Raw genomic sequence first — 112,076 nt, forward strand, 5'->3', positions numbered from 1 at the left:
GGTCAGTGAGTATCGCCTAGTATTGATCGATTGCGATGATGCAACGAGGACCCATCGCTTGTCCGTCGAGCGGGGCCAGCCGGAGCTTGCCGATGCGAACATGATGAACTGGGCGGCCTATCTGCGCCGTGAAGCCAGGTCAAGTGGCTGTGAGATCCTCGACACTAGCCATCTTTCGCTCAAGCAGAGCGTGGATCGTGTTCTGAGGCATCTGCACGGCTAGTCTAGGATATTATCACTGGGTGGTGATGTCTTTCGCCGATGCGAGCGCTGCCTTCGCACGGCGCACGATATCGGCAACGAAATCGCTCTTGCCGCCGGTATAGTGGTCCCAATCGCCATCGGCCTCTTCGGCCAGACGCCGTTTCAATATCGCATAGCCGGCCGCGAATTCGGGATGAGCGCGAAGATAGTCGCAAAAGAGGAGGCGTTCCCGGTGGGCCTCGTTGCCCGGCAAACAAAGGTAAAGCCGCGTGCCATAGGGCGCCTCGTCCTTGGTGAAGGTCCAGCGGTCGGCGCCGTGCAGATCGCCGTGAAAGCGATATCCGTTTGTCTTCAGGCGCTCCGTTGCATCCAGTCTTGCCTCCTTGGAGGAAAGGACGGCATCGATATCGAGCTTGGGTTTGGCACATAGTCCCACGACAGCAGTGCTGCCGATATGATGGAACTCGGCGGGATGGCCAAGCAGCAGGCCGATCGACTTGCTTCTGCTTTCGAAGAGAAGGGGCCATTGTGGATCATATTCGACAAGCGTGATCGGCCGCATTCGTCCCATCTCCTTTCCCCGTCTCGGGCACTCGCAATATGCATTGCTGAGTCGATCCCACTATTTTGCCGGGAAAGCACTAGGTCACCAAGCCGTGTCTTGCGAAACGGATGTAAGGGGCTATCTATCGCTCGATTTCACCAGGAGGATATTTCATGAAAAAGCGCATATTGTTTACCGGCGGCAGCGGCAAGGCCGGGCGTCACACCGTTCCCTGGCTGATCAATGCCGGTTACGAAGTCCACAATGTCGATCTTGTGCCGTTGGACAGCCCGGGCGTCACCAATCTGAATGCCGATATCACTGACGCGGGACAAATCTACAACGTGCTCACGATGCATCGGGATTTCCCCGATCTCGATGAGGGTAAGGGTGTGCAGCCTTTCGACGCCGTTGTGCATTTCGCTGCTGTGCCGCGCATTTTGATCAAGCCTGACAACGAGACGTTCCGCATCAACACGATGGGCACATACAATGTGATCGAAGCGGCGGCAAAGCTTGGCATCAAGAAGATCATCGTCGCCTCCAGCGAGACGACCTACGGTGTCTGCTTCGCGGAAGGCCATCGCGATTTCCACCAGTTCCCGTTGGAAGAGGACTATGATGTCAATCCGATGGATTCTTACGGCCTGTCGAAGGTCTTGAACGAAAAGACGGCCCGCGCCTTCGCCGAGCGTTTCGGCATCGACATCTATGCGCTGCGCATCGGCAACGTCATCGAGCCTCACGAATATGAGCGCTTTCCGGAGTATTTCGCCGACACCAACATTCGCAAACGCATTGCCTGGAGCTATATCGACGCCCGCGATCTTGGCCAGATCGTCCATCTTTGCATTGAAAAGAGTGGTCTCGGCTTTCAGGTGTTCAATGCCGCCAACGATACGGTGTCGGCCAATACGCCGTCCCGCGAGCTTGCAGCCAAGTATTATCCGAACGTGACCTTCACCCGCGAAATCGGCGAGTATGAAGGCCTGCTCTCCAACCGCAAAATCCGCGAAGTTCTGGCCTTCAAGGAAGAGCATAACTGGCGCCGTTACGTGAAGGTTTGAGACTGCGCTGACGACCGACGTAAAGCCGGGCGCCGTCATAACGCCCGGCTGAAATCCCGCCAAGGCGAGGGATGCCTCTCCATTTGTTACGGAAGAAAACCAAAAATGCTTCCGCAAACGCTCGACAAATATCCCGGTTGAAGTAAGTAGGTTTGCGTTCGCGAGGCGTCCTGCAAATTGCAGCCGCATTCGCGATTCGTGCATTGAATGAATTTCATGTGGCTCACACGCCGGCATGAGGTCAGGGCAGCGCCATCTGCATTGCGATGGAAAGCTATTTCAACCGGTTGATCTCTTTGGCGGTCAGCCGCTTCGGAGGGACTATGAACGACGGTATTGCACGTATTTTTGTCGGCTTCGATTCCAAGGAAGTCGTCGCCTATCACGTCCTCGCGCAAAGCATAGTCGAGCGCTCTTCGATCCCGGTGGTGTTTTCACCGATCGTCCTCAGCAATCTCGATGGCATTTTCACGCGCGAGCGCAATCCGCTGCAATCGACCGAGTTTTCCTTCTCCCGCTTCCTGGTTCCCTACCTCAGCAACTATGAGGGGTGGAGCGTCTTCATGGATTGCGACATGCTCGCCCGCGCCGATATTGCCGAACTCTGGAAGCTGCGCGACGATCGCTATGCCGCGATGTGCGTCAAGCACGACTATCAGCCGAAGATCGAAACGAAGTTCCTCGGCCAGACCCAGACCAAATATGAAAAGAAGAACTGGTCGAGCATGATCCTCTTCAACAATGCCAAATGCCGGGCTTTGACGAAGGATTACGTCAACACTGCCACGGGGCTGCAACTTCACCAGTTCAAGTGGCTGGAAAACGACGATCAGATCGGTGAGGTCCCAGTGACCTGGAATTATCTCGTCAACGAATACGACTACCGGTCGGATGCGCAACTGGTGCACTTCACCGACGGCGGTCCGTATTTCGACGAATATCGCAACGACGACTATGCGGAGGAATGGTTCGCCATGCGTGATCGTATGTTGTACGTCCAGCAGAAATGACAGGGCTGGATCAGGGCGTGCCCTCCCAGCCAGGAACCGGCAAGATTGGCTTTCCGGTTGCAGGAGCCGCCGCGGGTTTGACGACCGCCGAAGAGTGGCGGTCGACACTTGCGGCGTTCTCCCATATCGTTCTTGTCGCAAACAGCGATGCGGTTGATATCGCCAGCCTTCAGACGCAGTTTCCGTCTACCGCGCTCTTCGTCTTCTTCAATAAGGTCTACAAGGTACTGGATCGCCCGTTCCATCGGCATTCGCTGCTGATTTCGCGCGGACAGCCACGTGGAGCCAACATCGTTTATCGGGGTGAGGTCGGCGACGTCGTCAAGTTCTTCCCGAAAGACCATTTCCTCGGCATCATGAACATCCGTCTCGCGCTTGAGGAAAAACTGAATCCCGCCGCTGATTTCCAAGGCGCCCCCACCGGCCATCTCGATCTCGTCGGCTTCTGCAGCGATTTCTATACGGAGGGCAAGACGCCGACCAGTGGCTTTGCCATGGCGCTTTGGTTGAGCGATCTGAAATTGCCCGGCGCCATCGTGCTTGCCGGGTTCTCGGCCAAGCGCAGCGAGAAATGGAGAGTGGTGTCGGTCCACGACTGGACCTTCGAGCAGACCTTCCTGCGCCTCTTCGCCCGGCTGGGTAAGATCACCATTCATGGGGGTGTGTCGCTAAATCCCTACATCAGGCTTGCCGAGCGATTCTGCGAGGTTCCGCCGGCCGAAATTGCATTGGCTGCGGCAGAGGTACTGTCCGAGCGGCTCAGCAATGCCGATGTCGAAGTCGACAAGCTGATTTCCTTGACCAATGTGATTCGCTCCACAGACAATTTTCTACGTCGTCTCAAGCCGAACTTCCTCAAGCGGAGTCCGAACGGACCGCCAAAGGAGCAGAAGGAAGGCTGAAAGTTGGCTAGGCGACGTCTTCGGGAGGCGTTGCGTTGGCTGCAATCCCTGTCGGCGCCGGCGCCATGAAGCGCCTGCGTTCTTCGACGCTGCACACCCTCTTGGGAAAAAACGAAAAACGTACTTGCCAATCGTTTCGTCCCGTCTTAAAGGAGCGCCATGTCTTCGAACGGCGCTGACAGACAACTGCACGGTGCGAATGTTCGAAGCATGAAGGGGTATAGCTCAGTTGGTAGAGCGGCGGTCTCCAAAACCGCAGGTCGTAGGTTCGAGCCCTGCTGCCCCTGCCACTTTCCTTGAAACGACTGGCGCGTTGGTTTTGCTGCTTATTGGGTCAGGGATTATGCCGGATTGGCGGCAAATTTTCGAAAGCACCGAATTCCCTCTTGTTAAATTGGGAATCGATGTTTATGTAGGGTTCAACAGACACGCGGTGCGTGGGGCTGAGTTGTTCAGCTTTACGCGCCGTAATTGCGTGGGCAGTCAATGGCATCCAAAACGAATCCACTAGCGTTTCTGCAGCAGGTCCGCTCCGAGACGTCGAAAATCACTTGGCCGTCCCGCCGTGAGACGATGATCTCGACGGTGATGGTGCTTGTTATGGTCATTTTTGCTTCGTTGTTTTTCTTTGCTGCTGACCAGCTCATCGGCTGGGTTCTCGGCTACGTGCTGAATACCGGCAATTGATATCGGGTGGAGATGAACATGGCGGCACGTTGGTACATCGTCCACGCTTATTCTAATTTCGAAAAGAAGGTGGCTGAATCCATCGAGGAGAAGGCCAAGCAGAAGGGGCTCGAGCATCTGTTTGAAAAGATTCTCGTGCCGACCGAAAAGGTGGTTGAAGTGCGCCGCGGCCGCAAGGTTGACAGCGAGCGCAAGTTCTTCCCGGGTTATGTGTTGGTGCGCGCCAACCTGACGGATGAAGCCTATCACCTGATCAAGAATACGCCGAAGGTCACAGGCTTCCTCGGTTCCGACAATAAGCCCGTTCCGATTCCGGATTATGAAGCCGAGCGCATTCTCGGTCAGGTTCAGGAAGGCGTCGAACGGCCGAAGGCTTCCGTATCCTTCGAGATCGGCGAGCAGGTCCGCGTTTCCGACGGTCCGTTCGCCTCGTTCAACGGCACGGTTCAGGATGTGGACGAAGAGCGTTCGCGCCTGAAGGTGGAAGTGTCGATTTTCGGCCGAGCTACGCCGGTCGAGCTGGAATACAGTCAGGTCGAAAAGGTCTGATCTTTCGTTTGAATTCGGGTGTAAGTAAGAGTTTGCTTACACCTTGCGGCGTCGCCGCAATCCGCGTGGAAGGGTAGGGGTCTTAGCCGGGCCTTTTGATCCGCACCACGCAACCGCAGCCGCCGGAGCGATCCGGCATAGTAGGCCGGGCAACCGGTCATGTAGAAAGGCAGAGAGAAATGGCTAAGAAAGTTGCAGGCCAGCTCAAGCTGCAGGTTAAGGCCGGCTCGGCGAATCCGTCGCCGCCGATCGGTCCTGCGCTTGGTCAGCGTGGCATTAATATCATGGAATTCTGCAAGGCGTTCAATGCCGCCACGCAGGAAATGGAAAAGGGTATGCCGATCCCGGTCGTCATCACCTACTACCAGGACAAGTCCTTTACCTTCGCAATGAAGCAGCCGCCGGTCAGCTACTTCCTGAAGAAGGAAGCGAAGATCCAGTCCGGCTCGAAGACCCCGGGCAAGGGCGCCAAGGCTGGCACGCTCACCAAGGCTCAAGTCAAGTCGATTGCCGAAGCCAAGATGAAGGATCTGAACGCCGCCGATATCGAAGGCGCAATGGCCATGATCGAGGGCTCTGCCCGCGCGATGGGCCTGGAAGTGGTAGGTTAAGACCATGGTTGCAAAGCGTATTCAGAAGATCCGCGAAGGCGTTGATCCTACCAAGCTCTATGCTCTGACCCAGGCTATCGGCATGGTCAAGGAGCGGGCTGTCGCCAAGTTCGACGAAACCATCGAAGTGGCCATGAACCTCGGTGTTGACCCGCGTCACGCTGACCAGATGGTTCGCGGCGTCGTCAACCTGCCGAACGGCACCGGCCGTACGGTTCGCGTTGCCGTCTTCGCTCGTGGCGCCAAGGCCGATGAAGCCAAGGCTGCCGGCGCAGACATCGTCGGTGCCGAAGACCTGGTTGAAATCGTTCAGGGCGGCAAGATCGACTTCGATCGTTGCATCGCGACCCCGGACATGATGCCGCTCGTCGGCCGTCTCGGTAAGGTGCTCGGCCCGCGCGGCATGATGCCGAACCCGAAGGTCGGTACCGTCACCATGGACGTCAAGGGTGCTGTTGAAGCCTCCAAGGGCGGCGCAGTCGAGTTCCGCGTCGAGAAGGCCGGTATCGTCCATGCCGGTATCGGCAAGGCCTCCTTCGATGCCAAGGCTCTGGAAGAAAACATCCGCGCCTTCGCTGACGCCGTCATCAAGGCGAAGCCGGCCGGTGCAAAGGGCAACTACGTCAAGCGCGTAGCCATCTCTTCGACCATGGGCCCGGGCGTCAAGATCGAGCCGTCGACGGTTACGGCGCCGAGCGCCTAATGGTTCTGCCGCGCTTATTGCCCGGCATTTAAGAATTCCTGGCCCCTCGGGGCCAGGATATCCGGAGAAATCCGGAATTCCTGTCCGAGATTGCAGGTGGTTGAGACCTTAATCACTTTGCCTGCATGAGACGGGTAAGACCCGAATTTTGAAGAAGTTCTGCTTCGATGAACTCGGTTCGAGCCTTGGATGCCTTGTGCCTTGGAGCCTTAGGGCTCGAGCGCGAGGGGACAGGATCCTCAAGCGTCGCTTGGGATCTCAATTGATCCCAGGAGGCAAAAGGCAACCCGGCAGGTCCGTTAACCCGGTCCTGTCAACTGGAGAAAAGCAGTGGAAAGAGCGGAAAAACGCGAATTCGTCACGGAACTGAACGAAGTCTTCAAGGCTTCGGGTTCGGTTGTCGTGGCCCACTATGCTGGTGCTACAGTCGCTCAGATGAACGATTTCCGTTCCAAGATGCGCGCTGCTGGCGGCACCGTCAAAGTCGCGAAGAACCGCCTGGCCAAAATTGCTCTTCAGGGCACGGATGCGGAAGGGATTTCCAATCTCTTCACCGGTCAAACGCTGATCGCATACAGCACTGATCCGATTACCGCTCCGAAGGTCGTCGTGGATTTCGCCAAGACCAACGATAAGATCGTTGTTCTGGGCGGCGCCATGGGAACAACCACGCTCAACCCGGAAGGCGTCAAGTCGCTTGCGACCCTGCCTTCGCTGGACGAGCTGCGTGCGAAGCTGCTGGGCATGATCCAGACGCCGGCTACCCGCATCGCAGGTGTGGTTGCAGCACCGGCAAGCCAGCTTGCTCGTGTGTTCTCGGCCTACGCCAAGAAGGACGAAGCCGCTTAAGGCGGTTTTTCGCTGTTCATAATCAACCAGTTCGAACCGAACAAAAGGAACTACAAAAATGGCTGATCTCGCAAAGATCGTTGAAGACCTCTCCTCGCTGACCGTTCTCGAAGCTGCAGAACTGTCCAAGCTCCTCGAAGAAAAGTGGGGCGTTTCCGCCGCTGCTCCGGTAGCTGTTGCTGCCGTTGCCGGTGGTGCTGGCGCTGCTGCTGTCGTTGAAGAAGAAAAGACCGAGTTCGACGTCATCCTCGCTGATGCCGGCGCGAACAAGATCAACGTCATCAAGGAAGTCCGCGCCATCACCGGTCTCGGCCTCAAGGAAGCCAAGGACCTCGTCGAGGCTGCTCCGAAGGCTGTCAAGGAAGGCGTTTCCAAGGCTGAAGCCGCTGACATCAAGAAGAAGCTCGAAGACGCTGGCGCAAAGGCCGACGTCAAGTAAGCTTGAAACTGCTTTGGGAGGTGGCATTTTGCCGCCTCCCATTCGCCGTTTTGCAGAACAAATTACCCAAAAGCCGCGGGCAAAACGGCTTTTGGGTAATGGGTTCTTCAAGAGGATGGTCTCAGACCGAACCGCGACGCAATCCGTGCCGAGCGGTTTTCGGTTAGTTAGACGAGATTGAACTACTCATTGATTGATGGGATCGCCTGGCCAGCGGTTCCCATCCGTTGCAGGCCCGGGTGCAGGATTTTAAAGGAGCGACGATGGCTCAGACCCTTTCGTTCAATGGTCGCAGGCGCGTACGCAAGTTTTTTGGTAAGATTCCCGAAGTCGCAGAGATGCCGAACCTCATCGAGGTTCAGAAGGCGTCCTACGATCAGTTCCTTATGGTCGAAGAGCCCAAGGGCGGCCGCCCTGACGAGGGTCTCCAGGCCGTATTCAAGTCGGTTTTCCCGATCACCGATTTCTCCGGCGCCTCCATGCTGGAGTTCGTGTCCTATGAATTCGAACCGCCGAAGTTCGACGTGGACGAGTGCCGCCAGCGCGACCTGACCTACGCTGCGCCGCTGAAGGTCACTCTCCGTCTGATCGTGTTCGATATCGATGAGGATACCGGCGCGAAGTCCATCAAGGACATCAAGGAACAGAGTGTTTACATGGGCGATATGCCGCTCATGACGAATAACGGTACCTTCATCGTGAACGGCACCGAACGCGTTATCGTGTCTCAGATGCATCGTTCGCCGGGCGTCTTCTTCGATCACGACAAGGGCAAGAGCCACTCGTCCGGCAAGCTGCTGTTTGCCGCTCGCGTCATTCCGTATCGTGGCTCCTGGCTCGACATCGAATTCGACGCCAAGGACATCGTCTACGCCCGTATCGACCGCCGCCGCAAGATTCCGGTGACGTCGCTGCTGATGGCGCTCGGCATGGACGGCGAAGAAATCCTGTCGACCTTCTACACGAAGTCGCTTTATGAGCGCTCCGGCGAAGGCTGGCGCATTCCCTTCAAGGCGGAAACCCTGAAGGGCGCTAAGACCGTTACCGACATGATCGACGCCGACACCGGCGAAGTCGTGGTCGAAGGCGGCAAGAAGCTGACCCCCCGCCTGCTGCGTCAGTTGCAGGAAAAGGGCCTCAAGGCCTTGAAGGCCACCGACGAAGAGCTCTACGGGCTGTTCCTGGCGGAGGACATCGTCAACTTCCAGACCGGCGAGATCTATCTCGAAGCCGGCGACGAAATCGACGAGAAGACCCTGCCGGTCATCCTCAAGGCTGGTTTCGACGAAATTCCGGTTCTCGGCATCGACCATATCAATGTCGGCGCCTACATCCGTAACACGCTGTCTGCCGACAAGAACGAAAACCGTCAGGACGCTCTGTTCGACATCTACCGCGTCATGCGCCCGGGTGAACCGCCGACCATGGAATCGGCCGAAGCCATGTTCAACTCGCTGTTCTTCGATGCGGAGCGTTATGATCTCTCCGCCGTCGGCCGCGTGAAAATGAACATGCGCCTCGACCTCGACGTCGAAGACACCGTTCGCATCCTTCGCAAGGACGACATCCTGGCCGTGGTCAAGATGCTGGTCGAACTGCGCGACGGCAAGGGCGAAATCGACGATATCGACAACCTCGGCAACCGCCGCGTCCGCTCGGTCGGCGAGCTGATGGAAAACCAGTACCGTCTCGGCCTGCTGCGCATGGAGCGCGCGATCAAGGAACGCATGTCCTCGATCGAAATCGACACGGTCATGCCGCAGGATCTGATCAACGCGAAACCGGCCGCTGCTGCCGTTCGCGAATTCTTCGGCTCCTCGCAGCTGTCGCAGTTCATGGACCAGGTGAACCCGCTTTCGGAAATCACCCACAAGCGCCGTCTTTCGGCTCTTGGCCCGGGTGGTCTGACCCGCGAACGCGCCGGCTTCGAAGTCCGCGACGTGCATCCGACCCACTATGGTCGTATTTGCCCGATCGAAACGCCGGAAGGTCCGAACATCGGTCTTATCAACTCGCTGGCGACCTTTGCCCGCGTCAACAAGTACGGCTTCATCGAAAGCCCTTATCGCCGCATCATCGACGGTAAGGTGACCAACGACGTGCTCTACCTCTCCGCCATGGAAGAGGCGAAGTACTACGTTGCTCAGGCCAACGCCGAGCTCGACGCCGACGGCTCCTTCATCGAGGAATTCGTCGTTTGCCGTCATGCCGGCGAAGTCATGCTCGCTCCGCGCGACAACATCAACCTGATGGACGTCTCGCCGAAGCAGCTGGTTTCGGTCGCTGCCGCGCTGATCCCGTTCCTGGAAAACGACGACGCCAACCGCGCGCTCATGGGCTCGAACATGCAGCGTCAGGCCGTGCCGCTTCTGCGCGCCGAAGCGCCGTTCGTCGGCACCGGCATGGAGCCGGTCGTTGCTCGTGACTCCGGTGCTGCTATCGGCGCCCGTCGCGGCGGCGTGGTCGACCAGGTCGACGCAACGCGTATCGTTATCCGCGCCACCGAAGACCTCGATCCGTCGAAGTCCGGCGTCGATATCTACCGCCTGATGAAGTTCCAGCGTTCGAACCAGAACACCTGCGTCAACCAGCGTCCGCTGGTCACCGTTGGTGACGTGGTCAACAAGGGCGACATCCTGGCCGACGGTCCGTCGACCGATCTCGGCGATCTGGCTCTCGGTCGGAACGTGCTTGTCGCGTTCATGCCGTGGAACGGCTACAACTACGAAGATTCGATCCTGCTCTCCGAGCGTATCGTTGCCGACGACGTGTTCACCTCCATCCACATCGAAGAATTCGAAGTGATGGCGCGCGACACCAAGCTCGGTCCGGAAGAAATCACCCGCGATATACCGAACGTTTCGGAAGAAGCGCTGAAGAACCTGGACGAAGCCGGCATTGTTTACATCGGCGCAGAAGTTCAACCGGGTGATATCCTCGTCGGCAAGATCACGCCGAAGGGCGAAAGCCCGATGACGCCGGAAGAAAAGCTTCTGCGCGCCATCTTCGGTGAGAAGGCCTCCGACGTTCGCGACACCTCCATGCGCATGCCGCCCGGTACCTACGGTACGGTCGTCGAAGTTCGTGTCTTCAACCGCCACGGCGTCGAGAAGGACGAACGCGCCATGGCGATCGAGCGCGAAGAGATCGAACGTCTTGCCAAGGACCGCGACGACGAGCAGGCGATCCTCGACCGTAACGTCTACGGCCGCCTGATCGAAATGCTCCGTGGCCAGGTTGCACTTGCCGGTCCGAAGAGCTTCAAGAAGGGCACGGAACTGTCCAACGCCGTCGTCTCCGAATATCCGCGCTCGCAGTGGTGGATGTTCGCCGTCGAGGACGAAAAGGTTCAGGGCGAGCTCGAAGCTCTGCGCGGCCAGTACGACGAGTCCAAGTCGCGCCTCGAGCAGCGCTTCATGGACAAGGTCGAGAAGGTCCAGCGTGGCGATGAAATGCCTCCGGGCGTCATGAAGATGGTCAAGGTCTTCGTCGCTGTGAAGCGCAAGATCCAGCCTGGCGACAAGATGGCTGGCCGTCATGGCAACAAGGGCGTCGTATCGCGCATCGTGCCGGTCGAAGACATGCCGTTCCTGGAAGACGGCACGCATGTCGACATCGTGCTGAACCCGCTCGGCGTGCCGTCGCGCATGAACGTCGGTCAGATCCTCGAGACGCACCTCGGCTGGGCTTGCGCCGGCATGGGTCGTCAGATCGGCGAGCTGATCGAAGCCTATAAGGCAAGCGGCAACATCGAGCCCCTGCGCCAGACGATCGACATGGTCGTCGGTGACGGTCCGAAGAGCGACGACGTTCACGAGTATGACGACGCGTCGGTTCTGCGCTTGGCTGATCAGTGGAAGCGTGGCGTGTCCATCGCGACCCCGGTCTTCGACGGCGCCGGCGAAGTCGACGTCAACGAAATGCTCGCAATGGCAGGTCTGAAGCAGACCGGTCAGTCGACGCTCTATGACGGTCGTACCGGCGAGCAGTTCGACCGCCAGGTCACGGTTGGCTACATCTACATGCTGAAGCTGAACCACCTGGTCGACGACAAGATCCACGCCCGCTCGATCGGCCCGTACTCGCTCGTCACCCAGCAGCCGCTGGGCGGTAAGGCGCAGTTCGGCGGTCAGCGCTTCGGCGAAATGGAAGTCTGGGCGCTCGAAGCTTACGGTGCAGCCTACACGCTGCAGGAAATGCTCACGGTCAAGTCGGACGACGTGGCCGGCCGCACCAAGGTCTACGAAGCGATCGTCCGTGGCGACGACACCTTCGAAGCGGGCATTCCGGAGAGCTTCAACGTTCTCGTCAAGGAAATGCGGTCGCTGGGCCTCAGCGTCGAATTGGAAAACTCCAAGGTCGACGATCTGCAGGCAGCGGGCCAGCTTCCGGACGCAGCCGAGTAATAGTCGATAGGGTGCGCGCTGTTCGTCAGCGCGCACCGTTCCCGCCGGCGCCCGAATTGGTGTGGCGCTAGGCAGGGACGATTTCGCCGCATTCTGCGGTTATTGTCGTTTTAAGGCGTCAGTCCGGTTCCCGGGAATTTGCCGGTACTGATTGCAACTCGAGGGCGTTTCGCCCCTAAAGGAGACAGGCATGAACCAAGAGGTCATGAATCTTTTCAATCCGCAGGTGCCTGCACAGAATTTCGATTCCATCCGGATTTCGATCGCATCGCCGGAGAAGATTCTTTCCTGGTCTTATGGTGAGATCAAGAAGCCGGAGACGATCAACTATCGTACGTTCAAGCCGGAACGCGATGGTCTCTTCTGCGCGCGAATCTTCGGGCCGATCAAGGATTACGAGTGCCTGTGCGGCAAGTACAAGCGCATGAAGTACAAGGGCATCATCTGCGAAAAGTGCGGCGTCGAAGTCACGCTGTCGCGCGTTCGCCGTGAGCGCATGGGCCATATCGAGCTCGCCGCTCCCGTTGCCCATATCTGGTTCCTGAAGTCGCTGCCGAGCCGTATTTCCACGCTTCTCGACATGACGCTGAAGGATGTCGAGCGGGTTCTCTACTTCGAAAACTACATCGTCACCGAGCCGGGCCTGACCGCGCTTAAGGAGCACCAGCTCCTGACGGAAGAAGAGTACATGCTCGCCGTCGACGAATATGGCGAAGACCAGTTCACCGCCATGATCGGCGCTGAAGCGATCTACGAGATGCTGGCCAGCATGAACCTCGAGAAGATCGCCGGCGATCTGCGCTCCGAGCTTGCCGATACCACGTCGGATCTCAAGCAGAAGAAGCTGATGAAGCGCCTGAAGATCGTCGAGAACTTCATGGAGTCCGGCAACCGTCCGGAATGGATGATCATGAAGGTCGTCCCGGTCATCCCGCCGGACCTGCGTCCGCTGGTGCCGCTCGACGGCGGCCGTTTCGCGACGTCGGATCTGAACGATCTGTACCGCCGCGTCATCAACCGTAACAACCGTCTGAAGCGCCTCATCGAACTGCGCGCTCCGGGCATCATCATCCGCAACGAAAAGCGCATGCTGCAGGAATCTGTCGATGCGCTGTTCGACAACGGCCGTCGCGGCCGCGTCATCACGGGCGCCAACAAGCGTCCGCTGAAGTCGCTGTCCGACATGCTCAAGGGCAAGCAGGGCCGCTTCCGTCAGAACCTGCTCGGCAAGCGCGTCGACTATTCCGGCCGTTCGGTCATCGTGACCGGTCCGGAGCTGAAGCTGCATCAGTGCGGCTTGCCGAAGAAGATGGCGCTCGAACTGTTCAAGCCGTTCATCTACGCCCGCCTCGACGCCAAGGGTTATTCCTCGACCGTCAAGCAGGCCAAGAAGCTGGTTGAAAAGGAAAAGCCGGAAGTTTGGGATATCCTCGACGAGGTCATCCGCGAGCATCCGGTTCTGCTGAACCGCGCGCCGACGCTGCACCGCCTGGGTATCCAGGCCTTCGAACCCATGCTGGTCGAAGGCAAGGCCATTCAGTTGCACCCGCTCGTCTGCACGGCCTTCAACGCCGACTTCGACGGTGACCAGATGGCCGTTCACGTGCCGCTGTCGCTCGAAGCCCAGCTTGAAGCCCGCGTGCTGATGATGTCGACCAACAACATCCTGCATCCGGCAAACGGCGCACCGATCATCGTTCCGTCGCAGGACATGGTTCTCGGTCTCTATTACCTCTCGATCCTGAACCAGAACGAGCCGGGCGAAGGCATGGCCTTCTCCGATCTCGGCGAGCTGCATCACGCTCTGGAAAACAAGGTCGTGACGCTGCACTCGAAGATCCGCGGCCGCTTCAAGTCGATCGACGAAGATGGCAAGCCCTATTCGAAGATCTATGAAACGACCCCTGGCCGCCTGCTGATCGGCGAACTGCTGCCGAAGCACGGCAAGGTGACCTTCGACATCTGCAACCAGGAAATGACCAAGAAGAACATCTCCAAGATGATCGACACGGTCTACCGTCATTGCGGTCAGAAGGACACGGTCATCTTCTGCGACCGCATCATGCAGCTCGGCTTCGCCCATGCCTGCCGCGCCGGCATTTCGTTCGGCAAGGACGACATGGTCATCCCGAGCACCAAGGCCAAGATCGTCGGCGATACCGAAGCGCTCGTGAAGGAATATGAGCAGCAGTACAATGACGGTCTGATCACCCAGGGCGAAAAGTACAACAAGGTTGTCGACGCTTGGGGCAAGGCTACGGAAAAGGTCGCCGAAGAAATGATGGCCCGCATTAAGGCCGTCGAATTCGACGAGAAGACCGGTCGTCAGAAGCCGATGAACTCGATCTACATGATGAGCCACTCGGGCGCTCGTGGTTCTCCGAACCAGATGCGTCAGCTTGGCGGCATGCGCGGCCTCATGGCCAAGCCGTCGGGCGAAATCATCGAGACGCCGATCATCTCGAACTTCAAGGAAGGCCTGACCGTGAACGAGTACTTCAACTCGACGCACGGCGCCCGTAAGGGTCTGGCAGACACCGCCTTGAAGACCGCGAACTCGGGCTACCTGACCCGCCGTCTCGTCGACGTCGCGCAGGATTGCATCGTGACGCACGTCGATTGCGGCACCGAAACCGGCCTTACCATGACTGCCATCGTCGATGCCGGTCAGGTTGTGGCCTCGCTCGGCGCCCGCATCCTCGGCCGTACGGCGCTGGACGATATCGACCATCCGGTCACGGGTGAGCGCATCGTCGACGCCGGCAAGATGATCCTTGAGCCGGATGTCGTCGAGATCGAAAAGGCTGGTATCCAGTCGATCCGTATCCGTTCGGCTCTGACCTGCGAAATCCAGACGGGCGTCTGCTCGGTCTGCTACGGCCGCGACCTTGCTCGCGGTACGCCGGTCAACATCGGTGAAGCTGTCGGCGTCATCGCCGCTCAGTCGATCGGTGAGCCGGGCACGCAGTTGACCATGCGTACCTTCCACCTGGGCGGCACGGCGACCGTGGTCGACCAGTCGTTCCTGGAAGCCTCGTATGAGGGAACGGTGCAGATCAGGAACCGCAACATGTTGCGCAACTCCGAAGGCAACCTGGTTGCCATGGGCCGCAACATGACGGTGCAGATCCTGGACGAACGTGGCGTCGAACGCTCTTCGCAGCGCGTCGCTTACGGCTCCAAGCTCTATGTCGACGACGGCGACAAGGTGAAGCGCGGCCAGCGTCTCGCAGAATGGGATCCGTATACCCGTCCGATGATGACGGAAGTGGCCGGTACGGTACACTTCGAAGACGTCGTCGACGGTCTCTCGGTTCTCGAAGCGACCGACGAGTCGACCGGCATCACCAAGCGTCAGGTTATAGACTGGCGCTCGACCCCGCGCGGTTCGGATCTGAAGCCGGCGATCGTCGTCAAGGACGCCAGCGGCAATGTTGCCAAGCTGTCGCGTGGCGGTGAAGCTCGCTTCCTGCTTTCGGTCGACGCGATCCTGTCCGTCGAGCCGGGCCAGAAGGTGTCGCAGGGCGACGTTCTTGCCCGTTCGCCGCTGGAAAGCGCCAAGACCAAGGACATCACCGGTGGTCTGCCGCGCGTTGCCGAACTGTTCGAAGCCCGTCGTCCGAAAGACCACGCCATCATCGCTGAGATCGATGGTACGATCCGCCTCGGCCGCGACTACAAGAACAAGCGCCGTGTCATCATCGAGCCGGCGGAAGACGGTGTCGAGCCGGTCGAATACCTGATCCCGAAGGGCAAGCCCTTCCACCTTCAGGAAGGCGATTATATCGAAAAGGGTGACTACATCCTCGACGGTAACCCGGCTCCGCACGACATCCTGGCGATCAAGGGCGTGGAGGCTCTGGCTTCCTACCTCGTCAACGAAATCCAGGAAGTCTACCGCTTGCAGGGCGTTGTCATCAACGACAAGCACATCGAAGTGATTGTCCGTCAGATGCTGCAGAAGGTGGAAATCACCGATGCAGGCGACAGCCAGTACATCGTCGGCGACAATGTCGACCGTATCGAACTGGAAGACGCCAATGACCGCCTGATCGAAGAAGGCAAGAAACCCGCTTACGGCGATCCGGTTCTGCTCGGCATCACCAAGGCGTCGCTGCAGACCCCGTCCTTCATCTCCGCCGCCTCCTTCCAGGAAACGACGAAGGTGCTGACGGAAGCTGCGATCGCCGGCAAGACCGACGGTCTGCAGGGCCTGAAGGAAAACGTCATCGTCGGCCGTCTCATCCCGGCCGGTACCGGCGGTACCATGACGCAGATCCGCCGCATCGCGACGGCTCGCGACGAGCTGATCCTGGAAGAGCGCCGCAAGGGCACGGGTGCCGCCGTCGCCACGCCGATGCTGCAGGATATGGCTGACGAGAACGCTCCGGCCGCTGAATAAGCGACTGGAGATCGAGCTGAAAATCAAAACCGCCCGGAGCGATCCGGGCGGTTTCTTTTTGGGTCAATAGTATGAAGAGCAGGCGAGGGCGGGACAGCAGGGTCCGTCTAGCGGAAGCGGATGATCGCCACTTCGCCTTCCAGTGCGCCCTGATAAGCAGAGGCGTGCGGTTCTTCTTCTGGTACGTCGGTCAGCATGCCGATCTGATCGAGATCGGCCTCGATGAAGCCTTCCTCGGCAAGGGCGTTCAGCGCTTCGCGCACGGCAGTGTCGTCGTCCGGCGCCTTCAGCATGACATGCAGATCGATGCCTTCGCCGCCGTCGGTTTCATATCCCTTGCCGATGATGATGAAGACCATGGGGCCGTCGAAATTGTTGTCGTTGTCTGGCGCAGTGATCATAAGTCTTCCTTCGGTGGTATCGATTCGGCCGAGCGATTCTTTGGACTGCCCTTGCCGTCCGGTGAAATTGTCTTTCTGTGATTCCTTATAGGGATTTTAACGAAATACCCAAGTCTATCTTGCCGGGGCGATGCCATTTCCTTCGTTAAGGCGCCAAACGGCTGGTTTACCCCGCCTTTTCGGGCTTTATGACAAAGATAATTTCTTAACCGGCCTTGACGAACCGGCGGGAAACCAGTAGTACCGCCGCCATCAGAACCCATGTGAGGCATGGCTGTTCGGAGCGACGCGCTCTGGAGTTCACCTCAAACAAGGTTCTAAACGCACGTTGAAGACACGAATGCTGCACGCAAGACGCGGTTCACTGCGTCCTCTGCTTTTGGTGGTCCATCTGCGAAAGCGGATCGGGCCACGTTTTGCGCATTGAGACGAACGCGTGTCGTTGCCGGAGACGGCGAGAGTCAAGCCCGCAAGGGTGTCGAGATAGATTTACAAGGGATGGTTGAATGCCTACCGTAAACCAGCTGATCCGCAAGCCTCGCCAGGCGCAGGTAAAGCGTAACAAGGTTCCCGCTCTCCAGGAGAACCCGCAGAAGCGCGGCGTTTGCACCCGCGTCTACACGACGACGCCGAAGAAGCCGAACTCGGCTCTGCGTAAGGTCGCAAAGATCCGCCTGACCAACGGCTTCGAAGTCATTGGTTACATCCCGGGTGAAGGCCATAACCTTCAGGAACACTCTGTCGTCATGATCCGTGGCGGCCGCGTTAAGGACCTTCCGGGTGTTCGCTATCACATCATCCGCGGCGTTCTCGATACCCAGGGTGTCAAGAACCGCAAGCAGCGCCGTTCCAAGTATGGTGCAAAGCGTCCGAAGTAATTCGGTTTCATATAATCCGGCGCTGCGCGAGGTTCTCCGCGTTGTAAAGTGCCGCTAACAGTTGAGAGACGAGAAGTATGTCCCGACGTCACAGAGCAGAAAAACGCGAGATCAATCCGGACCCGAAGTTCGGCGATCTGGTCGTCACGAAGTTCATGAATGCCATCATGCTGGACGGCAAGAAGTCCGTAGCTGAAAACATCGTATACGGCGCATTCGACGCCGTGCAGGGCAAGGCAAAGCAGGAGCCGCTCGGCGTGTTCCATCAGGCTTTGGATAACATCGCTCCGCACGTTGAAGTCCGTTCGCGCCGCGTTGGTGGTGCTACGTATCAGGTTCCGGTCGACGTTCGTCCCGAGCGCCGTCAGGCTCTTGCCATTCGCTGGCTGATCGCTGCTGCCCGCAAGCGCAACGAAACCACTATGGTCGACCGTCTCTGCGGCGAACTTCTTGATGCCTCCAACAACCGCGGCTCTGCCGTCAAGAAGCGCGAAGACACGCACAAGATGGCTGACGCCAACCGTGCGTTCTCGCATTATCGCTGGTAATCCCGAACGGTTTCCGAAAGGCAGTCCACCATGGCTCGCGAATATAAAATCGAAGACTACCGCAATTTCGGTATCATGGCGCACATCGACGCCGGCAAGACCACGACCACCGAGCGTATTCTTTACTACACCGGCAAGTCGCACAAGATCGGCGAAGTCCACGACGGCGCAGCCACCATGGACTGGATGGAGCAGGAGCAGGAGCGTGGCATCACGATCACCTCCGCTGCCACCACCACCTACTGGAAGGGCCGTGACGGCAAGACGCGCCGCTTCAACATCATCGACACCCCTGGCCACGTCGACTTCACCATCGAAGTCGAGCGTTCGTTGCGCGTTCTCGACGGCGCCATCGCGCTGCTCGACGCCAACGCCGGTGTCGAGCCGCAGACGGAAACCGTTTGGCGTCAGGCTGAGAAGTACAATGTCCCGCGGATGATCTTCTGCAACAAGATGGACAAGACCGGCGCCGATTTCTATCGCTCGGTCGAAATGATTAAGACCCGTCTTGGCGCCACCGCTGTCGTCATGCAGTTGCCGATCGGTGCCGAAACCGAATTCAAGGGCGTCGTCGATCTGATCGAGATGAATGCTCTCATCTGGCGCGACGAGTCGCTCGGCGCTCAGTGGGACGTCGTTGAAATCCCGGAAGACATGAAGGCCAAGGCCGAAGAATATCGCGAAAAGCTGATCGAGACCGTTGTCGAGATCGACGAAGCCGCGACTGAAGCCTACCTCGAAGGCAACCTGCCGGACAACGATCAGATTCGCGCGCTCGTTCGTCGCGGCACGATCGATGTCAAGTTCCATCCGATGTTCTGCGGCACCGCCTTCAAGAACAAGGGTGTTCAGCCGCTGCTCGATGCCGTTGTCGACTACCTGCCGTCGCCGCTCGACATTCCGGCGATCAAGGGCATCGACTTCAAGACCGACGCCGAGATAGAACGTCATGCCGACGACAACGAGCCGTTGTCCATGCTGGCGTTCAAGATCATGAACGACCCCTTCGTCGGTTCTCTGACCTTCGCCCGTATCTACTCCGGTAAGCTCGAAAAGGGTGTATCGGTCATGAACACGGTCAAGGACAAGCGCGAGCGCGTCGGCCGCATGCTGCAGATGCACTCGAACTCGCGTGAAGACATCGAAGAAGCCTTCGCCGGCGACATCGTTGCTCTGGCCGGCCTTAAGGAAACCACCACTGGCGATACGCTCTGCGATCCGCTGAAGCCGGTTATCCTCGAGCGCATGGAATTCCCCGAGCCGGTCATTCAGATCGCGATTGAGCCGAAGACCAAGGGCGACCAGGAAAAGATGGGCCTCGCGCTCAACCGTCTGGCTGCCGAAGATCCGTCCTTCCGTGTGAAGACGGACCAGGAATCGGGCCAGACGATCATTGCCGGCATGGGTGAACTTCACCTCGACATCATCGTCGACCGCATGCGTCGTGAATTCAAGGTCGAAGCTACCGTCGGCGCGCCGCAGGTTGCTTACCGCGAAACGATCACGCGTCAGACCGAGAAGGACTACACCCACAAGAAGCAGTCGGGTGGTACCGGTCAGTTCGCTCGCGTCAAGATCGTGTTCGAACCGAACCCGGAAGGCGACGAATTCAAGTTCGAGTCCAAGATCGTCGGCGGTGCTGTTCCGAAGGAATACATCCCGGGCGTACAGAAGGGTATCGAAAGCGTTCTGTCTTCGGGCCCGCTGGCTGGCTTCCCGATGCTCGGCGTCAAGGCGACGCTGATCGACGGCGCCTTCCACGACGTTGACTCGTCGGTTCTGGCCTTCGAAATCGCCGCACGTGCCTGCTTCCGTGAAGCAGCTCGCGAAGCTGGTGCCCAGCTCCTCGAGCCGATGATGAAGGTCGAAGTCGTGACGCCGGAAGACTATGTCGGCGACGTCATCGGCGACCTGAACTCGCGTCGTGGCCAGATCCAGGGCCAGGAAAGCCGTGGTATCGCCGTTGTCATCAACGCGAATGTCCCGCTGGCAAACATGTTCAAATACGTCGACAACCTGCGCTCCATGTCTCAGGGCCGTGCGCAGTACACCATGACCTTCGATCATTATTCGCCGGTCCCGTCGAACGTCGCACAGGAAATCCAGGCAAAGTATTCCGGTCAGAAGTGACCGGAATACCAATTGACCGATAACAAGAATTGATCCCTTCGGGGACAGGAAAAACGGAGAGCCGAAAATGGCAAAGAGTAAGTTTGAGCGCAATAAGCCGCACGTTAACATCGGCACGATCGGCCACGTTGACCACGGCAAGACGTCTCTGACGGCAGCGATCACGAAGTTCTTCGGTGAGTTCAAGGCGTATGACCAAATCGACGCGGCACCGGAAGAAAAGGCTCGTGGCATCACGATTTCGACGGCTCACGTTGAATATGAGACGGCTGCCCGTCACTATGCGCACGTCGACTGCCCCGGCCACGCTGACTATGTGAAGAACATGATCACGGGTGCGGCGCAGATGGACGGCGCGATCCTGGTTTGCTCGGCTGCCGACGGCCCGATGCCGCAGACGCGCGAACACATCCTGCTCGCCCGCCAGGTTGGCGTTCCGGCGATCGTTGTGTTCCTGAACAAGGTCGACCAGGTTGACGACGCCGAGCTTCTGGAGCTCGTCGAGCTTGAAGTTCGCGAACTGCTGTCGTCCTACGACTTCCCGGGCGACGACATTCCGGTTGTCAAGGGTTCGGCGCTTGCAGCTCTGGAAGACAGCAACAAGGAAATCGGCGAAAACGCGATCCGCGAACTGATGGCAGCCGTTGACGCCTACATCCCGACGCCTGAGCGTCCGATCGACCAGCCGTTCCTGATGCCGATCGAAGACGTGTTCTCGATCTCGGGCCGTGGTACGGTTGTGACGGGCCGCGTCGAGCGTGGCATTGTCAAGGTTGGTGAAGAAGTCGAAATCGTCGGCATTCGTCCGACGTCGAAGACGACGGTGACCGGCGTTGAAATGTTCCGCAAGCTGCTCGACCAGGGCCAGGCCGGCGACAACATCGGCGCGCTGATCCGCGGTGTGAACCGCGACGGCGTCGAGCGTGGCCAGATCCTGGCAAAGCCGGGCACTGTTAAGCCGCACAAGAAGTTCAAGGCCGAAGCCTACATCCTGACGAAGGAAGAAGGCGGCCGTCATACGCCGTTCTTCACGAACTACCGTCCGCAGTTCTACTTCCGCACGACGGACGTGACGGGCATCGTGACGCTTCCGGAAGGCACGGAAATGGTTATGCCTGGCGACAACATCACGGTTGACGTCGAGCTGATCGTTCCGATCGCGATGGAAGAAAAGCTGCGCTTCGCGATCCGCGAAGGCGGCCGCACCGTCGGCGCCGGCATCGTCGCTAGCATCGTCGAGTAATTCGAAGTCGGCCACTTCATCCGAGTGGCCGATTCGATGACAATAATATGATGCAAGCGGCGGTAGCCGCTTGCTTATGACATCGAAATGTTGCAAATGGCGCGCGAGCGCGATTTGCGCCCTGCTTCGAATAACGAAGCGGCCAATGAGATTAACAATAAGGTGGGCCGAAAGGTCTAAAGAAGTGGATGGGGATGCCGCAGCCGGCGTCCCTCTCGATCTTTGAAACCGGTGGTCCGCCTTAGGAAAAAGAACAATGCGTGCCCTTTTTTAGCGGCACGCGAGATAACAAAACACAAGGATAACGTCGAATGAACGGCCAAAATATCCGCATTCGCCTGAAGGCGTTCGATCACCGGATTCTCGATGCTTCCACGCGCGAGATCGTGTCGACGGCGAAGCGCACCGGTGCTAGCGTCCGGGGCCCCGTTCCGCTTCCGACCCGTATCGAGAAGTTCACGGTTAACCGGTCCCCGCACATCGACAAGAAGAGCCGCGAGCAGTTCGAGATGCGCACGCATAAGCGCCTTCTCGACATCGTTGACCCGACCCCGCAGACGGTAGACGCGCTGATGAAGCTCGATCTCGCCGCCGGTGTCGATGTTGAGATCAAGCTCTGAGACCTCTGGTCCTCGAGCTGAGTGAGAAGGATTGAACCGATGCGTTCAGGTGTGATTGCACAGAAGGTGGGAATGACCCGCGTCTATAACGACGCCGGCGAGCATGTCCCGGTAACCGTATTGCGTTTGGATGGCTGCCAGGTCGTGGCTCAGCGCACAGTTGAAAAGAATGGCTACACCGCAGTTCAGCTCGGTGCCGGCCAGGCGAAAGTCAAGAACACGACGAAGGCCCTGCGCGGTCACTTCGCCGTTGCCAGCGTTGAGCCGAAGGCCAAGCTCGTAGAATTCCGTGTCACGGATGAGAACCTGCTTGAAGTCGGCACCGAGCTCAATGCAGGTCACTTCACGGCGGGCCAGCTCGTCGATGTGACTGGCACGACGATCGGTAAGGGCTTTGCCGGCGCCATCAAGCGCCACGGCTTCGGCGGTCTGCGCGCCACGCACGGTGTGTCGGTTTCGCACCGCTCGCACGGTTCGACCGGCTCGCGCCAGGACCCGGGCAAGGTGTTCAAGAACAAGAAGATGGCTGGTCACATGGGCCAGACGCGCGTCACGACGCAGAACCTCGAAGTGGTATCGACCGATGAAGATCGCGGTCTGATCCTCGTCAAGGGCGCAGTTCCCGGCTCCAAGGGTGCCTGGATCATCGTGCGCGATGCCGTCAAGTCGGCTGCGAAGTAAGGGAGCCAAACCAATGGAATTGAACGTCAAGACCCTCGAGGGAAAAGACGCTGGGAAGGTTTCCCTTTCTGATGCGATTTTCGGCCTCGAGCCGCGTGAGGACATCCTCGCACGCGTCATTCGCTGGCAGCTCGCCAAGAAGCAGCAGGGCACGCACAAGGCCCAGGGCCGCGCTGAAGTGTCCCGCACCGGCGCCAAGATGTACAAGCAGAAGGGTACGGGCCGCGCTCGTCACCATTCGGCTCGCGCTCCGCAGTTCCGCGGCGGTGGTAAGGCTCACGGCCCGGTCGTGCGCAGCCACGAGCACGATCTGCCGAAGAAAGTTCGCGCCCTCGGCCTGCGTCACGCTCTGTCCGCCAAGCTGAAGTCCGAAGACGTCATCGTCATCGACAGCCTGGTTGCAGCCGATGCGAAGACCAAGGCCCTGGCCAGCACCTTCGAGACGCTTGGCCTGACCAACGCGCTCTTCATCGGTGGTGCTGAGCTGGACAGCAACTTCAAGCTCGCGGCCCAGAACATCCCGAACATCGATGTTCTGCCGATCCAGGGCATCAACGTTTACGACATCCTGCGCCGCGGCAAGCTCGTGCTGTCCAAGGCTGCAGTTGAAGCTCTAGAGGAGCGATTCAAGTGACGGATCTTCGCCATTACGATGTGATCGTTTCTCCTGCGATCACCGAAAAGTCCACGCTGGTTTCGGATAACAACCAGGTTGTTTTCAACGTTGCCAAGACCGCGACGAAGCCGGAAATCAAGGCTGCCGTCGAAGCGCTGTTCGGCGTCAAGGTCACGGCCGTCAACACTCTGCTGCGCAAGGGCAAGGTCAAGCGGTTCCGCGGCCTGGTCGGCAAGCAGAAGGACGTGAAGAAGGCTGTTGTGACGCTCGCCAAAGGCCAGTCGATCGACGTCTCCACCGGTCTCTGAGGAATAAGAAAATGGCATTGAAAACATTCAATCCGACGACCCCGAGCCAGCGTCAGCTGGTCATCGTCGACCGGTCCTCGCTCTACAAGGGCAAGCCGGTCAAGACCCTGACCGAAGGCCTGACCTCCAAGGGTGGCCGCAACAACCTGGGCCGCATCACCGTGCGCTTCCAGGGCGGCGGTCACAAGCGCAGCTACCGTCTGGTGGACTTCAAGCGTCGCAAGTTCGACGTCGAGGCAACCGTCGAGCGCATCGAATACGATCCGAACCGTACCGCTTACATCGCGCTGGTGAAGTACACGGACGGCGAACTGGCCTATATCCTGGCTCCGCAGCGTCTTGCTTCCGGTGACAAGGTCATCGCTTCGGACAAGGCTGTGGACGTGAAGCCGGGCAACACCATGCCGCTTCAGTTCATCCCGGTCGGCTCCATCATCCACAACGTGGAAATGAAGCCGGGCAAGGGCGGCCAGATCGCTCGCTCCGCCGGTTCGTACGCCCAGCTCGTCGGTCGTGACCAGGGCATGGCGATCCTTCGCCTGAACTCCGGCGAACAGCGCCTCGTGCACGGCTCTTGCCTGGCAACGATCGGCGCCGTTTCGAACCCGGACCACGGCAACATCAACGACGGCAAGGCCGGTCGTTCCCGTTGGCGCGGCAAGCGTCCGCATAACCGCGGCGTTGTCATGAACCCGGTCGACCATCCGCACGGCGGTGGTGAAGGCCGCACCTCCGGTGGTCGCCATCCGGTGACCCCGTGGGGCAAGCCGACCAAGGGCAAGCGTACGCGGTCGAACAAGTCGACCGACAAGTTCATTATGCGCTCGCGCCATCAGCGCAAGAAGTAAGAGAGGAAGTCTCAAGTGGCTCGTTCAGTATGGAAAGGTCCGTTTGTTGACGGCTATCTTCTCAAGAAGGCTGAGAAGGTGCGCGAAGGCGGACGCAGCGAAGTGATCAAGATGTGGAGCCGTCGCTCCACCATCATGCCGCAGTTCGTTGGTCTCACCTTTGGTGTTTACAACGGCAGCAAGCATATTCCGGTCAGCGTCAATGAAGACATGGTCGGACACAAGTTCGGCGAGTTCGCCCCGACCCGTACCTATTATGGTCACGGTGCGGACAAGAAGGCGAAGAGGAAGTAACAATGGGCAAGGCAAAAACCGAACGCCGGCTGAAGGACAATGAAGCGCAGGCAGTTGCGCGCACGCTCCGTGTCAGCCCGCAGAAGCTCAACCTGGTCGCGGCTTCTATCCGCGGCAAGAAGGTTGATCGCGCGCTCGCAGAGCTGGAATTCTCGCGCAAGCGCATCGCTGGCGCCGTCAAGAAGACGCTCGAATCCGCGATCGCCAACGCAGAAAACAACCACGATCTTGACGTTGACTCGCTGGTCGTTGCGGAAGCCTACGTCGGCAAGTCGATCGTCATGAAGCGTTTCCACGCTCGTGGCCGTGGCCGCGCATCTCGCATCGAGCGGCCGTTCGCGCACCTGACGATCGTCGTTCGTGAAGTGGAAGCTCAAGGGGAGGCCGCGTAATGGGTCAGAAAATCAATCCGATCGGTTTTCGTCTTGGCATCAACCGTACTTGGGATAGCCGCTGGTTTGCGGACAATGCCGAGTATGGTCAGCTCCTCCACGAAGACCTGAAGATGCGCAAGTTCGTCATGAACGAACTGAAGCAGGCCGGTATCTCCAAGGTGGTCATCGAGCGTCCGCACAAGAAGTGCCGCGTCACGATCCACTCGGCTCGTCCGGGCCTGATCATCGGTAAGAAGGGCGCTGACATCGACAAGCTCCGCAAGAAGCTGTCGGACATGACGAATTCCGAAACGCATCTCAACATCGTTGAAGTGCGCAAGCCGGAAATCGATGCGACGCTGGTTGCCCAGTCGATCGCTCAGCAGCTCGAGCGCCGTGTTGCTTTCCGTCGCGCTATGAAGCGCGCCGTTCAGTCCGCGATGCGTCTTGGCGCCGAAGGCATCAAGATCACCTGCGCCGGCCGTCTCGGCGGTGCAGAAATCGCTCGTACGGAATGGTACCGCGAAGGTCGCGTGCCGCTGCATACGCTGCGCGCCGACATCGACTACGGCACGGCTGAAGCAGAAACCGCATTCGGCATCTGCGGCATCAAGGTCTGGATCTTCAAGGGCGAAATCCTTGAACACGATCCGATGGCCTCCGAACGCCGCGCGCTCGAAGGCGACGCTCAAGGTCCGGCTAGCCGCGATCGCGATAGAGACCGCCGCCGCGACAACGCTTGATAGCGTTCGTGGCAGATAAGTTCGGAGAATAAGAAAATGTTGCAGCCAAAGCGTACGAAGTACCGCAAGCAATTTAAGGGCCGCATCAAGGGCGTTGCCAAGGGTGGTTCTGACCTCGCGTTCGGCGAATTCGGTCTGAAGTCGCAGGAGCCCAACCGCGTCAACGCTCGTGAGATCGAAGCGGCTCGCCGCGCGATCACGCGCTACATGAAGCGCGCCGGCCGTGTATGGATCCGCGTGTTCCCGGATGTTCCGGTAACCGCAAAGCCGACCGAAGTCCGCATGGGTAAAGGTAAGGGCTCTGTCGAATATTGGGCATGCAAGGTCAAGCCTGGCCGTATGATGTTCGAGATCGATGGTGTGAGCGAGGAAATCGCTCGCGAGGCTCTGCGCCTCGGCGCCGCCAAGCTCTCGGTCAAGACGCGCTTCGTGCAGCGCATTGCAGAGTAAGGAAGAAGCTCATGAAAGCCGCAGATGTTCGCGCCCTGAGCGCCGACCAACTCAAGGACGAGCTTGCCAAGCTGAAGAAGGAGCAGTTCAATCTGCGCTTTCAGAAGGCGACCGGCCAGCTTGAAAAGTCCTCGCGCATCAACGAAGTCCGCAAGGACATCGCTCGCGTGAAAACCATTGCCCGCCAGAAGGCGGCAGAAGCAAAGGCCTAAAGGAAGAATAACATGCCGAAGCGCATTCTGCAGGGCGTCGTGGTCAGCGACAAGAACGAGAAGACGGTAGTTGTCCGCGTTGAGCGTCGTTTCGCTCACCCGCTGCTCCAGAAGACCGTTCGTCGTTCCAAGAAGTACAAGGCTCACGACGAAAACAATCAGTACAAGGTCGGCGACGTCGTTTCCATCGAGGAATGCGCACCGATCTCCAAGGACAAGACCTGGACGGTCGTTTCCGCCCAGACCAAGTAACAGAATTTCGCTCAGGCCCTTGCGCTTGGGCGAAATATCTGTATGAAGCACGAGCTTGGAAGCAGGACGCTCGAGAACGGGCGTTCTTTTGCTTTATTGATGGCCGGCGAGGTGACCCAGGCGGTCCCGAGTGCCGGAGAAATCAGACAAGACACTAGTCCATAAGCCGGGGTAGGGGGCTGTTAAGCCCAACCATTCCGGTAACAACAAGAAGGCGACCTGACATGATTCAGATGCAAACAAACCTCGACGTGGCGGATAATTCCGGCGCACGTCGTGTCATGTGCATCAAGGTGCTGGGCGGCTCGAAGCGCAAGTATGCCTCGATCGGCGACGTCATCGTCGTTTCGATCAAGGAAGCCATTCCGCGCGGCCGCGTGAAGAAGGGTGACGTGATGAAGGCGGTTGTCGTTCGCACCGCCAAGGACATCCGTCGTCCGGATGGCAGCGTCATCCGCTTCGATACCAATGCAGCAGTCCTCATCGACAACAAGAAAGAGCCGATCGGCACCCGTATCTTCGGACCGGTTCCGCGCGAACTTCGCGCCAAGAACCACATGAAGATCATCTCGCTGGCTCCAGAAGTACTTTAAGGAGCGGAGCGATGCAAAAGATCCGTAAAGGCGACAAGGTCGTCGTATTGGCCGGCAAGGACAAGGGCCGCACCGGCGAAGTTATTCAAGTGCTGCCGAAGGAAGACCGTGCGGTCGTCCGTGGCGTCAACGTCGTCAAGCGCCATCAGCGCCAGACGCAGACCCAGGAAGCCGGCATCATCAATAAGGAAGCCCCGCTTCACCTGTCCAACATTGCGATCGTCGACAAGGACGGCAAGCCGACCCGCGTCGGTTTCAAGGTTGTAGATGGTAGGAAGGTCCGTGTGGCCAAGACCTCGGGAGAAGTGATCGATGGCTGAGGCAAAGTACGAGCCGCGGCTCAAGAAGGAATATGTTGGCCGCATTCGCGCAGCGATGCAGGAGAAGTTCTCCTACGCCAACGAAATGCAGATCCCGAAGCTGGACAAGATCGTGATCAACATGGGTGTGGGCGAAGCGACGGCTGATTCGAAGAAGCCGACCGTTGCTGCTGCCGACCTGGCTGCCATCGCTGGCCAGAAGCCGGTCATCACCCGCGCACGCAACTCCATCGCAGGCTTCAAGGTCCGCGAAAACATGCCGATTGGCGCCAAGGTGACGCTGCGCGGCGCCCGCATGTACGAGTTCATGGATCGTCTGGTCAACATCGCGCTCCCGCGCGTTCGCGACTTCCGCGGCCTGAACCCGAAAAGCTTTGACGGTCGTGGCAACTTCGCCATGGGCATCAAGGAGCACATTGTGTTCCCTGAGATCAACTACGACAAGGTTGATCAGATGTGGGGCATGGACATCATCGTTTGCACGACGGCGACAACGGACGACGAAGCACGGGCTCTTCTGAAAGAGTTCAACTTCCCGTTCCGTCAATAACCGTAACGACGAGCGTAGAAAAGGAACCCTGATATGGCGAAGACAAGCGCAGTCGAAAAGAACAAGCGCCGCCGCAATACGGTTGCCAACCAGTCTGCTAAGCGGGCTGCCCTGAAGGCAATCATCATGAACCAGTCTCTTTCGATCGAAGAGCGGTTCAAGGCTACCCTGAAGCTGGCATCGCTCCCGCGCGATGGATCCAAGACCCGCATTCGCAACCGTTGCGAAGTATCGGGCCGCCCGCGCGCCTATTACCGCAAACTGCGCATGTCGCGTATCGCGCTGCGTGAACTCGGCAACCTCGGCAAAGTGCCGGGCGTCGTCAAGTCGAGCTGGTAAGGAGCAGATTAGATGACTATGACTGATCCTTTGGGCGATATGCTCACCCGTATCCGCAACGGTGCTTCTCGCCGCAAGTCGTCGGTTTCGACGCCTTCGTCCAAGCTCCGTGCGCGTGTTCTCGATGTTCTGCAGGCTGAAGGCTACATCCGTGGCTATTCCGTCGTCGATTTCGGCAACGGCAAGTCTGAGATCAACATCGAACTCAAGTACTACGAAGGCGCATCGGTGATCCGTGAGATCGGCCGTGTGTCCAAGCCGGGCCGCCGAGTTTATGTCTCGGTGAAGTCCATTCCGCAGGTCGCGAACGGTCTCGGCATCATCATCCTTTCGACTCCGAAGGGTGTGATGGCCGATCACCAGGCTCGTGAACAGAATGTTGGTGGCGAGGTTCTCTGCTCGGTCTTCTAAGATCGAACAGGGATCTCCTTCGAAACAGACAGGTTTGAAAAAATGTCTCGTATCGGTAAGAAGCCCGTTCAGGTGCCTGCAGGAATCACGGCCTCGGTTGATGGCCAGAAGGTGACTGCTAAAGGCCCCAAGGGCGAACTGTTTTTCGTCGCTAACGACGAAATCGGTCTCAAGCTGGAAAACAATGCAATTGTCGTAACGCCGCTCAGCGACTCCAAGGATGCTCGTGCAAAGTGGGGCATGTCCCGCACGATGATCGAGAACATCCTGAAGGGTGTTAAGGACGGCTACGAGCGCAAGCTCGAAATCAACGGCGTCGGCTACCGTGCTGCCATGCAGGGCAAGAACCTGCAGCTCGCGCTCGGCTTCAGCCACGACGTGATCTACGAGCCGCCGCAGGGCATCACGATTGCTGTGCCGAAGCCGACGGAAATCGTCGTCACCGGCATCAACAAGCAGCAGGTCGGCCAGGTTGCCGCTGAAATCCGCGAATATCGCGGTCCTGAGCCCTACAAGGGCAAGGGCGTAAAGTATGCCGGCGAGCGGATCGTCCGCAAAGAAGGCAAGAAGAAGTAAGGATCACGCGAAATGGCTAGCAGGAAAGAAGCACTTGCACGTCGTGCCAACCGCGTGCGTCGTCAACTCAAGTCGGTGGCCAATGGCCGTCCGCGCCTGTCGGTTCATCGCTCGTCGAAGAACATCTACGCCCAGGTCATCGATGATGTGGCCGGCAAGACGCTTGCGTCTGCCTCCACCCTCGACAAGGATCTGCGCGGTTCTCTGAAGACCGGTGCCGACACCGCAGCCGCAGCCCTCGTTGGCAAGCTCGTTGCCGAGCGCGCCTCCAAGGCCGGCGTCAAGGAAGTCGTGTTTGACCGCGGCGCCTTCATCTATCACGGCCGCATCAAGGCTCTGGCCGATGCAGCCCGCGAAGGTGGTCTGACCTTCTGATTAAGTTTCCGGCCGGTGGCCTTCGGGCGCCGGCCGGATATCACCGGACCGCTGATCTCCTTCGGGAGGTCGATGCGGTCTTCGTTTTGTTTGCCGATTGCACCCGGAAAAGAAAAAGGAAGAGGACAATGGCACAGGAAAAGAGGGCTCCGCGGGAAGACCGCCAGAGCCGTGAAGAGCGCGATAGCGAATTCGTCGACAAGCTGGTCGCGATCAACCGCGTCGCCAAGGTTGTAAAGGGTGGCCGCCGTTTCGGTTTCGCCGCTCTCGTCGTCGTCGGTGACCAGAAGGGCCGCGTCGGCTTCGGTCACGGCAAGGCACGCGAAGTGCCGGAAGCGATCCGCAAGGCAACCGAAAGCGCCAAGCGCGACATGATCTTCGTACCGCTGCGTGACGGCCGTACGCTGCATCACGACGTCCATGGCCGCCATGGCGCCGGCAAGGTTCTGCTGCGCTCGGCCAAGGTCGGTACCGGTATCATCGCCGGCGGCCCGATGCGCGCCGTTTTCGAAACGCTCGGCGTTCATGACGTCGTTGCCAAGTCGACCGGTTCGTCGAACCCGTACAACATGGTTCGCGCCACGTTCGACGCCCTGAAGCACCAGGTTCACCCGAAGGACATCGCAGCTCAGCGCGGCATCAAGTATGCCACTCTGCAGGCTCGCCGTACGTCCTCGGGCAACGCCTCCGAAGAATAAGGGAGTTTGACCTATGGCCAAGACGACCAAGAAGGCTGAAGCCAAGGCGACCGTTACGGTCGAGCAGATTGGCAGCCCCATCCGCCGTCCGGATGTTCAGCAGAAGACGCTGATCGGTCTCGGACTGAACAAGATGCACCGTCGCCGCACGCTGGAAGACACTCCGGCTGTTCGTGGCATGATCCGTGCTGTCCAGCATCTCGTTCGCGTTGTCGACGAGAAGTGAGCCGGAGGTATTCGCTATGAAACTGAATGAGATCAAGGATAACGAAGGCTCGACCCATAGCCGCAAGCGCCTCGGCCGCGGCATCGGCTCCGGCTCCGGCAAGACCGGCGGCCGTGGTGTGAAGGGTCAGAAGTCCCGTTCGGGCGTTGCCATCAACGGCTTCGAAGGCGGCCAGATGCCCATCTACCGTCGTCTGCCGAAGCGCGGCTTCACCAACATCTTCGCTGCCGACTATGTCGTCGTGTCGCTCGCTCGCATCCAGGCTGCCGTCGATGCCGGTAAGCTCGATGCCAAGGCAACAGTCGATGCTGCCGCCCTCAAGGCTGCCGGCGTGATTCGCCGCGTCAAGGACGGCGTTCGCGTTCTTTCGGATGGCGAACTGAAGGCGAAGCTTTCGCTGGAAGTTGCAGGCGCCTCCAAGCCGGCGGTCGAAAAGATCGAAAAGGCAGGCGGTTCCATCAAGCTGCTCGCTTCTGTCGCAGAATAATCTTATCAATAAATCGCCCGGGGTGCTTCACACCGGGCGATTTTGCTCCCATATGTGAGCCTCACGAACCTGAATGATGCAGCAGTGTCTTTCCGGGGAATAACGGGAACCAAGGGTGAGGCATCCGATTGCAGCGCAATCCGTCCAAAGCCCGGCTTTTAAACAATTAAAGACTGATTCCGGACCCGGCCGATTATGCCGGAATTGGTAATGCGGAGATTTGCATGGCTTCTGCAGCGGAACAATTGGCATCCAATCTCAATTTTGCGACCTTTGCCAAAGCCGAGGATCTCAAAAAGCGCCTGTGGTTCACGCTCGGTGCTCTCCTCGTCTACCGTCTGGGTACCCATATCCCGCTTCCGGGGCTCAATCCGGCGGCCTACGCCCAGGCCTTCCAGAATCAGTCCGGCGGCATTCTCGGCCTTTTCAACATGTTTTCCGGCGGTGCCGTGCAGCGCATGGCGATTTTCGCGCTCGGCATCATGCCCTATATCTCCGCTTCGATCATCGTGCAGCTCATGACCTCGGTCGTGCCGGCGCTCGAGAACCTGAAGAAGGAAGGCGAGCAGGGCCGCAAGATCATCAACCAGTACACCCGTTACGGCACGGTGTTGCTCGGCGCTTTGCAGGCCTATGGCATTGCGATTGGCCTTGAGCACGGCAATGGCGTCGTCCTTGATCCAGGCTGGTTCTTTCGTCTTTCGACCGTCGTCACGCTGCTCGGCGGCACGATGTTCCTGATGTGGCTCGGTGAGCAGGTCACGTCGCGCGGTATCGGCAACGGTATTTCGCTGATTATCTTCGCGGGCATCGCAGCCGGTCTGCCGACCGCTCTTGCTGGTACGCTCGAACTCGGCCGCACCGGCGCTCTGTCGACCGGTCTGATTCTTGCGGTGCTCGTCGTGGCTGTCCTGGTCATTGGGCTGATCGTTTTCGTCGAGCGCGCCCAGCGCCGCCTGCTGATCCAGTATCCGAAGCGCCAGGTCGGCACCCGTATGTTCCAGGGCGATACCTCGCACCTGCCGCTGAAGCTCAACACATCAGGCGTTATCCCGGCGATCTTCGCATCGTCGCTGTTGTTGCTGCCGGCGACGGTTGCTGGTCTCGGCAATAACACGGCCCTGCCGACTTGGGTCACCTCGATTGTCGCTGCCCTTGGTCATGGCCAGCCGATCTACATGGTGCTCTACGGTGCCCTGATCGCCTTCTTCGCCTTCTTCTATACCGCGCTCGTCTTCAATCCGAAGGATACGGCCGACAATCTGAAGAAGCACGGCGGCTTCATTCCGGGTATCCGCCCGGGTGAGCGCACCGCTGAATACATCGATTATGTGCTGACCCGAATCACGGTGATCGGCGCGATCTATCTTGTCTTCGTCTGCATTCTGCCCGAAATTCTCGTGTCCCAGACCGGTATTCCGCTGTCTCTGGGTGGCACTTCGCTTCTGATCGTGGTTAGCGTAACGCTGGATACGGTGGCGCAGATTCAGGGTCACCTGATCGCACAGCAATATGAAGGCCTGATCAAGAAATCGAAGTTGCGTGGAGGAAAGAGGGGGCGATGAGATTGATACTTTTGGGGCCGCCGGGAGCAGGTAAGGGGACCCAGGCCCAGCGTATCGTGGAAAAGTACGGCATTCCGCAGCTTTCCACGGGTGATATGCTGAGGGCCGCGGTGGCAGCCGGGACTGAAGTAGGCAAGCGCGCCAAGGCCGTTATGGACGCCGGCAAGCTTGTTTCGGACGAAATTGTCAACGCCATTGTGTCCGAGCGTATCGATCAACCGGATTGCGCCAAGGGCTTTATTCTCGATGGTTTTCCGCGCACGCTCGTTCAGGCTGACGCGACGGAAGCGATGCTGAAGACGAAGGGTCTCGACCTTTCCGTCGTGATCGAGATCAAGGTGGATGACGCCGTGCTCGCCGATCGTATTTCGGGCCGTTATACCTGCGCCAATTGCGGCGCCGGTTATCACGACGAAAATCTGAAGCCCAAAGAAGAAGGTGTGTGCGACCGTTGCGGTTCCACGCATTTCAAGCGTCGCGCCGACGACAACAGAGAGACCGTCGTCGAGCGTCTGCAGGTCTACTACAAGGAAACGTCGCCGCTCATTGGCTACTATTATGCCAAGGGCAAGCTTCAGTCGGTCGACGGCATGGCCGATATTGAGCATGTGACGGCCGATATCGAGGCCATCCTTTCTAAGCTTTAGATAGCTTAAAATAAACTTGTCGGGGGCGGTTGCTTTTTTGCGCTGATTCCGCTAAACACCGCGCCAACTCGCGACATGCCATGCGATCGGCGCGGATTTCCGTAGGGAGGTCCGGGTACGGTCGTTTTGACGTGTTACGGACCCGAATTGAACAAGCAGCTCCAGGGCTGCATAACAAAGCCCTTTGCTCAGGCAAAAGGAATGCAAGGAGAACAGGCGTGGCTCGTATCGCTGGCGTCAACATCCCGACTGCAAAGCGCGTAGTTATCGCGCTTCGTTACATTCACGGGATCGGACCGAAGTTTGCACAGGAAATCTGCGAAAAGGTCGGTATTCCGGCCGAGCGTCGCGTCAATCAGCTGACGGACGCCGAAGTTCTGCAGATCCGCGAAACCATCGACCGTGACTATCAGGTCGAAGGTGACCTTCGTCGCGAAACCGCGATGAACATCAAGCGTCTGATGGACCTCGGCAGCTACCGCGGCCTGCGTCATCGTCGCGGCCTGCCGGTTCGCGGCCAGCGCACTCATACCAATGCCCGCACCCGCAAGGGTCCGGCAAAGGCTATTGCTGGTAAGAAGAAGTAATTTCCGGGAAACCGGATGTGGGAGGCTGGCGGTCTGCGCCGGCCTCTTTTGAGTTTGGAGCGGGGCCATATAGGCGTCGTTCCGGTGTAGCCGCTGGCATTACGGCGGTGAAGAGATCCAAGAAAGGACTACCATGGCCAAGGAAGCCGTCCGCGTTCGCCGTCGCGAGCGCAAGAATATTACGTCGGGCGTTGCGCACGTCAATTCGACCTTCAACAACACGATGATCACCATCACCGACGCACAGGGCAACGCCATTGCCTGGTCGTCCGCTGGTGCCAAGGGCTTCAAGGGTTCGCGCAAGTCGACCCCGTTCGCTGCCCAGATCGCTGCTGAAGACTGCGCCAAGAAGGCCCAGGAACATGGCATGAAGTCGCTGGAAGTTGAAGTTTGCGGTCCGGGCTCCGGTCGTGAATCCGCTCTGCGCGCGCTCCAGGCTGCCGGTTTCATGATCACGTCTATCCGCGACGTGACCCCGATCCCGCACAATGGTTGCCGCCCGCGCAAGAAGCGCCGCGTCTGATCATCGCCACTCACGACACCAGCCGGCACATATGTGTCCGGCTTGGTGCTTCTCAAGCTCGGTTGCCACGATTGGATGGTGGCAACGAACGGAAGGCAAGAACATGATTCAGAAAAACTGGCAGGAACTGATCAAGCCGAACAAGGTCGAGTTCTCCTCGAGCGGCCGCACCAAGGCTACGCTCGTGGCTGAACCGCTGGAGCGTGGTTTCGGTCTCACCCTCGGCAACGCGCTGCGTCGCGTTCTGCTGTCCTCTCTGCGCGGCGCCGCTGTGACGGCCGTGCAGATCGACGGCGTGCTGCATGAGTTCTCCTCTATCCCGGGCGTCCGGGAAGACGTGACGGACATCGTGCTGAACATCAAGGAAATCGCCATCAAGATGGATGGCGATGACAGCAAGCGCATGGTCGTCCGCAAACAGGGCCCAGGCGTTGTAACGGCTGGCGACATCCAGACGGTCGGCGACATTGAAATCCTCAACCCCGAGCATGTCATCTGCACGCTCGACGAGGGCGCCGAAATCCGTATGGAATTCACCGTCAACAACGGCAAGGGCTATGTCCCGGCCGAGCGCAATCGTGCGGAAGATGCTCCGATCGGTCTTATCCCGGTCGACAGCCTTTATTCGCCGGTCAAGAAGGTGTCCTACAAGGTTGAAAACACCCGCGAAGGACAGGTTCTCGACTACGACAAGCTGAGCATGTCGATCGAAACCGATGGCTCGATCACCGGCGAAGATGCCGTCGCTTTCGCGGCTCGCATCCTTCAGGATCAGCTTGGCGTCTTCGTCAACTTCGACGAGCCGCAGAAGGAAGCCGAAGAAGAAGCAGTCACCGAACTTGCTTTCAACCCGGCGCTCCTCAAGAAGGTGGACGAACTGGAACTGTCTGTTCGCTCGGCAAACTGCCTGAAGAACGACAACATCGTCTATATCGGCGACCTCATTCAGAAGACCGAAGCAGAAATGCTCCGCACGCCGAATTTTGGTCGCAAGTCGCTGAACGAAATCAAGGAAGTTCTCGCTTCCATGGGCCTGCACCTCGGCATGGAAGTGCCCGCATGGCCGCCCGAGAACATCGAAGATCTCGCCAAGCGTTACGAAGACCAATACTAACCAACAAACTGCAGGCGAGCGATGCCTGCAAGTGAAGGAGAATAGCCATGCGCCACGGTAAAGCCGGCCGCAAGCTGAATAGAACCGCTAGCCACCGTAAGGCGATGTTCGCCAACATGGCGGCTTCGCTCATCACCCATGAGCAGATCGTCACCACGCTCCCGAAGGCGAAGGAAATCCGTCCGATCGTCGAGAAGCTGGTCACCCTCGGCAAGCGCGGCGACCTGCACGCTCGTCGTCAGGCCATCTCGCAGATCCGCGATGCAGCCGTCGTTTCGAAGCTGTTCGACGCGATCGCAACGCGCTACGCCACCCGCAACGGCGGCTACCTGCGCATCATGAAGGCCGGCTTCCGCCAGGGCGACAATGCCGCTCTCGCAGTCGTCGAATTCGTTGATCGCGACACCTTCGCCAAGGGCGCAGCCGACAAGGCTCGCGTTGCTGCCGAGGAAGAAGCCGCCGCCGCTTAATCGGCTCGCTTCGAATACAAAATTAAGAGGCCGGATGAGCGATCATCCGGCCTTTTTGCGTTTGCGGTCTTCCGGGCGGACTTTCATTCTCCGTGATCGCTATGGAATATCGGCGCTCGACTGCTGAGTCGTAGACCGATCTACGCGCATCTGGCTGTGGGGAGCGTCGCTGGACATGCAGCGAAAACTGACACGGGGAAGATTGTTTCTGTTCCTGACGCTGCTGCTGACCATTGCCAGCGGCCTTGCGCTTCGGCAATATGGCTATGCGATGCATCTGCCTTTTGTGGTCGCCAAATATGGTGGATCGTTCTTGTGGGGAGCGATGGTCTACTGGCTCCTGGCGACAATTTCCATTTCGGCCAGGCGTTTCAGGATCACCTCGGCGGCTCTGATCGTTGCTGTGCTCGTGGAGCTTTTCAGGCTTTGGCATATCCCGGCGCTGGATGCTTTTCGATTGACCACCGCCGGAGCCCTGTTGCTGGGAAGGGTCTTTTCGCTCTGGAATATTTTGGCCTATGCCGCCGGTATCTCGGCGGCGCTGGCGGTTGATTGCGCGCTGTCGAGACGAGGCGCCTAGTTTGATACCAGACGAGCTTCAATCGGCTGATCTGCTGCTATCTGAGTAGCGTCAATCGCTAGCACCCTATTCCGGGCAAACGGAAGCATATCCGATTGTTCGCGTCAGCTGCAGCTTTAAGAGGCCGCCGGCAGAACGCATAGCTGCAATTCGCAATTCGGATATCAATTCGTATAATAATAATTTGAATCCTAATTAGTTTAGTGCTAATAGGTTCCCATGAAATCGTTAAACGCTCTGCAACGTATCTTCACCGCCAACTTGCTGACGACCGGCCGCCAATGGCGCCGGGTTGTCGATCTTGAGCTGAGTTCCTATGGCATATCGGAAGCCGCCGCTGCGCCGCTGCTTTGGATCGGCCGTCTGGGAGGAGGCGTGCGCCAGGTGGTTCTCGCCACCCATGTCGGCATCGAAGGCCCGTCTCTGGTCCGGCTGCTCGATCAGTTAGAGAACATGGATCTTGTCGTCCGCAAGGATGATCCGACGGATCGGCGCGCCAAAGGCTTGTGGCTCACGGCCGAAGGCGAGGTGCTTGCCTCTCGCATGGAGGACGCGCTCGACGCGCTGCGCGGCAATATCCTCGCCAATGTCGACCAGGCGGATATCGAAGCTGCCATCCGTGTCCTGAAGGCCTTCGAGGAATTCGAGGCGCCGAAGGCGGCCGACTCCGAGCAGGAGCGGGAGAAGGTCTTATGAGCATTCCCACCTGGCGCGACTGGCTGTTTTCGGTCAAAGCCTTCATCGCGGCTATCATGGCGCTGTTCATAGCGCTGTCTCTGGACCTGCCGCGTCCCTACTGGGCGATGGCTGCCGTCTACGTGGTCGCCAATCCTCTTGCCGGCGCAACCAGCTCCAAGGGGCTCTACCGCGCGCTCGGCACACTCATCGGCGCTTCTGCATCGGTGATTCTCGTCCCGCTCTTCGTCAATGCGCCGGAATTGCTTTCCGTCGTCGTTGCGCTCTGGACCGGGACACTGCTGTTCATCTCGATGCTCGACCGCACCTCGCGCAGCTATGTCTTCATGCTTGCCGGCTATACGCTGCCGCTGATCGCGCTCCCGGCCGTCGGCTCGCCTGAAACCATATTCGACGTTGCGCTCGCCCGTTCCGAGGAGATCATCATCGGCATCGTCTGTGCAAGTGTTGTCAGCGCCATTGTTTTCCCAAGTAGCGTCGGCACCGTCCTGGGTCGGCGTATCAGCTCCTGGCTCGATGACGCCGGCACCTGGGCGGATGAGATCCTGCGCGGCGAGGGCGCTTCTCCGGCAACTCCATTGAAGCGGCAGAAGCTGGCTTCCGACGTCACCGGTCTCGATCTCGTTATCAGCCAGCTCAAATATGATGCAGGCAGCCGCGACATCGTCCGGCATTCCCGTGAGCTGCGCGGCCGTCTGTTGATGTTGCTGCCGCTCTTCTCGTCCCTTGCCGATCGACTGCATGCGCTGAAGGCTGGTGAAAAGCCACTGCCGCAGGAGCTGATCACTGTACTGAACGATGTGGCCGACTGGCTCGGGCAGGGCGGCCGCAGCAAGGCTGACGATACCGCCGACACCCTCTCCCAGAAGATCGAGGAATTGCAGCAGAATGACATTGATCTCGGCTGGGACGATCTCGTCCGGTCGAGCGCTCTTGCTCGCCTGAAGGAAATCGTCGATCTCTGGCAGGATTGCCTGACGCTGCGCAACCAGATCGTCTCTGGGCAGCAGGTTGGCACCTGGCGTCCCGCTTTTCGTCACCGCGACGTCGTCGGTCACATCAGGCACTATGATTATGGGTTGCTTGCCTTCTCGGCTGGTACAGCCGTCGTCGGTATCGCGGTTGCCTGCTTCTTCTGGATTTATTCCGGATGGGCGGATGGCGCAGGCTTTGTCAGCATGGCAGCGGTTGCCTGCTCGTTTTTCGCCGCGCTCGATCGGCCCGCACCCTTCATTACCTCGATGTTCATCTGGTGTGCCGTGAGCCTGGCCATCGCCTGCGTCTACATCTTCGGCATATTGCCATCCATCTCCGGCTTCGAGATGCTGGTGCTGGTCTTTGCGCCGCCCTTCCTTGTGATGGGCCTGTTAATCCCGCGGCCGCAGACCAATATGCTCGCCATGCTGCTGACGGTGAACGGCGCAAGCTTTATCGCGTTGCAGGATCGCTATACGGCCGATTTTACCAGCTTCGCAAATAGTGCGGTCGCAGCCTTGGCGGGCGTGGGCTTCGCTTTGGTCTGGACCTTGCTCACTCGTCCGTTCGGCGCCGAATTGGCCGCCTGGCGGCTGGTGCGGGCCGGCTGGACCGATCTAGCCGAAACCGCGGCCGGCATCCGCCGCGCCGATCACGAGCGCCTGTCCGGCCGCATTCTGGATCGCCTGGGCCAGCTCGTGCCTCGGCTCGCAGCTATTGAAGACCGCGAACTGAAGAAGGTCGACGGTTTTGCCGATGTCCGTCTCGGCTTCAACGTGCTGATGCTGCAGAAGGAGCGTGGCCAGTTGAAGCCGGCTGCTGCCGCATCCATCAGCGAAGTTCTGATCGGCGTATCGGATTTCTATCGCGCGAAGCTGAAGGCCAAGCGCGGGGTGGATCCCTCAGACGCATTGCGCGCATCGATCGACGGTAGCCTCGAAGCGGTCGCTCAGGAAAAGCGGCACGCCGGCCGGGCGAGCCTCGATGCGCTTGTTGGCCTTCGCCGGGCGCTCTTCCCCCATGCCGAACCGCCGGCGAGCTGGCTGCCGCCGGTATCGGATACCACTCAACCTCTTCCCATTGCCGCCGAGTAATACTATGCCCGCAGAATTCGATCTTTATGGCGTTTATATCCCGCGCCTTCTCGTTCTCATGCTCGTGACGCTGTTTGCCGTCATCATCCTCAGGCGCCTGCTGGCATGGATCGGAGCCTACACTCTGGTCTGGCATCGCGGTCTTTTCGATCTCGCGCTTTATGTCCTGCTGCTCGGCGCTGTCTCCTCTGTCTCTCGTTGGTATTTCACATGAATACGTTGAAACTTATCGGCCGTGTGGCCGTCACTCTCATTTTCGTTGCCGCCGCCGTCTATGTCGGCCGTCAGCTTTGGGGCCACTATATGGACGAGCCGTGGACGCGTGACGCCCGCCTGCGAGCCGACGTCGTCGGCATCGCGCCCGATGTTTCCGGCCCAGTCAGCGAAGTCCTGGTAAAGGACAATCAGATCGTCAAGAAGGGTGATGTTTTGTTCCGTGTCGATCGTGATCGTTTCACGATTGCCCTGGCCCAGGCCGACGCAGCGCTCCAGGGCGCCCAAGCGGCGCTCGAACAGGCTCGCCGTGAAAACGAGCGACAGCAGCGTCTCGGCAATGCCGGCTCGGCCCAGCAGAAGGAGCAGGCGCAAACCGCCGAAGAACAGGCCCAGGCTGCCCTTGGCCAGGCGACGGCCAATCGCGCTCTTGCTCAGCTCAACCTCGACCGCTCAGAGATAAAGGCGACCGTAAATGGCAGTGTTTCCAACCTTACTCTCCGTCCGGGCGACTATGTCACCGCGGGCGCAGCGAAGGTCGCGCTGATCGACACTGACTCCCTGCGGGTCGAGGGCTATTTCGAGGAAACCAAGCTGCCGCGCATCCAGATCGGTGATGAGGTGTCGATCCGTCTGATTGGGCAGGCGGAAAAGCTGACGGGCCATGTGGAGAGCATCGCCACCGGCATCGAAGACCGCGAGCGTACCTCAGGCAGCTTGCTCGCCAACATCACCCCGACCTTCAGTTGGGTTCGTCTGGCGCAGCGTGTGCCCGTGCGCATCGCTCTCGACAGGGTACCCGACGGTACGAAGCTGATCGCCGGCCTGACCGCGACTGTAGAGGTGCAGGAGCCGGGACAGGCCAAGATCGCCAGCGCTGCGGAATGATCATCGCTTGAAAAGAGCAGGGCGGCCGAACTCAGGCCGCCTTGGAGCGGGCAACGGCGGTTGGTTTCCGCGCTGCCCTGCGCTTTTCCATCATGATCGGGCGGTAAGACCGATAAAGGATCATGGCGATCAGCAGGCCGATATAGATATATTGCTCCACTGACAGAACCTTGGTCGACAGTGCGAAATGCAACGCGCCGCAGGCGGCGATGATATAGACCAGCCGGTGCAGCCATATCCATCTCTTGCCGAGGCGTTTGATCGAAAAGTTGTTGGAGGTCACGGCCAGCGCCAGCAGCATCACTAGCCCGGCCATGCCGAACATGATGAAGGGCCGCTTCAGCACATCGTCGATGACTGCCTGCACATCGAGCGCCTGGTCGAGGACCATATAGACCGTCAGATGCATCAGCGCGTAGTAGAAGCAAAGCAGGCCGAGCGCCCGGCGGTAGCGCAGGTAGTTCCAGCCGAACAGATCGCGCGCCGGAGTAACGGCAAGCGTCAGGAGCAGGAAGCGGATCGCCCACAGGCCGAGGAACAGCTCGAAGGTTTTCACGGCATCGGCGCCGAGTTGGTCCGTGGCGCCAAGATAGAACTCCCATGCCGCCGGCACCAGGCCGACGACATAAAGCGCCCAGACGGAAGCCGGCTGCCAGCGCTTGGGCAGAGCGAGGGAAAAGGCCATCAGAAATTCGCCCTCAGGTCCATGCCGGCATAGAGGCTCGCCACCTGATCGGCATAGCCGTTGAAGGGCAGGGTGGGATGGCGGTTCGCACCGAAGAAGCCTCCTTCACCGATGCGGCGTTCGGTCGCCTGGCTCCAGCGCGGATGATCGACCGCCGGATTGACGTTGGCATAGAAGCCGTATTCCTGGCTATTGGTCGCCTGCCAGGTGTTCAGCGGCTGCTTGTCGGTGAGGGTGATTCGCACGATCGACTTGATGCCTTTGAAGCCGTATTTCCACGGGACGACGAGGCGGATCGGCGCGCCATTCGCGTTCGGCAGCGTCTCGCCATAGAGACCGACAGCCAGCAGCGTCAGCGGGTTGCGCGCTTCATCGAGGCGCAGGCCTTCGACATAGGGCCAGTTCAGCGACTGGAAGACGCCGGACTGCCCAGGCATCTCCTCAGGCCGCACCACCGTCTCGAAGGCGACGAATTTGGCGCTGCCAAGCGGTTCCACCTTGTCGAGCAGCGCAGAAAGAGGAAAGCCGTCCCAGGGGATAACCATCGACCAGGCTTCGACGCAGCGCATGCGGTAGACGCGCTCCTCCGGCGGAAATTCCTTAATCAGCGCATCGATGTCGAATGCGCCTGGTTTGCCGACCATGCCGTCGACCTTGACAGTCCAGGGCCGCGGCTTGAAGTTGCCCGAAAGCTTCGCCGGATCGGCCTTGTCGAGACCGAATTCGTAGAAATTGTTGTAGGTGGTGACGTCCTTGATCGGCGTCAGCTTCTCGTTGACCGTATAGTTGCTCTTGGTGGCGTTCAACGTATCGGCAAAGGCGCTCTTCCCGCCGGCGATTGCAATACCGGCGCCAGCCGCAGCCATGAGGAACTCCCGGCGCCTCAGATAGACCGAGCGTGGCGTGATCTCGGAGGAGGCGATCTTCGGCGGGCGATAGGAAGGCATTGCGGGTATCCCTTTCTACGATTGTAGAGATGTAACGACCTCTACGCAGGAGAAGCACGATTTGTTACCGTCTTACGACGTTATTTCTGTTGGACGGAAACCAAATTTTTGTGTGCGTTCGTGATGGAATGAACCGCCTCCCGCATTGTCTACGTCACTTGGCTAATGATCTGGCCGGAGACCTCGTTGCCTTGCAGCGTACCGGATTCGGCCTAGGTGATAGTGACAGTCCGGTGCTATTGGATTACGACAATTCCAAAAAGCAGGAATGTCGGCGCTCTCTTCGGCGCAAAGCCCTGGTCGGCCGGCGCCTCACAATTTCCAAGACGACGAGGAAGACACCATGCCAGCTTATCGTTCCAGAACAACGACCCACGGCCGCAATATGGCGGGCGCGCGCGGCCTTTGGCGCGCGACGGGTATGAAGGACAGCGATTTCGGCAAGCCTATCATTGCGGTGGTCAACTCCTTTACCCAATTCGTGCCTGGCCACGTCCACCTCAAAGATCTCGGCCAGCTCGTGGCGCGCGAAATCGAAGCGGCCGGCGGCGTTGCCAAGGAATTCAACACCATCGCCGTCGACGACGGCATCGCGATGGGCCATGACGGCATGCTCTATTCGTTGCCCTCGCGCGAACTGATCGCCGACAGCGTCGAATATATGGTCAACGCCCATTGCGCCGACGCCATGGTCTGCATCTCCAATTGCGACAAGATCACCCCCGGCATGCTGATGGCCTCGCTGCGCCTGAACATCCCGACTGTCTTCGTCTCCGGCGGCCCGATGGAGGCCGGCAAGGTGGTCCTGCATGGCAAGAAGCACGCGCTCGATCTCGTCGACGCCATGGTTGCAGCTGCCGACGACAAGATCAGCGATGAAGATGTTCAGGTCATCGAACGCTCGGCCTGTCCGACCTGCGGCTCCTGCTCGGGCATGTTCACGGCCAATTCGATGAACTGCTTGACCGAGGCTCTCGGCCTGTCGCTGCCGGGCAACGGCTCGACGCTCGCCACCCACGCGGACCGCAAGCGCCTCTTCGTCGAAGCAGGCCATCTGATCGTCGATCTCGCCCGCCGCTACTACGAGCAGGAGGATGCTTCTGTCCTGCCGCGCACCGTCGCTTCGAAGCAGGCGTTCGAGAACGCCATGGCGCTCGATATCGCCATGGGCGGATCCACCAACACGGTTCTGCATATTCTGGCGGCTGCGCATGAGGGCGAGGTCGATTTCACCATGGCCGACATCGACGCGCTGTCGCGCCGCGTGCCCTGCCTGTCGAAAGTCGCCCCGGCCAAGAGCGACGTGCATATGGAAGACGTGCATCGCGCCGGCGGCATCATGTCGATCCTCGGCGAACTCGACAAGGGCGGCCTGATCAACCGGGATTGCCCGACCGTCCACGCCGAGACGCTTGGTGATGCCATCGATCGCTGGGACATCACCCGCACCAATAGCGAGAGCGTGCGCGAATTCTTCCGCGCTGCACCTGGCGGTATTCCGACCCAGGTTGCTTTCAGCCAGAATGCCCGTTGGGAAGAACTCGACACCGACCGTCAGAACGGTGTCATCCGCAGCGTCGAGCATCCCTTCTCCAAGGATGGCGGTCTTGCCGTTCTCAAGGGCAACCTGGCGCTGGATGGCAGCATCGTAAAGACGGCCGGCGTCGATGAATCGATCCTGAAATTCTCCGGCCCGGCCAGGGTCTTCGAAAGCCAGGACGCATCCGTCAAGGCCATCCTCAGCAACGAGGTCAAGGCCGGCGACGTCGTCGTCATCCGCTACGAAGGCCCGAAGGGCGGCCCCGGCATGCAGGAAATGCTTTATCCGACCAGTTATCTGAAGTCGAAGGGTCTCGGCAAAGCCTGCGCGCTGATCACCGACGGCCGTTTCTCCGGCGGCACCTCGGGCCTTTCCATCGGCCACGTCTCGCCGGAAGCGGCAAACGGCGGCACGATCGGTCTGGTGCGTGAAGGCGACATGATCGATATCGACATCCCCAACCGCATCATCAGCCTGCGCATCGACGACAAGGAGCTCGCTGCTCGCCGCGAAGCCCAGAACGCCAAGGGTTGGCATCCGGCAGAACAGCGCAAGCGCAACGTCACCACGGCGCTGAAGGCCTATGCAGCCTTTGCGACCAGTGCCGACCGAGGTGCCGTCAGAGATCTGGGCGGGAAGTAATCAAACACCTTCTCCCCGCAGTGCGGGGAGAAGGTGGACTTGAACGGTCGAGCAGAGCGAGACCGTGAGAGGACGGATGAGGGGCCTTCTCGAATTCAACCGCGACGGCAGAGTTTGCCGGAGCCGCGGTAGCCCCTCACCCTAGCCCTCTCCCCGAGGGGCTATGGCATTCACACATTTAGAATTGCCTATGGAGTGGAGTTCTGATTCTTCTGCAAAAAGCAGGAGAATTAAGCGATGGGTGATTTGAGCCTGGGACGGTTTGGCGACCGTCGCTTGGAAAAAGGGGGGTGTTCTTGCTGGAGCGCCTTGTTGAGACGGCTGGCCAGGGGATGCGGGTGCGCAAGCTCGGCGGCAATCGGGCTGGAGAGATCCGCTTGAGCCGGTTTTTGCGCAATGATGCGGTTGATCCGCAGGCGATGATCGATGCGGCGGCGTTGCGCACGGCCAGCCGTTGCGCGGATCGGCATATCTTGGCCATTCAGGATACGACGGTGGTGCGCTCCGGCGGCGGTGGCGGTCTTTACCTGCATGCGATGATCGGGGTCGATGCGGATGATGGCGCGATCATCGGCGCGATCCATGGGCAGTTTTTAAGCCGCGACAAAGGCAAGCGCGGCACGCAGCGCGCGCGTCCGATCGAGGAGAAGGAAAGCTATCGCTGGCTGGAGGGCGCCGACCGCGCCGCGCAGGTTTGCGCGGCCGCGCGCCACATCACCGTCATCGCCGACCGCGAAAGCGATATCTACGAGGCCTTCACCCGACGGCCCGCCAATGTCGATCTCGTCATCCGGATGGCTTGGGATCGCAGCTTCGGTAAGGACCAGCCGTCGCTGTTGGCCATGGCGGACGCCTTGCCGGTTGCGGCAAGCCTGGCCTTCACGCTGCCGGCCAAGCCGGGCCGCAAAGAGCGCGACGCGCAGTTGGCGATCCGCTTCAGTGCGGTGACATTGCCGCGCCCGAAGAATGGCATCTACAACAACGTCCCGGATGGTGTGCGCCTCTTTCTGGTGGATGTGCGCGAGAGCGCACCGCCGCCGGGCGAGACGCCGATCCATTGGCGGCTGCTGACAACCTACGAGGTGTCGGATGCAGGCCAGGCGGCGGCGGTCATCGCCCTTTATCGCCGCCGCTGGGCAATCGAGCAATTGTTCCGCACCCTGAAGACGCAGGGCTTTGATATCGAAGCCCTGCGCATCGAGGACGAGGTGCCGCTGAGCAATCTAGTGATGGCCGCCTTCGTCGCGGCCGTGATTGTGCAGCAACTGGTGCATTCGCGCGACGGCGCTCCTCCGGGCGGCGCCTTGCGCCCCATCGAAGACGCCTTCGAGCCGAGCGACCGGCCGCTTCTGGAAGCCTTCAGCGCCAAGCTGGAGGGCACGACCGCCAGACAGAAGAACCCTCATCCCAAAGGCTCGCTGGCCTATGCCGCCTGGGTCTGCGCCCGCCTCGGCGGTTGGACCGGCTACTACGGCAAGCCGGGCCCAATCGTCATGCTCGACGGCTGGCAACAGTTCCAAGCAGCCAAGCGCGGCGTATCCCTTCTCCTCTCCGCTTGCGACTATGTGTGAATCTAATAGCCCCGCGTGCGGGGCAGGGGAATCGCATATGAGGAAGTTGTGGCGTTTGGTGAGGAATTGGATTCTGTAGGTTCTCCAGAAGTTGGTCTGGAGAGATTGCATGCGAGGCTTGCAGGATCTGTTTTGCGAATTGCCGGATGGTCGGGCAGCGAATGCCCGGCATTCTTTGGCTGATGTGTTGCTGATAGCCTTTGCTGCCATGTTGTGCGGGGCGGAAAGTTGCGTGGACTTTGCCGCCTTTGGCCGCGACAAGCAGGATGTGCTGAGCGAATTTCTGCAGTTGGATCATGGCGTTCCCAGTCACGACACATTTAGCCGGACGTTTCGTCTGCTGGAGCCTGCGGCATTCGAGGTGGTGTTTCGTCGCTTCATGACGGCCTTTGCCGCCGCGCTTGCCCATGCGCAAGGGGATCAGGACGAAAGACTGCCGGTGCTGGCGATTGACGGCAAATCGCTGCGCGGAGCGGTCGAGGCTGCTGGCAGCACGACGCCGCTGCATTTGGTGACGGTCTGGAGTGCCGAGCAACGGCTGGTTCTGGGCCAACGCCTGGCCGCCGGCCGCAGTGAAGTGACGGCGGCGCGTGAGATCATCGCCCTGTTAGATCTGGCCGGCAGCATCGTTACCGCCGACGCCTTGCATGGCAGTCGCCGGACGGCGCAAGCCATCCGGGCACGCAGTGGCGATTATGCCCTGATGATCAAAGGCAATCGCGGTCCGCTTCATCGGGCCGCGGCAGCCTTGTTCGCCAATGTCGAGCCGGCTGCCGCCGCAAGCCCGCACACATCCGCCGCGCACGGCCGGGTGGAAGAGCGTCGCGCCTGGGTCCGGGCGGTCCCGGATTGGGCCGAGACCTATCGCTTCGACGGCTTGGTCGCCATGGCCAGGATTGATGCGCGCCGCCTCGTCAACGGGCAGGAAGAACGCCAGACGCGATATGTCGCCCTATCGTGCCTGCTTCATCCCGACGAGGTCCTCAGGGTGGTGCGGGCTCATTGGTCCATCGAAAACAGCCAGCATTGGATTCTCGACGTCGCCTTCGGCGAAGATCGTATCCACACACGAAACGATCACACTGCGCAGAACCTCGCCATCCTCCGCCGTCTCGCCCTCAACCTGCTGCGATCCGATCCAACGAAGGACTCCATCCGCCTCAAAGTCAAAAAGGCGGGATGGAACAACTCCTTCCTCAAATCTCTCCTCGCTCAAATGCGATAGCCCTGCGTGCGGGGAGAGGGGACGACTGCGCAAGGGGCCTGCCGGTCCATGAAATGCGCTGCTACAACGGCCGATTGATCCGCTTATACGTCTCATCCAGCGCTTTCAGCCGTTCTTCATAAGCCCCCTTGATGCAGGCGGCATCCGCGCCACATGCCTGTCGCTTCTTCAGCCAGGCCGTCTGCTCGTCCTGCAACGTCCCGCGCGAGCCCATGGCGAGGAGACCAGAGAGCAGATCGAATGTCGTCACCATCTTCACGTCGGCATCATTAAGCACTCTATGATCGCAGATCGTCTTCTCGTCCGGTTGAAGGTTCTGCGCATCGCAATTGAAGCTCGCAGCCTGGGATGTGTTGGCCGCCGTGAGAGATGTGAGAAGAAAGATTGCCGCAAGGCTGTTTGATCGCATGATTTTGCTCCATTTGCCGGTTTCCGAAGCGAAATGCGCGATCACGTGCTTTTGTTCATCTCATCTGTTTTTCGTACGCGCCGACGACCATGTATGGTTCATGCTTCCGCCCTCTTTTCTTTCTAGCGTCGGGCGCTACAACGTTGTTTCAAGAGCATTAAAAAAGGAAAATTCCATGCAGGTCCTGCTGAAGCGCACCGCCGTTTCGATGATCGCCCTCATCATGACGATGCCGCTTTCCGCTGAGGCGCAGACCGCGAAGTCGGTGCCGCAGAGCCAGATGCAAATGCAGCTTTCATTCGCGCCGCTGGTCAAGCAGACGGCCGGCGCCGTGGTCAATGTCTATGCTGAGCGGCAGGTGCAGCAGCGGTCGCCCTTTGCAGGTGATCCCTTCTTCGAACAATTCTTCGGCCAGCGCATGCCGAATCGCACGGAGAAGCAGGCTTCGCTCGGTTCCGGCGTCATTGTCGAAGCGAACGGCACGGTCATCACCAACAATCACGTCATCGACGGCGCCGACGACATCAAGATCGCGCTGTCCGACGGCCGCGAGTTCCCCTGCAAGGTCGTGCTGAAGGATGATCGAGTCGATCTCGCTGTCTTGAAGATCCAATCCAAGAACGAGAGTTTCCCGATCCTGCCGATCGGCAATTCCGATGCCGTCGAAGTGGGCGATCTCGTGCTGGCGATCGGCAATCCCTTCGGCGTCGGCCAGACGGTGACGAGCGGCATAGTGTCGGCGCTGGCCCGCAACCAGGTGAAGAACGAAGTCGGCTTCTTCATCCAGACCGATGCCTCGATCAATCCCGGCAACTCCGGCGGTGCTTTGGCGAATATGTCGGGCGAACTGATCGGCCTCAACACGGCCATCTTTTCCCAGGGCGGTGGCTCCAACGGCATCGGCTTCGCCATCCCCGCCAACTTGGTCAAGGTGTTTCTCGCTGCCGCCGATCGCGGCGACAAGACCTTCGGTCGCCCCTATATCGGCGCCTCTTTCGAACCGGTGACATCAGACGTTGCCGAGGCGCTCGGCCTCGACAAGGTGCGCGGTGCGCTGGTGACCAAGGTGGTTGATGGCGGGCCGGCGGCGAAGGCCGGCCTGAAGGCCGGCGAGGTCGTTACGGCCGTCAACAATATCCCGGTCGAGCATCCGGACGCGCTTGGTTACCGTCTGACGACTGCCGGTCTCGGCGCCACCGTTGATTTGACCGTTCTGGACAACGGCAAAGAACTGCACGACAGCATGATGCTCGCGGCGGCACCTGAATCCACTCCGCGGGATGAGAAGCTGATTCAAGGCAATAATCCCTTCTCGGGCGCGACCGTCGCCAACCTCTCGCCGCGCGTCGCCGACGAGCTGCATTTGCCGACGGATTCGAGCGGCGTCGTCGTCGAGAACCTGAAAGCGGATTCGCCAGCCGATCGGCTTGGATTTGCGCCGAAAGATATCGTTATTTCCATCAACGGCGTCAACATCACCTCGACGGACGTGCTGCAGCAGGCCGTCAACGGCAATCCCAGCTTCTGGCGCGTCGAAATCGAGCGCGACGGTCAGCGCATCCGGCAGTTCTTCCGATGAGTGATGACCTATTTGCACCGCGGATACCGGAGGAGGTCGCCAATAGGCGGCCTCTTGCCGATCGTCTGCGGCCGCAAACCTTGGCCGATGTCACTGGTCAGCCACATCTGACCGGCGAGGACGGCGCGCTGCGGCGGATGATCGATTCCGGCTCGCTCGGTTCGATGATTTTCTGGGGGCCGCCCGGTACCGGCAAGACGACGGTGGCGCGGCTATTGTCGGGCGAGGCAGGTCTGGCCTTCGAACAGATCTCGGCAATCTTCTCCGGCGTCGCCGATCTGAAGAAGGTGTTCGAAGCTGCGCGCTTGCGCCGGATGGACGGCCGTCAGACGCTGCTGTTCGTCGATGAGATCCATCGCTTCAACCGCGCCCAGCAGGATAGCTTCCTGCCAGTCATGGAGGACGGTACCGTCATTCTGGTCGGCGCCACCACTGAGAACCCGTCCTTCGAGCTCAACGCCGCTCTTCTGTCCCGTGCACGCGTCCTGACCTTTCGCTCTCATGACGAGGAAAGTCTGGAGGAACTGCTGCGCCGCGCCGAGAAGGTGGAAGGCCGGCCGCTGCCATTGACCGAGGATGCCCGCGCCAGCCTGATCCGCATGGCTGACGGCGATGGCCGCTCGGTCCTGACGCTGGCTGAAGAGGTCTGGCGCGCCGCGCGCAAGGACGAGCTCTTTGATCCCGATGCGCTGATCAAGATCGTGCAGCGCCGCGCGCCGGTCTACGACAAGGCACAGGACGGCCATTACAATCTGATTTCGGCTCTGCACAAGTCGGTGCGCGGCTCCGACCCTGATGCGGCGCTCTATTATCTTGCCCGCATGTTCGATGCCGGCGAAGACCCGCTTTATCTCGGAAGGCGGCTGGTGAGAATGGCGGTGGAAGATATCGGGCTCGCCGATCCGCAGGCGCTGGTCATCTGCAACGCCGCCAAAGATGCCTATAATTATCTGGGGTCACCGGAAGGTGAATTGGCGCTCGCCGAGGCTTGCGTCTATCTCGCCACCGCCCCGAAGTCGAACGCTGTCTACACCGCCTTCAAGGCCGCGACGCAAGCGGCCAAACAGAACGGCTCGCTGTTGCCGCCCAAGCATATCCTCAATGCGCCAACGAAGCTGATGCGCACGGAAGGATATGGCGACGGTTACCGTTATGATCACGACGAGCCGGATGCCTTTTCAGGCCAGAATTATTTTCCGGAGAAGATGGGTCGCCAGACCTTCTACGATCCGCCGGAGCGCGGTTTCGAGCGCGAAATCCGCAAGCGGCTGGACTGGTGGTCGAAACTGCGCAAGGAGCGTGGTGAGCGGTAAGCTGACGTCACCGGCTGGTGGTATTTCACACGGCAGCCTTCTGCATGCGCGGTGCGGACGTCTTGTCGATCATCTTCACGCTGGATTCGGCAAAGCCGTTATGGCCTTCCATGTCCACCACAAGATGCCAATGGCCTGACTCCGGGATGCTCAGCCGGATCGGCGATTTTTTGGCGACGCCGCCGACGAACTGGTGCTTCAGGGTTTCCGTAAAGCGTTCGAAATTCGAGCTGTTCATCAACCGGACATTGGCGATGGCCGATAGCGTGATCTCGATCACCGTTCCAGCGCGCTGCTCGTTGAGATCGTAGTGGCTGTAACGGAAGGCAGGCTTCGACATTGTTCTTGCACTCTAATGGCACCCGGCCGTTATTTTACCCAAAGGCGGGTTAAAGAAGCGTTGGGCCGGGTGCGTGAGGCCGTCGAAGGGTGTTTTGAATTGCTAATGCATGTGGCGCAAAAGTGTGCGGCGGTTTTGCGAAAACGACATGCAAAAACGGGGAGTTAAAGCTTGGGAGCTAATCTGAAAGATCGCGACGAGCTTTAAGTCTTAATGCAGGTTTGAGGACGGCATCGCGAAGCCGTCGAGGTCGAGCACCGACCCCTCCGGGGCGCGGCAGATATCGGCGGGGTTATAGTTGCATTCTTCCGCCGCGAAATGCAGCGCCGCCTCTTCGTTGGCGAACAAGCCGCCGACCAGCCCTTGCCGGTCCTGGACGATCCAGGTGCCGCGCCGGTCGCGGCCGACCGTGAAGCGGGCGGGTGCCGGCGAAGCTGCCAGATGAGCCGTGCGGCGCTGGATATGCTGTGCGTTTGCCATGTTTTTTCCCTCGTAGATCGCTTCGCTACACTTAGTTGCCGGCCCAGTGCATCAGCACCTGGATGACGCCGGCGGCTAGAATGACAAGCGCCAGGCGCGGCGCGATGGCGAGAAGGCCGTTTTGCAGCGCATGCGAGGAGATCGGCCGCTTAGCCTTTGCTACGGCAGCAGCGCGAGGGCGTTGGAGCGGGTCGGCGGCAACGCCGTAATGCATGTAGCGTGACATCATAGTTCCTTTCCAAGTGTCACCAGCGCTTTCGATTTGAATCGATGTGAGCGCCGCGCAGATAAATTTATGAGTGATGCGGTATGATTTCCATTTGACAGGAAAGGCTAAAATATAAAAATCTCATAGGGATAGAGAGCTTTTATAATCCCAGTCTGAAAGTCGGAGGCGTGGGTGCGTGGCTATGGCAGTCCAGTTGAAGCGAGGCCACCGCCGCCTGGATCGCTGCATCCGTCTCGGCCTCGATGGTGGTTAGCGGCAGGCGTACTTCGGAATTCATGCCCTTCGTCAGAGACAGGGCATGCTTTACCGTTGCCGGTTCAGGCTCACGTGCAAGCGCCTTGAACAGCGGCCGCAACCGGTCGTCGATCAGTCGCGCCGCCGGCAGATGGTCGCATCCAGCCGATAGCTGCATGGAGTGGAAAAGCCGCGGCACGACATTGGCAGCGCTCGAAAACGAACCCCGACCGCCGGCGATGGTGAACGCAAGCGCTGATGCATCGTGGGTCGTGTAAAGCCCAATCCACTCCGGCAGCAAAGGACGCCAAGTGCCGATGCGGGCGATATCGCCGCTCCCGTCGGCAATGCCGATGATGGTCGGGATTTCCGCCAGCCGCGCGACCGTCGCGGGCGCAAGGTCGATGGCGGTATGGGCAGGCAGATTATGGATGATCAGCGGCAGATCGGTGCTGTCGGCCAGCCGTTCGAAATGATGAACCAGGCCTTTCTGGCTTGGCTTCGAATAATAGGGAAGGGTGACAAAGGCCGCGGCGGCGCCGAGTTTCCGGGCCTGCTGCGTCTCCTCGATTGTCGTTGCGGTGTCGTTGGTGCCGGTTGCGACGATAACGGGTACCTGGCCCTCCGCCAACTCGACGCAGATATCGATGATCCGCGCCCGCTCAGGCTCCGTGAGAACCGGTCCTTCACCGGTCAAAGAACAGGCCAACAATCCGTCGACGCCGCTCAGTAGCTGCCGTTCCACATGTGCCATCAACCCGACGGTATCGATCGCATCGTCGCGAAACGGCGTGACAAGCGCGGTGATGGTGCCACTAACGCGCCTCTGTAAGGCCGGTCTCCTCATGATCTTCCGGCCGTTCAGAGATAGTGCAGCACGATGAAAAGCTCGAGGCCGCCGAGCAGCAGTCCGAAGGCGAACATCGCATAGAAGGTGCGTTTTTCTCGGATCTGCCGGTTGCGCAGCCGGCGTTTCGGTCGGGCGCCGCCGGCCGATGCGGAAGCGGCGGTGCGATAGTGTCTTTCGTCGCTGTCTCGGACAAGGAAACGGATCGACTCGGTAAGATTGGGGGAATGTGTATCAAGCATGGCATGTACCTCTGCATTCGACCCTGACGGTAGCGCCGGGCGGCATAGGAAATCCATTCGAGCCGAAAGGCGAAGAAATAGGCGAGATATAAAGACGCAAACGTCAATGCGCCTGGGTCGCTGCGCCGCTTCCACTGGCGTGGGCAACGTACCGAACCGAGAAGGGTGGGCGGGGAAATAGGGGTGATCATACCCTCGAAAGATGCTCCCATAGCAGGCAGGGCAATCGCATATGAGATTAGGGCGCCGCCGCTCTCCTTCTCCCCAGCGGGGCTATGGCATTCACACATTTAGAATTGCCTATGGAGTGGAGTTCTGATTCTTCTGCAAAAAGCAGGAGAATTAAGCGATGGGTGATTTGAGCCTGGGACGGTTTGGCGACCGTCGCTTGGAAAAAGGGGGGTGTTCTTGCTGGAGCGCCTTGTTGAGACGGCTGGCCAGGGGATGCGGGTGCGCAAGCTCGGCGGCAATCGGGCTGGAGAGATCCGCTTGAGCCGGTTTTTGCGCAATGATGCGGTTGATCCGCAGGCGATGATCGATGCGGCGGCGTTGCGCACGGCCAGCCGTTGCGCGGATCGGCATATCTTGGCCATTCAGGATACGACGGTGGTGCGCTCCGGCGGCGGTGGCGGTCTTTACCTGCATGCGATGATCGGGGTCGATGCGGATGATGGCGCGATCATCGGCGCGATCCATGGGCAGTTTTTAAGCCGCGACAAAGGCAAGCGCGGCACGCAGCGCGCGCGTCCGATCGAGGAGAAGGAAAGCTATCGCTGGCTGGAGGGCGCCGACCGCGCCGCGCAGGTTTGCGCGGCCGCGCGCCACATCACCGTCATCGCCGACCGCGAAAGCGATATCTACGAGGCCTTCACCCGACGGCCCGCCAATGTCGATCTCGTCATCCGGATGGCTTGGGATCGCAGCTTCGGTAAGGACCAGCCGTCGCTGTTGGCCATGGCGGACGCCTTGCCGGTTGCGGCAAGCCTGGCCTTCACGCTGCCGGCCAAGCCGGGCCGCAAAGAGCGCGACGCGCAGTTGGCGATCCGCTTCAGTGCGGTGACATTGCCGCGCCCGAAGAATGGCATCTACAACAACGTCCCGGATGGTGTGCGCCTCTTTCTGGTGGATGTGCGCGAGAGCGCACCGCCGCCGGGCGAGACGCCGATCCATTGGCGGCTGCTGACAACCTACGAGGTGTCGGATGCAGGCCAGGCGGCGGCGGTCATCGCCCTTTATCGCCGCCGCTGGGCAATCGAGCAATTGTTCCGCACCCTGAAGACGCAGGGCTTTGATATCGAAGCCCTGCGCATCGAGGACGAGGTGCCGCTGAGCAATCTAGTGATGGCCGCCTTCGTCGCGGCCGTGATTGTGCAGCAACTGGTGCATTCGCGCGACGGCGCTCCTCCGGGCGGCGCCTTGCGCCCCATCGAAGACGCCTTCGAGCCGAGCGACCGGCCGCTTCTGGAAGCCTTCAGCGCCAAGCTGGAGGGCACGACCGCCAGACAGAAGAACCCTCATCCCAAAGGCTCGCTGGCCTATGCCGCCTGGGTCTGCGCCCGCCTCGGCGGTTGGACCGGCTACTACGGCAAGCCGGGCCCAATCGTCATGCTCGACGGCTGGCAACAGTTCCAAGCAGCCAAGCGCGGCGTATCCCTTCTCCTCTCCGCTTGCGACTATGTGTGAATCTAATAGCCCCCAGGGGAGAAGGTGCCCGATAGGGCGGATGAGGGGGCGAGGAGCAAAGCGACGAGAGCCTTGAGCGGCAAGCGAAAGGCAATCCTTCCGATGCCGCTATCCCCCTCATCCGACCCTTCGGGCCACCTTCTCCCCGAGGGGAGAAGGAACTTTCGGTGCTGATCCGCCCCATATGCGATTGCTCTCCACAGCAGGGAGCGCCATCAGAGGCAGTGACGGACTTATCCCGCCACCCGCAAGTTCTCCCGGTCCAATTGCGTCACCAGCGCCAGGATTGTCGACGAGGTTGGCGTTGCGACACCGGCGAGCCTGCCGAGCGCGACGACCATGCCGACCAGCGGCGTGATTTCCAGCGCTTTGCCGGCCAGGAGATCCTGCAGCATCGAGGTGCGCACCGGGCCGATCTGGCGGGAGCGTTCGAGGCGTTCTTCGACGGAAATCGCCAGACGCGAGCCCAGGCTTTCCGCGACCGCTTTCACCTCGTTCATCACCTGCCCCACCATGGCCGACAGGGCAGGGTTGCTCATGATATCGGACATCAGTGCCCGGGTCAGCGCGCTGATCGGATTGAAGGCGGCATTGCCCATCAGCTTGCTCCAGATCTCGTCGCGAATGCGCGGCGAGATCGAGATATTGATACCGGCCTGCTTCAGCAAAGCCGCGATTGTTTCGATGTCGCCGGTTGCCTCGCCGGAGGGTTCTCCGAGGACGAAATGGCCGTTGTTACTGAGCCTGATCTCACCGGGATTGACGACCTCGGCGCCCTGATAGGCGACGCAGCCGATGACGCGCTCAGGCCCGATCGACCGCCAGAGATCGCCGTTCGGATCGAGCTCCTCGATCTGGCGTTCGGCATGACCACTCTGCTCATCCCGATGAAAATACCACCAAGGTATGCCGTTCAGCACCATCACGACACGTGTGCCGGCATGCAGGAGTTTCGCTAGACCGGGTACTGCCGCGCCGAGCTGGTGACCCTTAAGTCCCGTTATCACCAGGTCCTGTGGCGGCAGCTCCGCCGCATCGTCGGTTGCGGTCACCCGCGCCACCAGCGGACTGGCTGCTCCGGCCTCCCAGACGCGCATGCCATGCGTACGAATGCCTTCCAGATGGCCGCCGCGCGCGACGACTGAAACGGTTACCTGCTCCCTCAGCCCCAAAGCCAGTTTCGCTGCAATCGCGCCGCCAAGCGCGCCGGCGCCGTAGATGCAGATAGTCTTGATTGATGCCATGGCCTTGATCTCCGGGTCTGCAGCGATCCGAGCAAGTTAGGTCATCTCCATGATTTGGCGAGCAGTTTATTGAGGTAATCGCAAGAATCTGCCGATTTTTCCCATGGTGGCTCAACCGGCAAAGAGGCCAAATCAGGAGTCCGCTCGATGTTACATCTCCTCAATGGGCTCTCGCTATCTTGCCGTGTATTGGAATTGAACGATGGATTGCAGTTTGGGTTGAAATCCGCCCGGCCTTCGTTCACATTGACGAGGACGAGGGATTTTCAGCTTATTTCATGACCGAGTCTGAGCCCAAATGCGCCTGATCCGGCACAGGACCCGGCCGAGTTGCCAATGGACCTCGCCTCTACGGATTTCTCGATGACGTTTTCGCTGCGAACATTCGGTGGTTTGAAGCTTCTGGACAGCGACGGTCATGATGTCGCTTTTCCGGAGAAGGGTCTGTTGATCCTCTGCTATCTGCTCGCGGATTCGATGGAGCGAGAACTTCGCGGCACGATGGCGCATTTCCTTTGGGGACACGATGATTACGGCAGTGCACAGGTAAACCTGCGCAAACTGGTTTCGAGGATAAAGAGCCGTCAAGCCGAATTGGGTGTGGAATTCCTTCGCTTCACCGAAACGGTGATCGAATTTGAACCGTCGTCGCTCGCTTCGGATATGTCGTTCACGGACGACGGGACCGATCAGCCGTTTTCAAAGCTGGCGCTACTGGTGAAGACGCTGGAATCCGATTTCCTGGCGGGAGCCAATTGCCAGAGCCCGGTTTTCCGCCGCTGGCTCCGGGCACAGAAAAGCCGGCATGCCGCGCTTCTGAAGGAGACCTTGACCATCGCCGCAGCAAGGGCGGTTGCGAAGGAAGAGGTTGCGCTTGTGAAGGAGACGGCTCTGCTGATCTTCAGCGCGGATTCCGAAGATACGGATATCCACCGGATGCTGTTGAATATCTTCGATGCGGCGGGGGAGGTGGAGTATTTTCGACAGATATTCGAGGGACGTGGCGAGCTTCTGGCTTCCTGGTCGCGGCTGAGGGCCAAATCTTCTCCGGTTCTGGAGCAGGTTCGCGAGACCGGTTCGATGCCGGTGTCCAAGGCAGCGGCCGAGATGGCGCCGAAGATCAAAATACCACGTCTAATCTTGCTTCCGCCCAGCAATTACAGCCGCAACAGCGGTGGGGCAATGATTGCCGCGTCTCTCATCGAAGATATCACCATCGGCTTCTGCGCGCTGAACAGCCTGCAAGTGATCGCCCCTTATACCGCCGTTCAGATTAGCCGGCAAAAAGACGAAGATCCGCTCGTGACATTCGAGCGGCACGATATCTCGTATATTCTGGACACGCGATTAAGCGGACAAGACGGCGAGATGTCGCTGTTTTCGCAACTGATAGAACTTGCCAGCCATGAAATCGTCTGGGCGGAGCGTTTCAGTCTGGAACTGTCGTCCCTCCTGCGCCAAAGACGGGATATTTCCCGGCGCATCGCGCTTTCCGTAGCGAGCCAGATCGAGCGCCACGAAATGATGCGGTCCCATTTCGAGGAAAAACCAACGGCCTATCACCGCTATCTCATGGGGCGGCGATATCTTAACCGTCTGACGCTGCCGAACTTGCAGCGGGCGCGCAAGGAGCTGAAAGCGTCCCTTGAGGAAAGCGAGAACTTCGCTTTGGCGCTGAGTTCCATTGCCCGAACCTATTCGAAAGAATGGTTGCTGACGGCGCGCGGCGATGTCGACCTGCTGAAATCGGCCGAAAAATTTGCGATGCAAGCGATTGCGGCGCGCCACAATATGGCCGATGGCTATCGCGAACTCGGTGTCGCAAAGGTGCTGCAAGGGGCGATCGACGAGAGTGTCGAGGCACTGGAACTGGCCGAGACGCTGAGCCCCCACTATGCCGATGTCATTGCAGACCACGCCGACACGCTGGTGCATTTCTCACGTCCAGATCTTGCCCTGCAGAAGATCGAACGCGCTATCGAGCTTAACCCCTTGAGCCCGGACTCCTACCTATGGACCGCCTCGGGCGCCAGCTATTGCCTCGGCCATTTTGAAGGCGCGCTCGGCTATATCGACAGGATGGCCGACCCCAGTCTGGTGGACAGACTTTCGGCAGCAAGCTGGGCGATGCTGGGCAATGGAGACAAAGCAAACTTCTTTGTGCGCAGAGTGCGCGAGACCAATCCTAACTTTGATGTCGACAAATGGCTGTCTGTCGTGCCGCTGAAAGAACAATGGCAGAAAGACATTTATCGCGAAGGCCTAAAGAAAGCAGGATTTTAGCAGACAGTTTTCAAGCCAAACCGTAACGAAAGGAATATCGGCATGGCAAGAGTTGTTGTTATCGGCATTGCAGGAGAAGAAGGTCTGTGGGTAGCCGATCTAGATGCGGGAACCGTCACGCCCCTCCATCCACCCAAGGCCGGAGCGCTTAAGACCGTTGTTGACCTCAGGGCGAGTGGTGCCTCCGTCATCAAGGACGTTGATGTGGCCGTGACAGTCAAGTCGGCGCATGCCGCGGTTTCGGGCCATCTCGACGGCTGAGTGACATAAGAGGAGAAGTGCCGTTCAAAGGGCACTTCTCCTCTTTCAGAGCGAATGTGAGGTTAGAGCCGGGCGTCGTCCGCTCGGGCTATTCTTTACCACAATCTCATTTTAACCTCGGCGGCAACGCTGGACCAGAAACAACCAGTGCGGTATCGGTTTGTGGATGGTCCTTTTAAAGTTGATCCTGTCGCTGGGGAAGATCAGTGCGTTTCGAAGCTTTAAACCGCCTCTGGGAGACCGTTCGGGAGACCAGCCATGACTATCGGGCCTCTACCGACGTATTTCCCGTTGTCGATGTCGAGAAGCTGAGCACGACGCTCGGCCTCAAGGAGAAGGGTGCGACCAGCGGCGGCCTCAACCGGCCGGGGCAAAGCGCCCAGTCCTACGATGAGGCCGAGCAGCGCGTCATCGCCTGGGTCGAGGCGGAGAAAAAAAGCTCCTATCAGGTCCTCGAAGACCAATTTCAGACTTTCGACCGCCGCCTGCGCAACCTCGATTTCGAAGGGCAATTCGGTCTGATCCGGCAGGCGAATGCGTCCAGCGTTTCGGATTTCAAGGCGGAGGTTGCAAGTGGCGTCGACGAGCTGCACGGCCTGCGCCGCAATCTGAAGACCGCCGAAGACGAGATGGTGGACTTCAAGTCCCGGCATAAGCTGCAGCGGGCCGCGAAGGTCTCCAGCAAGGCGGCCTGGGGCTTCAAGGTCGCGCTGATCATCTTCCTCATTCTCATCGAGATGGTGATGAATGGCAGCTTCCTTGCCAAGGGGAGCGAGCAGGGGATTGTCGGCGGCGTCACGGAGGCGGCCGCATTCGCCTTCCTGAACATAGGCGCCGCCCTGATGTTTTCCTTCTTCTGCGTTCGCTTCCTCGTGCACCGGTCGTTTTTCTTTAAGCTGCTCGGTCTCCTCGGCTTGGTCGCCTATGTCGCCGTGGCACTCGCGATCAACATCGCGCTGGCGCATTACCGCGAAGTGTCGGCAACCATTCTCACCGGTGCCGGAACGGAAGTGATGCAGCGGCTGAAGACCGCGCCGCTGGGGCTGCAGGAGCTGAATTCCTGGATGTTGTTTGCCGTCGGCCTGATGTTCTCGCTATTCGCCTTCATCGACGGCTGTTACCTGACCGATCCCTATCCGGGGTTCTCCGGCGTACAGAAACGGCTCGATGCAGCGAGAAGCAATTACATCGACCGCAAGCTCGATCTGATCGACGATCTCCGGGATATCCGTGACGAACATAATGGCAAGATCGAAGAGATCATCCGCGATCTCAGCATGCGTCGGCAGGAAACCGCCGCTATCATCGCTCATCGCGCCAGAACGGCCGGCCTCTTCGCCGAGCATCAAAATCATCTCGAACGCACTGCCAACACGCTTCTGACGATCTATCGCGAGGCGAACAGGAGCACGCGCACGGAACCGGAGCCCACCTACTTCGCATCCCACTATCAGCTTGAGCGCCTGACGCCGGTTCTGCACACCGACGAGGAATGGGACGACAAGGTGCTCGGCGAGCGCATTCAGAACGCCCAGGCCGAGTTGACCCAGCAGATCAAGCGGATCGGCGACGAGTTCGAAAGCGCCATCGAGAAATATCATAAGCTCGACAATCTTTTCCCGGAGGGCATCATTGGCACGACGCAAGCGGCGTAGCCGAGCCGGCAGCTCGGCCGGTCTTATCATCGCGACGGTTTGCCTCGCCGTTCTGTCCCTCGGTATTGTCGGCGCCTATGGCTGGCTGCGCTACAAGGCGAGCGGCAATGTAGCGATCGACCAAGCCTCACTCTGCCCGGTGGACGGCCCGAAAGCGGAAACGGCGATCCTGCTCGATGTCACCGATCCGATATCGGACACAACGGCGCTCGACCTGCGTAATCAGTTCCAGAAGATCGTCGCCGATGTGCCGGTCGGCGGTGCCATCGACATCTATGCCCTGACGGAGATGGAGGGCGACCTTATCCAGACCTTCCACGGCTGCAATCCGGGAAGTGGTGCCAATGTCGACGAATGGACCAGCAACCCGCGTCTGGCGCAGGCGCGCTGGGAAAAAGGCTTCGCAAAGCCGCTCCAGGATATTGCGGGTAAACTGAGCGTCGGCGAGGCCGGCAAACAATCGCCGATCATGGCAGCCATCCAGAAGATCAATCTGGAAGTCTTTACCAACGCGCCAGCTGGCATGCCGAAACATCTCTACATCGCCTCCGACATGATCGAGCACACCGACGCCTTCTCGAACTATCGCGACGGCGCCTCCTACCAGAAATTCCAGCAGAGCTCTGCGCGCAATAAATTCCGGACGTCACTGGATGGTGTCATGATCAAGATCCTCGCCTTTCAAAGGCCGAACATGAAGTTCAGTATGGAGGATCTTGCGAATTTCTGGGCGCAATGGATCAAGAGCAATAATGGCGATTTCGACGGCTTCGTCCGTTTGGAGGGGATACGCTGATGGCCGACGTTGAGGCGAGGCTAGCCATACGCGACTATGGGCCGATGGCCCTCTTTGCGCTGGTTACCGTCGGCGGCATGATCTTCATCTGGACGTCCAAGCTTTTGGAATGGCCGCTGCCGATCGTCACCGGCGTGCCGCTGCTGCTGATGGCGATCTACTTCCTGATCTCGCTGGCTTTCGCCGGCTTTCGTCTGCACAACGAGCAGGCGGGCGACAATCTCTACTACATGGGCTTTCTGTTCACTCTGTCGAGCCTTGGCGTATCACTCTACCTCTTTGCCGGCGAGACCTCGATCGAGACAATCGTCCGCAATTTCGGCATTGCCGTCACCTCCACCATCGCCGGCGTGACGCTGCGCATTCTCTTCAACCAGATGCGGCGCGATCCCATCGACATCGAGCGTAGCGTCCGTCACGAACTGGCCGAGATGACGCGGCGCGTGCGCACCGAACTGGACTCGTCGTCGCGCGAATTCTCCCACTACCGGCGTGTCAGCAATCAGATGCTGTCGGAAGGTTTTGAAGAGATCGCGCGTCAGGCGGAACGCAACGGCGAGGAAATTCAGAAGATCCTGGAGGTTCTGGCGAAGCAAGCGGTCAAACCCATCAACGACACGGCAGCGCAGTTGACAGAGACGACGTCGCAACTGTCCGAGATCATTGGCAAATTCGGCACAGCCGTCGAAACCGTCGGTAAGAAACTCGAGGAGATCCGCTCGCCCGAAGACGTCGTCCGCGCCGAGCTGGCGCCGGCCATCGCCGCCATCAAGGAACTGGCGGAGGCGCAGCTGCAGCCCCTGAGGAATATCGAACAGACGCTGAGCCATATGGCGGATCTTCCGGGTAGAGCAGTCTCGTCCGAAGCCAAACTGATCGACCCGCTTTGGGTGCCGCAGGCGGAAAAACGATCCGCTGATCCAGTTGTACCCAAGGACAATGAGGCGGTCTCGGAGACGATCGCAGCCAAATCCGCCAACAAAAACGAACCGCCGACCGATGCGGCGCCGCGCAAACGTCGGTGGCTTCCATGGTGATGCGCGTCTCGGACAGCACGCCGAAGCTGGAGCACAAGGGCTATAACCGTGGCCTCATCCTCGGCCTGACCATGGCCGAATCCATGCTGCTGCTGGTCTTCTGCCTGCTACTGGTCGCAGCCGCTATGATTTCCACGGAGAGGAACCGCCGTCATGAAGCCGAGCAACGGCTTGCACTCCTGGAAAAGAAACAGTCCGAGCAGACGTCGCTCATCGTGCAACTGCAATCGAAATTGATTTCCGGTGACCTCTCGGCAGCGGACCGGGCGACGCTGGAAAAGGAATGGCGCGAATTGGTGCTGGCGCGTCAGACGCTGGACAGCATGGGCGCTGATGGTACGAAGCCGGAGGATCTGCAGGACCTCGCCAAAGTCGCGGAAGTGCTGAAGCACCATGGCGTCGATCTCGCCAAGGCGCCCGACGAGGTGAGCAAGCTGCTGGCGGGCGAGGGCGGCGGAAAAGGCGCTCATGATTGGCCGCCGATCATCAATCTCGATGACGCCAAGAAGAATTATTTCCAATCGGGCAGTGCCGAATTGACCAAGACCTTTGAACGGATGCTCGACACCACGATTGCCAATGAGATAGCCAGCAATCTCAGCCTCTATGACGCTGACATCGTGGAAGTGATCGGCCACACGGACGAGCAGCGCGTATCGCGGGAAAGCTCGAACCTCGACGATACGCTAATAGGGGCAATGGATGGCAAGCTGCCGATATCGGCCGTTGAGCCTGCCGACAATGCCGGGCTGGGTCTGGCGCGCGCGATCGCCGTCGCCAATGTTCTGAAAGCCAATCCGAAGCTGAAGAACGTCACCATCCTGCCGATGTCGGCCGCCCAACTGATCCTGCCCGGCGATAGGGTTACGACGGGGCAGGCGGGCGCCGTGGAATCCCGGCGACGCATCGAAATTCGGGTACGCGGCAGGACAGCGCCCGTTGCCGTGATCAATGATGCAACGGCGCTTCCCGTCAGCGTACGCTAAACGCGCTTCCAGCGCGATCGCGGCTCAACTCCGCAGCCCGGGCGCCTCATGGCCGGTGCGCGCCACATATTCCGTGTAGCCGCCGCCATATTGGTGAATGCCCTCGGGCGTCAATTCCAGCACGCGATTGGACAACGCCGCGAGGAAATGCCGGTCGTGCGAAACGAACAGCATGGTGCCTTCGTATTGCGACAGAGCCTGGATCAGCATTTCCTTCGTGTCGAGGTCCAGATGGTTCGTTGGCTCATCCAACACGAGGAGGTTTGGCGGATCGAAGAGCATCATCGCCATGACCAGCCGCGCCTTCTCGCCGCCCGACAGCACCCGGCATTTCTTCTCGACGTCATCGCCGGAGAAACCGAAGCATCCGGCCAGCGCGCGCAACGAGCCTTGTCCCGCCTGAGGGAACTCGTGTTCGAGCTGCTGGAAGACGGTGCGTTCGCCGTCCAGCAAGTCCATGGCGTGCTGGGCGAAATACCCCATCTTGACGCTGGCACCCAAAGCGACGCTGCCTTCATCCGGCTGCGCCGAACCCGCCACCAGCTTCAGCAAGGTGGACTTGCCGGCGCCATTGATGCCCATGATGCACCAGCGTTCCCTGCGCCGCACCATGAAGTCCAGTCCCTCATAAATGACGCGACTGCCATACTTCTTGTGGACGCTCTTCAGGCTCACCACGTCTTCACCCGAGCGCGGCGCCGGCTGGAATTCGAAGGCGACCGTCTGGCGTCGTTTCGGCGGTTCAACCCGGTCGATCTTCTCCAGCTTCTTGACGCGGCTCTGCACCTGCGAGGCATGCGATGCGCGCGCTTTGAAGCGTTCGATGAATTTGATTTCCTTGGCCAGCATCGCCTGCTGGCGCTCGAACTGGGCCTGCTGCTGCTTCTCGTTCTGCGCCCGCTGCTGTTCGTAAAACGCGTAGTCGCCCGAATAGCTCGACAATGAACCACCATCGATCTCGATGATCTTGGTGACGATGCGGTTCATGAACTCGCGGTCGTGCGAGGTCATCAGCAATGCGCCTTCGTAACCCCTGAGGAATTCTTCCAGCCAAATGAGGCTTTCCAGATCCAAATGGTTGCTCGGCTCGTCGAGAAGCATGACATCGGGGCGCATCAGGAGAATGCGGGCGAGCGCAACACGCATTTTCCAGCCGCCTGACAGCGCACCGACGTCGCCGTCCATCATCTCCTGGCTGAAGCTCAGGCCTGCCAGCACTTCGCGGGCGCGTCCTTCGAGGGCATAGCCGTCCAGCTCCTCATAACGCGCCTGCACTTCGCCGTAGCGCTCGATGATCCTGTCCATGTCGTCGGCCTGATCGGGATCGACCATCGCCGCTTCGAGCTCTCGCAATTCGGCGGCAACGACGCTCACCGGTCCGGCACCCTCCATGACCTCGGACACGGCGCTTCGGCCTTCCATCTCGCCGACATCCTGGTTGAAGTAGCCGATGGTCACGCCCTTATCGACGGAGACTTGCCCTTCGTCGGGCTGCTCCTGTCCCGTGATCATGCGGAAAAGCGTCGTCTTGCCGGCCCCGTTTGGACCGACGAGCCCGACGCTCTCGCCTCTGTTGAGTGCCGCGGACGCCTCGATGAAGAGGATACGGTGGCTGTTCTGCTTGCTGATATTTTCAATACGAATCATGTTTTTTACGCGAGGCCCGAAAAAGTTTCGGCGCCCTTATGCCATGTGTCGCAGGCGCTGTCGCAGCTTTTCAGCCTCATGTTCGGCTGAAAATCGTCGTCGATACCGATATCTCCGGTCTTATGCGGCAAATGCCACCAATGACAACTTTCGGGCCCAAGGACGAAGCCGCTCGCGCGGCATTGGCGCCCGTGGTGACGGTGCAGCAACGATCTGAACGCCGTGCATTTTGTGGGTTTGCCGTCCTGGCTGAGGATTGGGGTCTTCTCAATCACCAGACAGGAGGTTCCCATGACGGAGGAGAAGACGACCCCGCTGCGCGAACGGATGATCGAAGACATGCGCATCCGCGGGATGGGCGACAAAGTCCGGCAAGCCCATATTCGGGCGATCAAGGATTTCGCCGGGTTTCTGAAGCGATCTCCGGATACCGCGACACCCGACGACCTGCGCGCCTACCAATTGCACATGACCAATGCGGGCGTCACGCCGCCGACCTTCAACGCCCGCATCGTCGCGCTGAGGTTCTTTTTCGGCATCACCTGCGACCGCGAAGAGATGAAGCGGCATATGCAGTTCCGTCGGCAACCGCAGAAGTTGCCCGTTGTCTTGAGCGTTGAGGAGGTTTCCGACCTGCTTGTGGCGGCCCAGGGGCCGGGCCTGAAGTATCGAGCGGCGCTCAGCATCTCCTATGGCGCCGGACTGCGGGCCTCCGAAGTCTGCAACCTCAAGATCAGCGACATCGACAGCGATCGGATGCTGATCCATGTCGAACAGGGCAAGGGACAGAAGGACCGCAAGGTGATGCTGTCGCCCCTGCTGCTGGAACTCTTGCGCGACTATTGGCGCGAGTCACGGCCGCAGGGCTGGCTTTTTCCTGGCAAACCGAAGATCAACCCGATCTCGCCGCGGCAGCTCAACCGCGCCTTCACCGCCGCCAAAAAACTGGCCGGGATCGCCAAGCCAGCGACGCTGCACACCCTGCGGCACAGTTTTGCCACCCACCTGCTGGAAGCGAACACGGATGTGCGGGTGATCCAGGTCCTTCTGGGACACGCCAAGCTGACGACCACCGCCCGTTATATGCATGTCGCCACGAAGACGATCCGCGACACGATCAGCCCGTTCGAGACCCTGAAGAAGCTGCAGGACCAAACGCTCCGACGCGAACTGGAGTAGCGCCCGTCCGGTGATCCGGCCAAAACTGGAGATCGCCGACATCTTCCGTGCCTATGGCCCGGCGTGGCGGCGGGCCAATGCCGGGCATGTTAGCCTGACCCAGCTCAAGGTCATGGCGGCGATCGAGGCCTGCCGAACCGAGGCGCTCGGCGGGCATGTGGCAGCCTGTGCCAAATGCGGCCACCATCACATCGCCTACAATTCCTGCAAGAATCGGCACTGCCCGAAGTGCCAGGGACCCGCGGCGCGGGACTGGATGGCCGCCCGTGCCGAAGACCTGCTGCCGGTCGAGTATTTCCATGTTGTCTTCACCATCCCCGCCGAGATCGCGCAGATCGCCTATTGGAATAAGAAGACGGTCTATGATCTTCTATTCCGGGCATCGGCGGAGACGTTGACCACCATCGCCGCCGATCCCCGGCACCTTGGCGCAAACATCGGCATGACCAGCGTGCTGCACACCTGGGGGTCGGCGCTGACCCATCACCCGCATGTGCACATCGTCGTGCCCGGCGGTGGACTGTCGCCGGATGGCACGCGCTGGATTGGCTGTCGCCCGGGGTTCCTTCTGCCCATAAAGGTTCTGTCTCGTCTGTTTCGGCGGCTGTTTCTCGAAGGACTGATGGCACTCAGTCAATCCGGGGTGCTCTGCTTCTTCGGCGATCTAGCCCGGCTTGCAGAGGCGGATGCCTTCGCTGCCTGGCTTGCCCCCTTCCGCAAATCCGACTGGGTCGTCTACACCAAGCCCCCATTCGGCGGCCCCGAGGCCGTGCTGGCCTATCTCAGCCGCTACACGCACCGCGTGGCGATCTCGAACAGCCGCCTGATCAGCGCGAATGCCGAGGCGGTCACCTTCCGCTGGAAGGACTACCGCATCAAGACCGGTGACCGTCACAAGGTCATGCGGCTGGCCACCGACGAGTTCATCCGCCGCTTCCTAATCCACGTGCTGCCCGACGGATTCCACCGCATCCGCCACTACGGCCTGCTGGCCGGAGCAGGCCGCAAGGCCAATGTCGCAAAGATAAGGAAACTGCTCGGGACGGAAGCGCCATCACAGGACGACACGCCAAGCGCCGAGAGCATCCCGCTCACCCTGAGGCAGCCATGCCCAGATTGCGGCGGCCCGATGCGCATCGTCGAGATATTCCGCCGTGGCCAGCGACCCAAATCCCGTGCGCCACCCCGAAAGGACGCCGCATGACGAAACGCCTGTCACATCAGCCAAGGCCGGCCCGGATCTGCGATGCATTCCGGGGTGGCGCCGATTTGCGCCAGGCAACGCCGCACACTGCAAAACCGCCGATGCGAGGCCTACGAAAGAGGAGCACCCCAACCCCGATCGCGTCATTGCAAGCCTTCGGGGCAACCCGCTTGCACCCGACGCTCCCACCGATAGCCACCTCAGAAAACCGCAGCCGCACGCTTTCCCCATAGGCGCTCCACCCAGCCCCCGCAGGCCTCCTCCTTGGAAGGTTTTTCAACGCGGGCCGACACACGCCCAGCCGCCACCGTCACACCGCGGCCCGCATCGAAAAACCTTCACCAAAGGAGACATTCGTCTTAGACGTTTAGACCTTGTTCACAACGATCTTTACCTAGCCTTGCGATCCGTATGATCTCCAGGCCATGCCCGCAACGCGACATCGACCAAGCGCTTCAGTATCTCCGTACATGCCCCATCGCAGGCCTGCGCGGACATGCCTTGAACGACAGCCGAATAGAAGCGAGCGAGACTATCGGTGTCGGTTTCCGTCGAAAGCTCGCCTTCGACCACTGCGCGATCGAAGCGCGCCTTCATGCACTGGATCGAAGCCTCTCGCCGTGCCGCTACTTCTCGGGCGACAGCCTCGTTTTCCTCGGCATGCTGGAGGACAGCATTAGAGACCATGCAGCCTCGCGGCTGGCCAGGATTAGAGAAGCCCTCGGCGACGTCGTAGAGGTAGAATTCAAGTGCGTCAAAAGCTGACATTGGCCCCTGCAGCGCCTCGGCGCGGCGCTTGGTTTCATGCTCGCTGTTGTAGTCCAGTGCCTGCCGATAGAGTTCCTCCTTTGAGCCGAACGCGGCGTACAACGAGGGCGGAGTGACCCCCATAGCTTGAGTCAGATCGGCTATCGAGGTTCCCTCGTATCCATGCTCCCAGAAAAGCCGCGCCGCGACGCCGAGCCCGACGTCGCGATCCAACGCTCTCGGTCTGCCACGTTTCCGACGTGGTTCATCCATTTTTATATTGATCCCTATAAAAATATTGACAGGCGGATTTTTCATTTATTATATGAATCGCTATAAAAATAGCAACGGAGAGACTTATGTCTGGAAAATTGTCGACCAAAGTAGCCCTCGTGACTGGCAGTTCGAGTGGCATCGGCCGTGCCGCAGTACTTGCTTTTGCTAGGGAGCGCGCAGCGTTCGTTGCCGTTCATTACGCCAGAAACGCGGAGGCGGCCCAAGCTGTCGTCCGTGAGATAGAGGCGCTCGGCACAAAATCCGTTGCCATCCAGGCCGACCTCGCCAAAGGCAAGGACGCGACCGACAGTCTTTGGGAACAGTTCAAGGCAGCGGCAATCGCCGCCACTGGCGAGCCTTCGCTGGATATACTTGTCAATAATGCAGGCGTTGCGCCCGCGGTCTCCTTAATGGAAACAAGTGAACCTCTTTTTGATGAGATCGTGGCCGTCAACGTAAAAGCCCCCTTCTTTCTCATTCAAGCGGCTGCCGATCATATTCGCGACAACGGACGTATCATCAACATCTCGACGGGCTTCACGCGCGTCGCGGCCCCGACTCATCCAGCCTATGCCGCATCGAAGGGCGCGGTCGAAACTCTAACCTTGGCGCTCGCACCGGAATTTGGCCGTCGCGGCATTACTGTGAACACTGTCATGCCTGGCGTCACCGAGACCGGTATGAACGCTTCGTGGATTACAATCCCGGAAGCGCGGGCTCAAGCGGAAGCACTTTCGGTGTTCTCGCGCGTCGGCCAGCCAAATGACGTTGCCGATATCATTGCCTTTCTGGCCTCTAGTGAGGCGCGCTGGACGACGGGACAAGTGATCGACGCAACCGGAGGAGCTCGACTGTAATTTGGGTCAGCGGTAGTGACGCGCCTGTGAGAGCGAGCGCGTCACTCGCTTACTGCGAACCAATCACGCGGCGGTTGCGGAGACGGCTTCAAATCACGGCTTGGCTGCTGTTGGCGCGAAGGTGCCATGACGGAGCACCCACGATTGGTGGCAGTTGCTGCCGAATTCCGGACAACTGAGCCTCGGCCCATCTCGTTGGGAGCTTAAGAAGAGGTCACGGAGAAAGCCATTACTCCCGTCCGGCCGCCACTTATCGTGCGGCGAACACGCCTTTCCATCTCAGCAGCCTCATTGCATTCGCGGTGACCAACACGGTCGCGCCGGTATCGGCCAGGATCGCCGGCCAGAGACCGGTGAGGCCGACGATCGTCGTTACCAGAAATACCGCCTTGAGGCCGAGCGCCATGGTGATGTTCTGGCGGATGTTAGTCATCGTCGTCCGGGATAGCACGACCATGTTGGCGACATCGGTCACGCGGCCGTGGAGAGCCGCCGCATCTGCCGTCTCCAGGGCGACGTCGGTGCCGCCGCCCATGGCGATGCCGACATCGGCGGCTGCCAGCGCGGGCGCATCGTTGATGCCATCGCCAACCTTGGCGACGATCTGCTTGCGAGCCTGCAGCTCGTGCACGATGCGCTGCTTGTCTTCCGGCAGGAGCTGCGCGCGAGGTTCGATACCGAGACCCTTCGCGATTGCACCGGCCGTGCGGGCGTTGTCACCGGTCAGCATGAGAGCGCCGATGCCCACCGTCCGCAGTGCCTCGATCCCGGCTCGCGCATCAGTGCGGGGTTCGTCGCGCATGGCGATAAGACCGGCGAACTTACCCTCGATCACAAGTACGGAGACACTCTTGCCTTCGTCGTTCATCGCGGCAATCCGGGCATCCTGTCCGGCGGAGAACGGCTCCATTTCCCGCGCCGCCTGCGGGGAGAGAAGCGACATAGTCTCGCCCCCGACGCGGCCGCTCACGCCCTTGCCCGGCAGAGCCCTGGCTTCGGCAGCAGGCGGCATCGGAACACGATCGGCCTTGGCCCGTTCGAGGATTGCGACGGCAAGCGGATGGCTCGAACCATTTTCGAGCGCGGCCGCTCGTGACAGCACCTCGGCCGCGGTGTGACCGAAGCCGACGATATCCGTCACCTTCGGCTTACCCTCGGTCAATGTGCCTGTCTTGTCGAAAGCAACCGTCGTCACCTTGCCCATGGTCTCCAGAACCGCGCCGCCCTTCAGCAGCAGGCCGCCGCGAGCACCGGCGGACAGAGCCGCCGCGATTGCCGCAGGGGTCGAGATCACCAGGGCGCAGGGGCAGCCGATGAGCAGGATGGCCAGACCTTTGTAGATCCATTCCAGCCAGCTTGCCCCTGCCACCAGCGGCGGCATCACCGCGACCAGGGTCGCGACAGCCACGACGCCCGGCGTGTAGTAGCGCGAGAAGCGGTCGATGAACCGTTCCGTCGGGGCTTTGGATTCCTGCGCCTCCTCGACAAGCTTCACCACGCGGGCAATCGTGTTGTCGGCCGCAGCGGCGGTGACTCTGACCCGCAGCACTGCGTCCGTGTTGATGGTGCCTGCAAAGACTTTGACATCCACGCCCTTGCGCACCGGCGTGCTCTCGCCGGTGACCGGTGCCTCGTCGATGGCACTCTCACCTTCAACAATCGTGCCATCGGCGGCGATGCGGTCGCCGGGACGCACGAGAATAACCGCACCCACTTTCAGGCTGTCAGCCTGGACCTCGCGGGTCTGGCCATTCTCCTCCACCAGCGCGGTCTTCGGAACCAAGGTCGTCAGCGACTGGATGCTCGCGCGTGCCTTTCCCGCGGCGACGCCTTCCAGCAGTTCGCCGACGAGGAAGAGGAAGACCACCGTCGCCGCCTCTTCACCGGCATTGATGATGACCGCGCCGACGGCGGCGATCGTCATCAGCATCTCGATGGAGAACGGCGTGCCCGCCAATGCCGCCATGACGGCGCGGCGCGCGATCGGCACGAGCCCGACCAGCATGGCGACGATGAAGGCATAGGGAGCGATTGAGGGGACGAGATGGCCGACGGCGTAGGCAGCGACAAGTGCCGCGCCCGATATGATCGTCAGGCGGCCTTTCTTGCTGGCCCACCAAGGGCCGTCCATAGGCGCATGGTCGTGACCGTGCAGCCCCTCGATTTCTTTTTCGGCATGGCGGTGATGATCATGATTGGTGTGATCGTGCGCCGAGTGATCGTGACCGTCATGGTCGTGATGATGATGCCCGTGATCATGACTATGATCGTCGTGCTGATGTTCGGAGGGCGTGGGCTCAGCCTTGCCCGCCAACGGGGCAACGGAGTAGCCGAGGCCCGTTACCTTCTTTTCGATCGCCGAAAGGTTGCTGGTCTCGTCATGGCGCACGGTCATCGTTCCGGCCGTCACCGAAACGGAGACATCTTCGACACCGGCCATACGCCTCACGGCCGTATCAATCTTGGCCGCGCATGATGCGCAATCCATGCCGCCAACTCTGTATCGCGTTTGTGTCGCCGCTGCCATGATCCGCTTCCTTGTCAAATCCTGGCATCTTTCCTACATCCTCTAGCGACTAGAGGTGCAAGGGGAAAATCATGAAAAAGATCACGATCGGTGAGGCGGCGCGGCGAAGCGGCGTGAAAGTGCCGACGATCCGCTATTACGAAGGCATCGGCCTTCTATCGGAACCGGAGCGTAGCGAGGGCAATCAGCGCTCCTACGAAGAATCACATCTGCACAGGCTCGCCTTCATCCGGCACGCTCGCGAACTCGGCTTCGAGATCGAGGCAATCCGCACGCTTCTGACGCTGCAGGATGATCCGCATCAATCATGTGCCTCCGCCGACGCCATCGCCAAGGCGCGCCTGATCGAAGTGGAACAGCGAATTCGCAGCCTGATGGCGCTGAAGGCCGAACTCGAGATCATGGTCGAAGGTTGCGGCCATGGCCGCGTCGACCAATGCCGGGTGATCGAAGTGCTCGCCGATCACGGGCAGTGCATGCATCCGCACCATTGATCCATTGCCCGCCGCACAGCCGGCGAGACAAATGCTCTCGGCGGAGCCGGACCCGAATTCACATGAGATGAACGAGAGTACCGCCCGCCGCGAGCAGCACGACGACCACCCAGGGCGGTGACTTCCAGACGACCAAGAGGATGAAGCCGACCAAGGCGAGCGCGAAATCGTAAGGATTCAGGATAGCGCTCGTCCAGACCGGGCTGTAAAGCGCGGCCCCGAGAATGCCGACAACTGCCGCATTCGCGCCGCGCATCGCTGCCTGCGCAACAGGACGTTTGCGGAAGCTGTCCCAGAAGGGCAGGGTGCCGACGAGCAGCAGGAAACCAGGCAGGAAGATGGCGACGAGACAGATGGTGGCGCCAAGGATGCCGCGCGGAGCAGGTCCCATGACGGCGCCGAGATAGGCGGCGAATGTGAAGATCGGTCCGGGAACCGCCTGGGCCGCACCATAGCCGGCAAGGAAGGCGTCGTTCGTGACCCAGCCGGGAGCGACGACCTCCGCCTGCAGCAGCGGCAGCACGACATGTCCACCCCCGAAGACGAGTGCGCCGGAGCGATAAAAGGCGTCGAACATCGACACGCCCTGAGACGCCGTCGCGGTCGCAATGATCGGCAGAAGGCCAAGCAACAGGAAGAAGGCGGCAAGGCTCGTAATGCCAACGGCGCGCGAAACGCGGAAGGCAAAATGCGTGGCGTTCGTGACGGGACCGTTGCGGCATAGGATGAAGCCGCCGAGCGCGCCGAATGCGATGGCTGCGACCTGCCCGACCGATCCCGGAGCAAAGACGACGATCAGGACGGCTGCCAGCGCAATGCTCGCCCGCTGCCGGTCCGGCGTCAGGTTCCTCGCCATGCCCCATACCGCCTGTGCGACCACGGCGACGGCCACGATCTTCAGTCCATGCTGCAGACCTGCCCCGATGGGGCCGTCGAACGCCGTTGCCGCCATTGCGAAGATCACGAGCAGTATTGCGGACGGAAGGGTGAAGGCCGTCCAGGCGGCGAGCGCCCCAAGCGGCCCGCCGCGCAAGAGCCCAAGCGCAAAGCCGAGCTGGCTCGATGCAGGGCCGGGAAGAAACTGGCAGAGTGCGACAATGTCGGCAAAGCCGTCCTCGTCAAGCCATTTGCGGCGCGCGACCAATTCGTCCCGGAAATAGCCGAGATGGGCGATCGGCCCGCCGAAGGATGTCAGGCCGAGCTTGAGGAAGGCGAAGAAGACCTCGCCGGGAGTTCCATTCCGATGTGCGGCCCCTTCTTCATGAACTGCTTCCGACGACTTCACGAAACAACTCCACGTGGAGCCGGATGAAGCCGGAAAAAAGGTCCTGATATTCCATTCGCAACCATCAAAAAAATCGCTCTCGAAAATCGATATCGGGAGCCGAGACTATAGGTGAAGTGCCTAAGCTACAATCGTCCAAGAGCCGGCGGTCGAAACGAAGCACGCGCCCACAAAAGAGTATCAATGGCCAGCGAAACAGATCGCGATCAGCGCCACAATGCAAGCATCGTTTCGTGGACGCTCTAACGCAAGTTGTCCATTTCTTTTGTCACTGTATGTTGACGACCACGTAGCGTCCGCCGGACGCCTGATAATACCTGCCGCCACATTGCCACAGCACGGGGCCGTAGGCCGAGGTCTTCGCACACCCAGCCGGGAGGCTGTTCACGTAGACGTTCGTCCGGCGGATTGTGCGGCGGGTGGTACGCCTGGCGACGCCAGCGGCGCTACCTGGCGTGAGCGGATGACCGACTCGCGCCTGGGCTTCGCCGACGAAGGCGGGCAGCGGTACAACCGCGTCGATCAGTCCGCCAAAAAATATAGCAACGGCAATCGTCGCGGCACCACCAGTCAATCTCAAGCTCAATCTTGTCATCGTCCATCCTCCTCCAAAAATGAAATACCTGCAGCGAACCTACTTGGCCGCCAGGATCGTTATCGCCGCCATGATGGCTGGCAAAGTAAGCACGCGGGTAGTCGCTCCTACGGAAGTATTCGACAATAAAGCTCCGGCCTGCTTGCGTAAGACGAGAGGCTGGCGAGACTAAACGCGCAAGCAAAGGATTTTGCCAAGCTTCGCCTCGCTCGTATGCTCAATCCCATCAATGCCCCCGCGATTTACCGGCGCGCGGCTGAAGCTTGCGACTTCACTGTTTAACGCACCCGATATCATCCCTGAGAAGTCAATCATGCCTTCCTGTACCGAGCTTTTGGCTGTTATCGGAACCAAATCGTCGTGCTCTCCCACGTCGTAATGTCAACACGACTTGCGCCTCGGTGCAACCGGTGTTTTGTTCCCCACGGACATGGGTGAGATGACCAGTCCGTTCGCTTATTCTTGACCTGGATCAAGGTACGCACCGGTGAAGAGGTGCAATGTCTCGATGTCGTGAAAAGTTGGGTAGACAACTCGATCGGAGGATCACCAATGGCTAACGCAACCCTGCGGAGCCAACCTGCGGCATCTTCAGCCACGCCGACGCACATCTCCGTGCCGGTGCTCGGCGCAACGCTCGCCGTCTTTGTGACCGTCTCGCTTTTGCTATGCATGCTGCTCGGCTTCGCCGCTCCGGAATGGGGCCTTCATAGGCCGTGGCTGCAGTTTTATTTGGGGTTGACCGGCTTCGATCTGCGAAGCCTGGCGCTGGGCATCCTTCAAAGCGTCATCTTCGGTGGTTATGCAGGAGCATTGATCGCCGCTATCTTCAACGTCATCAGCCGGCGCTTGGGCTGATAAGGGGAACGGAGTCGCACGCATGGCCGCCGACCGCCGCAGGTTCGCTTGGACGAACGCAGTGCTGACCGTCCTGGTCGCGCTCGCGCTTCTCTTCGCGCCTACTGCAGGTGCGCAGGCCATGCAATGTCACGAACGTCCGGTTCACGGGTATTCCCGTGTCGAGCACATCCCCACCCAAAAGGATGCCAACGCCTCGCTTCAGGGCGGCTTTCACACTCCCGACCATAAGAGCTGCTGCGCTGTTCCGTGCGGCTTCTGCATCGTCTTGACCAGCACGGAGAGGATAGAAGTTCCGGCGCCCACAGTTTCCTTCCTCCGTTTCGCATGGGCTGACCAGAGCGGCACCGGCTTGGCGCTCCCGCCCACGCTCGGTCCTCCTCGTCTTCCGGTCTGAGGGTGCCGGAGGCCGCCTCGTCGCGGCGTCCGGTCGATTCCATGGGCTTCCTTTCGGACGCCCAAGACCAATGGTCGGCACCGCCGACCCGGAAGCAAGGATCAAATTCAATGAAACGCCGTGACTTTCTCAATGGCCTGATGGTCGGCGCAGCCGCGCTCGGCACATCGGCCGCCCTTCGTCCTATCAGCACCTTTGCGCAGGACGCCAAGTCTTCATCTGCACAAGACGCGACTCTCCACAACCTCTCTGTCAGCTACCGGACCATCGACGTGAAGGGCAGGTCCGCGCGCGTCTTCGGCCTGGTCCAGCCTGACGGCAGGCCGGGACTGACGCTTGACGCCGGAACCGATTTCGACGTCGCACTGTCGAGCGCCATCGACGAGCCGACCCTGATCCATTGGCACGGATTGACGCCGCCATGGGCCGCCGACGGCGTGCCTGACAATCCAGCCGCACTCCTGAAGCCGTCGGAAACCCGCCACTACATATTTCCGGTCGGGGCGGGCGGCACGCACTGGATGCACGCCCATACGCTACAGGAGCAGAACCTGCTTGCCGCCCCGCTGATCGTGCGGACGGCGGACGACCTGAAGCGGGATGAGCAGGAGGTCGTCGTTCTGCTGCACGACTTCTCCTTCCTGTCGGCTGAGGAACTACTGGCGAAGCTGAAGGGAAATGCCGCGCACGGCGCCATGCCGATGGACCACGGCTCGATGCAAGGTATGGCCGGCATGCAGCACATGATGTCCGGCAATGGCATGTCAGGCATGGCTATGCCGGGAATGGCCGCCATGGACCTCAACGACATCGACTACGACGCCTATCTTGCCAACGACCGCACGCTCGACGATCCCGAGGTCGTGAGGGTCGAGAAGGGCGGCCGCGTCCGACTGCGCATCATCAACGGTGCCACGGCGACAGCCTTCACCATCGACACCGGCGGCCTTTCCGGAGAACTCGTCGCCGTGGACGGGCAGGGCGTGCAGTCGGTCGCCGAGACGTCCTTCCCGGTCTCCATGGGACAGCGCCTCGACATCCGTCTCAGCCTTCCGGAGGAGGAAGGGACGTTTCCCGTCCTCGCCCTGCGCGAGGGGGCCGTGGACCGTACGGGCGTCATCCTTGCCACCGCGGGCGCGACCGTCCGCAAGATTGCGGTCCAGGGCGATGCGAAGGGGCCGGTTCTCGGGATGGATCTGGAACAGCGACTGCGTCCCGTCAGCCCACTGGCAACCCGTGCAGCAGACCGCCGCTTCAAACTCTCGCTGACGGGCGACATGGCCGCCTATAACTGGGCGATCGACGGCGCGGATGGCCTCGTCGTCAAGCGTGGCGAGCGGATCGAGATCGCGATCACCAACGCCTCAATGATGGCGCATCCGATGCACCTTCACGGGCACCATTTCCAGGTGATCGGCATCAACGGGACGCCAATCGCGGGCGCGGTGAGGGACACGGTCCTGCTGCCGCCGATGGCCACCGTCGCCCTGGCCTTCGAAGCCGACAATCCTGGCCGCTGGCCGCTCCATTGCCATCATCTCTACCACATGGCGACGGGCATGATGGCCTACGTCACCTACGACGGCATCGGCTGACGCGGCCCTCTGGACCGCGAGGCCTTTCCCGAACTCCTTCAAACGAGACAACATCGTCATGAAAGAGAATACACACCTAGCTAAAGGGAGAAACGATATGAGAACGACACAAATTCCAAAGGCCGCCCTGTTGGCCGCGCTGATCGCGATCGGCGGAGCCGGTTCCACCCTCGCCCAGACGAACGGAGCGGATACCCATCATCCCGCGAACATGTCCCAGCCACAGTCGGGAATGGGAGGAATGATGGGACAGGGCCAGGGCGCAATGCCCGGCGGATCAGGCATGATGCCCGGCGGTATGATGGGCGGGAACATGATGGAGCACGACATGATGGGTGATATGCCCATGATGGGTATGCGAGGACCCATGATGAAGATCATGTTCGCGATCGCCGATACTGACGGAGACGGCGCGCTGTCGTTCGAGGAGGTGACGGCCATCCATAAGCGGATATTCAACGCCATGGACACGAACAAGGACGGCAAGGTCACACCCGAAGAAATGCAGGCGTTCTGGGGGCAATAAGGTCCAAGCGGCGGTGCCGGAAGGCGAATCGTCCGCCTATGGCGGCTTGATATCGCCTTTCGCCCGCCTATCTACCATTGCGTGCCTACCTTGAAGGAGCGCAGCCATGGAACTTGCCGTGGTGCCCATCGTCAAGCCGGACGACTCCAACTTCATTTTTGGTCAGTCGCATTTTATCAAGACTGTGGAGGACCTCCACGAGGCGCTGGCGGGCGCGGTTCCCGGCATCCGCTTCGGGCTGGCCTTCTGCGAGGCCTCCGGCAAGCGGCTGGTGCGCTGGTCAGGCAATGACGAAGCCGCGATCGGCCTTGCACGCGACAACGCATTGGCCATTGGCGCCGGCCACACTTTCTTGATCTTCCTCGGCGACGGGTTCTTTCCCGTCAACGTGCTGGCGGCGGTGCGCGCAGTGCCAGAGGTCTGCGGTATTTACTGCGCGACGGCCAACCCGACACAGGTGATCGTCGCACAAACGGAGCTGGGCCGCGGCGTGCTCGGCGTCGTGGATGGTGCGTCACCGCTGGGTGTCGAAACCGACGTCGACATCGCGTGGCGGAAAGACTTGCTGCGAAAGATCGGCTACAAGCTGTAGCGGCGGGTTTGCCGCCTAATGGCCGATGGCGGCGTGACCCGGCGCGCCATGGCCATCAGATCGCTCTCTGAGTCGGAAGAACCGACAAAGACGGAACACCTAGAGACGCGTCCAGGTCTGGGATTGGCAGAAGACCTTCATGACGCAGCCCTGCATTTTCACGCTAATGCCCGAGATTTTCAGCGTTCCGTTATAGGTCTTGTTGGTTTTGGGATCGGTGATCTGGCCGGCATAGCTGCCATCCTTGCCGCTGAAGTTGCCGATCTTGCGGCCCACATATTTACCGGTCTTCATCGTAATGCAGTAGCCGGCGCCACAATGAGCGATGCTAGCCGTCGCCCCGTCCTCCGTCTTCCAGTTTCCGATGAGCGGATCGGCAGCCTCGGCCGCGCCCGCCATCAGCACTAGGATCGCTGCCAAAATAGATGCGTGTTTCATTGGAAATCTCCCAGGTTCAAGTTTGCGATATCCACGTGCCTGAGCCCCTCGCGGGCCGGCCCGTGTTCAGTGTGATAAGCTCACAGCCGCGACCGGAGCGGTGATCACGGTTCCAACAGACTGCGCGGCTCCGGCAGTGGCGGAAACGATCGTGTCGCTCAGTCCGACCCGGCTGTCGGTCAACGTCTGGCCCGTCGAAAGGCGCGTACCGATCAATTGGACGATCTGCGGCGACTCGGCGAACTTGGAATGATTCATGTCATCGCCCGACTTAACTTTGGTAAGGTCGATGACATTGACCTTATATTTCTCGAGCTCTTCCTTGTAGGGGGATTGCTCCGGATCGATGGCGCCAAGTCGCGAGACGTCGCCCCAAATGCGCTTGGAAGCCGCCAGCGCCCGATCGTCCCGTGAGACGAAAAGAGTAAATTGGGGTCGCTGCGTTCCCATATCTGCTATTTCATTGCGGAACACGTCCACATCGACGTCCGGTGCGGCAAGCATGACATTCTTGAACTTAGCCGGGAGGCCGCCGTTGCGGATGGCCATTTGACGCAGTGATTCCAATGCGAGCCAATTACCCATCGAGTGGGCGAGGATCGAGACGTCTTTCACTTCGGGATCGCGGGCGAGGTACTGCAGCAGCCTCTCGACAGCATCTCGGGTGTAATTCGTGCTCTCGCGATCATACCCATAATCGAGCAAGCGCCCACGAGACGGCCAGGTGGCGAGAACCGGCACGCTGTGAATATTTGAGTCGTGGACGATTTGCGCGAAACGGAAGACGGCGTCGTCGAACCGGTTGTTGAAACCATGAATGAAGACCACGACGCTGTGATCCGGACTCTTGCGGACGGAAGCGCTCAGCCATTTTTCGGCAGCCTTTTGATCCACGAGCTCAGCTTTGACCGTCGCGAAGTCCGTTGCTGGATTTGGCGGAAGACTGCGAGGCCAGTTGACTTCGCCGACCTTGCGTGCGGTGTTCGGAGGGATCGACACCGTGATGTCAGCAAAGTTCGGAGCGAGGGCTCGCTCGCCGCTGAACATCTCGCCCGGCGTCTTGGCCCGCTCCCGGGTCGTTGCGACCAGCATCTCGACCTGACTTGCCGGACGATAGGCCGCAACCGGCTCAAGCACCCCCGTGGGGCGGCCCGCACATGCACAGAGCAGCGTCATGAGGGCCACGACGAAGGGGAGGCGGAGCCAAGACCGCGCATCACCTTGAAACTTCCGGGAGAGATGCCGCGCCAATCTAATCACTCCTATAAATATATAGAAAATCGTCGTTACGACTGACGATCTGCTTCACAGCTGCGATCTATTCCCGCAAGGCGCGCGATCTCAGAGTTCGTCGCGCGAAGGTGTCGGGATCATGTTCACCCGCATCGTCCCGATACGGGTGAACGTGGCTTCAATCTAGAAATGAATGACCAGACCAAGGATGGGCCCCTGCTCGACAACGTCGAACTCGAAACCATTATCCTTGAAGTCGACGCCGATAGCGCGGTATCCGAACACGCCCGAGACGGTCTTGTTGAACTTGTAGCCGACCGTCGCAGCGACATCCCAGTCCACGTCGGCGCCACCGCCTCCGATCAAGCCCCACCCCGCCAGGAAGACGTTCGGGGTTAGGGAATAGGTTCCCTTGAGCCCGCCGACGGCGTCCACCCACGTGTCGCCATCGCTCCTCGATCTGCCATCGAGAAGCCCGCCATTCAACGAGATCTTGGTGTCGACCGACCAGACCCGCGCGCCTCCGACAACGTCGAGGTGGCCGGCTGCATCGTCCAGCACCGAGTATCCGACCCCCAGAAGTCCGCTGAAGACTTGCGAATCGAGGGTGGCTTTGTCGGCGAGAACGCCAAAGGGTGTCGCCTTGTTGCCGGATACCTTCGTGTAGATTACGTCACCGAAAACGCTGTACCGGTCGTACCGGGCCTCGCCGATGGCCATGGCGCCGAAGTCGAGGTGGTCCCAGATGTCGCCGAACGAGGCGTCGACATGAACCGGTGGCAGCCCGAACTGCCCAACGTCGCCCGACATTCCCGCCGCCCAGAAATAGGGGGCGAATGTAAAGGTCCAACCGCTTTCAGTGTTGATCTGCGTGGCTTCAGGGCTGACGGTCTGCGCGATGTCAGCGGCAAATGCTGCGCTGTTCAGCAGCAACGCAGCACTGAAAGAAAACGTCCAAAGTCTTGGTTTCATTGAGGTCCTCTGCGGCAACATCTATGCTGGAGCGTCTGGCATGCGCTCTGCGAACGCGAAGCCGGACGGGAAGGGATGAGGGCCTAGTAGCACGGCGGATATGGATAGTAGCCACACACGGGCCGGCCGTAGCCGTACACAGGCCGGCCGTAAGCAGCTGCCGCCCCCGCAGCTGCTCCGGCATACCACGCTCCGCGATAGGCGGTTCTTCGTGCAACGCCCGCAAAGGACAAGGGCGTCCTCGGCATGCCAATAATATCGATGAAGATCGACGCCGGGCCATCCGCCTTGGCGAGATTACCCTCCAGAACCTCCACCTTGAACGTCAGGTTCTGGCCCTCGAGCTTCGGCTCCTTCAGAACGACGACGGCATCCTCGACACCAGACGCGTCCTTGTTCAGCACCGAGACGGTAGCGTTCGGCGGATCTTTTTCGAAGCTGCCGCCCTGAGCCCACTCTTCCAGCAAGTGCGTGGTCAGCGCATGGCCGGCGGAGCGGACCGGCCGGTCGGCAAACAGGATCGAATTGTTGGAAACGCTCGTTAGCGTGAGCGTGTCGCCCTTCAGAGTCGCACCGTCGGAATTCATCACGATCAGCGAAGGGACCAGTTCCGTCTTTTGCGTGCTCGAGGTACCGATGGTTTTCATCGCAGGATCGGAAATCGCGTCCTGTGCCTGCGTCGCGCCGGCATAAAAGGCAAGCCCTGCCAAAGCCGCCACGGCAAATGCAATCTTTCTGAAGGTCACGGGTATTTCTCCTTCGATTGGTGAGAACAATTCGGCCCGTCGTCCGGCCTTCGGACGACGGGCCGTGGGGGCTAACCGACTTCCTCGACCGCCGGGATCGTCCAGGTGCCGTTGATGATCGAGGGATCGTTCTCGTTCGGCCAATACAGTCTCAGCATCAGGTAGAACTTGCCTGCCGGTGCAGGCAACCAGTTCGACTCCTTGCCGGCGCCTGGAGACTCGTGCTGCAGGAAAAGGTCCACTGACCCGTCGGCGTTCTCCTTCAGATCCTGACGGGGGCTGATTGAGTAGCGATTGATGGGGTTTTCGACGAAGAAGAAGTTTTCGTCGTACATGGTGAGTGACCAGAAGCCCGAAACCGGTGGCGTCTTGCCCTTCTCGAAGCGGATGACGTAGTTCTTCCTGCCGTCGTATGGACGGTGATGGGTATCCTTTTGGGAGGTCGGATAGACGGCGTCCTGGGGCCGATTGGCGCCGAGGCCAATCGCTGTGACGAGCGCCCGCATAAGATAGTTGGTTCCGTAGAGGCCTGTCTTGGTCGTGAAGGCCCAGCCATTGATGTCTTGCATATTGCTGTTGATCTTGAACTGCAACATGATCCGATCGAAGCCGACGGTGGGAATCCGATCGCGGAAGTCGGCCTTCAACTTGCTAGCGTCGAAGTCCTTGCCCGCAACCAGTCCGATCTGCGCAAAACGTTCTAAGGCGGGCGCGTCCGCGTCCGACGGCGGGTTCGTCTTCATCAGTTCTGCGAGCAGCGTGAAGTATTCGACTGCGCTCAGGCGGTTGACCTGATCGCGGACCGCCGTCTTCATGTCGATCGACGGATCGACTTTGCCGGCCGGAGGTGTGTAGTCCTTGCCATAGGCGCTCAGCGGGACCAGTTTGAACTCGTCCTGCAGCTTATGGACTTCCGCGTAATCCTCCTTGGTACCCGTGCAGTAGATGCGACCCAGCAGCCAGACCAAGTCAGTCGGAGACTCGTATTTCGTAACCCCTTCGGGAAGCGTTCCGCTCCAGCCGGGGGCCGTGATTGCGTAGGTCTGCGGCCCAGTTCCCGTCGTCCGCTTGCCCGGCACCTGGAAGACGTTCGTCCATCCATCGAGCATTGGCAGTAGGAAATACCGCCCCTTCATGTCCGGCATGCTCAGCACGTAGGGTTCCTTGCCGACATCAAGGAAGGAGGTCGTATATAATGTATCCGCGTTCGGCGCCGTGACATCCCTGAAGGAGGCGTCGGGGTATTCCCGCAGCTTGATGATATGTCCCATTGGACCGCGGGTGCCCTTGACCTCGGCCACATTGGTCATGACGCGGCGGGTCATCTCCATGGTCACCAGAGGGTAGCCATAGATGTATGCGTCTGTAGCGATCCAGAAGTCCTCCAGGCCCTCGCCTAACTGCAATCCTCCTTCGCCGAATTCGGCACGGGCGGGAAAGGAGATTGCGGTTCCGGCGAGTAGGCTGAGGCCAGCGAAAGTCAGGTTACGACGGGTGATATTCATATCATGAGCTCCTGCTGCGAGATACTGACGGGAGCATGGACAGCACACTAAGAGTTGTGGAGGTATGTTACGGTTATTAACTGTGCGCATACGTGGCGATCAGGCTGAGCCTGAGGTCCGTTCAGGCGCGCACTGATGGAAGAACGTCGCAATTTCCTCCTCCGGACGTGCGATGCGCGCTCGATTGGGAGTTGTTATCGGCTCCAGCGCAGGGACCGACCGTCCGGGCCGCGCAAGAGAACGCCGGCGAGGTTGGGTCGAGAGCTCGAAAGCGTAGATCAAGTTGGATTTCGCTTCTCCAGCAGCGCGTCATCTATTTCCCTTGCCAGGCGGTCGACGAGGTCTTGCCACTCGGCCCGCCTTTCCGAACGTATAGCTGGCGGAAGCTGATCCACGTTTGAAAGCGCGGCTTCAGCGACCGCAAGTTCCTCACACAGATCATGGAAGGTCTGGTCCTTCTCCATCATGCGATAGATGGTGAACTCGTGCTCGGGAAACCGGCGAAGGACCGATGACAGAATTGCTTGCCTAGCTTCCGTTGGTGTCTTCATATCGCGATCCAAAATTTCGATCACTATACTCAGAACTCTTGCCGCACCCATAAGCGACATGTAATTAACATGAACTATAAGATGTAAACGTTGGGAGCGATCGAGCCATAAGTGTAGGGCTTGGGGGGAGCGTTCGTGATGGAAGCAGAAACCCAAAACGGCGCAACCGAAGGGCCAAGTGTTCCCGTCGACGCGTGCCGCGACCAGCTTGCTCTGATACTTGACAGCGTTGAATTTGACGCCACCGATCGTGAGCGGCGATTTCTCAGCTACGTCGTAAACGAAACCTTGTCCGGGCGCGGGGAACGCATCAAGGCCTACTCGATCGCCGTGGAGGTATTTGGTCGCGACACCTCTTTCGATCCGCAAGCCGATCCCATTGTCCGCGTTGAGGCCGGCCATCTCCGGCGCGCCCTCGAACGGTACTATCTGACTGCCGGACTGACTGACCCCATCCGCATCAGCATACCGAAGGGTGCCTACGTTCCGACATTCTCCATGCATGGCACCGCCAGTGCCCATGAATCGACTGCCCCCTCTACAACAGTGCCGGCGCCGGCAAGAGTAGGGTCCAAGCTGCCGGTCATGATTGCAACTGCGATATTGGTCGCTGTCGCTCTTGCGCTGTGGTGGCGGCTCGATTCTCCTCGATCCGTTGCGAGCGGGCCGGAAATCCCGCGTCTCGCGGTCGAATGGTTTGAGGACCTCTCTGGTAAGGATGGTTCCGCAGCCTTGGCTCGCGGTCTTACCCAGGAGGTCGTCAGCGAACTGTCAAAATTCAAGGACATCGTCGTCGTTCAATCACCCAGCCCCGAGGCCGCACGCCGGGTTCGATACGTACTCGCCGGAAGCTTGTATACATCGCCTGAAACCTTCCGGCTGCAGGTCCGCCTCCGCAGCAGTCCGGACGGGACCGTACTCTGGGCCGCAAGCTACGACGGCCCGACGACGGTTCGCGATCTATTGAACTCCCAGGCAAACATCGCCAGCAACGTGGCGACGACCCTGGCGCAGGCCTATGGCATCATTTTTCAGACCGACGCGAAACTAGTCGTTCCCAACCCCCCGGACGACTGGGCCGCCTATGCCTGCACGCTCTCCTACTATTCCTACCGTGCCAACTTCGACGATCGGGTCCGGCCGTCGGTCCGCGTCTGTCTTGAGAAGGCCGTCGAACGCTTTCCCAACTACGCTACCGCCTGGGCGCTTCTATCGCTGACCCTCATTGACGAGGCTCGCTTCGGCTACCCCATCGATCCAGTCAGGTCGCCGGCACTGATCGAACAGGCACTTGCCGATGCACGGCGCGCGGTGGAATTGGAACCGTTGAATGTCCGAGGGCTGCAGGCTCAGATGTTTGCGCTCTATCTCAAGAAGGAAACCGATGCGGCCATGAAAGTGGGCGCCAGGGCGATTTCCATCAATCCCAACGATACCGAGCTCATCGGTGAGTACGGATATCGGCTGGCGATGTCTGGAAAATGGAACGACGGGTGTGCGCTGGTGGCGAAGGCGTGGGAACGCAACGCGGGACCCCCTGCATACTATGAGGCGGCGCTCGCCATTTGCTCATATTTCCGTAGAGACTATGAGGATGCGGCGATGTGGATCAGAAAGGCGGATACTCCTGCCAACGCCCTCTATCACGTCATCGCTGCCGCGGTTTTCGCCGAAGCCGGTGACGAAACGCTTGCCAATCGCGAGCGGGATTGGCTCGTAGAGCATGAGCCGGCGCTGGTGCGAAATCTGCGCAACGAAGTGGCCCTTCGCTTCACGCGATCCGAGGATATCGCATCTTTCCTGGCGTCGCTGAAGAAGGCCGGTTTGCAGTTTTCAGAGTGATTGCCGGGAGGTCTCGCGTAGATGCGCGAACCAACAATCAACAGGAACCATTATGCTGAACGAAGTGGCGACGGCCGAACAGATATCACGCGTGATCTCACAAGCGACTGCCCCAGCCTTTCTGTTGGGTGCGGTGGCAGCATTCATCTCGGTCTTGATCACACGCATGAACCGGATCGTGGATCGCAGCAATGTCTTAAGCGCTCTGCCTGAGGACGACCCCGCTCGCGGTCATCTAAGGGTTATCGTCCTTCCACGATTGAAGCGGCGCGCCAGGTTGCTCAACAAGGCAATAGAATGCGCAGTGATGAGCGGCATATTCACAACCATGCTTGTCATAATGGCGTTTGCTGCCTCATTTCTAAACCTTAGGCATGAATACGGCGCGGCTTTCATGTTCTCGATCGCGCTTCTGTTCTTCGCCGCTTCCTTGGTGGCATTGCTACTTGAGGTGCGCGCCGCAGTGCACGACCTCGATTTCTATGTGTAAAGGGAGGCTGTGCCGCAGTTATTGCAGTCACGAAAACAGGGCTGTTGTCGAGGCTATATATTCGCAATTAGTATGAAGGCGGCGCATCGCGGATACAGGACCATCCTTTTTAGGTCATCGCTCATCAAGCATCCGCCATCCCGAACGGCATGGGGAGGAGATCATGGGCAATCATCTGTTCGATGCGATCCGCGATGCGGCGCGCGACGACTCGGTTTTCATCGAGCTGACCGATGGACGAACATGGACCTATCGAGAAGTCCTATCCTTTTCTGCTCGCCTGGCGGGCGCGATTGCGTCGCTTGGCGTGCAGCCAGGAGACAGAGTTGCCGTACAGGTCGAAAAGAGTGCTGAGGCGCTGGTCCTTTACCTTGCCTGCGTTCGGTGCGGAGCTGTCTATCTTCCGCTCAACCCCGCCTATACGCTTGCAGAACTGGAGTACTTCATTGGCGATGCCGAACCTCGGCTGGCCGTCGTCGCGCCGACGGCGAAGGAAGCCGTTTCCCCGATCGCGGCGCGTCACGGTGCGGTCGTCGAGACGTTGGACGCCGTTGGCGGTGGATCCCTGATCGCAATCGCCGACAACGAACCGAACGACTTCACCGATGTCGATCGCGATGCGGACGACCTCGCCGCGATCCTATACACGTCCGGGACCACCGGCCGTTCGAAGGGCGCCATGTTGACCCATGGCAACCTGCTCTCCAATGCGTTGACGTTGCGAGACCATTGGTGGTTCACATCGGCTGACCGGCTCATACACGCCTTGCCGATCTTTCATACTCACGGGCTCTTCGTCGCGACGAATGTGACGCTGCTCGCGGGCGCCTCGATGTTCCTGCTTCCCAAGTTCGATCCAGATGAAATCCTCTCGTTGATGGCGCGATCGAGTGTGCTGATGGGAGTTCCGACGTTCTACACGCGCCTCTTGCAAAGCCCGCATCTCGACAGGGATGCGGTCACAAATATGCGCCTTTTCGTGTCGGGATCGGCTCCGCTGCTCGCCGAAACCCATGTCGAATTCGGCCGCCGCACCGGTCACGCGATCCTTGAGCGCTACGGAATGACCGAAACGAACATGAACACATCGAACCCGTACGATGGCGAGCGTATCGCCGGCACCGTCGGTTTGCCGTTGCCGGGTGTGACGGTCCGTGTTGTCGACGCGGCGACGGGAAAGCCGCTGCCTCCAGAGGAGACGGGCATGATCGAAATCAAGGGGCCGAATGTCTTCAAGGGCTATTGGCGCATGCCGGAAAAGACGGCCGCAGAGTTCACCGAGGACGGGTTCTTCATCAGTGGCGACCTCGGAACGATCGATGAGCAGGGTTACGTCTGCATCGTCGGGCGCGGCAAGGACGTCGTGATCTCCGGCGGATACAACATCTACCCGAAGGAGGTCGAACTGGAGATCGACCGGATCGAGGGCGTCGTCGAAAGCGCCGTTATCGGCGTCGCGCATCCGGACTTTGGCGAGGGCGTAACGGCGGTCGTCGTGCGCAAGCCGGGAGCATTGGTCGACGAAGCGGCGGTGCTGATGGCTCTCGGGGATCGCCTCGCACGTTACAAGCAGCCAAAGCGGGTGATGTTCGTCGAAGAACTTCCACGCAATACGATGGGAAAGGTCCAGAAAAATGTGCTGCGTGAGCAGTACGCCGGCCTATTCGTGGACAGTTGACGCTTGGAGCCCCGGCCAGTTAAGGCAATGTCGTAGGCAAGGTGTTCCAGTGTATTGGAGCGCAATCTCGGATTGCGGCCTGAAATATTTATACTTCAAAACTGCGATATGGCCGCATCCGAGGAGGCGGCCATATCGAATACTGCGTCATTTCAGCGGCTGTGCGTCACAAATGAGTGGCCGCCGCCTACAACATCTCCCGCATCGATCAAGAGCACCCGCTCGTCGCACCGCAGGTGTCGCACTTCTCGCAAGTCCCATTCCGGACCATCGTGAAGTTCTGGCATTCGGTGCACATGTTGCCGGTGTAGCCCTGCATGATGGAGCGGGCGCGGCGTTCGGATTCCAGTTTCTTGGCTTCCGATTTCGCCGTTGCCGCGTCATCCGCCGCCTTGTCGGTGAAGAGGGCGGTGGAGGCTTCGGCGGTTTCGGTTGCCAGTTCCTCGGCGATCTCTTCGGCCAGCTCCTTGGCGCGTTCCTCGTAGTCGCGCTTGAAGGCGACGACTTCCGAGGTGGAGATGGCGCTGGCCGGCTCGAGCTTGCGCACGGCGTTACCGGCAAAAGCAGTGATCGTCGCACCCGAAGAGGCCCGCGCTGGGGCTGCCGTTGCCGAACCCTTGACCTCGGCTGCCTGGCGCTCGCCCGATGTCGGCACCAGCGTCGGCTTATAGCCGCGGGTCAGGCCCTTGGAAACGACATCCGCCTTGCCTTCCGATACGCCGCGTCCGAGCGCCGTGTTGCTGAAGTCCGAGGTGTCGACATGTGCGAGGTCGTGGCGGCCGAGATAGGAGATGGCGAGCTCACGGAACACATAGTCGAGGATCGACGTGGCGTTCTTGATCGCGTCGTTGCCGGTAACGATGCCGGCCGGCTCGAACTTGGTGAAGGTGAAGGCATCGACATACTCCTCGAGCGGCACGCCGTATTGCAGGCCGAGTGAGACGGAGATGGCGAAGTTGTTGATGAAGGCGCGCAGCGCCGAACCTTCCTTGTTCATGTCGAGGAAGATTTCGCCGAGACGGCCGTCGTCATATTCGCCGGTGCGCAGGAAGATGGTGTGTCCGCCGATCTTGGCCTTCTGGGTGTAACCCTTTCGGCGACCGGGGAGCTTTTCCTGGCTGCGGACAACCTTTTCGATGACGCGTTCTATGATCTTTTCGGTGACGGTGACGGCCTGGGCGGCAGCCGGGGCCTGCAGCAGTTCTTCCACTGCATCCTCGTTATCGTCATCGTCGATCAGCGAGGCGTTCAGCGGCTGGCTGAGCTTGGAGCCATCGCGATAGAGCGCATTCGCCTTCAGGCCGAGCTTCCAAGAGAGCATGTAGGCGTTCTTGCAATCCTCGACGGTCGCTTCGTTGGCCATGTTGATCGTTTTGGAAATGGCGCCCGAGATGAAGGGCTGGGCGGCAGCCATCATGCGGATATGGCTTTCAACCGAGAGATAGCGCTTGCCGATCTTGCCGCAGGGATTGGCGCAATCGAAGACGGCGAGGTGCTCGTTCTTGAGGAACGGCGCGCCTTCCAGCGTCATCGCACCGCAGACATGGATGTTGGCAGCCTCGATCTCCTTCTTGGAGAAACCGAGATGGTCGAGCAGGTTGAAACTGATGTCGGTCAGCTGCTCGTCGGAAACCTTCAGCGTGCCCTTCAGGAAGTCGGCGCCGAGTGTCCACTGGTTGAAGACGAACTTGATGTCGAAGGCGCTCTTCAGCGCGGCATTGACGGCTTCCACCTTCTCGTCGGTGAAGCCCTTGGCCTTCAGCGTCGAAGGGTTGATAGCCGGCGCCTGGTTCAGGTTGCCGTGACCGACGGCATAGGCCTCGATTTCGGCAATCTGGCTTTCGGAGTAGCCGAGTGCACGCAGCGCTTCCGGAACGGCGCGGTTGATGATCTTGAAGTAGCCGCCACCGGCGAGCTTCTTGAACTTCACCAGCGCGAAGTCGGGCTCGATGCCGGTGGTGTCGCAATCCATGACGAGGCCGATCGTGCCGGTCGGGGCGATCACGGTTGCCTGGGCGTTGCGATAGCCATGCTGTTCACCGAGGCTCAAGGCCTTGTCCCAGGCCGCCTTGGCGTGGGCGACGAGATCCTGGTCCGGATTGTGGCTATGGATCAGCGCCACCGGATTGACCGACAGGCCCTCATAGCCAGAGATCTCGCCATAGGCGGCGCGGCGGTGGTTGCGGATGACGCGCAGCATGTGCTCGCGGTTCGGCTTGAACATCGGGAAGGTCCCGAGTTCGGATGCCATTTCGGCCGAGGTCGCATAGGCAATGCCGGTCATGATCGCGGTCAGCGAGCCGGCGATGGCGCGGGCTTCGTCCGAGTCATAGGGAATGCCGGAGGACATCAGCAGGCCGCCGATGTTGGCGTAGCCGAGGCCGAGCGTGCGGTATTCATAGGAGAGTTCGGCAATGCGGCGCGACGGGAACTGCGCCATCATGACCGAGATTTCGAGGACGACGGTCCAAAGGCGGACGGCATGCTCGTAGTCGGCAATGTTGATGCGCTTGCTGGCGGCATCCTTGAAGGTCATCAGGTTCAGCGACGCAAGGTTGCAAGCCGTGTCGTCGAGGAACATATATTCCGAGCACGGGTTCGATGCACGGATCGAGCCGGCCGACGGGCTGGTGTGCCAGTCGTTCATAGTCGTGTTGAAGTGCAGGCCCGGATCGGCAGACGCCCAGGCGGCGTAGGAGATGGATTCCCAGAGGTCGCGCGCCTTCAGCGTCTTGACGACCTTGCCGTCCTTGCGGGCGGTCAGGTGCCAGTCGCCATCGCTCTCGACGGCGCGCAGGAAGTCATCCTTGATCGACACGGAATTATTGGAGTTCTGGCCGGAAACGGTGAGGTAGGCTTCCGAATCCCAATCGGTGTCATAGGTCTTGAACTCGAGGTCCTTGTAGCCCTGGCGAGCGAACTGGATGACGCGCTGGACATAGTTTTCCGGAACCTGGTCCTTCTTGGCGGCGCGGATTTCGCGCTTCAGGGCAGGGTTCTTGGCCGGGTCGAAGCAATCGTCATTGTCGCCTTCGCAATTGACGGCGGCTTTCATGATCGCCTTCAGGTGCTTGGCGACGATCTTCGAGCCGGTGACGAGGGCGGCAACCTTCTGCTCTTCCTTGACCTTCCAGTTGATGTATTCCTCGATATCCGGATGGTCGATGTCGACGACGACCATCTTGGCGGCGCGGCGCGTCGTGCCGCCCGACTTGATGGCGCCGGCAGCGCGGTCGCCGATCTTCAGGAAGCTCATCAGGCCGGAGGAACGGCCACCGCCGGAGAGCTTTTCGCCTTCGCCGCGCAGCAGCGAGAAGTTGGAGCCGGTGCCGGAACCATATTTGAAGAGACGCGCTTCACGAACCCAGAGGTCCATGATGCCGCCTTCGTTGACGAGATCGTCCTCGACCGACTGGATGAAGCAGGCATGCGGCTGCGGATGTTCATAGGCCGACTTGGACTTGGTGATCTTGCCCGTGAAGGGGTCGACATAGAAATGGCCCTGGCCGGGGCCGTCGATGCCGTAGGCCCAGTGCATGCCGGTGTTGAACCACTGCGGCGAGTTCGGAGCGACGCGCTGCGTCGCGAGCATATAAGCAAGCTCGTCGCGGAAAGCGGAAGCGTCTTCTTCGGAGGAGAAATAGCCGCCCTTCCAGCCCCAGTAGGTCCAGGTGCCGGCGAGACGGTCGAAAACCTGGCGCGCATCGGTTTCGGAGCCGATCTGGCTTTCCTTTGGCAAATCCTTCAGGGCCGCATCATCGGGCACGGAGCGCCACAGGAAGGAAGGAACGTCGTTTTCCTCAACCTTCTTCAGCTTGGCGGGTACGCCGGCCTTGCGGAAATACTTCTGTGCCAGAATGTCGGCGGCAACCTGCGAAAACTGCGCCGGCACGTCGATGTTTTCGAGGCGGAAGACGATCGAGCCATCGGGGTTCTTGATCTCGCTGGTCGCCTTGCGGAACTCGATCTCCGCATAGGGTGACTGGCCTGCCTTCGTAAAACGACGTTCGATGCGCATGGTCCCATAACCTCATTCGTTAAAGCGCGCCTGCCTCGTAACAGGACGCAAAAATCCTTGTCCGGCCTCGCGATTTCAAACGCGCAGCCAGTGTTCACTCTGTCCTCTGACAGGAGGTGTCATCCGGAGATGTCTTTCCTGTATCTTGTGGTGATGGTGGCTGTAAACACTAAATATAGTATTAACAGCTTATTGCCGCCAGTCCCCGCATGTCTTTTTTGGCAGCATCGACATCGGCAAAAAAACCCTCACGGCGCCACCAGTCATGGTGCATCGCCCTGAATACAAATCCGATTTCGAGTTAAGGACCAGCCCCCGTTATTCCGTCCGGTCCAGTCGCCGCCGCAACGTCAGTCATTAACTTTGAAAGACCCGATTCCGTCAAGGGGTGGTTTGCGACGGATTTTTAACCACAATATCTTGTGGGCTTGCCTGTGGAAATTGGGGAAACGCCAGGAGGTCAGAAGATTCAAGCGCTTGGCGGAAATTGTTCGCTCTTCGCGCGACCGCCGGCGGGCCGAATACTAACGCAGACGAGAATAAACACGACAATATTGTGGCAGTGACCGCCAGGCCATTGGCAGAGGGGCAAAAGCATGCAGCAACCCCTTATGATTCGCGCGGAAGGCCTTGAATCCCACGTAATCCTGGTATCTCGACAACTACTAAATATAGTAGGCGCCGAAGCGCCCACCTCTATTGCTGATGCCTCTGTCCACTTTCGGCACACCACACAGAATCACTACTGATTCGCGTGAGTCCTATGAGGGTCAGCCGCGATGACCCTTGGCGATCGGCTCCTGATAGGTGAAACCCATGTCCCAGGGGAAATAGATCCAGGTGTCCTGGCTGACCTCGGTGATGAAGGTGTCGATGGTCGGCACGCCCTTCGGCTTGGCGTATAGGCACGCGAAATGCGCCTTAGGCAGCATGGTGCGCACTTCAGCGGCAGTCTTGCCGGTATCCGTCAGGTCATCGACGACAAGCACACCTTCGCCGCCATCGGCCGTCAATTCCGGCGTGATGCCTTTGAGCAGGTTCATTTTGCCCTGGCTGGCATAGTCGTGGTAGGAGGCGATGCAGACAGTATCGATCATGCGGATGTTGAGTTCGCGCGAGATGATGGCGGCGGGCACCAAGCCGCCGCGGGTGATGCAAACGATCGCCTTGAAATCTCGATTGAGGCCGGCGAGCCGCCAGGCAAGTGCGCGGGCATCGCGATGGAACTGATCCCAGGATACGGGAAAGGCTTTATCGGGCAGGGACATGGCTCAGAGGCTCCGGGAAGCAGAAGATAACGACGCACCGGCGCTGCCGGCGACCCTGAGCAGACCCCGCGACGGGCGCGGACCATGGACCAAATCCTGAAACGCAATTCGCTGGCTTTCCGACCGACCATGATCTTGTCCAAAAACGCCTTGGACCTTTTGGGATCACGCTCCACGTACCATGCGAATGGTTCCCTGGCGGGAATTCTCTCATCGGTCGCTGCTTTCTGCTGGATTTGCGGTCAAAAGGCAAGAGCCGCCGCTGCCCAGCCTATCCAGCAGGGCGACGCAGGTCAGCGTGCCAGCAGCGTCATGGCCGTCATCGATTGCAATAACGTCCGTGTCGTGCCGCCGAAGATCAACTGCCAAAGCCAGGAATGTGTATAGGCACCCATGACAAGCAGATCGATGCTGTCGTCGGCTAGGCGATTTTCGATGACCTGCGATGGTGTCCTGCCGCCGCACATCGCCGTCTCCTGTCTGGCGCGAACGCCATGGCGGACGAGCGTCGCGGTAATCTCCGCGCCGGTCTCCGTCGGCGAATGCGTCGAACTATCGGCCGTATCGACTGAAAAAACCTCCACGGAATCGGCAGTCTTCAGGAATGGCAGAGCATCGAAGGTAGCGCGGGCAGCTTCCTTCGAGCCGTTCCAGGCGATCAATACACGACGGATCGGCTTCGGCTCCTTAAAGATATAGGGAATGAGCAGGACTGGACGGCCGCTCTCGAACAGGAAGCTTTCGACATCGACTTGCGAGTCGGAAGACTTGGACGGATCAGGCTGCACGGCGATCAGCAGGTCGGCGCTGCGGGCGATTTCCATCAGCGGCTGCGAGCCATAGCCGATGGTACTGGAGACGCCGCGCCATTCATAGGCGATGCTCTCGCGCTCCATTTTCGTGCGGAATAGCCGCTCGATATCGACGGCCTGTTTGTGCGCCATGTCCTGCAGAGCCTGCACGGCGACCGGATCGGGGATTTCCATCGGCGCCACCAGCGGCACAGCCGAGACGATTTCCGCATGCAGACCTACGATACGAGCGTCGTGCTCCTTCGCGAAGGCGGCGGCGAAGTCGACCGCCACGCGCGTATTGTCGGGGATATCGAGAATGACCAGGATGGTTTTATAGGGCATGACATGATCTCCCGTGCGGAAGGGTCCACATTGCCTCATTATATCAGTGTTCCGCTTGATAATAATGCACCGAGATGACAGCGGTTCCCTGACGAATTAAATCCACTCGTTGAACGTCATGCTTCAGCGGACTGATTTCCCTTGGCTTTCGCCTGCCTGATGGTTTCGATCATGGCGCGCACTTCGGCTGCGACAGTTTCAACCAGCTCGGCGGAACGGCCCCTCACGACGATCTCGGTCGAGAAGAATTGACCGACATAACGCGGGTAGGAGCCGATGCTGGTGTCAGGATGCGCCTTCTGGATGAGGCCAAGCGGAGAGCCGATCTCGCCTTCGCCGTAAGGGCAGGAAATTGCTTCCGAAAGCATGCGGGTGCCCGAGCGCAGGGTCGGTATGACATTGTCGAGCATCGCCTGGAAAACCTGCGGCACACCGGCCATGACATAGACGTTGCCGATGTTGAAGCCAGGGGCCGTCGAGACCGGATTAGCAATGTGCTTGGAGCCGACCGGCATGCGGGCCATGCGTTGGCGGGCCTCGGTGAACTCCATCTCGCGCCGGGCATACATTTCGCCCATCAACCGCATCGCTTCCGCATCGTGCTCGCAGGGCACGCCGAAAGCCTTGGCGATGGCATCGGCGGTAATGTCGTCATGGGTCGGGCCGATGCCGCCTGACGTGAAGACATAATCATATTGGCCGCGCAAGGCGCTCAACGCCGACACAATGGCATCCTCGTCGTCGGCAACGATGCGAACTTCCTTCAGGTCGATGCCGGCCAGCAGCAGCACATCGGCAAGGTGGCCGATATTCTTGTCCTTCGTCCGGCCGGAGAGCAGTTCGTCGCCGATGGCCAGCATGGCGGCGGTGACAATGGTTTCATTGGTCATGGAAATATCCGTGGAATTGCGCAGTTGCGCGTTCGAAAAAACGTCAGAAATAGGTAGCGCCGTTTGCGACGAATGCAAACTGCCGTTTTCGTTTCACAAGCGGCAGTCAAAAAAAGCAACTGCAAGTGAATTTTCGTCTACATCGGGTGAACAGTGCGTTCCAGTCGCGCGGGGCTGCGCCTTCCTTTTCCCGCTGATACAAATCACGTCGAAATTCAACACGTCCAACAACGGGAGACGTTTATGGCTAAGGTTCTGGTTCTCTATTATTCTTCCTATGGTCACATCGAGAAGATGGCCTATGCCGTCGCTGAAGGCGCAAAATCGACCGGCGCCGAGGTGACCGTCAAGCGCGTACCGGAACTGGTGCCGGAAGAGGTCGCCAAGGCTTCCTACTTCAAGCTGAATCAGGAAGCACCGATCGCATCGCCGGAAGAATTGGCCGACTACGACGCCATCATCGTCGGCTCCGGCACGCGCTTCGGCACGGTTACGTCGCAGATGCGCAATTTCTGGGATCAGACCGGCGGCCTGTGGTTCGGCGGCAAGCTCGTCGGCAAGGTCGGCTCGGTCTTTACCTCCTCGGCTACCCAGCATGGCGGCCAGGAGTCGACCATACTCGGCTTCATTCCGACCCTGCTGCACCACGGCATGGCCGTCGTCGGCCTTCCCTATGCTTTCCAAGGCCAGATGGGCACAGAAGAAGTCAAGGGTGGCTCGCCTTACGGCGCTTCCACGATCACCAATGGCGACGGCTCGCGCCAGCCTTCGGAAATCGAACTGGAAGCTGCAAAATACCAGGGCGCTCACGTCGCCAAGATCGCGGCCAAACTCGTCGCCTAATTCGAATTCGCATATCAATTGAAGAAAGGCGCGGCGAAAGCTGCGCCTTTTTGTATGCCGCAGTTTTTCATCCTTGCGATGTGCAAGGGCGGCAAAAGGCGATGACAGCGATGTGATCGCTATTTAAGGTAGAATTCATAGTCTGTTCATCAATGCGGGTTCAATGAGGGGCTGCAAATCTTAGAATTGGAGCTGTCATGAACAAAATTTTCGGCATCGTCGGCGCCGGTGCGCTGACGCTGGTCATGGGCCTCGCATCGGTCGCGCCTTCCGCCGCCGCGCCGCTCTATCAGCCCAAGCCGGCCGCAAGCACCGCTATCGAGATGGTGCAATACCACCAGCCGGACCGCCGGCATTGGGACAACAACGGACACCGTCCGCACCATCGCCCGCCGCCGCGCTACCGCCCGGGCTATTGGAACGGCTATCATGGCTATAAATACGCTCGTCCGGGCTACCGCCGCCACAGCGACGGCTGGTGGTATCCGCGCAAGGCATTCACGATCGTCATTCGCTAAGCGACCATAAACGAGACAGACAATATCAAGGCGGTCCAACGGGCCGCCTTGTTTTCTTATGGGACTTCGGATTGAGGGGCGAGGCTCCGCGCGTTGCACAATCCATCTTTACTGTATTTTCCATTCAATTCGAACTTCTTAAAAAAGAGAAAAATAAAGAATTGGACTGCACAGTCCTCCATCGGATTTTCCGTATAATTTGATGGGGGGACAATGCTTCGATTTCCTATCGGCGCGCGCCACCGAAAGACAATCGTGGACTTCATTCACGATTCGACCGGCGCTTATTTGGTCGTTTTCGCATTGTCGCTCCCGGTTCTGATCGGCTTGATAGGGCTCGGCACGGATTATGGGCTGTGGACTTATAAGCAACAGACGATGCAGTCGGCGACCGACGCCGCCGCTGTAAGCGGCGCGGCCGCCTATACCGCCAGTGGTGACGGGCCGGTCGTGTCCCAGGTCAACGCGATAACGGCAAGCTATGGGCTCGTTAATGGCCAGAATAGCGTGGTGATATCGATCCACCGCCCTCCGACGCAGGGATCTTACGCTGGGAATGGATCGGCGATCGAAGTCGTCGCACAACAACCAATGGACCTGCTGTTCTCCGCGCTTTGGCAGCAGGCTTTCGTCGTTACGACGAGATCCGTGGCCATGGCGAATGCCGCCAACGCCTGTGTGCTGGCGCTCGATCAGACGGCAAGTGCTGCCGCGTCGGCTCAGGGGTCAACCTCGGTGACGTTGAACAACTGCAGCTTGGTCTCGAATTCGACAAGCCCCACGTCGGTCAGTGTCGGCGGTTCCGCGCTGATCCAGGCGTTGTCGGTCGGGGCCGCCGGCGGCATCAGCGGTCTTAGCGGCATTAAGGCGAGCGAGGGAACGGCGACCGGAATTTGGCCTGTCACGGACCCATATGCCGATGTTCAGATGCCGACCTACTCGGGTTGCACGATCAACGGCAAGGAAAACATCAAGGGGAAGACGACACTCGATCCGGGTGTCTATTGCGGCGACATTACCGTGAACGCAGGCGCGGTCCTAACTCTGAACCCCGGGATCTATATTCTCGATCGCGCTAACCTGAAGGTCAACGGCGGCGCGACTTTGATCGGCCACGGCGTCACGATCATCTTCACCTCCAGCACGGGAAGCAATTACGGCACCGCGTCGATCAACGGCGGGGCGATCCTTGATCTCACGCCGCCGCTTACGGGAGACACGGCCGGCATTGTCGTTTTCGGCGACCGGAATATGCCCGTGGGCACAGCCTTCAGCTTTAATGGCGGTGCGAGCCAGAATTTGGCGGGATCGATCTATCTGCCAAAGGCGGCGGTCAGCTACTCGGGAGGTAACACCGCGACAAATGCCTGTATCAAGATTATCGCGGATACGGTCACCTTCACTGGCAATTCCAATCTATCCATCGATTGCAGTGCCTATCCGACCCGCGCCATTGGCGGCGCCGCCGGCAAATTGGTCGAATGAGGATAGTGATGGCCGCAAAAACAATAGTACAAACTGAAGCACCGCTCTCCCGCATGCTCGTCGCCAAGCGGCCGCTGGGTTCGCCGCAGGCTTGGAGAAGGCTCTGTCGAGACCTGTTCAATGAACGGCACGGTACGGCCGCCATCGATTTGGCGCTCATACTGCCGATCTTGATCGCGATGACATTCGGTCTTGTCGACTATTCGTCCGCATTGCTTCAGCAGACGCAGGTGGAGAATGCGGCACAGCGAGGTCTGCAATATGCTCTGGCTCGCGGCTTCGATAGTTCCGCCATGTCGAATGTCATCACAAGAAGTACCGGCTCGGCCGTCATCTCGGCGGCGCCTGCCCCCTCGAAATTTTGCGGATGTCCTAGTGGTCAAGGCATCTCCGTCGCGGTGTGCTCCGATGTCTGTTCGGACGGATCGCGAGCGGGCACCTACGTGTCCGCCTCGGCGGCCGCTACCTACGTGCCGTATCTTGCACTTCCTTTCGTACCCGCATCCTTTGCGCTGCAGTCAACGGCAACAGCGAGGCTTCAATGATTCGTCGTCTCGCGAGAAATGCCGAAGGGACAACCGCAGTCGAGTTTGCTCTGACTGCGCCCTTCTTTATCGTTCTAGTATTCTCGATCGGACAATATGGGCTCTTTCTCTGGACCCGATTGGGATTACAGCACGCCGTCGACCTCAGCGCCCGGTGTGCGAGCCTGATGCAGACCACTTGTCCCGATACAGGTTCAACCCAGGCATACGCCGTGAGCCAGGCTTATGGCCTTAACATTGATCCCAGCGTGTTTTCCGTGAGTAAAGATGCATGCGGACAGAATGTTACGGCAGCCTACACCTATACGATCGCAATTCCTTTTTTGCCATCGATGCCGGTGAACATCGCCGCAACGTCGTGCTTCCCGACCTATTGAGCGGGACCCGTCACCACAATTTTCAATATGGTGCGGACGACGGGGGTCGAACCCGTATACCCGAAGGTGAGGGATTTTAAGTCCCTTGCGTCTACCAGTTTCGCCACGTCCGCGTGCCTTTCCCCTTCAAGCACTTGAGCGATTCAGTCAAGCGATTGTTCGCTTATATATGCTTGCCTGCGGATTTCGAGGGGCCGGGTTTAGCGACCGCTCCTTCGGTGGGGAAATATCTCAGTCGATTCTTGAGATACGTATCCAGGCAATAATTCTCGAGAATGTTTTTGTCGCTACCCAGGTATGAGCAGGTCTTTTCGGCGTCTTGTAGCAATGCTCTCGCTTGTTTCGGCGTCACGATGACCGTTCTTGTCGATCCTCGTCCTTGTGTTTCACACGAAGCGAGCAACGAGGCCAAGACAACCGCAATCAAAACAAAACGCATCCCTGACTCTCCGAAAAATCCGGGAAGCCAGATGCCATTTTTCCAATGCTTTCACAATAAGATAAGCGCATCCAGCGCGGCAATGCGAGCAGTGCGGCACCCCGGCGTATTAAACGAAGCCCGCCGGCACCGGGTGAACCGGATTGGAGCGGGCCTCTAACCATCGTCATGATGGCTGGCTCGCATTGGAAGCAGGCCTTCGCCTCCTGTCAATTCGAAGATTTTGTGTTGCGACCGGATGTAACATGGTGGCGCGAATAATAGCAGCTGCGCGCTTGATGGTCGCAATCGCCCGGACGAGACGGAAAGCGCGACAAAGAGGCTTTCTTTACTCATGTTTCCTGTGTCATAGCGAAGGCGGATTGAACAGGAACGGATCAAGCCCGTGGACAAGCAGGATGTTTTCAACGCCACCGAGGCCATGCGTGGTCTTTTTCCCGCAACGCCACTGCAACTGAACGAGCATCTTTCCGCTCGTTATGGGGCAAACATTTGGCTGAAGCGCGAAGATCTGACGCCGGTGCGTTCCTACAAAATTCGCGGTGCCTTCAATTTCTTCCGCAAGGTGATTGCCGCGGGCGGTACGGGCAAGACATTCGTCTGCGCTTCGGCCGGCAATCATGCGCAGGGTTTTGCGTTTGTCTGCCGCCATTTCGGGGTGCCGGGCGTGGTCTACATGCCGGTGACGACGCCGCAGCAGAAGATCGACAAAACCCGTATGTTCGGCGGTGAATTCATCACCATCAAGCTGTTCGGCGATTTCTTCGACCAATGCTACCAGGCGGCGCGCGAGCACGTGCAGCACATAGACGGCGTCATGGTGCCGCCCTTCGATCATGCCGATATCATCGAGGGGCAAGCGACGGTTGCGGCTGAAATTGCCGAGCAATTGCCTGAAGGCGTCGTGCCCGACCACATTATTCTGCCCGTCGGCGGCGGTGGATTGGCGGCCGGCATCACAGGCTATTTTGCGGATCGCCTAGCCAAGGAGAGCTTCGTTTTCGCCGAGCCGGCCGGAGCGCCGAGCCTCAGGCGCAGCATGGAGATGGGGCAGGTGGTGACGCTGGTAAAGGTCGATAATTTCGTCGACGGCGCAGCGGTCGGCCGCATCGGCGAGCTGAATTTTGCCGCCCTGAAGGGTTTTGCAGCCGAGCAGGTCATGCTGATCGCGGAAAATGCCATCTGCGTAACGATCACCGATATGCTGAATGTCGAAGGCGTCGTGCTGGAACCCGCCGGTGCACTGGCGATTACCGCGCTCGACGCGATGGATCGTGAGAGCATCCGCGGCAAGACGATCGTTGCGGTCGTCTCCGGCGGCAATTTCGATTTCGAGCGTCTGCCCGACGTCAAGGAGCGCGCAATGCGCTATGCCGGGCTGAAGAAATACTTCATCCTGAGGCTCGCGCAGCGTCCCGGCGCGTTGCGCGATTTCCTCAACCTGCTGGGGCCGGACGACGATATCGCCCGCTTCGAATATCTGAAGAAGAGCGCCCGCAATTTCGGTTCCATCCTGATCGGCATCGAGACCAAGCATCCCGACAACTTCAAGCAGCTTGTCGAGAATTTCGAGCGCGCCGGCATGGGCTATGAGGACATCACCGAGAACGACATTCTGGCGAACCTGATTATTTAACTTTGCCACCCCACGTCCTTCATGCTAAAGGCGATTCATGGCTTCGATCTTGTCGAATATTCTCTCGATCTTCACCGGCGGCGGCGCTTCGACGACGAGCGCCGAAAAGGCTGGCGGTTCTTCCGTCACGGCTGAGCCGCAGGAGCATGGCGGCTGCACGATCTACGCGACGCCGCAGCGCGAGGGCAATCAGTTCCGCCTGATGGGTCGGATCGAGAAGGAAGTAAACGGCGAGATCCTGGTGCGCAATTTCATTCGCGCCGATGTTTTCACTTCGTCGGACGATGCGCTCGAATCGACCTTCCGCAAGGCGCAGCAGATCATCGATCAGAACGGCCCGTCTCTGTTCGGAGACGGCGAAAAAGTGCGCCAGGTCTGAGCCGAATGGCCAGCCCTAACCGAATGTGGAATCAGGCAGCATCTTAGTTTCGCATTCTGCAGACCCAATAGCCGAGTTTCGCAAACCTGAAATTAGAGCGTCGAGGTGAATGGCGTGATTTTCTGGATAGCGAGCGTGGTTGGGTTGGCGATCGCGTATCTCTTCGGTTCTGCACCCACGGGCTATCTGGCGGGGAAACTGCTCAAGGGAATTGATATCCGAGAGCATGGCTCCGGATCCACCGGGGCAACGAACGTCTTGCGAACCCTGGGCAAATGGCCTGCATTGGTAGTGCTCCTGGTGGATGTGCTGAAAGGTGCGGCGGCAATCCTCTTTGCCCGCTGGTTTTATCTTTGGTTCTCCACTTTGTCGTCCGTCACGCCATCGACAGCGCTTGATCGGCAAAGCTGGGAACCTTGGGCCGTTTTCCTGGCTGGACTTGCCGTGTTGCTGGGACACAGCCGTTCGATCTGGTTGAATTTTGCCGGCGGAAAATCCGTTGCGACGGGGCTTGGCGTGTTGTTGGCGATGTCCTGGCCCGTAGGTTTAGGTGCCGTGACGGTCTTTGGCGTTGTGCTGGCTATTTTTCGGATTGTTTCCCTGAGTTCGATACTCGCCGCGCTGACCGCGATCACCCTCGTCTTCGGCTTGGAGCAACCATTGCCCTATCGGTTGCTGGTGATAGCGGGTGGCGTTTACGTAATCGCGCGCCATCGCACCAACATTCAGCGGCTACTGGCCGGGATAGAGCCACGCCTGGGGCAAGGTAGCCCGGAATCGAAAACAGGATCGCAAATTTAGTGTGCATCCTGGGAAGGCTGAGATCGCCAACAACGGCTGTTGGCGATCTCGATGCGGCAGACCCCGCTTGGCTGGGCCGAAGGACGGCCCCTTTTTCTGCTCAGCAATAGCGGTTATGCGGCCCGGAAGATTTTGGCGCCCGAGGGTGCGCTGGTCATGCCGCCATCAACCGTGATTTCGATTGCCGAAACGTTGCTCGAGTCATCAGATGCGAGATAAAGGGCGGCCTTAGCGATTTCTTCGGCTTCGCTCATACGGCCGAGCGGGCTCATGCCGCCGAGGCGGGCTTCCAACTGACTCATCGCATCTTCCGTCTGCGCCATCGGCGCCCAGATCGGCGTCTTCGTGCCGCCAGGAGTGACCTGATTGACGCGGATGTTGCGCGGCGCCAGTTCGGAAGCGAGGTTGCGGGTCATTGAGCGAATTGCGCCCTTGCTAGCCGCATAGGCCGACCAGCCGGCCGAGCCAAGAACAGCATGCACAGAACCATTGAGGATTACAGACGCACCATCATTCAGATGCGGCAGGGCCGCCTGCACGGTGAAGAAGACCGCCGTCAGATTGGTGCGGATAATGGTTTCGAATTGTTCGAGCGAGGTCTGGCCGATCGGTGTTGCGCCGCCGATGCCGGCATTGGCGAAGACGATGTCAAAATTACCGAGCTTTTCAGCCGCTTCGGCGAAGGCCTTTTCCGTGGCCGCAACGTCGGTCACGTCGACCTGCAGCGGCAACACGTTGCCGCCGAGAGTCTCGACAGCGGCGGCAAGGGTTTTTGGATTGCGACCAGTGATGGCGACCTTGGCGCCTTCGTTAACGAAGACGCGGGCGGTGGCGAGGCCAATGCCGCTGTTTCCGCCGGTGATGATGGCAACTTTGTTCTTGAGGCGCATGTTCGTAGCTCCTATTGGCTTCAACGGCGATCTGGATTATGATCGTTCGCTATAAGGATTATGATCATAATCTACATTCGTCAAGATGCTCTGAGGAGATTTTTCGATGGGCCATTCGCAGTTAGAAAAGCAGAAGACACATGAGCGCATAGTGACGCTCGCCGCCAAGCGTCTGCGGGAGGAGGGGCTGGAAGGTATCAGCGTTGCCGATCTCATGAAGGAGGCGGGCCTGACGGTCGGCGGCTTCTACAAACATTTCGCCTCTCGCGACGAGTTGGTGGCCGAAGCCGTCCAGTCGGCGGTGGAATCGTGGCGGCGGCAACTGGAGGGGAAGGGGATCGATCCGGCGGATGTCTCGCTCGAAAACTATGCCGACGACTATCTCAGCCCTCGGCATCGCGACCACCGCGGCGAGGGTTGTGCCTACGCTGCGTTGATGGCCGACATTGCCCGCAGCGGCGAAGCTGTCCGGGTGATTGCGACCGAGGGGATACGGAAAAACATCGAATCGATGACGGCGCGCATGCCGCAACCGGATACCGCAGACGCACGGCGCAATGCCATTATCGCCTCCTGCGTGATGATCGGTGCCGTTGGCCTTGCGCGTGTGGCAAACGATGAAGAGCTTTCCAACGAAATTCTGGATGCCGCGAAGCACTTCGTGAAGGATTTGGCAAAAGACAGCGGGAAATAAAAAGCGGCCGGTGGGGACCGGCCGCTCTCAAGGAATTGCTGTTGTTTGCAGGCTTAAGCGGCCAGTGCCAGCTCGGTCGCGCGGGCTTGGGCAGCGCCGATTGCCTTTTCAGCGGCTTCCGGACCGAAGGCGAGACCTTCGACATAGACCGTTTCAACATCGGTGATGCCGATGAAGGCGAGAACCGACTTCAGGTAGGGAACGGCGTGATTGAGCGGAGCAGCCGGGCCTTCGGAATAAACGCCACCAGAGGCAAGAACGATATAGGCCTTCTTGCCGGTCGCCAGACCCTTCGGGCCAGTTTCCGTGTACGTGAAGGTGCGGCCGGCGCGGGCGACGTTGTCGATCCAGGCCTTTAGCGACGAATAGATATTGAAGTTGATGAGGCCGGTGCCGATGACCAGCGTGTCGGCCGCGAGCAGCTCGTCGACGAGCGCGTCGGAAACCTTGACGGCTTCGGCCTGCTCAGGGGTGCGAGCCTCTACCGGCGTGCGAATGGCGGCGGTAAAGAGCTCATCGATATGCGGCAGCGGCGCGGCGGCGAGGTTGCGATGGACGATCGTCTTGCCTGGGTTCTGGGCCTTGATCTTGTCGGCAAGCTCGGTGGCGATCTTGGTGGAGAGCGAGTCGCTGCGCGGGCTGGATGTCAGAAGCAGAATGGAGGACATGGTCATGTTCCTTTTCAATGGGTTGCGGGAGCTAGGCAGGAGTCTGGCCGCCGTTCGGGAAAAGAAATAAGTCTGCAGTGCCATCGAAAAAACTGTGATAATATGGATCGGAATTATCGATAGAATGGATGGCCCATGCTTCCCAATCCAACCCTAGACCAGTTGCAGGTCTTTCTGACCGTTGCCGAATCCGGCAGTTTTTCCGCCGCCTCGCGCACCCTCAATCGCGCGCAATCGGTGATCAGCTATACGATCGCCAATCTCGAAGCTCAGCTCGAAGTACCGCTGTTCGAGCGTTCCGGCTCCCGCCAGCCGACGCTGACGGACGCAGGGCGCGCTATGCTGGAGGATGCGCGCCGGATCCTCGCCGATCTCGGCGTGATGCGTGCGCGTGTCAAAGGTTTGAAGGCGGGCGTTGAAGCGGAAGTGGCTGTGGCTATCAGCGTCATGGTACCGACGAATGCCACAGTCGACGTATTGAGGGAGTTTCGCGACCGCTTCCCGCTGGTCTCGCTACGGCTCGACACCGGCGAACTCGGCACAATGATGGAACTGGTCGCCAGCGGTAAGTCGACGATCGGTATTGGTGGCGCGGTGCCGAATCAAGATGATTCGCTGGTGATCGAGCGCATCGGCCATTCCTTCATGCTGCCGGTGGCCTCGCCCGCTCATCCACTTGCCCGGATCGGAAGGCCGTTGACGCTTGCCGATGTGCGAGAGGAGGTGCAATTGGTCGTTACCGATGCCTCCGGTCTCACGAATGGCAAAGATTTCAACGTTCTGTCATACAAGATCTGGCATGTCAGCGATATCGCGACCAAACACCAATTGATGCGCGGCGGTCTCGGCTGGGGCGGGCTACCGGCTTCGCTCATCGTGGAAGATCTGCAGAAGGGACGGTTGGTGCCTCTGGCCCTCGATGCCTACGACCAGAGCGAATATCCGATCTACGCCGTCCACAAGCTTGACAATCCTCCAGGGCCTGCTGCTGCCTGGATGATCGAAGCCTTCAGTTCGCGCCTTTCGAAATGCCCGAACAAAGCGGATTTCAAAGCGGTCGTCGAGATGTTTCATCCGAACGAGAAGCAGTTGGCGGCAGAGTGATCAAGCTCCTTCGCCACGCAAATGCGGGGAGAAGGTGGCCGAAAGCTGTTAAACGAAGTGAGACGGCGATCGGTCGGATGAAGGGGGGCCTTCTCGGAGTAGACTCAGCCACGAAAGGAGCCGACTCCGCAAGCATTTGATGATGGTCAGGCACGGCTGCCAACGCCGCAAATTTGGGCCTGGCACCTCACCCTGGCCCTCTCCCCGCAATGCGGGGAGAGGGAACAATCGGGGACTAAAGAACCAGCCGGAAGTTACGGAAACCGTCGGTACCTTCACCTGCATCCTCGATCTTCACGCTCTTCACCTGGGCGAGGAAATCCTTGGCCTTTGGCGAGCTTTGGAACAGGACTGTCGTGCCCGGCAGCGGCTTGAAAGTCCAGTTGCCGTCGGCGGTCGGATTGATCGTGCCCTGATCGTGGACATAGCGGACGATAACGTCGCGGTTGGTGTCCGGAGCCTGGTAGACGACCTTATCCGAAGCGATTTCGGGGAAATTGCCGCCGCCGCCGGCGCGGTAATTGTTGCTGACGACGAGGAACTTCTGAGCCGGATCGATCGGCTTGCCATCGAACTGCAGGTTCTGGATGCGGTTGGCATCGGCATTCAGAACCTTGCCGTCGTCGCCGAACCGGCGCGGCTGCGAGACGTCGATCTGATAGGTGACACCGTCGATGACGTCGAAGTTATAGGACGGGAAGCTGTTGTTGATCAGATCCGCATCCTTGGCGCCTGGCTGGACCTGATTGAACATCGCCGCCGACATTTCCAGCCAGTTCTTCACTTGTGCGCCGTTGATGACGACCGCCTGCACCGTGTTCGGATAGAGATAGAGGTCGGCGACATTCTTGATGGCGATATTGCCGGCAGGAACGTCGGTATAATAGTCGACGCCGTTGCGCCCGCCGCATTTGAAGGGCGCTGCCGCCGAAAGGACCGGCAGATCCTTATACTGCGTCTCCTTCAGCATGTCCTTGATGTACCAGATCTGCGCCTGGCTCACGACCTGTACCGACGGGTCGTCGGCGACGAGAGCGAAATAGGAATAGAGCGGCGCCGACGTCTTGCCGACCGGCGTGCGGACGTAGGTGAGCGTTGCGTCGTGCTCGGCCTTGGCCGCTTCGACCACTTCCTTCTTGTCGGCGACATCGGCAATGACCTTCTTCTTGTCGTCGCGGTGATAGATCGGCCGTGCCTCGGAGGTGAAGTCGACGATTTTCCAGCTATTGCCGTCTTTTTCGAGCAACAGGTCGATCAGGCCGAGATGCGAGCCCCAGAAACCCGCCATGACAGCCGGCTTGCCCTGCAGCGTGCCCTTGACCGGATCGGCATTCTTGATGCCATCCCAAGTCTTCGGGCCGGGGAAAACGAGATGCTGGTGGCCGGTGAAGATCGCGTCGATACCGTCGACAGCTGCGACATAGAGAGAGGCGTTTTCCATCTTGTCGGCCGGGCCGCTGCCGTCGATGCCAGAGTGGGAGAGGGCGATGACGATGTCGGCGCCTTCTTCCTTCATCACCGGAACCCAGGCCTTGGCAGCCTCGACGATATCGCGCGTCTGGGCCTTGCCTTCGAGATTCTTGATGTCCCAGAGCATGATTTGCGGCGGCACGAAGCCGATGAAGCCGATCTTGATCGTGTTCTCATTGCCTGCACCGTCCTTGATCTTCTTTTCGAGGATCAGATAGGGCTTGAAGAACAGGTCGTCCTTCTTCGGGTCGGGGGCGAGCTGGCCCTTGGTCAGATTGGCGCAGACGAAGGGGAAGTTCGCGCCGCCCAGTGCCTTGAACATGAAGTCGAGGCCGTAGTTGAACTCGTGGTTTCCGAGCGTGCCGACCTCATAGCCGAGCGTGTTCATCGCCTTGATCACCGGATGGACGTCGCCGTCCTTCATGCCGTGCTGATAGGCCATGTAGTCGCCCATTGGATTGCCCTGCAGCACATCGCCGTTGTCGATCAGCAGCGAATTGGTGGCTTCGGCACGGATATTGTCGATGATCGTTGCCGTGCGCGACAGGCCCATCGCGTCGTTCGGCTTATCGGCATAATAGTCGTAAGGGAAGACGTTGACGTGAATGTCCGTCGTTTCCATAAGGCGTAGATGCGCCTGATTGCTGGCCGCGCGGGCTGCGAACGGATGCAGCACGATGAGCGCGGCAGTGGCGCTGAGGCCCTGCAGCAAGGAACGGCGCGACATGCTGGGCAATTCCAGAATGGAAGACATGAAACACTCCTTCAACAATGAATCCTTCATCCCTCGATCACCTCTCGGGGTGAGGGAGATTAAGACGAATTTTGAAGGTGTGCACCACGAATATGACAGGCTTATTGTGGTGCCGGCGCCAAGGAGCGAAGAAGCCGTCAGCGTTTGAGAACCGGCTGTATCTCCTTGTGGAAAAAGCGAAAATAGGAGGCAACCTGAGCCGACGCATTGGAGGAGGGATCGAACTCAATGCCGATCCGGCCGTTGTGGATCCAGCGCACGACGCCATCCAAGATGCCGATTTCGTCGCACTCGACACGAACCTTGCTGCCGGCGGCGGCATAGATAGGCGATTGCAGGTCGAGCGCGATACCGCCGGTAGAAATATCGACCACACGGCCGACAACCGCCTTTGCAAAATATCGAACCCGCCCCATCAACCGGACGCGCTTGCGCGGCGAACGCCTCGTCTTGATTTTCAAATTGCCCTGAGCATGCGGTGTTGAAATCGTCTGCATGACTGGCCTCGCTCCCTACGTGTCTCTGACAACATGTATTAGCAGCCCTGCATTGAAAGTTGCTTAGGACGATCGATAAAATTGAAACCATCCGTTCTGAATCAAGACCGGGTCGTCTTAGCGTTTCAGCACCGGGCTGATGTCCTTGTGATAAAAGCGGAAATAGGCCGTTACCTGCGCTGCCGCGTTGGACGACCCGTCGAATTCAATGCCGATCCGCCCGCCTCTGAGCCATCGCACAGTGCCCTCCAAGGCGCCGAGTTCCCGGCTCTCGATCCGGACCTTGCTGCCGCGCATGCCGCTGAACGGTCCACCGAGATCGAAGGCCAGGCCCGTTGTCGAAATATCTGACACCTGTCCCGGAGTGGGCCTGCCGAGATAGGTCAATGTCGCCATGATCCGGCACCGCGTACGGGTCGCCCGCCGTCCCTTTTGCGTCGAAGTGCTTGATGAGTAAAGGTTAATTTGAGCAGACATAAAATTAACGATGGTTAAATATCTATGCTGTCATCGTTAACTTTTGCCACTTAAGGCAAAGCTAGGGAAATTGTTAAAATGCGACCTAAGCTGTTGTTCTTTAAGTTTGAAAGATTAGTTTGAGGACGAATGACGCGCTTTGCGAAAGTAAATGATTGCAGCCTTCGTATGCGGGTTGAGTGAGGATTTTTAGGGAGAGATGACTTTGCGCATTGTTTCATTGAATGCTTGGGGCGGCCAGCTGCATGAATCGCTGATGCGGTATCTGGTCGATGTCGAATCGGATATTCTGTGCCTGCAGGAGGTCACGCGCACCCACGATGCGCGATCCGAATGGCTGGTCTACCGCGACCACGGCGTCGAACTTCCACAGCGGGCCAATCTTTTCGCGGAGATTGGTGCTGCCCTGCCCACACACGACGCCTTCTTCAGCCCGACAGCGCGGGGTGATCTCTTCGATGGCGATCGGCGGATTGCTTCCGAATTCGGTCTGGCGACCTTTGTGCGAAAGTCTCATCCGGTCATCGGCCAGGTATCGGGATTCGTACATAGGGAATTCTCGGCCGATGGTTGGGGGCCGCATCCGCGTGCGCGGAATGCTCATTGCATCCGTCTCTACAACTATGAAAGCGGTTTCGCCGTCACCATCGCGCAGATGCATGGCCTGCGCGATATCGAAGGCAAGGGGGACACACCGGCACGTCGTCATCAAGCGGACGCACTAGTGGAACTCATCCGGCAAGTTCGCCACGGCGATGAGAGGCTGGTCGTGTGCGGCGACTTCAATGTCCTGCCGGGCAGTGTAACCTTCGACGCCCTGAGCGGATTGGGGCTTTCCGATCTCATCACCTCGCGCGGTCACAGCGATACGCGAACCTCCTATTATCGCAAGGAGCCGCGTTTCGCCGACTATATGCTGGTGACATCGGCGGTGGAGGTGATGGCATTCGATGCCGTCGCCGAGCCGGAAGTCTCCGATCACCGCGCCTTGCTGCTTGATCTGCGGTAGCGCGGCTCAAAGACCGACATTCGGCCGATCGATGATTTCGCGCAGCGCGAAGCTGGAATTGATCTTTACCACATGCGGCAGGGCCGAAAGCCAGTCGCGGTGAATGCGCTCGTAGTCCTCGAGGTCGCGCGCGGCAACGCGCAGGATATAATCGTATTCGCCGGACATGAGGTAACAGACGAGCACATTCGGGCAGCGTTTCACCGCAGCCTCGAATTCCGACAGCGTTTTGGCAAATTGGCCGGAAAGCGAGATATGCACGATGGCAATCATCTTGTAGTCAAGCGCCTTATGCGACAGCCGTGCGTGATAGCCGCCGATCACCCCGGCCTTCTCCAGAATGTCGAGCCGGCGCGAGCACGCGGATGGTGACAGGCCCACCTTTTCGGCAAGCTCGGCATTGGTGATCCTGGCGTTCTGCTGCAGCACTCGCAAAATCGAACGATCCATGGTGTCTATATCTGGCATTCGAAGATCCTTCGAAAAATCTCGTCTTTTCGCAATAATTCACGAAAAATAGCCATTTGCAAATTGTCTTTGCAAGGACATTGCAAAGAGGAGGTGGTCTCATTCGCAGTGGAACAGTTGCAAACCGGATAGGCATTCAGGGAGAAACAAAATGCGCGTTGGTTGTCCGAAAGAAATCAAAAATCATGAATATCGCGTCGGTCTGACGCCCGCCTCCGTCCGCGAATATGTCGCCCATGGTCATGAGGTCTGGGTCGAGACTAAGGCCGGTGCGGGGATCGGCGCTGACGATCACGCCTATATTGCCGCCGGCGCCAAGATTGCTGCCAGCGCCAAGGACATTTTCGAAAAGTGCGACATGATCGTGAAGGTCAAGGAGCCGCAGCCTTCCGAATGGGCGCAGCTGCGCGATGGCCAGCTTCTCTATACCTATCTGCATCTCGCGCCCGATCCGGAACAGACCAAGGGGCTGCTCGCCTCCGGCGTCACTGCCATTGCCTATGAAACCGTCACCGACGAGCGCGGCGGCCTGCCGCTGCTGGCGCCGATGTCGGAGGTCGCCGGCCGTCTATCGATCCAGGCGGGCGCAACCGCGCTGCAGAAGGCCAATGGCGGCCTCGGTATCCTGCTTGGCGGCGTGCCGGGTGTTCTGCCGGCCAAGGTCGCGATCATCGGCGGCGGCGTTGTCGGCCTGCATGCCGCCAAGATGGCGGCTGGTCTCGGCGCCGATGTCAGCATTCTCGATCGTTCGCTGCCGCGCCTGCGCCAGTTGGATGACATCTTCAACGGCCGTGTCCATACGCGCTATTCCAGCATCCAGGCATTGGAAGAAGAAGTTTTCGCCGCCGATCTCGTCATCGGTGCCGTATTGATCCCCGGCGCTGCCGCGCCGAAGCTGGTCACCCGTGAAATGCTGTCCGGCATGAAGAAGGGCTCCGTCATCGTCGACGTCGCCATCGACCAGGGCGGCTGCTTCGAAACCTCCCACGCAACGACCCATTCCGAGCCGACCTATGTGGTCGAAGGCGTTGTGCATTATTGCGTCGCTAACATGCCCGGGGCGGTTCCGGTCACCTCGGCGCACGCGTTGAACAACGCCACCATCTCCTATGGCCTCGCGCTCGCAGATCGCGGTCTGCGCGCCATCGCCGAGGACAAGCACCTGCGCAACGGCCTTAACGTCCACAAGGGCCGTATCACAAACAAACCGGTGGCCGAAGCGCTCGGCTACGAAGTCTTCGCTCCGGAAAGCGTCTTGAACGTAGCGTAAATCCCATCGCGCTCATGTCAGACGGAGGCGCCGGCATTCGCATATGCCGGCGTCTCTTTTTCTGCACCGCGCATAACTCTTGGTTATGCGCGGTCGATCCGGCATTGATAGCAATTATTGCGTGCCGAGCGGACATGCACATAGGCGATACCCTCGCGGCTCAGGAGCTCGCCAGCATAAGTCCCAATGTCACCGATCGGTGTCACGGCACCGGTCCCATAGACGATACGGTTGTTTTCGCCGTAGCCACGCACGATGAAATCCGGACTCGTGGTCAGTACAGGCGGCAGGACTTCCTCTGACGCGTAGCGTTCGCACGGCACCTTATGCAAGAAAACTGGCCCGGTCTCGGCATAGGGCTGCAACTCAGGAAATGGTCGGTAGGCGAAGACATAGAGCTCCTCGCCCGCATCGATATTCCGCAGGCAATGGCGGCAGGGATGACCGGGACCATCCGAGATCATGGTCTCTGGTCGGTGACCATAGGCATCCATACCTCCATTCCAGAGGGCCTCGGCATCCGACGTGGGCATGGCGACAAATGCAATCGCTGACATGACAAATCTCCTTCTCGGGGTTTGTCATGTGATGCGCCGCCATAAAGGCAGAAGCCACCCGATTCCTGCGTTTAGCTTTTCTTTGCCAGGTCCAGCAATTCCTTGTCGCTCAGCGGCCGGACGATACCTTCGCCGGTCGAGACCGGAGAGAAGCCGAACATCTGGTAGAGTTGAAGTGCTCGCGGATGGTCGAGATTGTTGGTGGTTGTCGTGATGCGCTGCGGGCTGAGCGTCCACATGGCGTAGAGCGCCTGCAGCAGGAACCACTTGCCGATGCCGAGGCCGAGAGCGTGCTCGATCAGGCCGAAATGGCTGAGCTCGATCGTCTCCTCATCCTCACGGAAATACTCGAAAAAACCGGCAGGTGCGCCATTGACATAGAGCACGCTGATATCGTTGCGCTGGTCGTGCAGAACTGCCGTCAGCTCCTCGTCATGCATCCGAAGCCGGTCGACCCAATGCCAGCGGGCGCCGACCTGGCGATAGAGGTAGCGGTAAAAGGGCAGCGGAATGCTGGGCGAGC

At 59.6% G+C, this 112,076-nt stretch carries 117 protein-coding genes and 2 tRNA genes (2 of these 119 running past the window's edge); 84 read left to right on the plus strand and 35 right to left on the minus strand.

Annotation, left to right across the window (positions count from 1 at the left end; translation table 11 throughout):
• On the plus strand, positions 1-223 hold the end of the coding sequence (locus tag CCGE525_RS08580) for a DEAD/DEAH box helicase family protein (RefSeq protein WP_120703907.1). 287 nt of this gene lie to the left of the window's left edge; the window shows 223 of its 510 coding nt (coding positions 288-510); the start codon falls outside the window, past its left edge; the stop codon is at positions 221-223.
• A 12-nt stretch (positions 224-235) separates the two neighbouring features.
• On the opposite strand, the gene CCGE525_RS08585 is transcribed toward CCGE525_RS08580, so the two are convergent.
• Positions 236-766 carry a GrpB family protein gene (locus CCGE525_RS08585; RefSeq protein ID WP_120703908.1) on the minus strand — a complete coding sequence of 177 codons (531 nt, stop codon included), beginning with the start codon at positions 764-766 and terminating at the stop codon, positions 236-238.
• 155 nt (positions 767-921) lie between these two features.
• Between CCGE525_RS08585 and CCGE525_RS08590 the strand changes: the two genes are divergently transcribed.
• The 12 genes from CCGE525_RS08590 to rpoC all read left to right on the plus strand — a co-directional run bounded on the left by CCGE525_RS08590 (position 922) and on the right by rpoC (position 16,373).
• Positions 922-1,815, plus strand: a complete 894-nt coding sequence (locus CCGE525_RS08590) for an NAD-dependent epimerase/dehydratase family protein (RefSeq protein WP_120703909.1) — start codon at positions 922-924, stop codon at positions 1,813-1,815.
• Positions 1,816-2,138: 323 nt separating this feature from the next.
• Complete coding sequence (locus CCGE525_RS08595) at positions 2,139-2,825, plus strand: glycosyltransferase family protein (RefSeq protein WP_120706331.1); 687 nt, start codon at positions 2,139-2,141, stop codon at positions 2,823-2,825.
• 44 nt (positions 2,826-2,869) lie between these two features.
• Positions 2,870-3,727: a 3-deoxy-manno-octulosonate cytidylyltransferase gene (locus tag CCGE525_RS08600; RefSeq protein ID WP_205587462.1), complete on the plus strand. Its 858-nt coding sequence runs from the start codon at positions 2,870-2,872 to the stop codon at positions 3,725-3,727.
• Positions 3,728-3,941: 214 nt separating this feature from the next.
• A tRNA-Trp gene (locus CCGE525_RS08605) sits at positions 3,942-4,017 on the plus strand.
• A gap of 196 nt (positions 4,018-4,213) precedes the next feature.
• Positions 4,214-4,414, plus strand: a complete 201-nt coding sequence (gene secE, locus CCGE525_RS08610; protein WP_120703911.1) for a preprotein translocase subunit SecE — start codon at positions 4,214-4,216, stop codon at positions 4,412-4,414.
• 18 nt (positions 4,415-4,432) lie between these two features.
• Entirely contained in the window at positions 4,433-4,963 is a 531-nt protein-coding gene (gene nusG / locus CCGE525_RS08615; protein WP_075857230.1) for a transcription termination/antitermination protein NusG, read from the plus strand.
• Positions 4,964-5,142: 179 nt separating this feature from the next.
• Positions 5,143-5,574, plus strand: a complete 432-nt coding sequence (gene rplK, locus CCGE525_RS08620; RefSeq protein ID WP_104822776.1) for a 50S ribosomal protein L11 — start codon at positions 5,143-5,145, stop codon at positions 5,572-5,574.
• Between the two features lie 4 nt (positions 5,575-5,578).
• A complete protein-coding gene (rplA, locus tag CCGE525_RS08625; RefSeq protein ID WP_120703912.1) occupies positions 5,579-6,277 on the plus strand; it encodes a 50S ribosomal protein L1 in 699 nt (232 codons plus the stop codon).
• A gap of 330 nt (positions 6,278-6,607) precedes the next feature.
• On the plus strand, positions 6,608-7,126 hold the full coding sequence (rplJ, locus tag CCGE525_RS08630) for a 50S ribosomal protein L10 (protein WP_104822778.1): 519 nt from the start codon (positions 6,608-6,610) through the stop codon (positions 7,124-7,126).
• A 58-nt stretch (positions 7,127-7,184) separates the two neighbouring features.
• Complete coding sequence (gene rplL / locus CCGE525_RS08635; protein WP_028755229.1) at positions 7,185-7,565, plus strand: 50S ribosomal protein L7/L12; 381 nt, start codon at positions 7,185-7,187, stop codon at positions 7,563-7,565.
• Between the two features lie 263 nt (positions 7,566-7,828).
• Positions 7,829-11,971: a DNA-directed RNA polymerase subunit beta gene (gene rpoB, locus CCGE525_RS08640; protein ID WP_120703913.1), complete on the plus strand. Its 4,143-nt coding sequence runs from the start codon at positions 7,829-7,831 to the stop codon at positions 11,969-11,971.
• A gap of 190 nt (positions 11,972-12,161) precedes the next feature.
• The gene (rpoC, locus tag CCGE525_RS08645; protein WP_120703914.1) at positions 12,162-16,373 is read left to right on the plus strand and encodes a DNA-directed RNA polymerase subunit beta'; all 4,212 of its coding nucleotides are present in this window, start codon (positions 12,162-12,164) and stop codon (positions 16,371-16,373) included.
• Between the two features lie 107 nt (positions 16,374-16,480).
• Here the strand turns inward: rpoC and CCGE525_RS08650 are convergent, their stop codons facing one another.
• Positions 16,481-16,774: a transcriptional regulator gene (locus tag CCGE525_RS08650; RefSeq protein ID WP_120703915.1), complete on the minus strand. Its 294-nt coding sequence runs from the start codon at positions 16,772-16,774 to the stop codon at positions 16,481-16,483.
• A gap of 506 nt (positions 16,775-17,280) precedes the next feature.
• Between CCGE525_RS08650 and rpsL the strand changes: the two genes are divergently transcribed.
• From rpsL to CCGE525_RS08830, 36 genes are all read left to right on the plus strand, one after another.
• Entirely contained in the window at positions 17,281-17,652 is a 372-nt protein-coding gene (gene rpsL, locus CCGE525_RS08655) for a 30S ribosomal protein S12 (RefSeq protein ID WP_003507760.1), read from the plus strand.
• Between the two features lie 77 nt (positions 17,653-17,729).
• Positions 17,730-18,200: a 30S ribosomal protein S7 gene (gene rpsG, locus CCGE525_RS08660; protein WP_028755233.1), complete on the plus strand. Its 471-nt coding sequence runs from the start codon at positions 17,730-17,732 to the stop codon at positions 18,198-18,200.
• A 30-nt stretch (positions 18,201-18,230) separates the two neighbouring features.
• A complete protein-coding gene (gene fusA / locus CCGE525_RS08665) occupies positions 18,231-20,330 on the plus strand; it encodes an elongation factor G (protein WP_120703916.1) in 2,100 nt (699 codons plus the stop codon).
• A gap of 67 nt (positions 20,331-20,397) precedes the next feature.
• The gene (tuf, locus tag CCGE525_RS08670; RefSeq protein ID WP_120703906.1) at positions 20,398-21,573 is read left to right on the plus strand and encodes an elongation factor Tu; all 1,176 of its coding nucleotides are present in this window, start codon (positions 20,398-20,400) and stop codon (positions 21,571-21,573) included.
• 311 nt (positions 21,574-21,884) lie between these two features.
• Positions 21,885-22,193: a 30S ribosomal protein S10 gene (gene rpsJ / locus CCGE525_RS08675; RefSeq protein WP_003547547.1), complete on the plus strand. Its 309-nt coding sequence runs from the start codon at positions 21,885-21,887 to the stop codon at positions 22,191-22,193.
• A 39-nt stretch (positions 22,194-22,232) separates the two neighbouring features.
• Entirely contained in the window at positions 22,233-22,874 is a 642-nt protein-coding gene (gene rplC / locus CCGE525_RS08680) for a 50S ribosomal protein L3 (protein ID WP_120703917.1), read from the plus strand.
• Positions 22,875-22,887: 13 nt separating this feature from the next.
• Positions 22,888-23,508: a 50S ribosomal protein L4 gene (gene rplD / locus CCGE525_RS08685; protein ID WP_120703918.1), complete on the plus strand. Its 621-nt coding sequence runs from the start codon at positions 22,888-22,890 to the stop codon at positions 23,506-23,508.
• Complete coding sequence (locus CCGE525_RS08690) at positions 23,505-23,798, plus strand: 50S ribosomal protein L23 (protein ID WP_120703919.1); 294 nt, start codon at positions 23,505-23,507, stop codon at positions 23,796-23,798. Before rplD ends, CCGE525_RS08690 begins: the two co-directional genes overlap by 4 nt.
• An 11-nt stretch (positions 23,799-23,809) precedes the next feature.
• A complete protein-coding gene (gene rplB, locus CCGE525_RS08695) occupies positions 23,810-24,646 on the plus strand; it encodes a 50S ribosomal protein L2 (RefSeq protein ID WP_120703920.1) in 837 nt (278 codons plus the stop codon).
• Positions 24,647-24,661: 15 nt separating this feature from the next.
• A complete protein-coding gene (gene rpsS / locus CCGE525_RS08700; protein WP_004118389.1) occupies positions 24,662-24,940 on the plus strand; it encodes a 30S ribosomal protein S19 in 279 nt (92 codons plus the stop codon).
• 2 nt (positions 24,941-24,942) lie between these two features.
• A complete protein-coding gene (gene rplV, locus CCGE525_RS08705) occupies positions 24,943-25,332 on the plus strand; it encodes a 50S ribosomal protein L22 (protein WP_004118391.1) in 390 nt (129 codons plus the stop codon).
• Positions 25,332-26,057, plus strand: coding sequence for a 30S ribosomal protein S3 (gene rpsC / locus CCGE525_RS08710; RefSeq protein ID WP_004118393.1), 726 nt, complete (start codon positions 25,332-25,334; stop codon positions 26,055-26,057). Before rplV ends, rpsC begins: the two co-directional genes overlap by 1 nt.
• 36 nt (positions 26,058-26,093) lie before the next feature.
• Positions 26,094-26,507 (plus strand): 50S ribosomal protein L16, encoded by a 414-nt coding sequence (gene rplP, locus CCGE525_RS08715; protein ID WP_004118395.1) that lies wholly within the window; start codon positions 26,094-26,096, stop codon positions 26,505-26,507.
• A gap of 11 nt (positions 26,508-26,518) precedes the next feature.
• Positions 26,519-26,719: a 50S ribosomal protein L29 gene (gene rpmC / locus CCGE525_RS08720; RefSeq protein ID WP_007690763.1), complete on the plus strand. Its 201-nt coding sequence runs from the start codon at positions 26,519-26,521 to the stop codon at positions 26,717-26,719.
• Between the two features lie 12 nt (positions 26,720-26,731).
• Positions 26,732-26,971: a 30S ribosomal protein S17 gene (gene rpsQ, locus CCGE525_RS08725; protein WP_120703921.1), complete on the plus strand. Its 240-nt coding sequence runs from the start codon at positions 26,732-26,734 to the stop codon at positions 26,969-26,971.
• Between the two features lie 224 nt (positions 26,972-27,195).
• The gene (gene rplN / locus CCGE525_RS08730) at positions 27,196-27,564 is read left to right on the plus strand and encodes a 50S ribosomal protein L14 (protein WP_003573790.1); all 369 of its coding nucleotides are present in this window, start codon (positions 27,196-27,198) and stop codon (positions 27,562-27,564) included.
• 11 nt (positions 27,565-27,575) lie between these two features.
• Complete coding sequence (gene rplX, locus CCGE525_RS08735) at positions 27,576-27,884, plus strand: 50S ribosomal protein L24 (RefSeq protein WP_120703922.1); 309 nt, start codon at positions 27,576-27,578, stop codon at positions 27,882-27,884.
• Positions 27,877-28,434: a 50S ribosomal protein L5 gene (gene rplE, locus CCGE525_RS08740; protein WP_120703923.1), complete on the plus strand. Its 558-nt coding sequence runs from the start codon at positions 27,877-27,879 to the stop codon at positions 28,432-28,434. Before rplX ends, rplE begins: the two co-directional genes overlap by 8 nt.
• A 33-nt stretch (positions 28,435-28,467) precedes the next feature.
• Complete coding sequence (rpsN, locus tag CCGE525_RS08745; RefSeq protein WP_120703924.1) at positions 28,468-28,773, plus strand: 30S ribosomal protein S14; 306 nt, start codon at positions 28,468-28,470, stop codon at positions 28,771-28,773.
• Between the two features lie 12 nt (positions 28,774-28,785).
• On the plus strand, positions 28,786-29,184 hold the full coding sequence (gene rpsH, locus CCGE525_RS08750; RefSeq protein WP_028753965.1) for a 30S ribosomal protein S8: 399 nt from the start codon (positions 28,786-28,788) through the stop codon (positions 29,182-29,184).
• Between the two features lie 42 nt (positions 29,185-29,226).
• Complete coding sequence (rplF, locus tag CCGE525_RS08755; protein ID WP_120703925.1) at positions 29,227-29,760, plus strand: 50S ribosomal protein L6; 534 nt, start codon at positions 29,227-29,229, stop codon at positions 29,758-29,760.
• 12 nt (positions 29,761-29,772) lie between these two features.
• Positions 29,773-30,135 (plus strand): 50S ribosomal protein L18, encoded by a 363-nt coding sequence (gene rplR / locus CCGE525_RS08760; RefSeq protein ID WP_028753963.1) that lies wholly within the window; start codon positions 29,773-29,775, stop codon positions 30,133-30,135.
• Positions 30,136-30,263: 128 nt separating this feature from the next.
• Complete coding sequence (gene rpsE / locus CCGE525_RS08765; RefSeq protein ID WP_028753962.1) at positions 30,264-30,833, plus strand: 30S ribosomal protein S5; 570 nt, start codon at positions 30,264-30,266, stop codon at positions 30,831-30,833.
• A 13-nt stretch (positions 30,834-30,846) separates the two neighbouring features.
• On the plus strand, positions 30,847-31,059 hold the full coding sequence (gene rpmD, locus CCGE525_RS08770; protein WP_007690786.1) for a 50S ribosomal protein L30: 213 nt from the start codon (positions 30,847-30,849) through the stop codon (positions 31,057-31,059).
• A gap of 16 nt (positions 31,060-31,075) precedes the next feature.
• A complete protein-coding gene (rplO, locus tag CCGE525_RS08775) occupies positions 31,076-31,546 on the plus strand; it encodes a 50S ribosomal protein L15 (protein ID WP_104822792.1) in 471 nt (156 codons plus the stop codon).
• A 224-nt stretch (positions 31,547-31,770) separates the two neighbouring features.
• Positions 31,771-33,111 carry a preprotein translocase subunit SecY gene (secY, locus tag CCGE525_RS08780; RefSeq protein WP_120703926.1) on the plus strand — a complete coding sequence of 447 codons (1,341 nt, stop codon included), beginning with the start codon at positions 31,771-31,773 and terminating at the stop codon, positions 33,109-33,111.
• Positions 33,108-33,758 carry an adenylate kinase gene (locus tag CCGE525_RS08785; protein ID WP_120703927.1) on the plus strand — a complete coding sequence of 217 codons (651 nt, stop codon included), beginning with the start codon at positions 33,108-33,110 and terminating at the stop codon, positions 33,756-33,758. Before secY ends, CCGE525_RS08785 begins: the two co-directional genes overlap by 4 nt.
• Positions 33,759-33,976: 218 nt before the next feature.
• Positions 33,977-34,345 carry a 30S ribosomal protein S13 gene (rpsM, locus tag CCGE525_RS08790; protein WP_004118424.1) on the plus strand — a complete coding sequence of 123 codons (369 nt, stop codon included), beginning with the start codon at positions 33,977-33,979 and terminating at the stop codon, positions 34,343-34,345.
• Positions 34,346-34,478: 133 nt separating this feature from the next.
• Positions 34,479-34,868 (plus strand): 30S ribosomal protein S11, encoded by a 390-nt coding sequence (gene rpsK, locus CCGE525_RS08795; RefSeq protein WP_004118426.1) that lies wholly within the window; start codon positions 34,479-34,481, stop codon positions 34,866-34,868.
• 103 nt (positions 34,869-34,971) lie between these two features.
• On the plus strand, positions 34,972-35,982 hold the full coding sequence (locus CCGE525_RS08800) for a DNA-directed RNA polymerase subunit alpha (RefSeq protein WP_028753958.1): 1,011 nt from the start codon (positions 34,972-34,974) through the stop codon (positions 35,980-35,982).
• Between the two features lie 47 nt (positions 35,983-36,029).
• Positions 36,030-36,452: a 50S ribosomal protein L17 gene (rplQ, locus tag CCGE525_RS08805; RefSeq protein ID WP_120703928.1), complete on the plus strand. Its 423-nt coding sequence runs from the start codon at positions 36,030-36,032 to the stop codon at positions 36,450-36,452.
• Positions 36,453-36,627: 175 nt separating this feature from the next.
• Positions 36,628-37,032 carry a ribosomal maturation YjgA family protein gene (locus CCGE525_RS08810; protein WP_120703929.1) on the plus strand — a complete coding sequence of 135 codons (405 nt, stop codon included), beginning with the start codon at positions 36,628-36,630 and terminating at the stop codon, positions 37,030-37,032.
• A gap of 219 nt (positions 37,033-37,251) precedes the next feature.
• Positions 37,252-37,728, plus strand: coding sequence for a MarR family winged helix-turn-helix transcriptional regulator (locus tag CCGE525_RS08815; protein ID WP_120703930.1), 477 nt, complete (start codon positions 37,252-37,254; stop codon positions 37,726-37,728).
• Positions 37,725-39,797 carry an FUSC family protein gene (locus CCGE525_RS08820; RefSeq protein ID WP_120703931.1) on the plus strand — a complete coding sequence of 691 codons (2,073 nt, stop codon included), beginning with the start codon at positions 37,725-37,727 and terminating at the stop codon, positions 39,795-39,797. The genes CCGE525_RS08815 and CCGE525_RS08820 overlap by 4 nt, the downstream gene beginning before the upstream one ends.
• Positions 39,798-39,801: 4 nt before the next feature.
• Positions 39,802-40,011, plus strand: coding sequence for a DUF1656 domain-containing protein (locus tag CCGE525_RS08825; protein WP_092844950.1), 210 nt, complete (start codon positions 39,802-39,804; stop codon positions 40,009-40,011).
• Complete coding sequence (locus CCGE525_RS08830; protein WP_120703932.1) at positions 40,008-40,898, plus strand: efflux RND transporter periplasmic adaptor subunit; 891 nt, start codon at positions 40,008-40,010, stop codon at positions 40,896-40,898. The genes CCGE525_RS08825 and CCGE525_RS08830 overlap by 4 nt, the downstream gene beginning before the upstream one ends.
• A 31-nt stretch (positions 40,899-40,929) precedes the next feature.
• Here CCGE525_RS08830 and msrQ read toward each other — a convergent pair whose 3' ends face one another.
• Together msrQ and msrP are read right to left on the minus strand one after the other, a co-directional pair.
• On the minus strand, positions 40,930-41,586 hold the full coding sequence (gene msrQ, locus CCGE525_RS08835) for a protein-methionine-sulfoxide reductase heme-binding subunit MsrQ (protein WP_120703933.1): 657 nt from the start codon (positions 41,584-41,586) through the stop codon (positions 40,930-40,932).
• Entirely contained in the window at positions 41,583-42,530 is a 948-nt protein-coding gene (gene msrP, locus CCGE525_RS08840) for a protein-methionine-sulfoxide reductase catalytic subunit MsrP (RefSeq protein WP_120703934.1), read from the minus strand. Before msrP ends, msrQ begins: the two co-directional genes overlap by 4 nt.
• Before the next feature lie 343 nt (positions 42,531-42,873).
• Here msrP and ilvD point away from each other — a divergent pair, with 343 nt between their 5' ends.
• The 3 genes from ilvD (at position 42,874) to CCGE525_RS08855 (ending at position 47,508) form a co-directional block, all read left to right on the plus strand.
• Positions 42,874-44,712: a dihydroxy-acid dehydratase gene (gene ilvD / locus CCGE525_RS08845; protein WP_120703935.1), complete on the plus strand. Its 1,839-nt coding sequence runs from the start codon at positions 42,874-42,876 to the stop codon at positions 44,710-44,712.
• A gap of 290 nt (positions 44,713-45,002) precedes the next feature.
• Positions 45,003-46,283 carry an IS4 family transposase gene (locus CCGE525_RS08850; RefSeq protein ID WP_245472019.1) on the plus strand — a complete coding sequence of 427 codons (1,281 nt, stop codon included), beginning with the start codon at positions 45,003-45,005 and terminating at the stop codon, positions 46,281-46,283.
• Between the two features lie 109 nt (positions 46,284-46,392).
• Positions 46,393-47,508, plus strand: coding sequence for an ISAs1 family transposase (locus CCGE525_RS08855; RefSeq protein ID WP_120702965.1), 1,116 nt, complete (start codon positions 46,393-46,395; stop codon positions 47,506-47,508).
• Between the two features lie 61 nt (positions 47,509-47,569).
• Here the strand turns inward: CCGE525_RS08855 and CCGE525_RS08860 are convergent, their stop codons facing one another.
• Positions 47,570-47,917 (minus strand): lysozyme inhibitor LprI family protein, encoded by a 348-nt coding sequence (locus CCGE525_RS08860; protein ID WP_120706333.1) that lies wholly within the window; start codon positions 47,915-47,917, stop codon positions 47,570-47,572.
• 175 nt (positions 47,918-48,092) lie between these two features.
• Here CCGE525_RS08860 and CCGE525_RS08865 point away from each other — a divergent pair, with 175 nt between their 5' ends.
• Complete coding sequence (locus CCGE525_RS08865) at positions 48,093-49,496, plus strand: DegQ family serine endoprotease (RefSeq protein ID WP_120703936.1); 1,404 nt, start codon at positions 48,093-48,095, stop codon at positions 49,494-49,496.
• Positions 49,493-50,809, plus strand: a complete 1,317-nt coding sequence (locus CCGE525_RS08870; protein WP_120703937.1) for a replication-associated recombination protein A — start codon at positions 49,493-49,495, stop codon at positions 50,807-50,809. The genes CCGE525_RS08865 and CCGE525_RS08870 overlap by 4 nt, the downstream gene beginning before the upstream one ends.
• A gap of 25 nt (positions 50,810-50,834) precedes the next feature.
• On the opposite strand, the gene CCGE525_RS08875 is transcribed toward CCGE525_RS08870, so the two are convergent.
• The 5 genes from CCGE525_RS08875 to CCGE525_RS08895 form a co-directional block, all read right to left on the minus strand.
• Positions 50,835-51,149 (minus strand): DUF1883 domain-containing protein, encoded by a 315-nt coding sequence (locus CCGE525_RS08875; protein WP_120703938.1) that lies wholly within the window; start codon positions 51,147-51,149, stop codon positions 50,835-50,837.
• Positions 51,150-51,359: 210 nt separating this feature from the next.
• Positions 51,360-51,629, minus strand: a complete 270-nt coding sequence (locus tag CCGE525_RS08880; RefSeq protein WP_120703939.1) for a hypothetical protein — start codon at positions 51,627-51,629, stop codon at positions 51,360-51,362.
• A gap of 31 nt (positions 51,630-51,660) precedes the next feature.
• A complete protein-coding gene (locus tag CCGE525_RS08885; protein ID WP_120703940.1) occupies positions 51,661-51,858 on the minus strand; it encodes a hypothetical protein in 198 nt (65 codons plus the stop codon).
• A 139-nt stretch (positions 51,859-51,997) separates the two neighbouring features.
• Positions 51,998-52,939, minus strand: a complete 942-nt coding sequence (dapA, locus tag CCGE525_RS08890) for a 4-hydroxy-tetrahydrodipicolinate synthase (protein WP_120703941.1) — start codon at positions 52,937-52,939, stop codon at positions 51,998-52,000.
• A 14-nt stretch (positions 52,940-52,953) separates the two neighbouring features.
• Positions 52,954-53,181: a hypothetical protein gene (locus CCGE525_RS08895; RefSeq protein ID WP_120703942.1), complete on the minus strand. Its 228-nt coding sequence runs from the start codon at positions 53,179-53,181 to the stop codon at positions 52,954-52,956.
• Positions 53,182-53,583: 402 nt separating this feature from the next.
• Here CCGE525_RS08895 and CCGE525_RS08900 point away from each other — a divergent pair, with 402 nt between their 5' ends.
• Positions 53,584-54,864 carry an IS4 family transposase gene (locus tag CCGE525_RS08900; protein WP_245472019.1) on the plus strand — a complete coding sequence of 427 codons (1,281 nt, stop codon included), beginning with the start codon at positions 53,584-53,586 and terminating at the stop codon, positions 54,862-54,864.
• A gap of 233 nt (positions 54,865-55,097) precedes the next feature.
• On the opposite strand, the gene CCGE525_RS08905 is transcribed toward CCGE525_RS08900, so the two are convergent.
• On the minus strand, positions 55,098-56,108 hold the full coding sequence (locus CCGE525_RS08905) for a ketopantoate reductase family protein (protein WP_120703943.1): 1,011 nt from the start codon (positions 56,106-56,108) through the stop codon (positions 55,098-55,100).
• Positions 56,109-56,471: 363 nt separating this feature from the next.
• On the opposite strand from CCGE525_RS08905, the gene CCGE525_RS08910 reads away from it, so the two are divergent.
• The 6 genes from CCGE525_RS08910 to CCGE525_RS08935 all read left to right on the plus strand — a co-directional run bounded on the left by CCGE525_RS08910 (position 56,472) and on the right by CCGE525_RS08935 (position 63,126).
• Positions 56,472-58,391, plus strand: coding sequence for a hypothetical protein (locus tag CCGE525_RS08910; RefSeq protein WP_120706334.1), 1,920 nt, complete (start codon positions 56,472-56,474; stop codon positions 58,389-58,391).
• Between the two features lie 42 nt (positions 58,392-58,433).
• Positions 58,434-58,652, plus strand: a complete 219-nt coding sequence (locus CCGE525_RS08915; protein WP_120703944.1) for a hypothetical protein — start codon at positions 58,434-58,436, stop codon at positions 58,650-58,652.
• Between the two features lie 206 nt (positions 58,653-58,858).
• A complete protein-coding gene (locus tag CCGE525_RS08920) occupies positions 58,859-60,307 on the plus strand; it encodes a hypothetical protein (protein WP_120703945.1) in 1,449 nt (482 codons plus the stop codon).
• Positions 60,285-61,103: a hypothetical protein gene (locus tag CCGE525_RS08925; protein WP_120703946.1), complete on the plus strand. Its 819-nt coding sequence runs from the start codon at positions 60,285-60,287 to the stop codon at positions 61,101-61,103. Before CCGE525_RS08920 ends, CCGE525_RS08925 begins: the two co-directional genes overlap by 23 nt.
• Positions 61,103-62,140 (plus strand): hypothetical protein, encoded by a 1,038-nt coding sequence (locus CCGE525_RS08930; RefSeq protein WP_120703947.1) that lies wholly within the window; start codon positions 61,103-61,105, stop codon positions 62,138-62,140. The genes CCGE525_RS08925 and CCGE525_RS08930 overlap by 1 nt, the downstream gene beginning before the upstream one ends.
• The gene (locus tag CCGE525_RS08935) at positions 62,134-63,126 is read left to right on the plus strand and encodes an OmpA family protein (RefSeq protein WP_120703948.1); all 993 of its coding nucleotides are present in this window, start codon (positions 62,134-62,136) and stop codon (positions 63,124-63,126) included. The genes CCGE525_RS08930 and CCGE525_RS08935 overlap by 7 nt, the downstream gene beginning before the upstream one ends.
• 24 nt (positions 63,127-63,150) lie before the next feature.
• Here CCGE525_RS08935 and CCGE525_RS08940 read toward each other — a convergent pair whose 3' ends face one another.
• Positions 63,151-64,773, minus strand: a complete 1,623-nt coding sequence (locus CCGE525_RS08940) for an ABC-F family ATP-binding cassette domain-containing protein (protein ID WP_120703949.1) — start codon at positions 64,771-64,773, stop codon at positions 63,151-63,153.
• A gap of 291 nt (positions 64,774-65,064) precedes the next feature.
• Between CCGE525_RS08940 and CCGE525_RS08945 the strand changes: the two genes are divergently transcribed.
• Positions 65,065-65,952, plus strand: coding sequence for a tyrosine-type recombinase/integrase (locus CCGE525_RS08945; RefSeq protein ID WP_120703950.1), 888 nt, complete (start codon positions 65,065-65,067; stop codon positions 65,950-65,952).
• A gap of 10 nt (positions 65,953-65,962) precedes the next feature.
• Positions 65,963-67,156 (plus strand): IS91 family transposase, encoded by a 1,194-nt coding sequence (locus tag CCGE525_RS08950; RefSeq protein ID WP_120703951.1) that lies wholly within the window; start codon positions 65,963-65,965, stop codon positions 67,154-67,156.
• A gap of 390 nt (positions 67,157-67,546) precedes the next feature.
• Here the strand turns inward: CCGE525_RS08950 and CCGE525_RS08960 are convergent, their stop codons facing one another.
• Complete coding sequence (locus tag CCGE525_RS08960; RefSeq protein ID WP_120703952.1) at positions 67,547-68,176, minus strand: TetR/AcrR family transcriptional regulator; 630 nt, start codon at positions 68,174-68,176, stop codon at positions 67,547-67,549.
• Positions 68,177-68,262: 86 nt separating this feature from the next.
• Between CCGE525_RS08960 and CCGE525_RS08965 the strand changes: the two genes are divergently transcribed.
• Entirely contained in the window at positions 68,263-69,036 is a 774-nt protein-coding gene (locus CCGE525_RS08965) for an SDR family NAD(P)-dependent oxidoreductase (RefSeq protein WP_120703953.1), read from the plus strand.
• 250 nt (positions 69,037-69,286) lie between these two features.
• Here the strand turns inward: CCGE525_RS08965 and CCGE525_RS08970 are convergent, their stop codons facing one another.
• The gene (locus tag CCGE525_RS08970; RefSeq protein ID WP_120703954.1) at positions 69,287-71,563 is read right to left on the minus strand and encodes a heavy metal translocating P-type ATPase; all 2,277 of its coding nucleotides are present in this window, start codon (positions 71,561-71,563) and stop codon (positions 69,287-69,289) included.
• A 71-nt stretch (positions 71,564-71,634) separates the two neighbouring features.
• On the opposite strand from CCGE525_RS08970, the gene CCGE525_RS08975 reads away from it, so the two are divergent.
• Positions 71,635-72,057: a MerR family transcriptional regulator gene (locus CCGE525_RS08975; RefSeq protein WP_120703955.1), complete on the plus strand. Its 423-nt coding sequence runs from the start codon at positions 71,635-71,637 to the stop codon at positions 72,055-72,057.
• A 58-nt stretch (positions 72,058-72,115) separates the two neighbouring features.
• On the opposite strand, the gene chrA is transcribed toward CCGE525_RS08975, so the two are convergent.
• Together chrA and CCGE525_RS08985 are read right to left on the minus strand one after the other, a co-directional pair.
• Positions 72,116-73,342, minus strand: a complete 1,227-nt coding sequence (chrA, locus tag CCGE525_RS08980) for a chromate efflux transporter (RefSeq protein ID WP_120703956.1) — start codon at positions 73,340-73,342, stop codon at positions 72,116-72,118.
• 268 nt (positions 73,343-73,610) lie between these two features.
• Positions 73,611-73,937: a hypothetical protein gene (locus CCGE525_RS08985; protein ID WP_162950142.1), complete on the minus strand. Its 327-nt coding sequence runs from the start codon at positions 73,935-73,937 to the stop codon at positions 73,611-73,613.
• A 462-nt stretch (positions 73,938-74,399) separates the two neighbouring features.
• Between CCGE525_RS08985 and CCGE525_RS08995 the strand changes: the two genes are divergently transcribed.
• From CCGE525_RS08995 to CCGE525_RS09015, 4 genes are all read left to right on the plus strand, one after another.
• Positions 74,400-74,795 carry a hypothetical protein gene (locus CCGE525_RS08995; protein WP_245472112.1) on the plus strand — a complete coding sequence of 132 codons (396 nt, stop codon included), beginning with the start codon at positions 74,400-74,402 and terminating at the stop codon, positions 74,793-74,795.
• 507 nt (positions 74,796-75,302) lie between these two features.
• Positions 75,303-76,787 (plus strand): multicopper oxidase family protein, encoded by a 1,485-nt coding sequence (locus CCGE525_RS09005; RefSeq protein WP_120703960.1) that lies wholly within the window; start codon positions 75,303-75,305, stop codon positions 76,785-76,787.
• Between the two features lie 97 nt (positions 76,788-76,884).
• Positions 76,885-77,313 carry an EF-hand domain-containing protein gene (locus tag CCGE525_RS09010; protein ID WP_120703961.1) on the plus strand — a complete coding sequence of 143 codons (429 nt, stop codon included), beginning with the start codon at positions 76,885-76,887 and terminating at the stop codon, positions 77,311-77,313.
• Positions 77,314-77,419: 106 nt separating this feature from the next.
• Complete coding sequence (locus tag CCGE525_RS09015) at positions 77,420-77,905, plus strand: adenosine-specific kinase (RefSeq protein WP_120703962.1); 486 nt, start codon at positions 77,420-77,422, stop codon at positions 77,903-77,905.
• A 99-nt stretch (positions 77,906-78,004) separates the two neighbouring features.
• Here CCGE525_RS09015 and CCGE525_RS09020 read toward each other — a convergent pair whose 3' ends face one another.
• The 6 genes from CCGE525_RS09020 to CCGE525_RS09045 form a co-directional block, all read right to left on the minus strand.
• The gene (locus CCGE525_RS09020) at positions 78,005-78,343 is read right to left on the minus strand and encodes a DUF2147 domain-containing protein (protein WP_120703963.1); all 339 of its coding nucleotides are present in this window, start codon (positions 78,341-78,343) and stop codon (positions 78,005-78,007) included.
• Between the two features lie 66 nt (positions 78,344-78,409).
• On the minus strand, positions 78,410-79,519 hold the full coding sequence (locus CCGE525_RS09025) for an alpha/beta hydrolase (RefSeq protein ID WP_120706336.1): 1,110 nt from the start codon (positions 79,517-79,519) through the stop codon (positions 78,410-78,412).
• 240 nt (positions 79,520-79,759) lie between these two features.
• A complete protein-coding gene (locus CCGE525_RS09030) occupies positions 79,760-80,548 on the minus strand; it encodes a hypothetical protein (protein ID WP_120703964.1) in 789 nt (262 codons plus the stop codon).
• Between the two features lie 83 nt (positions 80,549-80,631).
• Positions 80,632-81,294: a hypothetical protein gene (locus CCGE525_RS09035; protein ID WP_120703965.1), complete on the minus strand. Its 663-nt coding sequence runs from the start codon at positions 81,292-81,294 to the stop codon at positions 80,632-80,634.
• 71 nt (positions 81,295-81,365) lie between these two features.
• Positions 81,366-82,799 carry a DUF1254 domain-containing protein gene (locus CCGE525_RS09040; RefSeq protein WP_120703966.1) on the minus strand — a complete coding sequence of 478 codons (1,434 nt, stop codon included), beginning with the start codon at positions 82,797-82,799 and terminating at the stop codon, positions 81,366-81,368.
• A 278-nt stretch (positions 82,800-83,077) separates the two neighbouring features.
• Positions 83,078-83,410: a hypothetical protein gene (locus CCGE525_RS09045; protein WP_342637435.1), complete on the minus strand. Its 333-nt coding sequence runs from the start codon at positions 83,408-83,410 to the stop codon at positions 83,078-83,080.
• A 78-nt stretch (positions 83,411-83,488) separates the two neighbouring features.
• Here CCGE525_RS09045 and CCGE525_RS09050 point away from each other — a divergent pair, with 78 nt between their 5' ends.
• The 3 genes from CCGE525_RS09050 (at position 83,489) to CCGE525_RS09060 (ending at position 87,360) form a co-directional block, all read left to right on the plus strand.
• Positions 83,489-85,192, plus strand: coding sequence for a tetratricopeptide repeat protein (locus tag CCGE525_RS09050; RefSeq protein WP_120703968.1), 1,704 nt, complete (start codon positions 83,489-83,491; stop codon positions 85,190-85,192).
• Positions 85,193-85,244: 52 nt separating this feature from the next.
• The gene (locus CCGE525_RS09055; protein ID WP_120703969.1) at positions 85,245-85,682 is read left to right on the plus strand and encodes a DUF2721 domain-containing protein; all 438 of its coding nucleotides are present in this window, start codon (positions 85,245-85,247) and stop codon (positions 85,680-85,682) included.
• Between the two features lie 163 nt (positions 85,683-85,845).
• Complete coding sequence (locus CCGE525_RS09060) at positions 85,846-87,360, plus strand: malonate--CoA ligase (RefSeq protein ID WP_120703970.1); 1,515 nt, start codon at positions 85,846-85,848, stop codon at positions 87,358-87,360.
• A 208-nt stretch (positions 87,361-87,568) separates the two neighbouring features.
• Here CCGE525_RS09060 and CCGE525_RS09065 read toward each other — a convergent pair whose 3' ends face one another.
• From CCGE525_RS09065 to CCGE525_RS09080, 4 genes are all read right to left on the minus strand, one after another.
• Positions 87,569-91,378: a vitamin B12-dependent ribonucleotide reductase gene (locus CCGE525_RS09065; RefSeq protein ID WP_120703971.1), complete on the minus strand. Its 3,810-nt coding sequence runs from the start codon at positions 91,376-91,378 to the stop codon at positions 87,569-87,571.
• Between the two features lie 770 nt (positions 91,379-92,148).
• Complete coding sequence (gene gpt, locus CCGE525_RS09070) at positions 92,149-92,646, minus strand: xanthine phosphoribosyltransferase (RefSeq protein ID WP_120703972.1); 498 nt, start codon at positions 92,644-92,646, stop codon at positions 92,149-92,151.
• A 293-nt stretch (positions 92,647-92,939) separates the two neighbouring features.
• Positions 92,940-93,782, minus strand: coding sequence for a universal stress protein (locus tag CCGE525_RS09075; protein ID WP_120703973.1), 843 nt, complete (start codon positions 93,780-93,782; stop codon positions 92,940-92,942).
• Positions 93,783-93,898: 116 nt separating this feature from the next.
• The gene (locus tag CCGE525_RS09080; RefSeq protein ID WP_120703974.1) at positions 93,899-94,672 is read right to left on the minus strand and encodes a competence/damage-inducible protein A; all 774 of its coding nucleotides are present in this window, start codon (positions 94,670-94,672) and stop codon (positions 93,899-93,901) included.
• Between the two features lie 243 nt (positions 94,673-94,915).
• Here CCGE525_RS09080 and wrbA point away from each other — a divergent pair, with 243 nt between their 5' ends.
• The 5 genes from wrbA to CCGE525_RS09105 all read left to right on the plus strand — a co-directional run bounded on the left by wrbA (position 94,916) and on the right by CCGE525_RS09105 (position 98,440).
• Positions 94,916-95,515 (plus strand): NAD(P)H:quinone oxidoreductase type IV, encoded by a 600-nt coding sequence (wrbA, locus tag CCGE525_RS09085; RefSeq protein WP_120703975.1) that lies wholly within the window; start codon positions 94,916-94,918, stop codon positions 95,513-95,515.
• A 197-nt stretch (positions 95,516-95,712) separates the two neighbouring features.
• On the plus strand, positions 95,713-96,033 hold the full coding sequence (locus tag CCGE525_RS09090; RefSeq protein WP_120703976.1) for a hypothetical protein: 321 nt from the start codon (positions 95,713-95,715) through the stop codon (positions 96,031-96,033).
• A gap of 213 nt (positions 96,034-96,246) precedes the next feature.
• Positions 96,247-97,518 carry a TadE/TadG family type IV pilus assembly protein gene (locus CCGE525_RS09095; RefSeq protein WP_120703977.1) on the plus strand — a complete coding sequence of 424 codons (1,272 nt, stop codon included), beginning with the start codon at positions 96,247-96,249 and terminating at the stop codon, positions 97,516-97,518.
• Positions 97,519-97,526: 8 nt separating this feature from the next.
• A complete protein-coding gene (locus CCGE525_RS09100; RefSeq protein WP_162950143.1) occupies positions 97,527-98,063 on the plus strand; it encodes a TadE/TadG family type IV pilus assembly protein in 537 nt (178 codons plus the stop codon).
• Positions 98,060-98,440, plus strand: a complete 381-nt coding sequence (locus CCGE525_RS09105) for a TadE/TadG family type IV pilus assembly protein (RefSeq protein ID WP_120703979.1) — start codon at positions 98,060-98,062, stop codon at positions 98,438-98,440. Before CCGE525_RS09100 ends, CCGE525_RS09105 begins: the two co-directional genes overlap by 4 nt.
• A 28-nt stretch (positions 98,441-98,468) precedes the next feature.
• On the opposite strand, the gene CCGE525_RS09110 is transcribed toward CCGE525_RS09105, so the two are convergent.
• A tRNA-Leu gene (locus CCGE525_RS09110) sits at positions 98,469-98,553 on the minus strand.
• A gap of 747 nt (positions 98,554-99,300) precedes the next feature.
• On the opposite strand from CCGE525_RS09110, the gene ilvA reads away from it, so the two are divergent.
• From ilvA to plsY, 3 genes are all read left to right on the plus strand, one after another.
• A complete protein-coding gene (gene ilvA / locus CCGE525_RS09120) occupies positions 99,301-100,515 on the plus strand; it encodes a threonine ammonia-lyase (RefSeq protein ID WP_425375896.1) in 1,215 nt (404 codons plus the stop codon).
• A gap of 37 nt (positions 100,516-100,552) precedes the next feature.
• Positions 100,553-100,894, plus strand: a complete 342-nt coding sequence (locus CCGE525_RS09125; protein ID WP_120703982.1) for an HlyU family transcriptional regulator — start codon at positions 100,553-100,555, stop codon at positions 100,892-100,894.
• 114 nt (positions 100,895-101,008) lie between these two features.
• Entirely contained in the window at positions 101,009-101,695 is a 687-nt protein-coding gene (gene plsY, locus CCGE525_RS09130; protein ID WP_120706337.1) for a glycerol-3-phosphate 1-O-acyltransferase PlsY, read from the plus strand.
• Between the two features lie 113 nt (positions 101,696-101,808).
• Here the strand turns inward: plsY and CCGE525_RS09135 are convergent, their stop codons facing one another.
• A complete protein-coding gene (locus tag CCGE525_RS09135) occupies positions 101,809-102,585 on the minus strand; it encodes an SDR family NAD(P)-dependent oxidoreductase (RefSeq protein WP_120703983.1) in 777 nt (258 codons plus the stop codon).
• 106 nt (positions 102,586-102,691) lie between these two features.
• Here CCGE525_RS09135 and CCGE525_RS09140 point away from each other — a divergent pair, with 106 nt between their 5' ends.
• Positions 102,692-103,279: a TetR/AcrR family transcriptional regulator gene (locus tag CCGE525_RS09140; protein WP_120703984.1), complete on the plus strand. Its 588-nt coding sequence runs from the start codon at positions 102,692-102,694 to the stop codon at positions 103,277-103,279.
• Positions 103,280-103,332: 53 nt separating this feature from the next.
• On the opposite strand, the gene CCGE525_RS09145 is transcribed toward CCGE525_RS09140, so the two are convergent.
• Entirely contained in the window at positions 103,333-103,947 is a 615-nt protein-coding gene (locus CCGE525_RS09145; protein WP_120703985.1) for an FMN-dependent NADH-azoreductase, read from the minus strand.
• A gap of 135 nt (positions 103,948-104,082) precedes the next feature.
• Here CCGE525_RS09145 and CCGE525_RS09150 point away from each other — a divergent pair, with 135 nt between their 5' ends.
• Positions 104,083-105,051: a LysR family transcriptional regulator gene (locus CCGE525_RS09150; protein WP_120703986.1), complete on the plus strand. Its 969-nt coding sequence runs from the start codon at positions 104,083-104,085 to the stop codon at positions 105,049-105,051.
• A gap of 235 nt (positions 105,052-105,286) precedes the next feature.
• Here CCGE525_RS09150 and CCGE525_RS09155 read toward each other — a convergent pair whose 3' ends face one another.
• From CCGE525_RS09155 to CCGE525_RS09165, 3 genes are all read right to left on the minus strand, one after another.
• Positions 105,287-107,275, minus strand: a complete 1,989-nt coding sequence (locus CCGE525_RS09155) for a bifunctional 2',3'-cyclic-nucleotide 2'-phosphodiesterase/3'-nucleotidase (protein ID WP_120703987.1) — start codon at positions 107,273-107,275, stop codon at positions 105,287-105,289.
• Between the two features lie 137 nt (positions 107,276-107,412).
• A complete protein-coding gene (locus tag CCGE525_RS09160; protein ID WP_120703988.1) occupies positions 107,413-107,772 on the minus strand; it encodes a PilZ domain-containing protein in 360 nt (119 codons plus the stop codon).
• A 117-nt stretch (positions 107,773-107,889) separates the two neighbouring features.
• Positions 107,890-108,168, minus strand: a complete 279-nt coding sequence (locus CCGE525_RS09165; RefSeq protein ID WP_245472113.1) for a PilZ domain-containing protein — start codon at positions 108,166-108,168, stop codon at positions 107,890-107,892.
• A 280-nt stretch (positions 108,169-108,448) separates the two neighbouring features.
• Here CCGE525_RS09165 and CCGE525_RS09170 point away from each other — a divergent pair, with 280 nt between their 5' ends.
• On the plus strand, positions 108,449-109,258 hold the full coding sequence (locus CCGE525_RS09170; protein ID WP_205587442.1) for an endonuclease/exonuclease/phosphatase family protein: 810 nt from the start codon (positions 108,449-108,451) through the stop codon (positions 109,256-109,258).
• A 6-nt stretch (positions 109,259-109,264) separates the two neighbouring features.
• On the opposite strand, the gene CCGE525_RS09175 is transcribed toward CCGE525_RS09170, so the two are convergent.
• A complete protein-coding gene (locus tag CCGE525_RS09175) occupies positions 109,265-109,726 on the minus strand; it encodes an Lrp/AsnC family transcriptional regulator (RefSeq protein ID WP_120703990.1) in 462 nt (153 codons plus the stop codon).
• A 151-nt stretch (positions 109,727-109,877) separates the two neighbouring features.
• Between CCGE525_RS09175 and ald the strand changes: the two genes are divergently transcribed.
• Positions 109,878-110,996, plus strand: coding sequence for an alanine dehydrogenase (ald, locus tag CCGE525_RS09180; RefSeq protein WP_120703991.1), 1,119 nt, complete (start codon positions 109,878-109,880; stop codon positions 110,994-110,996).
• A gap of 83 nt (positions 110,997-111,079) precedes the next feature.
• Here the strand turns inward: ald and CCGE525_RS09185 are convergent, their stop codons facing one another.
• Positions 111,080-111,553 carry a DUF1203 domain-containing protein gene (locus CCGE525_RS09185; protein WP_120703992.1) on the minus strand — a complete coding sequence of 158 codons (474 nt, stop codon included), beginning with the start codon at positions 111,551-111,553 and terminating at the stop codon, positions 111,080-111,082.
• A 71-nt stretch (positions 111,554-111,624) separates the two neighbouring features.
• Positions 111,625-112,076: the 3' portion of a GNAT family N-acetyltransferase gene (locus CCGE525_RS09190; RefSeq protein ID WP_120706339.1), read on the minus strand. 61 nt of this gene lie beyond the right edge of the window; only the last 452 of its 513 coding nucleotides appear in the window; its start codon lies beyond the right edge, outside the window; its stop codon occupies positions 111,625-111,627.

The organism is Rhizobium jaguaris (genome assembly GCF_003627755.1).
Classification (GTDB): domain Bacteria; phylum Pseudomonadota; class Alphaproteobacteria; order Rhizobiales; family Rhizobiaceae; genus Rhizobium; species Rhizobium jaguaris.

Bases quoted from the DNA above. Each gene is read 5' to 3' on its own strand.
- rplE (WP_120703923.1), top strand. From the start codon at position 27,877: ATGGCTGAGGCAAAGTACGAGCCGCGGCTCAAGAAGGAATATGTTGGC.
- rplD (WP_120703918.1), top strand. From the start codon at position 22,888: ATGGAATTGAACGTCAAGACCCTCGAGGGAAAAGACGCTGGGAAGGTT.
- CCGE525_RS09145 (WP_120703985.1), bottom strand. From the start codon at position 103,947: ATGTCCTCCATTCTGCTTCTGACATCCAGCCCGCGCAGCGACTCGCTC.
- CCGE525_RS08940 (WP_120703949.1), bottom strand. From the start codon at position 64,773: ATGATTCGTATTGAAAATATCAGCAAGCAGAACAGCCACCGTATCCTC.
- CCGE525_RS09060 (WP_120703970.1), top strand. From the start codon at position 85,846: ATGGGCAATCATCTGTTCGATGCGATCCGCGATGCGGCGCGCGACGAC.
- secY (WP_120703926.1), top strand. From the start codon at position 31,771: ATGGCTTCTGCAGCGGAACAATTGGCATCCAATCTCAATTTTGCGACC.
- CCGE525_RS09150 (WP_120703986.1), top strand. From the start codon at position 104,083: ATGCTTCCCAATCCAACCCTAGACCAGTTGCAGGTCTTTCTGACCGTT.
- CCGE525_RS08860 (WP_120706333.1), bottom strand. From the start codon at position 47,917: ATGCGATCAAACAGCCTTGCGGCAATCTTTCTTCTCACATCTCTCACG.
- dapA (WP_120703941.1), bottom strand. From the start codon at position 52,939: ATGAGGAGACCGGCCTTACAGAGGCGCGTTAGTGGCACCATCACCGCG.
- rplL (WP_028755229.1), top strand. From the start codon at position 7,185: ATGGCTGATCTCGCAAAGATCGTTGAAGACCTCTCCTCGCTGACCGTT.
- CCGE525_RS09005 (WP_120703960.1), top strand. From the start codon at position 75,303: ATGAAACGCCGTGACTTTCTCAATGGCCTGATGGTCGGCGCAGCCGCG.
- gpt (WP_120703972.1), bottom strand. From the start codon at position 92,646: ATGTCCCTGCCCGATAAAGCCTTTCCCGTATCCTGGGATCAGTTCCAT.
- CCGE525_RS08815 (WP_120703930.1), top strand. From the start codon at position 37,252: ATGAAATCGTTAAACGCTCTGCAACGTATCTTCACCGCCAACTTGCTG.
- CCGE525_RS08820 (WP_120703931.1), top strand. From the start codon at position 37,725: ATGAGCATTCCCACCTGGCGCGACTGGCTGTTTTCGGTCAAAGCCTTC.
- rpmC (WP_007690763.1), top strand. From the start codon at position 26,519: ATGAAAGCCGCAGATGTTCGCGCCCTGAGCGCCGACCAACTCAAGGAC.
- rpsQ (WP_120703921.1), top strand. From the start codon at position 26,732: ATGCCGAAGCGCATTCTGCAGGGCGTCGTGGTCAGCGACAAGAACGAG.
- CCGE525_RS09185 (WP_120703992.1), bottom strand. From the start codon at position 111,553: ATGTCAGCGATTGCATTTGTCGCCATGCCCACGTCGGATGCCGAGGCC.
- CCGE525_RS08965 (WP_120703953.1), top strand. From the start codon at position 68,263: ATGTCTGGAAAATTGTCGACCAAAGTAGCCCTCGTGACTGGCAGTTCG.
- CCGE525_RS08830 (WP_120703932.1), top strand. From the start codon at position 40,008: ATGAATACGTTGAAACTTATCGGCCGTGTGGCCGTCACTCTCATTTTC.
- CCGE525_RS09030 (WP_120703964.1), bottom strand. From the start codon at position 80,548: ATGAAACCAAGACTTTGGACGTTTTCTTTCAGTGCTGCGTTGCTGCTG.
- rpoC (WP_120703914.1), top strand. From the start codon at position 12,162: ATGAACCAAGAGGTCATGAATCTTTTCAATCCGCAGGTGCCTGCACAG.
- rplC (WP_120703917.1), top strand. From the start codon at position 22,233: ATGCGTTCAGGTGTGATTGCACAGAAGGTGGGAATGACCCGCGTCTAT.
- CCGE525_RS08885 (WP_120703940.1), bottom strand. From the start codon at position 51,858: ATGATGTCACGCTACATGCATTACGGCGTTGCCGCCGACCCGCTCCAA.
- ilvD (WP_120703935.1), top strand. From the start codon at position 42,874: ATGCCAGCTTATCGTTCCAGAACAACGACCCACGGCCGCAATATGGCG.
- CCGE525_RS09100 (WP_162950143.1), top strand. From the start codon at position 97,527: ATGGCCGCAAAAACAATAGTACAAACTGAAGCACCGCTCTCCCGCATG.
- CCGE525_RS08875 (WP_120703938.1), bottom strand. From the start codon at position 51,149: ATGTCGAAGCCTGCCTTCCGTTACAGCCACTACGATCTCAACGAGCAG.
- CCGE525_RS08870 (WP_120703937.1), top strand. From the start codon at position 49,493: ATGAGTGATGACCTATTTGCACCGCGGATACCGGAGGAGGTCGCCAAT.
- CCGE525_RS09045 (WP_342637435.1), bottom strand. From the start codon at position 83,410: ATGTCGCTTATGGGTGCGGCAAGAGTTCTGAGTATAGTGATCGAAATT.
- rpsL (WP_003507760.1), top strand. From the start codon at position 17,281: ATGCCTACCGTAAACCAGCTGATCCGCAAGCCTCGCCAGGCGCAGGTA.
- CCGE525_RS09010 (WP_120703961.1), top strand. From the start codon at position 76,885: ATGAGAACGACACAAATTCCAAAGGCCGCCCTGTTGGCCGCGCTGATC.
- CCGE525_RS08930 (WP_120703947.1), top strand. From the start codon at position 61,103: ATGGCCGACGTTGAGGCGAGGCTAGCCATACGCGACTATGGGCCGATG.
- rplX (WP_120703922.1), top strand. From the start codon at position 27,576: ATGCAAAAGATCCGTAAAGGCGACAAGGTCGTCGTATTGGCCGGCAAG.
- nusG (WP_075857230.1), top strand. From the start codon at position 4,433: ATGGCGGCACGTTGGTACATCGTCCACGCTTATTCTAATTTCGAAAAG.
- CCGE525_RS09065 (WP_120703971.1), bottom strand. From the start codon at position 91,378: ATGCGCATCGAACGTCGTTTTACGAAGGCAGGCCAGTCACCCTATGCG.
- CCGE525_RS09015 (WP_120703962.1), top strand. From the start codon at position 77,420: ATGGAACTTGCCGTGGTGCCCATCGTCAAGCCGGACGACTCCAACTTC.
- CCGE525_RS08960 (WP_120703952.1), bottom strand. From the start codon at position 68,176: ATGGATGAACCACGTCGGAAACGTGGCAGACCGAGAGCGTTGGATCGC.
- rpoB (WP_120703913.1), top strand. From the start codon at position 7,829: ATGGCTCAGACCCTTTCGTTCAATGGTCGCAGGCGCGTACGCAAGTTT.
- tuf (WP_120703906.1), top strand. From the start codon at position 20,398: ATGGCAAAGAGTAAGTTTGAGCGCAATAAGCCGCACGTTAACATCGGC.
- CCGE525_RS08650 (WP_120703915.1), bottom strand. From the start codon at position 16,774: ATGATCACTGCGCCAGACAACGACAACAATTTCGACGGCCCCATGGTC.
- CCGE525_RS09095 (WP_120703977.1), top strand. From the start codon at position 96,247: ATGCTTCGATTTCCTATCGGCGCGCGCCACCGAAAGACAATCGTGGAC.
- rpsG (WP_028755233.1), top strand. From the start codon at position 17,730: ATGTCCCGACGTCACAGAGCAGAAAAACGCGAGATCAATCCGGACCCG.
- rplV (WP_004118391.1), top strand. From the start codon at position 24,943: ATGGGCAAGGCAAAAACCGAACGCCGGCTGAAGGACAATGAAGCGCAG.
- CCGE525_RS08895 (WP_120703942.1), bottom strand. From the start codon at position 53,181: ATGCTTGATACACATTCCCCCAATCTTACCGAGTCGATCCGTTTCCTT.
- CCGE525_RS09125 (WP_120703982.1), top strand. From the start codon at position 100,553: ATGGCTTCGATCTTGTCGAATATTCTCTCGATCTTCACCGGCGGCGGC.
- rpsE (WP_028753962.1), top strand. From the start codon at position 30,264: ATGGCACAGGAAAAGAGGGCTCCGCGGGAAGACCGCCAGAGCCGTGAA.
- rpsJ (WP_003547547.1), top strand. From the start codon at position 21,885: ATGAACGGCCAAAATATCCGCATTCGCCTGAAGGCGTTCGATCACCGG.
- CCGE525_RS08880 (WP_120703939.1), bottom strand. From the start codon at position 51,629: ATGGCAAACGCACAGCATATCCAGCGCCGCACGGCTCATCTGGCAGCT.
- CCGE525_RS09175 (WP_120703990.1), bottom strand. From the start codon at position 109,726: ATGCCAGATATAGACACCATGGATCGTTCGATTTTGCGAGTGCTGCAG.
- rplA (WP_120703912.1), top strand. From the start codon at position 5,579: ATGGTTGCAAAGCGTATTCAGAAGATCCGCGAAGGCGTTGATCCTACC.
- CCGE525_RS09170 (WP_205587442.1), top strand. From the start codon at position 108,449: ATGACTTTGCGCATTGTTTCATTGAATGCTTGGGGCGGCCAGCTGCAT.
- rplK (WP_104822776.1), top strand. From the start codon at position 5,143: ATGGCTAAGAAAGTTGCAGGCCAGCTCAAGCTGCAGGTTAAGGCCGGC.
- CCGE525_RS09055 (WP_120703969.1), top strand. From the start codon at position 85,245: ATGCTGAACGAAGTGGCGACGGCCGAACAGATATCACGCGTGATCTCA.
- CCGE525_RS08865 (WP_120703936.1), top strand. From the start codon at position 48,093: ATGCAGGTCCTGCTGAAGCGCACCGCCGTTTCGATGATCGCCCTCATC.
- fusA (WP_120703916.1), top strand. From the start codon at position 18,231: ATGGCTCGCGAATATAAAATCGAAGACTACCGCAATTTCGGTATCATG.
- CCGE525_RS08585 (WP_120703908.1), bottom strand. From the start codon at position 766: ATGCGGCCGATCACGCTTGTCGAATATGATCCACAATGGCCCCTTCTC.
- CCGE525_RS08985 (WP_162950142.1), bottom strand. From the start codon at position 73,937: ATGACAAGATTGAGCTTGAGATTGACTGGTGGTGCCGCGACGATTGCC.
- CCGE525_RS08800 (WP_028753958.1), top strand. From the start codon at position 34,972: ATGATTCAGAAAAACTGGCAGGAACTGATCAAGCCGAACAAGGTCGAG.
- rplQ (WP_120703928.1), top strand. From the start codon at position 36,030: ATGCGCCACGGTAAAGCCGGCCGCAAGCTGAATAGAACCGCTAGCCAC.
- CCGE525_RS09050 (WP_120703968.1), top strand. From the start codon at position 83,489: ATGGAAGCAGAAACCCAAAACGGCGCAACCGAAGGGCCAAGTGTTCCC.
- CCGE525_RS09140 (WP_120703984.1), top strand. From the start codon at position 102,692: ATGGGCCATTCGCAGTTAGAAAAGCAGAAGACACATGAGCGCATAGTG.
- CCGE525_RS09135 (WP_120703983.1), bottom strand. From the start codon at position 102,585: ATGCGCCTCAAGAACAAAGTTGCCATCATCACCGGCGGAAACAGCGGC.
- msrP (WP_120703934.1), bottom strand. From the start codon at position 42,530: ATGCCTTCCTATCGCCCGCCGAAGATCGCCTCCTCCGAGATCACGCCA.
- rpsC (WP_004118393.1), top strand. From the start codon at position 25,332: ATGGGTCAGAAAATCAATCCGATCGGTTTTCGTCTTGGCATCAACCGT.
- CCGE525_RS09155 (WP_120703987.1), bottom strand. From the start codon at position 107,275: ATGTCTTCCATTCTGGAATTGCCCAGCATGTCGCGCCGTTCCTTGCTG.
- CCGE525_RS08935 (WP_120703948.1), top strand. From the start codon at position 62,134: ATGGTGATGCGCGTCTCGGACAGCACGCCGAAGCTGGAGCACAAGGGC.
- rplP (WP_004118395.1), top strand. From the start codon at position 26,094: ATGTTGCAGCCAAAGCGTACGAAGTACCGCAAGCAATTTAAGGGCCGC.
- rplO (WP_104822792.1), top strand. From the start codon at position 31,076: ATGAAACTGAATGAGATCAAGGATAACGAAGGCTCGACCCATAGCCGC.
- CCGE525_RS08975 (WP_120703955.1), top strand. From the start codon at position 71,635: ATGAAAAAGATCACGATCGGTGAGGCGGCGCGGCGAAGCGGCGTGAAA.
- CCGE525_RS08595 (WP_120706331.1), top strand. From the start codon at position 2,139: ATGAACGACGGTATTGCACGTATTTTTGTCGGCTTCGATTCCAAGGAA.
- rpmD (WP_007690786.1), top strand. From the start codon at position 30,847: ATGGCCAAGACGACCAAGAAGGCTGAAGCCAAGGCGACCGTTACGGTC.
- CCGE525_RS08825 (WP_092844950.1), top strand. From the start codon at position 39,802: ATGCCCGCAGAATTCGATCTTTATGGCGTTTATATCCCGCGCCTTCTC.
- wrbA (WP_120703975.1), top strand. From the start codon at position 94,916: ATGGCTAAGGTTCTGGTTCTCTATTATTCTTCCTATGGTCACATCGAG.
- rplF (WP_120703925.1), top strand. From the start codon at position 29,227: ATGTCTCGTATCGGTAAGAAGCCCGTTCAGGTGCCTGCAGGAATCACG.
- CCGE525_RS08905 (WP_120703943.1), bottom strand. From the start codon at position 56,108: ATGGCATCAATCAAGACTATCTGCATCTACGGCGCCGGCGCGCTTGGC.
- CCGE525_RS09165 (WP_245472113.1), bottom strand. From the start codon at position 108,168: ATGGCGACATTGACCTATCTCGGCAGGCCCACTCCGGGACAGGTGTCA.
- rplR (WP_028753963.1), top strand. From the start codon at position 29,773: ATGGCTAGCAGGAAAGAAGCACTTGCACGTCGTGCCAACCGCGTGCGT.
- CCGE525_RS09020 (WP_120703963.1), bottom strand. From the start codon at position 78,343: ATGAAACACGCATCTATTTTGGCAGCGATCCTAGTGCTGATGGCGGGC.
- CCGE525_RS08785 (WP_120703927.1), top strand. From the start codon at position 33,108: ATGAGATTGATACTTTTGGGGCCGCCGGGAGCAGGTAAGGGGACCCAG.
- rplB (WP_120703920.1), top strand. From the start codon at position 23,810: ATGGCATTGAAAACATTCAATCCGACGACCCCGAGCCAGCGTCAGCTG.
- CCGE525_RS08855 (WP_120702965.1), top strand. From the start codon at position 46,393: ATGCGAGGCTTGCAGGATCTGTTTTGCGAATTGCCGGATGGTCGGGCA.
- CCGE525_RS09025 (WP_120706336.1), bottom strand. From the start codon at position 79,519: ATGACGCTGCTCTGTGCATGTGCGGGCCGCCCCACGGGGGTGCTTGAG.
- CCGE525_RS08945 (WP_120703950.1), top strand. From the start codon at position 65,065: ATGACGGAGGAGAAGACGACCCCGCTGCGCGAACGGATGATCGAAGAC.
- CCGE525_RS08915 (WP_120703944.1), top strand. From the start codon at position 58,434: ATGGCAAGAGTTGTTGTTATCGGCATTGCAGGAGAAGAAGGTCTGTGG.
- CCGE525_RS09080 (WP_120703974.1), bottom strand. From the start codon at position 94,672: ATGACCAATGAAACCATTGTCACCGCCGCCATGCTGGCCATCGGCGAC.
- ald (WP_120703991.1), top strand. From the start codon at position 109,878: ATGCGCGTTGGTTGTCCGAAAGAAATCAAAAATCATGAATATCGCGTC.
- CCGE525_RS08970 (WP_120703954.1), bottom strand. From the start codon at position 71,563: ATGGCAGCGGCGACACAAACGCGATACAGAGTTGGCGGCATGGATTGC.
- CCGE525_RS09105 (WP_120703979.1), top strand. From the start codon at position 98,060: ATGATTCGTCGTCTCGCGAGAAATGCCGAAGGGACAACCGCAGTCGAG.
- CCGE525_RS08810 (WP_120703929.1), top strand. From the start codon at position 36,628: ATGCAGCGAAAACTGACACGGGGAAGATTGTTTCTGTTCCTGACGCTG.
- ilvA (WP_425375896.1), top strand. From the start codon at position 99,301: ATGCGTGGTCTTTTTCCCGCAACGCCACTGCAACTGAACGAGCATCTT.
- CCGE525_RS09160 (WP_120703988.1), bottom strand. From the start codon at position 107,772: ATGCAGACGATTTCAACACCGCATGCTCAGGGCAATTTGAAAATCAAG.
- rpsK (WP_004118426.1), top strand. From the start codon at position 34,479: ATGGCCAAGGAAGCCGTCCGCGTTCGCCGTCGCGAGCGCAAGAATATT.
- rpsH (WP_028753965.1), top strand. From the start codon at position 28,786: ATGACTATGACTGATCCTTTGGGCGATATGCTCACCCGTATCCGCAAC.
- CCGE525_RS08590 (WP_120703909.1), top strand. From the start codon at position 922: ATGAAAAAGCGCATATTGTTTACCGGCGGCAGCGGCAAGGCCGGGCGT.
- CCGE525_RS09040 (WP_120703966.1), bottom strand. From the start codon at position 82,799: ATGAATATCACCCGTCGTAACCTGACTTTCGCTGGCCTCAGCCTACTC.
- CCGE525_RS09075 (WP_120703973.1), bottom strand. From the start codon at position 93,782: ATGCCCTATAAAACCATCCTGGTCATTCTCGATATCCCCGACAATACG.
- CCGE525_RS09090 (WP_120703976.1), top strand. From the start codon at position 95,713: ATGAACAAAATTTTCGGCATCGTCGGCGCCGGTGCGCTGACGCTGGTC.
- rpsN (WP_120703924.1), top strand. From the start codon at position 28,468: ATGGCGAAGACAAGCGCAGTCGAAAAGAACAAGCGCCGCCGCAATACG.
- CCGE525_RS08910 (WP_120706334.1), top strand. From the start codon at position 56,472: ATGACGTTTTCGCTGCGAACATTCGGTGGTTTGAAGCTTCTGGACAGC.
- secE (WP_120703911.1), top strand. From the start codon at position 4,214: ATGGCATCCAAAACGAATCCACTAGCGTTTCTGCAGCAGGTCCGCTCC.
- rplN (WP_003573790.1), top strand. From the start codon at position 27,196: ATGATTCAGATGCAAACAAACCTCGACGTGGCGGATAATTCCGGCGCA.